Raw genomic sequence first — 115343 nt, 5'->3', positions numbered from 1 at the left:
ATTCTGGCTTTCACTGATCAAAGTGATTGCGGTGGTGGTGTTTGTGCTGGTGGGCGCCGTGGCGATTATTGGCTGGGTACCGCTGCATGATGCCACTGGCGCAGAGGTCGCCTCACCGGGGCTATCGGCACTGTGGGGAGGGCGCCATGCCGCCCAACCTGATGGCCATTGGTACCGCCTTACTGGCAGTGATGTTTGCCTTTTCCGGCACCGAGCTGATTGGCATTGCCGCCGGAGAAACGGTAGACCCGGCCCGCAATGTGCCCAAAGCGATCCGCGCGACCCTGTGGCGATTGATCCTGTTTTTTGTCGGCACCATCGTCGTGATAGCGGCGCTGTTACCCCAGGATCAAGCCGGGCTCAGTCAAAGCCCCTTTGTGGCCGTATTCCAACGCCTTGGCGTGCCGGGTGCAGCCGATATCATGAATTTTGTGATCATCACCGCGCTGCTTTCGGCGGCCAATTCCGGTCTTTATGCCTCGTCGCGCATGCTATGGACGCTCGCTGACCAGGGCACCTTGCCCAAGTCGCTTGGCCGCCTCAACAAGCGTGGCATTCCGATGAATGCCCTGCTACTCAGCATGGTCGGCGGCCTGGGCGCGCTGTTCTCCAGCGTTTATGCCCTGAAACCGTCTATCTGGTGCTCGTCTCGATTTCCGGTCTGGCCGTAGTGGTGGTCTGGATGGCGATTGCGCTCAGCCAGCTCAACTTCCGTCGCCAATACCTGCGTGAAGGGGGCGGCTGAAGGATCTGGTTTACCGCACGCCGTGCTATCCCTGGGTGCCTTTGATAGCGTTTGCGGCCTGCCTGGCAGCGTGCATTGGTATCGCCTTTGACCCGCAACAACGCGTGGCGCTCTATTTCGGTGTGCCTTTCATTGGCCTGTGCTACCTGATGCACTTTGTGCGCCACCGTTCGGCCTCCCAACGTTCTGAACATTCGCCCAACGCCGTTGAGGAAAACGCCGTATGAATGAGTTGAATCCCATTAAAGCCCTGTTGGCCGACGTGCCCTTTATGGTCATCGACGGTGCCTTGGCCACTGAGCTGGAAGCGCTAGGCTGCGACCTCAATGACGCCCTCTGGTCGGCGCGCCTGCTGGCACAGGCCCCGGAGAAGATTCGTCAGGTTCATCAGGCTTACTTTGAAGCCGGTGCCGATTGTGCGATTACCGCCAGCTATCAGGCCACCGTGCCAGGTTTTATGCAGGCGGGGATGACGGCAGAAGAGGCGCGGGCGTTGATTCAGCTATCGGTCACGCTGGCGCAGCAAGCGCGGGATGCGGTCTGGCACCCCGGCCAAACCGACCGTCCCAAACCACTGGTGGCCGCATCCGTAGGCCCTTATGGCGCGTATCTGGCGGACGGCAGTGAATATCGGGGCGGCTATGATCTGGATCGCGCTGGATTGGTTGAATTTCACCGCGAGCGTTTTGAACTCTTGCTGGCGGCGGGGGCGGATCTACTGGCCGCTGAAACTTTGCCCTCACTGGAGGAAGCGCTGGCGATCACCGATTTGCTGGCCGAGCATCCGGGCGCGCAGGCATGGATCACTTTCTCGGCGAAGGATGGCCAACACATCAGCGATGGCACGCCGATCGCAGAATGTGCGAGGGCCCTGGCCAAGTGCCCAGGCGTAGCGGCGATTGGTGTGAACTGCACGGCGTTGGCCCATATCGAATCGCTGATTGAGGAAATCCGCCGTGAGTGCAATCTGCCGGTGTTGGTGTATCCCAACTCAGGGGAAGTGTATGACGCGGTGACCAAAACCTGGTATCCGGCCCATTGCGATCATACCGCTGCGGATATTTCCGGGCTGGCTCAAGGGGTAGAACAATGGCTGGCAGCAGGCGCGTCAGGCATTGGCGGATGCTGCCGCACGACACCGGAGGATATTCAAGCGCTGGCCCAGTGGCGGCGGTCACTCTAGCCTAACTAGGCCTCAATGCTGAGTCTCTGCCCGTAACTTCTCTATCTCCTCGACGGGCAGCTCTTCTAATATCCGCAATCAGTTTGCGGGCACCGCTGCGTTTGCCTTCCAAAGCGCTTTTCGGCTTCCTAACGCTGAACACAGCCCTTAGCGAGGGCTGCACCCCGCCCAACCGCTCATTTAGTGGCGCGTCCTTCGTCGACCAGGTAATACCGACAGGCATAGCGATGAATTTACGACTAACATTAGTTTAATAATATTGAGGCTGCCGGATGCGCTATGTAGGCCCAAGGATGGATAACGTTTTCGCTGTCTATCGTCAGTGGTAATGAGCACTGTTCAAAGGTGCGCATCATCATGGGGAGCACAATGACAAAACAAAAACTGATCCTGCTATTTGATGGGACGTGGAACGACCCCGAAGACCAAACCAATGTTTATCGAATTACCCGGTTGATCCATGATGACGATGACGGTATTAGGCAGCGGTTCTATTACAACCCGGCGTAGGGACATCCAAGTTTCAGCGCTTTACCGGCGGAGCCTTCGGTTACGGGCTGAGCACAAACCTACAGGAAGGCTATGACTGGCTGGCAAGGCGTTACAGTGAAGGCGATGAGATCTGGATATTCGGGTTCAGCCGTGGTGCTTACACCGCCAGAAGCCTGGTGGGGATGATTCGTAAATGCGGGCTAGTGCATGTCGTCACGCCAGGGTTGCTCGATAAGGCCGAAAGTATTTATCGAAACCGCGATTTGCACCCCGATTCTGACGTATGCAAAGGGTTCAAAGAGAGTTTCAGCCGCCAGCCCAGGATTCATTTCATTGGTGTGTGGGATACCGTTGGCGCGCTGGGCGTGCCGGAACCAACCTGTTCAAAAGCAAATACGATTGGCACGATACCGAGCTTTCCAGCATTGTCGATCATGCCTATCAAGCGGTCGCGCTGGACGAACACAGAGCGACCTACAACGTATCGCTTTGGACAAGCAAGGATGGCAAGCAGAAAACGGGCAATCGTGACGTAGAGCAGTGCTGGTTTATCGGCGCCCACGCCAATGTAGGCGGCGGCTATGGCGCTGACGACACACTGGCCGATATATCGCTGAGCTGGATGTTAGCCAAGGCGCAAAAGGCAGGCTTAAAAGTGGCACCCTTTGATTTTACAGAGGATGCCTGGAAGACAGCACCCAATGATTCGTTTTCAGATTTTCTGAAGGGGTTCTACGCCAGATACAAACGCCTTGGAAACACTACTGACGGCCGATTTTACCGACAGTATTCGGAAGTGATGCCAGGGCAGTGTGCGGTGAATATTTCCGTCGATGAGAGTGTTTGGAAGCGCTGGGCCGATACAACGTGTGAGTACCGGCCACGTACCTTAACCGATGCCCATCTTTCCCCACCGGAGCAGTAGGCAGGGCGGGCAACTTTTGACTCGCAGGCTACGAGCTGGCGCTATGCCGCATTCACCCAGGTGCCATAAGTGGCCGCGTGGAAGCGATGACTGACCCAAGTCACGAAGTGTCCACTATCGACTAAAAACTAAGTATTCAAAGTAGGCTTAATCTAAATTAACTGCTAGTCTCGAAGCATTAGAGCGAAAAACGCCGCAGGGACAATACGATGCAGAATGCCCGCATAACGCTTCATCCAAGCAAGCAGCGCATGCAGGTGCAGTTGAAGACATTCTGCTGGCCGACGCCACCAATACGCTGGAACTCCGTAAACATGGCTATCTGCTAAGTACTGGTGTATCTGCTCAAGGTTCGTTTAATGATGAGGACATGTTTTATTGATCGTTAGGCGAAACCTGAAATATTACCAGAAAATACAAAAAAGCTGGTTGAAGCTCTATAAATGATAATAAATAGGCATTTTAACTAAAATTTTAGGGAGAGTATTTCGATGAACAAATCTGCTCTAGGTTTTTTATTTTCTAAGTATTTATGGGGAGGTATGCTTCTTTTAACAATTTCATTGTTAATTCAAGAGAATATTGATGAGAGCAGGTTTGTATGGACTACTATTGTTGAATTAGTAAAAACTGTCTCCATATCAATTATAGTTGCATCAATTTTTACCTATACATTAGGAACAGTTGAGTTTTTAGATAATATTACTAAGCTTTTAGAAAATGTTGTAGTGAGCAGGAAGTTTTTAGGTAATTTAAGTGGGGATAGTAAAAAACAAGCTTTAAAGTCACTGCTCGAGTCGCCTGATCGTGATAAGGATATTTACCAACATATTGAAAAATATTATGAAGATTATATACGTGACACTTTAAATATAGCTAATAAGAATGTTCGCAGTAATTACTCTATTGCAGCTCAGGCCTTTTTTGATGATGAGTTGGGAAGGGTTGGAGTGAAAGCTTTATATTCATATAGACTTTATCCTAGCGTTAGCGGCTATAGGGAGTTGAAAATAGGTTTTGATGAGGGTGATGATTTTTCGAAAGTGGATAAAGTGGTAATTAATAAGCCCGATGGAACAAGACAAGTAATTGATGATATCGTATTTAAGGAAGAAACGAAGGCTGGATCTAAAGATAGAGTAATGGTTATAGATTTGAATAAATATGGTGATAAGTATGATCACCTTGATATAGAGGCTTATGTTACAGAATTTGGTGCCGATCATTGGTTTATGTTTACTTTTAAAGCGCTTCAGCCAACAGATGGATTTCGTTTTCATCTTAAGTGTGGCGATAATTTAGAAGTGAGAACATATTCAGTTTTTGATACGGGTAAGGCATATCATGTTGATAAAATTGGAAATCAAGAGCTTGGTATAAATTGTTTTCAGTGGATAAAAGAAGGAGTAGGGCTTTCGGCTTTAATATCTTATCCCCATACTTTAGATGTTGAAAGTGTCCTTGCTGCGAGGGCTGATGCCGAAGCGGAAGATAATGTGGTTACAACCAATACACATGTTACATAGCTGTCTAAAATACCTGCTGAAAGGCTTAATGTAGCATATTAAAAATAAATAAATATTAAGACTTCTTAGAAAAAATGATTAAATTGTAGTTTGTAATACTTTTTAGTGCGCTAGTGCTGATCAATTCCGCTGACCACCTCGATTTTAAAAGCCCTTGGACCCTTTGGTTTTTTCTCAATAATGAATTTTACAGTATCGCCAATGGTTATGTTAGCATTTCTTTCTATGAAATCTTCAAAGAAGAAAAAAACATCTTTTCCTTTTTCTCTTCTAATAAAGCCAAATCCTTTAAGATGGTTGTAGGTGTTTATTATACCTTTATAATATTCGGGGTCTTCCATGTGTATTTCCTTAGTAATATTCATTTCTAATCATAGTTCCGAACTCAGAGCGTAATTGGTTTTTTAGTGGTTTAGAAAGATGTGGATGCGTCCTCGATAATATGCCCAAATTATGATAAAAGCGAAGAATTTGCTTTGATAATCCAGGGTTGTTAATATCAATATTGTTCTTCTTTTTTCTATTTACGATTTGATAGATTTTTGTTTGCAATGTCTTTGCTTGGATGTCGCTGTATTTTGGTAATATGAACGAAAGCCTTTTTCTTAATTTATCTGCTTCATTTTTATGATTAAATCTTCCTAGTTTAGATACAAGCCCTGATGTCCTGTTCCAAAGCCTATGGTATTCTTCAGTAGTTGGATCTTTTTCGTGAAATAATTCACATATATAGACATCATGTCTTATTTTGTTTCTTTCTTTTTTTCTGAGTTTAGGTTCGCCATATTTCACCCAAGCACCTGTAACCTCATAACGAGATCTTGGGTGGTCTCTGTTCTCTATTCTTGTTTTAGCATCTTTTATTTTGAGCTCATGACTCACGATCATTCCTGTTACTTGCGATATGAGCCATTCTTTTTCTATGTTTGTAAGCTTTCTGTCGGCAGATAAAGTAATATCGTCAAGTAAGCGGGTGTAAGCTATTTTCTTAGCTCTTAAATTATTAACCACAGTATATTCACTGTTGAAAAACACAAGATTCGCAATATAACTTGATGTACATGCCCCTTGTGGAACCTGTCCGTCAAGTGTTACTAATTCTGTTAGTAAATTTGAAACCTCATCATTAAATTTGAATAATTGTTTAAATATTTGAGTAGCATAAGGTTTCTTTATGCTATGATAGAAGTTTTCAATGTCAAGATTTATGAGGCTTTCTTTCCTTAAATGCATCCTGCTGTTAGCAAGATAGTCTCTCGGGGATTGCGTGTCTTTTATTCCCCCCATTAAATAACTAGGAAACTCCACTCGCGAGAGTATTTCTTTGTTTATTTTTTTCTGTATGTATTTTAAAGTTGTTTTTGGTTCGTATACAGTTCTATCTTTACTTTTTGTGGGTACTATAAAGGAAGTGTAAGAGTTTGAAGTATTGCTTGCTGTTTTTAGTAATAAAGGAAGATTCACACCTAAAGTTTTGGCAAGAGTTTTTGATGACGCGATAGGTTCGAAAGGGTAGTGCGGTTTGTCACCCATTGCTGATATTCCTAATTTTAAGCGAAGCTAAGTATCAAATCATTAAGTTCATGGCCTGGCTGCTAAGTTCCACAAATTTATCATGGAGAGTGCTAAACCAGAAACATAATCTAATGATGAGGGTCCATTTCAAAATTTTTGAAAGAACACCACCACCTAATCCAGTTCCTTCCTGCCTACTCCTATCTCTAGAAACGCAGGCAGACTCTTTACAACTAATGCTTTTGCGCAATTTAATGATTACTAAAATTTTCATCATGATACCTCTTGGTTTGTCCCAGTCGATGGACAGGGATCTGCCAGACCAATAGGTGCGCAATGCAAAGAATAATAGTACTGGATTAAGGATGATACCTAACTTCTTTGCCAGACAAGAGTCGCCAAGCCGTCGAGCGATTTGGGCGCTGCTATCTGATTGACCGAAAAGATCCCGGGGGAGCGGTCACGACCCCTGCTTTGGGGTCGCTAAGAGGAGAACCACTTAGCTTCGGATTCTTTGACAAAGCATTAGCTGTTGGTTTTAAAGAGCGGAGAGGTTGAATGCAACCCCATTTAAAACTAGCAATTATAGTCGGCGTTAGCAACCCTTCTTTTAGTCGAACTCACTTTTTATATACTAATTAGTTCCTACCCACTAACCCTCATAACCTCCTGCGTCACCGCATCATTCAATATCCCGCGTTTGGCTTCGATCACCGTGAGCCAGTCGCGGGCGCGGGTGATGCCGGTGTAGACCAGCTCTCGGGTGAGAATCGGGTTGGGTGTTTGCGGTAGCAGCAGGGCGGTGTGCTGAAACTCGGAGCCTTGGGATTTGTGTACCGTCATCGCGAACACGGTCTCTACCGCGTGCAGGCGGGAAGGCAGTACCCAGTGAATTGGGTTTTCCGGGTCGCTGGTTGGAAAGGCAACGCGTAGAAGTGTCCTGCCTGGAGTGCGTGGATCAGGCACGGCGAGAGTGATGCCGATATCGCCGTTCATCAGTTTTAGGCCGTAGTCGTTTTGGGTGACCAGCACCGGGCGGCCTTCAAACCAGCCTTTCTCTAGCGTGTGGTCGTTGCCGAATAGCAGCTTCTCGCGGCGCAAAGTTTTGGCGATACGCAGGTTTAAGCCTTCTACTCCCCATGGGCCTTTGCGTAGCGCGCATAGCAGTTGAAAGCGGCTGTAGGCGTTCAGTACTTGCTTAGCCCAGGTATTGTAAGCTTTACCGTTTTCTTCAAACGCGAGCGATGTATCAGGCCGTTCACTCTCCAGGGTATTCAGGTAGTGCTGGTAGCCGGTGGGCGGTGCGATTTGCTCGCCCTTGAAATTGGTGCGGCCTTCGCCTGCGTTGGGAAAACGTTCCGGGCTGCCGGTGATCACCAGGCGCTCCAGGGCGCTGTCTTCGTTTTGTGCGTCGGGCTTCAGCACCAGGTGGTGCAGGTCGGCGTAGCCGTTATTCAGTACGCCATGTACGGCTTGGTGTTTATCCCGTTCCCGTAATGCCTCACTTAGCGGTTGGTTAATCGCCTGGGCGAGCTGGCCGATGCCGCTTGATTCAGTAAAGCGGTGGCTTACCCGCAGCATGGTAATGGCTTGGTCCAGCGGCTGGCCGTACGGGTCGATTAATGCCTCTGGCAGCGGGTGGTCGGTGAGTTCGGCTAGCCACTGCGCCGTGGCGGGGGTGTAGTGGGCGGCGTCGGCGCGGCGGCACAGGTCGCCCAGCACGGCGCCTGCTTCTACGGATGCCAGCTGGTCTTTATCCCCCAGCAGCACCAGCTTGGCGCTGGCGGGCAGGGCGCTAAGCAGCGCCGTCATCATTTCGATATCCACCATCGAGGCTTCATCCACCACCAGTACATCCAGTGCCAGCGGGTTGGCGGCGTTGTGGCGGAAGTGGCGGGTGTCTGCTCTGGCACCTAATAATCGGTGAAGTGTGGTGACTTCGGTTGGAATGGCGGCTTGTAGCTGCTCTGGGGCATTATCTTCGTCGATGTGTCGAACCAAAGCTGAAGCTCCCTCCCACAAAGTGGCTAAATCATTTATGGGGAGCTTTGCGACTTGCCCTGCGATGGATTCATTCAGCCGTGCGGCGGCTTTGCCTGTGGGGGCGGCCAGGCGAATGCGCAGCGGGTGGGCGTTGGGCTGGGCCAGTTGCAGGGTTTGAAGCAGGGCCAGCAGGCGTACCACCGTGGTGGTTTTGCCGGTGCCGGGGCCGCCGGTGATGATCGCGAACGGGCTGCGGGCAGCGAGGGCGCAGGCGGTTTTTTGCCAATCCAGGGTGTCAGTTGCCGGGAATAGTGTATCCAGAGCTCTTTTAAGTAGCGGCGATGGCTCTGAGCTATGCACCGGGCTATCCGTGCTAAGCCGAGCGGCGATTTCCTGGTGTAGGGTTTGCTCGAACTGCCAATAGCGGCGCAGGTAGAGACGTGTAGTGTTCTGGCCATCACTGCGTACCAGGGGCGTATTGCCGGGGCCGTCGCTGATCAGCGTGGGATGGTTGAGCGCGGCCTGCCACTCGGGCAGCGTTAGCGTAGCCAGCACATGGCTGGGCAGCGGCGGCGGGTCGTTGAGGTCGTCGCCTTCCGGCGGCAGCGAAAGCGCAAAATCTGGCGCTTCCAGGGTGGTGGCTATATCCAGGCATACATGGCCACGGCCAAGCTGGTGGCTGGCCAGCGCTGCGCCCAGTAGTAGCAGTGGCGGGGCGTTTTGGGTTTCACGGTCGAGAAAGCGCACCAGGGCCAGATCCAGGTCCCGCAGCCAGCCACGAGAAACCCAGCGCTCACACAGCAGGAATAGCGCGGCGGTATCGCTTAGCGCGGGGTGCGGCTGGGTAGCACTGGCGGCTGATTCTGTCGGTGGTGTTACCGATGCAGTTGATTCAGGTGCAGCGGGCGGCGCGTCATCGGCGAACAGGTCAAGGTTCATGGAGCCCCCGTTCTTGGAGGCTAAATCACGCTTACTCATACTACCGCCTCCTGATAAGTTGCTGCGGTGTCTTCCGCTGTGCCGGTAAACAGTGCATCCAGCGCTTCGATCAGCTCGACCGGCGCTGGCACGGCGTGTACGCCGCGGGCGGTGGTGCGGCTGCCGCGTAGAAATACCGTCATCGAGCCGCCCAGGTGTTGGCTCGGGTCGTAGTCGGGCAGGCGGGCTTTCAGCAGCCGGTGGAGGGCGAGCATATAAAGCGCCGCTTGCAGGTCGTAGCGTTTTTCGAGCATGGCATTGCGCAGGGCGTCAGTGGTGTAGGCACTATCGTCGCTGCCCAGGTAGTTGGATTTCCAGTCGAGCACGTAGAAGCGGCCTTCATGCTCAAAGGCGAGGTCGATAAAGCCTTTGAGCATGCCGTTGAGGGTGTCGGCATCCAATACGGGGCGTGATACCCCTGGCAGTAAGTGGTCACTGACCAGCTGATCCAGCTTGCGCGTTTGTACCTGGTGCGCGGCAAACCAGAACTCCAGTTCCACTTGATAGCTTTCGAGTTCACATAGCGCCACCTGGCTGCCTTCGCTGGGCTCTTTCAGGGACGGGGACGTGGAAATAGGCAGGGGGAGCGGCGTGGCGAGCAGCTCTTCAAACCAGCCCGCCAGTGTGTCGTGCCATGCCTGCCAGCCGCGTAGCTGTACGCGCCGCCGCAGCATATCTTCCCGCGCGGCGGGGTCTTCTAAGGCGGTGTTAAAGCCTAGCTGCCCCGCCCACTCTAAAAGCCCGTGCAGAAAGGTGCCGGGGCCGGGCCCACGCGGGAATCTATGTAAATGAAACGCCTCGGTGTTGGTGGCGTTGTCGTGGGGCTCGTCCAGCACTTCCAGAGTGGTGGCTTCCTGTGGCGTGGTGGGTTCCGGCGCGGGCGTTGTCAGCGGGATGGTGCTAGATCCAGAGACCGCCCCAGAAGTACGCAGCGCTGAGTAGCTGGCGATCCACCACTGTTCCCGAGCAGGGCGCAGAGGCGTGCGGGCGTGGCCCAGTGCCTGCTGCTCCGGCGCTGGTGTGAAGCGCAGCGCAGTGGGTTCCGTGGCGGCACTTAGCGCGATATCGCTGCCTTTCACCAACTCGCCTATCGCCTGGGTAAACGCGCTGGGGGCGATGGCCTTGCCACCGTTGATCAGGTGGCCGATGGCGCTGTTCTCGCTACCTTTCAGCGGCGCCAGCCCTAGCCAGGTGGCGTGGCGGGCGCGGGTGAGCGCTACGTAGAGCTTGCGCAGGTCTTCGCCGAGGCGTTCGCGGTCGGCGGTGGCCAACGTGGCTTCATCGGCGCTCAGGCTGAGTCGCAGCGTGCCGTCGCTATCGTGCCAGCGCAGCGGCAGGTCGGTGCCACTGACCGGGCGATGGTTGGCGATAAACGGCAGGAACACCAGCGGGTACTCCAGCCCCTTGGATTTGTGAATGGTGACTACCTTGACCAGATCGGCGTCGCTCTCCAGGCGCAGCTTGTGGCTGTCGCCATGGCTATCCGGGTCGGCAATGGCTTCGGCCAGAAAGCGAATCAGCGCGTGTTCGCCATCCAGCTCCTGGCTGGCGTGCTGGAGCATTTCACCCAGGTGGAGCAGGTCGGTTAGCAAACGCTCACCCTCGGCGAACTCCCCCAGCAGCCGTGCGGCGATATCAAAATCGACCATCAATCGGCGCACCAGCGGCAGCACGCCCTGGCGCTGCCACAGGCGGTGGTAGTCGCTGAACTGCTCGACTCGCGCTTCCCAGGCCAGCTCGCTTTGATTGAGGTGGTCGAGTTCCTCAAGGCTTAGCCCTAGTGCTGATGTTGCCAGGGCGGCGCGCAGCTTGGCTTCCGCCTGGCGGGAGTTGGCCTGGGGCTCGGCGCAGGCGCGCAGCCAAATGGCCAACTGCGGGGCAATGGGTGAACTGAACACCTTGTCGTGATCGGAAAGGTAGACGCTCTTGATGCCCCGGCTGGCCAGCGCCAGTCGAATCGCCCGTGCTTCCTGCAGGCCGTTGACCAGCACGGCCATGTCCGAGGGGGCCAGCGGAGTGAGTGATTGCTCTCCGTTATCGTCGCTGTCGTCAGCCGCCTTAGCAAAGCCCGCCTGCTGTTGGCGGCCTGCTTCCAGAAGTGCGGCCATGTGCGAGGCGCAGCGCTCGGCCATCTCGGTTTGGTAGGCGGTTTTGGAGAGCGGCTCTTCGCTTTCCAGTGGCCACAAGGTCATCGCGGGTAGCGGTTTGCCGTTGTGTACCAGCGTCTCCTTGGTGCCTTTGGCGTTGACGGGGTTGAACGGCAGCGGGTTGTCGCCGCCATCGGCACGGAACAGGAAGGCGCCGACATCATGCTGGTCGGCGTAACTGAAGCAGTGGTTGACCGCTGCCACCATGGCGTGGCTGGAGCGGAAGTTGGTGCCCAGCGTGACGTGGCGGCCATCGGTGTCATGACGGCCTGCAGGTAAGTGAAAATATCCGCGCCGCGAAAGGCGTAAATCGCCTGTTTGGGGTCGCCAATCAGCAGGATGGCGCTGTCGCGGCGGGGCGTTGCAACGTCATACACGGCGTTGAAGATGCGGTACTGGATCGGGTCGGTATCCTGGAACTCGTCGATCAGTGCCACGGGGAACTGGCGCTGGATCTGCGCGGCCAGGGCCTCTTTGTTGGGGCCTTTCAGGGCGCGATCCAGATGGGTGAGCAGGTCGTTAGGGCCCATCTCAGCGCGGCGCTCCTGTTCGCGCTCCAGCCGGGCGCGGCACCACTGCACGGCGTGAATCAGCAGGTCGTTGCGCGGCTCGGGCAGGGCATCCAGCGCCTTCGGTAGCTGTGCCAGCGCTTCCCAGGCTTGCGGGCAGGGCGGTGCGCCCTCTTTCCAGATGTCGGCCATGCCGTCGGGCGTCATGCGTTTCCAGGCGGCGTCGGTGAGCGCCGGGCGGTCGGCATCGCTTTCGCACCACTCGCGTAGTGCGCCTAGCCAGTTGGCGCGGCTTTTGGCGTTGAAGCTTTGGCCCTTGAAGGCTTTGCGCGTGGCGGCCTCTTCCAGGGCGGGCACTAGTTCGTCCAGCCAGGCGGCCCAGGGGGCTTTGAGTTCGCTGAGCTGGGCGGCGCGTTCGGCCTGGGTGGCGGCCAGGGTCTCGCTGGGTTCGGGCTTTTCCTCGCCCAGCGCTTCACTTTCGGGCAGTAGCCTTTGCAGCGGGGCGTGCAGGTCGTCCGGTGATTTCCAGTAGCGGGTGACAATGCCGAGGGCGTCGCCGTCTAGCGGGTAGTAGAAGCTGCGCCAGTAGTCGCGCACCACTTCCTGTTCCAGTTCGCGCTGGTCGTTTTCCAGGTTGAGGGAGAACAGGCTGCCGCTGTCGAAGGCGTGTTCGCGCAGCATGCGGTAGCACCAGCTGTGGATGGTGGAAACCGCAGCTTCGTCCATCCATTCGGCGGCCAGCGCCAGGCGCCGCGAGCAGGCAGGCCAAGTGGCGGGGTCGTATTGGTCGCGGAGTTCTAGGAGCAACGGATCTAGTGCAACCGGGGCTTCCCCGGCGGCAAGCCTACGTGGAGGCGCTGTGAACCCATCCGTGGGCGCTACATTCAACATCCCTGTTGAATGACCTCCACTACGGCTTGCCCCCGGCGCCCCTCCTTCTACGTCCTCAGCTCGAAATACTTCCGCCGCTTCTACCAGCCGGTTGCGGATGCGTTCGCGTAGCTCTTGGGTGGCGGCGTTGGTGAAGGTGACGACCAGGATTTCCGGCGGCGTGAGCGGGCGGATAAATGCTGTGTCGTCGTCAACGCTGTGACCGCCGAGTACCAGCCGCACGTAAAGCAGGGCGATGGTGAAGGTTTTGCCGGTGCCAGCGCTTGCCTCTATCAGTCGGCTGCCGTGAAGCGGGAGGCTCAGGGGGTCAAGAGATGTGATAGAAGGCATGGCGGTATCCCGAGCAGTATTCACTGGTCAGCACGGCAGGGCGCTGTAGGACGAGGCTTGTCCAACGCTTATTTGAACACGAGAAGGTAGCTGGGTAGAAGTCGGGCTGCTCTGGAAGTCGTTACTATGGCTGTTTCAGGCTGCCTGTATTCAATCAATAAATACACATCATTGTTTACAGTTATTGAATAGGTTCTGGTTCTTGATTTAAAAAGTGCATTTTAACCAGTGTGCTTGAGTAGGGATATAAAGCTGGCGTGGCTTAGTTATTGAGACCGCCGTCTTTTATATATTTTATTTGTCGTTATAAAGGCAGCGTAATGGGGCGTTTCCGTAAGCTGTTGATGATCGCCTCGGCTGCTTTAGTCAATATACGTCCCCTGCGAACACAGAGGATAGTCGTCGCAGAGGGGAGTTCGTTTTCTGCGATATCGACAATGGCCATGGTTTGGTGCTTCTCTTCATGGCTCACCGCGTAGTCGGGTAATATGGTGAGGTTGCCGGTCTGCATGACGTGCACCTTGATCAACTCGATGTGGTCGAGTTCGAAGCCAATCTTGGCGGTGAGGCCCAGCCTTAACAGGGAGGTATCAAGCGCTCGCCGAGTATGGAACGTTGGGTCGAGCATTGTCAGCTCGTAGGGGGTTAAGTCTTTCAGGTTCAACGTACTATGTTTGGCCAATGGGTGTTGGTGAGGCATGGCCGCCTTGAATTGGGTCGTGAATTTTTCAACGATACTGATACCAGGATAGAAGTCATCTTGCATGGTAATTCCGAAATCCACCTGATCATTTTCAAGGGCTTGGTAGACGGCCTCTGCCCCTGAAATACGTCCTTTGAATTCGACGAGTGGATGGGCTTTTTGAAACTCTGCAATGGCAGGGAACAGCCAGGCCCTAGCAACGCCTTCGATAGTGGCATATCTCACCGTGCCTGCCGTCAATCCGTGTATATCGGCTATCTTGGCTCTTGCCAGCTCCATTTCACGCATGGTGCGCTGCATGTGGAGCGCCAGAACCCTGCCTTCTTCCGTAAGCAGCATCCCATCTGCGCAGCGATCGAACAGCGTTGTCTGGAAGCTGTGCTCAAGGTTCTGGATTTGGCGACTAATGGCCGAAGCGCTGACATGAAGGGAGAGCGACGCCTGGCGTATCGACCCCGTTTCCGCGACGGTCAAAAAGTACTTGAACATTGAAATTTGCATGTTGGTTCCCTGTTTTTTTAATTAAAACAATAATGTAGGTAGGTGTTCACTTTTCGGCAACGAGCCGTGCTAACAATAGCGTTTTTCTCATACCCTGACGCTCCCTATGCTCTACCTTACTGCAATGCAGTACTTGGGTATCTCTTGATAGCGGCAATCGTGAGCTCAGTAAGCTATGTGAAGGCTTGTATAAAAACGTGTCTGTAAACAGGTCTGTAAATATAGCTTAAGGAAATTCGAGACGCTTGCTCAACACGATTTGTTATAAAACTAACAAGTAAAGCTAAAAAGAGATGTTGGCTTTGGCTCTACGCTTAAAGGTGACTTAAATGTTGACAGGAATGAATCGGAAGTTGTTCTGGTTAGTGCTTATATTGGCACTTATCGGAAGCTGGCTTCCCTACTTTAATATTCTCAATGAACTGGTGTGGGTAGGCCCACTATCTCTTCCTCTGGCCTGGGTATTGACCTGTAATATAGTGCTGACACTTTGTGCCATTGCACTGTATCCACTCTACTTCAAGCCACTCTCTGAACGTATTGATGCATTTGAGCATCAGGAGGGCGGCATGAATAGCACCGCTGTCACTATCATCATACTGATCGCGTTCATCGCTATCTTTGTCGTGATATCGCTGCGTGCCCGGCAACATAATGCGTCGACCATTGACGATTACGTCGTGGGTGGGCGCTCCATGAATACCGCGCTGCTGCTGATGTCCATGGGGGCGACTTACTTTTCTACCTGGACGCTGCTGGGTTCATTCGGTGTCTATTATCGGGAAGGGATCTGGTTCGCGGGCTTTACCACCTGGGCGATCATCCAGGGCAGTGTGTTTATTTGGCTGTTTGGCACGCGCATTTGGTATATCGGTAAACGCTTTAACTTCATTACTCCTGGGCAAATGGTAGAGCACTACTACTCGAGCCCCACACTTCGTTTGCTGTTTTCCATCGTCGGTATCATCGCTTTGGTGCCTGTGATGCTGATTCAGGTAACGGGCAGTGCTCGTGCACTGGAAAGTCTGACCGGCGGTGCTATCCCCTATGCCGTTGGGGTTATCGTGACCTCGGTGGTGGTCGGCTTTATCGTGCTCTGGGCGGGCTTCAGGGGCACCGCATGGGCGGATGCCTTTATGGGGACATTCTTTGCCACGGTACTGGTGTTCACGGCGGTCTTCATCATCGGTAAAGCGGGCGGCTGGTCGTTCCTGCAGAACGTGGCCGAAGTCGAACCACAGCTATTGACGAATAAAGGCAATCCGGTGGCCATGCTGGAGTTATGGGTCGGGCTGAGTTTTGGCGCCTGGGCGTTGCCCCACATGTGGCAGAAGTTCTACTCGGCGCATTCAGCGAAAGTGTTGGGCAAGGTGGCCATGTTCACCCCGTTCTGGAACTCCTGGATGATGGCCTGCATTCCGCTGGTGATAGGCCTTTCTGCCAATATTCCTGGGCTGGTGCCAGGGGCGGCGGACAATAGCGATGCGATTCTGCCCCTGATCTTTGCTGAATATGCTCCCATTCTCGGCTCCTTTGTGGTCGCCGGTATCCTTGCCGCTGCCATTTCTACCATCAACAGCCAGTTGCTCTCTTCGGCAAGCCTGGTGGCTGAGGATGTATGGCGTCGGTTCTTTGATAAAGAGATGGGTGAAAAGCGCTTGCGCCTGGTCAATAAGGTGGTCATTGGGCTGATCACCAGCATTGTACTGGTGCTTGCCCTTAGCCCTTCCGGGGCTGGCTACTTGGTGCCTGTTGCCTCCCTGGGCTTCAGCCTTGGCTTGCAACTGGTACCCACCGCGCTGGGGATGCTCTATTTCCGCTGGATTACTCCCGCTGGTGCGTTAACCGGGATGGTGGTGGGTGTCATCACGCTGTTCGTAAGCGCTGCTACCGATTTCACGCTGTTCTTTGGCCCGGGGATTAGCGCAATCATCGTCAATGGCCTGTTGGTGGCCCTTGTTAGCCGCTTTACCCAGACTGCGCCAGTGAACGGCGACAATGACTACCATGCGCTGTTCGCTCAGCTCTATGGCAAGCAACCTACGCAAAAGGTAACTGCTCATGCAATCAGCTAATAAAGTCGCCGTCGTTCAGGCGGGATCCCACCCCTTTGACCCTATGTTGACCGCCGAAAAAGGGGCAAGGTTAATCAGTGAAGCTGCCTCCAAAAAGGCAACGGTGGTGGTTTTTCCAGAAGCTTTTTTGGGGGGCTACCCTAAGGGTGCAAGCTTCGGTAGTCCGGTAGGCAAACGGACTGAGGAGGGACGTGATGAGTTTCTTCGCTATTATCGAAGCGCCATTGACCTTGATGGGCCGGAGTTGACCCTGATTACCGATGCAGCTCAGGCACATAACGTCTTCGTGGTCATGGGGGTGATTGAGCGTACGGCCTATACCCTCTACTGCACGGTACTGTATATAGATCCTGAGCAGGGCTTGGTGGGCAAACATCGCAAACTGATGCCTACTGGCGGCGAGCGTGTTATTTGGGGGTTCGGCGATGGCTCGACGCTACCGGTTTTCAAGACCGGTGTAGGTACGGTGGGCGCGGTGATTTGCTGGGAAAACTATATGCCCATGATGCGCTCGGCCATGTATGACAAGGGGGTCGATGTTTACTGCGCGCCCACCGCTGATGACCGCGATACATGGCTGGCCAGCATGCAGCATATCGCTCTTGAAGGACGTTGCTACGTGTTAAGCGCCTGCCAGTATCTGACTAGGGGCGATTTTCCCGACGATTATGACTGCCTGCTGGCACCGGCGAGTGAGCCGGAAACGATACTGATGCGAGGCGCGAGCATGATCGTAAGCCCCATGGGGGAAGTTCTCGCCGGCCCTCTGTTTAACGAGGAGGGCATTCTCTATGCCGAGGTCTCCCAGGACGTCATCGTACGCAGCAAGCTCGACTTCGACCCGGTCGGCCACTATGCCCGCCCGGATGTATTCAGCCTGCATGTGGATACAGAAGCGAAGTCGCCGGTAAGAAGTGACTGATCACGTTTAAGCTTGCTGTGAAATCAACTCATCCGATGGCTGTTTCATGCTCCACTGGATCAGCCATCGTTGAGATGGAGTATTGCCATGACTTTTCATATCGACTACCCCCGAGTGGTACCCGAGCGGCGGCCACCCGGTCATGAACCGGCGGCCCCCCGCTATACATTGCGCTGGACACGGCCGGTCAATCGACTCTGCTGTGTCTATTTTGGTATTCAGGGGCGCGAGCTTGCCTGGGATGACCAGGCGGCGTTTTTCAGCCGTATCAGGGACTCCTTTGTTATCGACTCCGCGCCGGAAGCTCACGAAACGCTGCGCTTTACCGATGAAGCGGGCTACACCAATGCGGTGCTGGTCGCTTACTGGACCGATCCTTCGGTCTATATGGAGTGGTTGCAGGATGCTGCGTATATCCAGTGGCTCGCACAGCCACAGCGCACTGACGATACGTTCGGCTATTGGCGGGAGACCATCCATGTCCATTATGACCGTCATGAAACGATCTACTCAGAAGGTAACTATCGAATAGGGTTTGGGCGTTGTCCTGACACCAAGGTGGTTCCCATGACTACCAACGGCTATTTTGGCGCTGCCCGTGACCGCTTTCCGGTCTCTGCGGTGGATCCACTGTCGAGCACCTTTAAAGTTAAGATGCCTGCACCGGGTAGTAAAACGACACTCGGGCGACGTTTGTTTGCTCAAGTGCCTCATAACCTGACCTCGATTCGATCCGGTCAGTATTGGGGGAGGCGAAGCAGGAGCAGTTTGACGACTACGAGGAGTCATTACGCCCCAAATTGATGGAAGGTATGCAGTACTTGCTCGACAATAAGGAGGAAACGGGCACGCTCTGCTTGAGGGTCATGTCAAACCTTGATGATAACGGTGACGAGCGCTACGAAACCTCGGTACATGCTTACTTTTCCTCTTTGGAGGAGATGGAAAGCTGGGCCAGTTCACATCCTACCCATAAAACCATTTATGACCATGCCATCGCGAAGAACAGACAATATGGCAAAAAGCGTGAAGTGGTCACCTGGCATGAAGTCTTCCTGTTAACCGAAGGCGTGCCATTTGAGTATATTAATTGCCACCCTGAAACCGGTGTATTGCCGTTTTGCACGCTGTATGAGCGTTGTTAATATATGGTTAGTCGCTAAGAACGTCCTGACTCATGCCGCTTCCCCACTTTAACCAAGCGGGCGCGCTTCGGCTAAGACTCTCGCTTGGGTGGGGCTTGGCTCATCAGTCGATACATAGGTGACAATTTCCACCGGCAGTTTGAGGTATTCTTCGAGTATTTGTTTGAGTTCAGCACAAGGCTGTGGCGGTATCGCTGTCTGGGAGATCAACAGTAGATCAACGCCGCCGCCTCGCTTTGAATCATCTAGCCTTGAACCAAACACATGAGTTTCCACCGAATCACCAATAAACTCGCTCACACCAGAAAGAATGATTGCGCGATGTGTTTGGGTAATACGCATGAAGTCAGCTCCTTAACTGTATGACAGCCCCGCCACCTGATAATCTTATCGCCGAGCCACTTTAGGTGCATTTTAGTTTACGCTACCGGCGGCTTCGGTTCACTCTAACGATGGGATCTCATGCTGACATCGCTGCTGGATAATGACTTCTATAAGATCACGATGCAGAACGCCGTGATCAAACGCTTTCCTTATGCCCATGCGCGCTACGCCTTTATCAATCGTGGCGAGCATGCTTTTCCTGATGGCTTTGGCGCTGAACTTCGCTACGAAGTCGATAAGATGGCATCGCTGCGTTTGAGCGATGAGGAGAAGCGCTATCTCGAAATAACGTGCCCTTATCTCGACCCTACGTATCTCGATTTCCTTGCCGGGTTTCATTACAACCCCAGCGAGGTGATTGTAGAGCAGCAGGGGAGTGATCTTTCGGTGATCATTGAAGGGCCCTGGTATCGCACCATTCTCTGGGAAGTGCCGCTGATGGCGTTAATCAGCGAGCTGTGGTATCGGTTGCGTGGTGTGACGATCACCCCTGACGCTGATGCGATGATTGAACAGCGCGCCCAGGAGAAGATCGAACTCTACCGCCGTTTGGGTCTGAAAATCGCTGAGTTTGGCACCCGGCGGCGCTTCTCTTCTGACGTTCACGACCGGGTGGTTGGTGCACTTAGTCACCACGGCGGTGAGGCCTTCAGTGGCACCAGCAATGTGCTGATGGCCATGCACCACGGTGTTAAGCCGATCGGCACCCACGCTCACGAGTGGTTTATGTTCCACGGTGCTCGCTTCGGTTTCAAAATGGCCAATAGCCTGGCGCTGGAGCATTGGGTAGATGTGTATCGCGGTGATCTGGGGATCGCCTTAACGGATACCTTTACCTCTAAGGCGTTTTACGACAGCTTCGATAAGAAGTTCGCCAAGCTGTTCGATGGCGTTCGCCACGACAGTGGCGACCCTATCGAGTTTGCCTCCCAGACCATCGACCACTACGAGCGCTTGGGCATCAACCCGCTAAGTAAGACGATTATCTTCTCCGACGCGCTAACACCGGAGAAGGTCGAGCGGATACATACCTTCTGCAAAGGTCGCATCGGCATGGCGTTTGGTATTGGCACCAACTTCACTAATGATGTGGGTGTTGAGCCGATGAACATGGTGATCAAGATGGTCGAGGCGCGCCCGGAAGGGCAGGGCTGGCTGCCAGTGATCAAGCTTTCCGACGTGGCGGAAAAGAACACCGGCGACCCGGAGATGATCTCGCTGGCGAAGCGCATCTTGTCGCTGAATGGAATAATGCTTAGCCTCTAATCTGTTCGAAACATGGAAACCGCTTGTGGCTGATACCTCCAAACCACCCCATAATCCTCATGATCGGTTCTTTCGTAGCGCGATGGAAAACCACGCCGTCGCGCAGGGGTTCATGCAACATTATTTGCCCAAAAAAATCAGTGCTGCCTTGGATTTGGACAGTCTCAAGCTGGAGCATGATTGCTAAACTATGTGGTAGGAACAGGCAACGTGATTGACCTTGATCAGTTGATTGAAGAGAGCCATCGCTTGCCCCAGCCTATAGGAGATACCTTTATGACCATTGCCACCCAGTTGGAAGCCCGAGGTGAAGCGCGAGGTGAAGCCAAAGGCAAAATCGAGGGTAAAATCGAAACCGCTCGGAACCTTTTGCAAGAGGGGGCTGATCCCCAGTTTGTAGCCAAGGTGACGGGGTTGCCTATTGATGATGTTAAGCGCCTTCAAAACCACGCTGAATAAGGTAAGCCCTAATTTTTCACTGATCGGTGCAGTGGCGCATAGAGCGCATCGGTCAGCGTGGCGAAGCTGTGGCCAAGGGCACGCTCGTTGAATAGCTTTTCAAAGCTTGGCCATTGGTGGGAGAGGTAGGCGCTTTGGGCGACTTCGCCGGTTTGAAAGCGGCCGCCTTCGTAGGCGGTTTCGGCGGCGGCGTAGGCGTCGCTCTCCCTTGCGTTATCGGCTTCCAATTCCGGCGTACCTTGTTTGGCCAGCCAGGCGAAAGCGGCTTGCGGGGCCAGCGGTAGCGGGGCCTGCATGCCATCGCACCAGGCTTTGAGCATGTTTTGTAGCTGGTAGCGGGCATTCTCGGCGTCTAACGGTTCCAGCCGCACATGGCCTGCTTTTGAGAGTAGCTGGGTGGTCATGGGGCGCTCAATGTTGCCCGCCAAGTGAGCGACCCAGGGGCGGAGCAGGTGCTGCCAGCGGTACTGACCACGGCCACGCCCTTGGCTGACCAGGCTACTGCTGAGCAGTAGCAAGCGGCAGCGGTTGCCCGCGTCATCCTGGCGAAGTTCTCCCAGCCAGTCTTCCAGCGTTACCTTTCCTTCAACTCTTTCAACATGCACTGCCTGGGGCACCGCCACTACTTGCGGCCACTCTTGCAACGCTTCTTCGTAGGCGCCAAACAGGGCGTCCATTGGTTCTGCCAGCGCTTCGCGCATCCTCTCTCCAAAGGCACCCACGGCTAGCACGCCCTGGCCTTTAAAGCGTTCCAGTGCTGCGTGCAGTGCTTCCACTCGCGGCAGGCCGTTATCCACCGCTTGGCGCTGGGCGGCGATTAGCTGATCCTGCAACTGCCAGTTCTGTAGCCCGTTCAGGGTGAAGGGTTCAACGTCCAGCTGGGTAAGCTCCTCCTGCTCGAAATAGACTCCCAGGCGGGTGTTGAAAAACGCCTTGGCGGGTTCGCGTAAAAAGCTGCCTAGCTGGTTCAAGGTTAGCGTGCTTTGCTGTTCGCTATCTTCCTTAAGCTCTGGTGATTGTGAGCCTTGGGTGCTTTCGCCTCTTGGGGTGTGCAGGGCGTGCCACTCATGAGCATAGGTAAACAGCCGTGCTTGAGCGGGGGAATCGCTGGCTTGCTTGGTAAAGTAGCGGCGGCTAAACGGCTGCAGCGGGTGTTCAGTGGTCAGGGACTCCAAAAGCGGCTCGCCGTTTTGTGTGTGCCAGCCCGCTTCAAGATGGTCGCGCAGTTGGCCAACCAGCACCGAGGGTGGCATGGGGTTGTTGTCGACCTGGCTGCGCCCCACCCAGCTAATATAGAGCTGTTGGCGGGCAGAGAGCAGTGCTTCCAGAAACAGGTAGCGGTCGTCTTCACGCCTTGAGCGGTCGCCGGGGCGGTAGTCGCTGCCCATTAAGTCAAAATCCAGCGGCGGCTGCGAGCGCGGGTACTCGCCGTCGTTCATGCCCAGCAGGCACACATGCTTGAAGGGGATCGCACGCATCGGCATCAGGGTAGCGAAGTTGACTGCCCCCGCCAGGAAGCGCTGGGAAAGGCTGTGCTCATCGATTTGCCCTAGCCAGTGTTCACGCACCATGGAGAGCGGCAGCAGGTCAAAAAGCTCGGCTTCTTCGGTGCTGTCCAACAACTGCTGTAGCGCGGTTTCCAGCTTGGTGAGCATGACGCTCTCTTGAGCGTCGTCGGTCAAGAAGTAGGTTTCCAGCAGTTCACGCAGCCGGGCCACCCAGCTGGCGGCGTCGGTGGGCTGGCAGAAGGTTTCCCAGGTGCTTTCCAGTTTTTCCAGCAGATTTGCCAGCGGGCCTGCCAAAGAGGCTTCCAGCCCGCCAATATCATCGAATGGTTCGATGCCTTGCCACGCCTCTGCACTTCCCACCGTATACCCCAGTAGCAACCGGCGCAGGCCAAAGGCCCAGGTGTTCTGAGTTAGCCCTTCGGGTAGATCCAGCCGGGTGCGCTGCTCGGCATTGAGCCCCCAGCGGATGCCTGCACCCTCGATCCAGCGGCTGAGGGTCGGCAGGTCGTGCTCGTCGATGCCAAAGCGTGTGCGCAGCGCGGGGACTTCCAGTAGATCCAGCAGGTCGCTCACTGAAAGGCGAAGTTCTGGCAGGCGCAGTAGTTTTTCCAGCGCAATCATCAGCGGCAAGCGGTGGCGGCTGGCCTGATCCGAAAGGGTGTAAGGGATGTAGCGCGGGTCGTCGGGTCTCGCGTTCGCATTATAGCCACCGAAGGTGGAGCGGTACTGGCCGAACACCGCTTCTATGTGCGGCGCGTAGCGGTCGATATCCGGCACCATGACGATGATATCCCGCGGTCGCAAATCCGGGTCGGCGCTGAAGGCCGCCAGCAGCTGGTCGTGAAGGATCTCCACTTCCCGCTGGGGGCCGTGGGCGATATGGAACACGATGGAGTCGTCGCTGGCGGGGGCGAGCGCGGGCCAGTGGGTTTGGGTTTCCGCCACTGGGCGCAGCTCACGGATATCGTCTTGTAGCTGGCTGAGCAGGCAGTTGCGCTCTTCGCCGCTGAACGGCTCGAACATGTCGATGCGCAGCGCCTGCTGCTCGAATAGCGTTTGGTAGTTGCCCGCGTCGTCGTGTTCGTCGAGCAGGCGCAGGTAGTCGCGCCCCTGTTTGCCCCAGGCGGCCAGCAGCGGTTGGGCGTGCAGATGCAGGGCGTCGTCGGCATCACCGGTGCCGAGTACGTCCAGGGCGTCGGGCATGCCTGCCTTGCGCCGCTGGCGGTAGCGGCTGGCGCGGAGCAGGTCTTTGTGCTCGATGATATCCGCCCAGTAGTACTGGCAGGGGTTGTGCACGCAGAGCACGATTTGGCAGCAGCGCGACAGCGCCGCCAGGGCTTCTAACGTCTGTTGCGGCAGCGATGAGATGCCGAAAATAATCAATCGCCGGGGCAGGCCGGGTGGGCACGCTTGGCCTTCAAGCTGAACGGCGGCTTCTAGAAAGCGGCTGTGCACCTGGGCACGGCTGCTGTTAAGGCCTGCCTCGCCTAGATTATTAGCCACATCATCGCGCAGCGCGCGCCATAGCTCTGGCTGCCACAGCTGGTGTGCTTCCAGCGGGCGGGCTTCGCCCCGGGCGGTGATGAGTACATCGTTGCCCTTGGCCCAGGCGTCCAGCCAGTCGGCGCGATACACTTGGTACTGGTCGAATAGATCCGCCAGCCGCTCGGCCAGTTGGTAGTGCTTGCGCTGGTCGCGATCCACTTCTAAAAAGCGTGCCAGCGGAGCAAAAGCTTCCTGCTCGGCAAGGTTGGGCAGCAGGCGCAATAAGCGCCATATCAACCGCGATTTATCAAACGGCGAGGTTTCAGGCACCGCGTGGGCGTCGTGCGTTAAGTGAGTCAGCACCGTGCGGTAGGCCTGCCATAGAAAGCGCGCGGGCAGGGTGACGTTCAATGCCGCCGCTATGCCCGCACCGCCTTGGGCCGGGCCTTCCGCCAGCGCCAGTTTTAGCCACTGCCCAATGCCGTTGCTCTGTACCAGAATGGTCTCGTTCTCCAGCGGCGAGAGCGGATGTCGGCGCATCCACTCCACCGCCAAGCCGCGCAAATCTTCCAGGCGATTGGCATGTACCACCATAAAGCCCGGCGTTAACGGCGTTTGCGAGAGCAGCGAGTTTGCAGACATGCACGATGTTCCTTAGTTAATCATTCCTTTACGGCAGGGGCGGGATGACTAGGATATGTTGACGTTTGGGAATGAGGCACCGGCAAGATCAGCCGAACTCACTGGTCAGAGGTGTTGCTAAAAGCAATGAATGGGCGATAAGCGCTCTAGCTGCCCGCTTCTGGCCGCGATAGCGGTTTAATAGATAGGCGCAACCCCAAGGAGTTGGCTACTTTGCTAATGGTCGCAAAAGCCGGGTTTCCTTCCCCCGATAGGGCTTTGTAAAGCCCTTCACGGCTCATGCCTACGTCTTTGGCGAGTTGGCTCATGTTGCGGGCACGGGCGATATCACCAAGTGCGGCGGCAAGAAGAGCAGGATCATTTTCTTCCATTACTGCATCAAGATAGGCCGCAATATCCTCCTCAGTTTGAAGATAATCAGCAGTATCGTAGTGACTGAAAGTGACATTAGGAACGGTCATGGTGTTACTCCTTCCATTGCGCGGCAATGGCTTTGGCTAGTTCGATATCGTGGGATTGGGTGGCTTTATCACCACCGCACAGCAGAACCACGATTACTGGCCCTTTGGTAATATAATAGACGCGGTAGCCTGGCCCATAAGGAATTCGCAGTTCAGAAACGCCTTTACCGACCGGCTTCACATCTCCAGGGTTGCCCAGACTCAAACGTCGGATGCGGGCTTCAACCTTGGCGCGGGCACGGATATCGCGAAGCTCGCGTAGCCATCTATCGAAGACATCGGTTTTAATCAACTCGATCATGGTGATAACTATAGTTGGCAGTTCTGAGAGTGTCAACTTTGGTTGACGTCTAATCAAAAGCAAAGAAACGATGGGGGGAACGCTATGGTGTCAGGAGTTAATCATCTTGCGGGATGCGATATATTCGCCAAGCTATGCGGATACCGTGAACAACGCTAAGAGAGATTTCTAATGTCTGATTCATCGCAAAACTCCCGCCGCCACTCTTCCCAAGTAGTCGATGGCCCAGGCAAAGCCGCTAGCCGTGCCATGCTGCGCGCCGTGGGCTTTACGGATGCCGATTTCAAGAAGCCTCAGGTGGGTATTGCCTCTACCTGGAGCATGGTGACGCCCTGCAATAGTCATATTAACGAGCTGGCTGAGTTTGCCCGTGACGGTGCCGATGCAGGCGGTGGTAAAGGTGTTATTTTCAATACCATCACCATTTCCGATGGTATTGCCAACGGCACCGAAGGGATGAAGTATTCACTGGTGTCGCGGGAGGTGATCGCCGACTCCATCGAAACCGTCGCCGGTTGTGAAGGCTTTGATGGCTTAGTCGCCATTGGCGGTTGTGATAAAAACATGCCGGGCTGTCTGATGGGCCTGGCGCGTTTGAATCGCCCCAGCGTGTTCGTCTATGGCGGCACCATTATGCCCGGCAAGGGGCATACCGATATCGTTTCGGTCTTCGAGGCGATGGGTGCGCACTCCCGTGGTGATATCGACCTGATTGAGCTTAAGAACATCGAAGAAACGGCGATCCCTGGCCCTGGCTCCTGTGGCGGCATGTACACCGCCAACACCATGGCGTCGGCGATTGAAGCCTTGGGCATGAGCCTGCCGGGTAGCTCGGCGCAAAATGCCATCTCCCAAGAGAAGCGTGACGACTGCAAAGCGGCGGGCGAGGCGGTGCTGGCGCTGCTGGCGGACGATATCAAACCCTCCGATATTATGACCCGCGAGGCGTTCGAGAACGCGATAACTGTCGTCATTGCTTTGGGTGGCTCTACCAATGCGGTGCTGCATCTTATCGCCATGGCGCGCACCATCGGCGTTGAACTGTCGCTGTCCGATTTCACTGAAATAGGTAAGCGCGTACCGGTGCTCGCTGACCTGCGCCCCAGCGGCCACTACATGATGAGCGAGCTGGTGGCGATTGGCGGTATTCAGCCGCTGATGAGAATGCTGTTGGATGCGGGCTTGCTCAACGGCAACTGCTTGACCGTCACCGGCAAAACGTTGGAAGAGAACCTTGCTGAGGTTGAGCCTTACCCTGCTGAACCGCCGATTATTGCATCGCTGGGTAATCCGATTAAAACGGAAAGCCATCTGCGCATGCTCTACGGCAACTTGGCACCGGAAGGCGCGGTAGCGAAGATTACCGGGAAGGAGGGCACTCGCTTCTCTGGTTCAGCGCGGGTATTTGGCTCGGAAGAAGAGGCCCAGGCGCGTATTAACGATGGCACCGTCGTTGCAGGCGATGTGGTGGTGATTCGCTATGAAGGGCCGAAAGGTGGCCCCGGCATGCGTGAAATGCTCACACCGACCTCGGCGATTATGGGCCGTGGTTTGGGTAACGACGTGGCGCTAATTACCGATGGGCGCTTCTCCGGTGGCAGCCACGGTTTTGTGGTCGGCCATGTGTCACCGGAAGCTTTTGACGGCGGCCCGTTGGCGCTGGTGAAAGATGGCGATACCATCACCATCGATGCTGAAGCGGATACCATCGACGTTGACCTCTCCGATGAAGAGCTGATGCGCCGCCGCGCCGCCTGGCAGCAGCCAGAACCCCGCTATACACGCGGTGTGCTGGCTAAGTATGCGCGTTTGGTTAGCTCGGCCAGCACCGGCGCGGTGACCGACCAGGAGTAATCCGTGTTGTCGTTATGAGCGTATCCTCATGAGCACGCTGTCATAAAGAATTAAAGCGCAAGGCTTAGTATAAAAGCCTTGCGCTTTTTTATTGGGATAACAGGTGGCCGAAATGGTGGAGCAATCGCAGGCAAGCGAGCGCATAGGTGAGGTGTTTTGGATATTTTTAGCACTCGGCTTAACTTCTTTTGGCGGCCCGGTAGCGCACCTGGGGTATTTTCGCACGGCCTTTGTGGAACGGCGCCAGTGGCTCTCTGAGCAGGCCTATGCTGATCTAGTGGCGCTGTGTCAGTTCTTACCGGGCCCGCCAGCAGCCAGGTGGGCTTTGCTCTTGGCCTATTGCGCGCGGGGCCTTGGGGGGCTGCCATGGCGTGGCTGGCGTTTACACTGCCCTCGGCGATTATCCTGGTGCTGTTTGCGTTTGGCGCGGCGGTGCTGGATGGCCCTATTGGCAGTGGCATTATCCATGGCTTAAAAGTGGTGGCGGTGGCGATTGTCGCCCACGCGGTGTGGGGCATGGCGCGTAATCTCTGCCCGGATAAAACCCGCACGGGAATCGCGCTTGCGGCGGTATTTACGGTGGTGCTGGTCAGTGGCCCACTGGGTCAGGTGTCGGCGATTGTGTTGGGGGCTTAGCCGGGCTAACACTGTGTCGCGATAGCGCTGCCGCTACGGCAAGTGAGTCGCTGCATTTTCCGGTGACGCGTAAGGCAGGCATGGTGGCGCTGGGGGTATTCGCAGGGCTGTTGATTCTGCTGCCGTTATTGGCGGGGATGGCGGTTTGGCTGGATATCGCCGATGCGTTTTACCGTTCAGGCGCATTAGTGTTTGGTGGCGGGCACGTAGTGCTTCCGCTGTTGGAAGCGGAAGTGGTGCAGTTGGGTTGGCTTACGTCGGATGAGTTTTTGGCTGGTTACGGTGCCGCCCAGGCGGTACCGGGGCCGCTGTTTACGTTTGCGGCTTACTTAGGCGCGCTGCTGCCCGGTATCAATGGTTTAGTCGGTGCTTTGCTGGCGCTGCTGGCAATCTTTATCCCCGGCTTTTTGCTGTTAGTGGGCGTGCTGCCGTTTTGGAATCAATTTCGTCAGTGGGGCAGTGCCCAGGCGCTAATGCGCGGTGCCAATGCGGCGGTGGTAGGCATTTTAGGCGCAGCGCTTTATCAGCCGGTGTGGACGAGTGCGATCATTGGTGCAGAGGAGTTTGCCCTGGCGTTAACCGGTTTCTTGCTATTAACCGTATGGAAGCTGCCCGCTTGGGTAGTGGTGGTGGTTGTAGCGTTTGGGGGTATTGCGATTGCGCCATGAGCCGTCATTACGAACGAAGTGAAGTAATCTCGGGATTGGGGTAGGCGTGAAAAAAGCTTTCTTGGCAGACCGCCGGGAGGCGGCCTGCGTGGAGTGGAGAAGTGGGAACAGCAGAAAAAGTGTCTGCTATGGCGCCTCCAGCTCTAAGGTGCGACGCAGGGCGTGAAGTTCATCCACTCCCAGATGCTCAAGCCTTCCGGCGAGCAGGTCGCTGATTTTCTGAACGGGAAGCCCTGCCCGGCGGGCAATTTCTCGACTTCCTAGGTCTGATACGGCGATCAGACGCGTGATAATACGCATTAATCGCGTACGTCTTTCAAGTTCCCTGACGTCGAGGTCAGGGCTGCTTCGCGGAGGATCAAGCTGTTCCGCAGTGGCAGTTGCGCGTGCCGTGCTCATGTGGCTCCATCAGTCTGAAATGACAAACACACAATGCCGCCAACCGGTGCGCATTTCAATGCCTATTTTGATGAAAATTTCACGACCTCGGCAACGCCCGCAAACGGGCTAGCTCTGGTAGACTATTCGCCTTCCTATTTTGATGTGTGCCTGACCCGGCGCACGCTGTTTTTTAATTTAGTTTCGCTTTTTATAGGCCGTTGGGCCGAGGAGTTTTGCATGTCGTCGAACAGCGCACCCAAGGTGGGCGTGATCATGGGATCCAAGTCCGACTGGCCAGTCATGGAGCACGCTGTTTCCATGCTGGAGCGTTTGGGCGTGGCTTATGAAACTCGCGTGGTGTCAGCACACCGTACACCTGACCTGCTGTTTGACTATGCCAAGAGCGCTGCCGAGCGCGGTTTGCAGGTAATTGTGGCAGGCGCGGGCGGTGCTGCTCACTTGCCAGGTATGGTGGCCTCGCAAACGCCACTCCCGGTACTGGGTGTGCCGGTGGAGTCGAAAGCACTAAAAGGTTTGGATTCGCTGCTCTCCATTGCGCAGATGCCCGCGGCATCGCAGTGGGCACCTTGGCGATTGGTAAAGCGGGCGCGACCAACGCAGGGTTGTTAGCAGCGCAGATTGTTGGCCTGCAAGATGCGACCGTGAGAAGTGCGGTAGAAGCGTTTCGTGCCGAGCAGACTCAGAAAGTTCTCGACAACCCTGACCCGCGCCCCGAGCCGGAAGCGGAATAAGGAGTCTGGCTATGAACTCTGGTATTGCAAAAAACATTGGCGTACTGGGTGCAGGTCAATTAGGCCGCATGTTGGCGCTAGCGGGTTATCCGCTGGGTAATCGTTTCACTTTTTTAGATACTACGGGTAATCCCAGTGCTGGAATTGGCGATGTAATTGTCGATCCTAATAACCAGCACCTGGCTGAGTTTTTGGCCAAGGTTGATGTAGTGACCTACGAGTTCGAACACCTGCCCGTTCAACTGTTGCGCGAAATTGAGCAGCACAAGCCGGTTTATCCCAGCAGTCGTGCCATTGAAGTGTGCCAGAACCGGGTCGAAGAGAAGACACTGTTTGATCGTCTAGGCATTCCGACCCCTGCTTACCGGGTAGTGCAGAGCGCCGAGCAGCTTGAAGCCGCCGCCCGTGAGTTGGGTTGCCCGGTGGTGGCAAAATCGGTCACTGAAGGCTACGACGGTAAAGGCCAGGCCGTCTTGAAACAGCCTGAGCAGGCTGGCGAGGCGTGGAGCGCAATTGGCCATTCGCAGTTGGTCGTTGAGGCCTTCGTCGACTTCGTGCGGGAAGTCTCGATGATTGCCGTGCGCGGTCGCGATGGCGAGGTGGTGTTCTACCCCATGGCCGAGAACCAGCATGTGGATGGCATCCTGCGCTACTCTGTGGCGCCGCTGCCGGATCTGGACGCCAGCGTTCAGCAAACCGCTGATGGCTATATTCGTGCGTTGTTGGATGAGCTGGATTACGTGGGCGTGCTGGCGCTAGAGCTGTTTCAAACCCGCGATGGCAGCCTGCTCGCCAACGAAATGGCGCCCCGGGTGCATAACTCCGGCCACTGGACGATGGATGGCGCGGTGACCAGCCAGTTCGAAAACCACCTGCGCGCGATACAGGGCTTGCCCTTAGGCGATACCCAGGCGATTGCCCCCACCTGCATGATTAACGTGATTGGGCGTGAAGGCGATAACGCGGCGATTCTAGCGCTTGCTAATACGCACCTGCATCGCTACGACAAAGCTGAGCGCGCTGGTCGCAAGCTTGCCCACATCAATATTCTGGCACCTAACCATGCCGAACTACTGGAAAAAGTTAACGTCTGTAGTGCGTTACTGCCGGAGGCGCCGCCGCCACAGCTAAGCTTTTCCATCAAACAGTAGTTTCTACAGCCGCCTGCTTAGCTCAGGCGGCTTTTTTCTACCAATGTTGTCCAATCATGCAACTTTTATCGCTAAAAGTGACTAAATGCGCTAAAAAGGAGCCACAACAAAAAATCAGCTAATTATGCTGATCTTAATAGCGACTTTTAGGCGGATAGTTAGTATGCCTCACTCTTCAACTACTGGGTCTGCCCCTGGGCTGCGCAGTGGTTTCCATCGCGACCACCATGTCACTGTAAAGCGCCTGCATAGCGAAAAAGTACGTCTGCTGTACGACAACCTTTGGCAACCGGTGCTAAGCAGCGTGTTGGCAGGCATGCTGCTAGTCGCAGCCATGTGGCCAGTGGTCGCAAGCTGGGTACTGCTCACCTGGCTCGCAGTATTGACCTTTGTTTCGTTCGCTCGCCTTGCCTTGGCCTACTATTTTCGCCGCTTACCGGCACAGCAACAGCAGCGCCGCCGCTGGCTATACCGGTTTAGCGCCGGGGCAGTTTTAGCTGGCTGTGTCTGGGGAGTCGGCGGGGTCGTTCTGTTTACTGGCGAAAATCACGGTCAGGTGGCTGCGCTTTCGATTGTATTGGCGGGCATTGCTGCCGGTGGTGTCACAACGCTTTCGGCCGTTTGGTGGGTGGCACTCGGTTTTGTGCTGCCGATTTTGCTTCCCTGCTAGTGCAGTTTTTACTATTAGGTTCACCGCTGGCAGTTTTAATTGGTGCCATGCTTAGCCTGTTTCTTGGCCTGATTGTTACCACTAGTCGACGTTTAAGCAGAATTATTCACGATAACATTGCCCTGCGGGTGAATATGTCGGCCCGGGAGGCGCAGTTGCAAGAGAGCGAAAATCGCTACCGCTCTATCTTTCAACGCTCGCCGTTGGGAGTGCTGCATTTTGATAGCCAGGGTTTCATCACTGATTGTAATAGTAAGCTGTTGGAGATACTGGACGTTAACCGCGCTCAGTTGCTCGGCTATAAGATGCTATCCAGCTCGGCGAATCCAGAGGTTGCCAAGGCCGTGCGCAATGCCCTCGCTAAAGGAACTGGCTATTATGAGGGAACTTACTATTTGCCCAAAGCGAGCGCAGGCACCCCGCTACGGGCATTCTTCAACGGTGTGCATAGTGCCAGTAATGAGATGGTCGGCGGCGTAGCCATTATTGAAGATTTCACCGAGCGTAAGCGTGCTGAGGCGATCATTTACCGTCAGGCTTTTTATGACTCTCTCACCGATCTACCCAATCGGCGGCTGTTTATCGAGCGTTTGGCAACTCTTTGCGATGAGAAACAAACAGAGCCTCAGAGCGGGTTACTGATGTTTTTGGATATGGATCGCTTTAAGTTGATTAATGACACTTTGGGACATGCAGCGGGCGATAATCTACTAGTGCAAGTGGCTCGCCGCCTTGAAAGCTGCTTGAACGGGGAGGATATGGCTGCTCGTCTCAGCGGGGATGAGTTTGTGCTAATGGCCCTGCTTGGCGAGGGGGCAGATGAGACCCTGGAGGCGCGTGCTGAGACTTATATGCTTAAGGTTCAGCAGGCTCTCTCTCAGCCTTACCGACTGGCAAGTAACGATACCAACGTAACGCCCAGCATAGGCTATACCTGCTTCACAACCGTCGCTTGCGATTACGAAGAAGTACTTAAACAAGCGGATATTGCGATGTATCGTGCAAAAACAGAAGGCCGGGCGCAGCTTTGCCGCTACCAGCCCTGGATGCGCGATAAAATGCAGTGATCCGAACGCTTAAGCCAATTGACCGATTAGCAGCACCCATAAAGCGATTAACGCAAAGTGGCCGGGGTACCACGCTAACCATAAACGTCGCGGCATCACTAAGTAGACGGGGGGGATTCGTTGCGCTGCACCTGCAGCAAGTACCAGCACGATGAGGCACGTACCTACAGTAAACGATTTGGCCATGTCAGAGGCATTCATTTGCCCGGCAATCCAGAGTGCTGGAAATGCCGCTAGGCCTGCCCATAGGCGCGCTTGGAAATGGCTCTCAGTTTGGCTCAAGGCGTGCATCGCGAACATTAATAGCGGAATCAGCAGCAGCCCGTTGTGCCCGTACTCCACCCAAAAACCGAGTAGATACCACACGGTCACACCTACCGCTGCACCGGCTAACAACCAGGGCAAACCTAACGTTTGCTGCTGGTAGTGCTGCCAGCCTTGGCGCACTAGCGCACCTAAGGTTAAACCACTGGCCAGGGTAAAGCAGACGTTGAGGATAAATGCGTCTGATGCGCGTGGCATCATCATGTAGGGGAGTTGGGCAACCAAGCCGATAATTAGAATTCGGCGCGAGTAGCGCAGTGGGTTGCGGGTATTAAACAGGCCGTGCCAGGCCACCATGGCGGCAAACAGCGGGAAGGCGATACGGCCAATGGAAGACCCGGCCCAGCTTAGATCCCAATCGCCGGGCAGCACATAGCGAGTGAGGTGATCCACGGTCATGGTAATCAACGCCAGCCACTGTCCCAGCCGGTCCAGTGAGAAGAGAGGCGAGGTAGCGTGCCTGCATGTGGGCTAGTCGGGTGAGCCATAAAACCTCCGTGTTGAACATGCGCGATGATACAGAGACAGAGGTAGCTTTACCTAGTTCACTGAATTTTCAGCGTTAGGTAGAAACGCATCACCCCGGCGGTTGCCGGGGTGATGGACACTAGGGCCTGTTGACGTTTCATCGCGAACCGCGTTGCCCCACAAAGCGCGTCAGACAAGGCGCAAAACGCTGGGAAGGGTGGTTCCCTTTTCAAGTTTTGCAACGCCGTATGGCGCGCTTTGCGGGGCAACCCGAAGGGCTGGGCCCGTTTTTATCCGCGGCGGCGTTAGTCGTCGTTCATTTGGAACCACCAAACTTCTCTCCTCCTGCCTTGCCGCGAATAAAAACGGGCTCCAGCGCGGCCGCGAGTGAAACGTCAACAGGCCCTAGGGCTTGCTGTGATGCTTACTCTTGCCCACCGAAATAACGGTTGTAGATCTCGTCGTAAGTGCCGTCTTCTTTCACTTCAGCCAGGGCTTCGTTGAACTGCTCAGCGAGTGCTTCGTCGCGTTGACGGAACGCGATACCAAAGCCATCACCAAAATACTCTTTAGGTTCGGTGAGCATCTCGCCGACAACAACGTAGTTGCCTTCTTCGCTATCCAGTAACGTGGACTTACCGACTGGGTAGTCGAGGAACAATATGTCCAAACGCTCGGACTCCATGTCCAGCACCATGTCATCGGCGGTAGAATAGCGGTTGATGTCGGCGACATCGCCATACATGTCGGTGACGTAATTGTCCTGCAGAGTGCCGCGCTGAACGCCGATAGTCATGCCGGCGAGCGACTCTTCATTGGTTGCATCAAGGTCGGTGCCTTCAGGAGCAAACCAGGCGGACGGCGGGGTGATGTAGGGGTCAGAGAACAGCACTTGCTCGCGACGGTCATCATTGATCGTCATGGAGGACATAATAGCGTCGTATTTGCGTGCCATGAGACCCGGGATAATGCCGTCCCAGCCCTGTACAACCCATTCACATTCAACACCGATACGCTCACAGAGGGCGTTGCCCAGGTCGATATCAAAGCCGGTCAGCTCGCCATCCGGCGTGCGATATTCCATCGGCTCGTAAGGCACATCAACCCCGATACGTAGTTGGTCTTCTTGCGCCTGGGCGGCGCTTGCTGCAACGGCTAAGCCTAGCAGTGAGACAGACAGCAGTTTTTTCATTATGTATCTCCTTGGAAGCAGAGTTCATCTAAGCAACCACCGCCTAATGATGGCGTTGCCTATATGGCGTTGACCACGTTAGTCACAGGTTGCGTTGTGATGATCATTGATAACTTATCCTAACTCGGCGTTGACGAAAAGCGCTTGATGATTCGTAAACCAACGTTTTTTCACACTAGGAGTTCTGTGGCTGTAGATGTGCGAGCAGCTTTTTTTCTAGATAACGAAAGAGATACAGGATGGTGAAGGTTAAACACAGGTATATCGCTGCCACAAACAAGAATGCGTCAAAAGGCGCATAAAAACGCGCATAGACAAAGCGCGCCGCGCCGGTCAGATCCATAATCGTCACTACGCTGGCAATAGCGCTGGCATGTAGCATGAAAATGACTTCGTTGCCGTAGGCCGGCAGTGCGCGACGAAAAGCGCTGGGATAATAATGCGCCGCATGGTCTGCTGAGGTGACATGCCATAGGCACGAGCCGCTTCAATTTCACCTTTCGAGGTAGACTTAATCGCGCCGCGAAAAATCTCGGTCGTATAGGCGGCGGTGTTGAGGGTAAATGCAATGAGTGCGGGAACGAACGGTTCTTCAAGTATCACCCATAGCCAGCTTTCTTGGATTCCGTCCACAAACACCACGCCGTAATAAATCAGGTAGAGTTGGATGAGTAGCGGTGTGCCACGAAAAACATAGGTGTAAGCAAAAATAGGCCACTTAATCCAGGCGTGTTTTGAACCACGCCCAATGGCAAGGGGTACCGCAGCGATTAAGCCAATGACCAGCGATAAAAAGACCAGTTGCACCGTGGTGGTCAGCCATCGCCATAGTAGGAAAGCGTTTGCAGCGTGAAAATACTGTTCTCGGCAAGCTGATTTTCGAGCCATGTCATGAAAGCGGTCATTAGTCTGCCTCCCCATAGCCAATGTTGTAGCGTTTTTGCAGACGAGCAAAGATCCACTCCGAAACGCTGGCGATGAGCAGATAGATAAGCGCGACAATAATCATGAAAGTGAAAGGTTCGCGCGTCGCTTTAGAGGCTTCTGAGGCGACACGCACCATATCAGAAAGCCCGATTACCGAGACCAGTGCTGTGGTTTTGAGCAATACCATCCAGTTGTTGGAAAGGCCAGGCAGTGCATGGCGCATCATCTGCGGAAAACGGACGCGACGAAAAACCAGCCCATCGCTCATGCCATAGGCTTTACCTGCTTCGATTTGCCCATTATCGACCGCCATAAAAGCGCCGCGAAAGGTTTCCCCCATATAGGCCCCGAAGATTAGCCCAATGGTGACAACGCCCGCGACGAAGGCATTAATATTGATAAAAATATCGATATCGAACGAGTAGTAAATCCAGTCGGTGATCATGTTGACGCCAATTTGGCCGCCGAAAAAAAACAGCATCATCAACACGAGGTCGGGCACACCGCGAATAAGTGTGGTGTAAAGCGTGGCAAGACGATGAGCTAACCAGTTGCGCGACATCTTCGCGCTGGCGGTCAGGAGCCCTAAAATAATCGCTAAAATCAGCGACAACACCGCTAGTTGGATGGTGACGCCAGCCCCTTCGATCAGCCGGGGGCCATACCCTTGTAAATCAATCATGGTCAGCCTCGCGGATCAGTAATTAGGTGCCAGGAATTGCTGCAGGCGCGGTGATTGCGGGTTGCCTAACACTTGATCGGGCGGGCCAGCCTCTTCCACCAGGCCCTGGTGAAGGTAAATCACTTGGCTAGAGACATCACGGGCAAACCCCATCTCGTGAGTCACCACGACCATGGTGCGCCCCTCTTCAGCGAGGTCGTGCATGACTTTCAATACGTCACCGACCAATTCCGGGTCAAGGGCGGAGGTGGGTTCGTCAAACAGCATCACTTCTGGATCCATCGCCAGTGCGCGGGCAATAGCGCCGCGCTGCTGTTGGCCGCCGGACATCTGTGCTGGGTAGGCGTTGGCGCGGGCCGTTAAGCCAACCCGATCGAGCAGTGCATGGGCGTGCTCCAAGGCTTCTTTTTTGGGTTTTTTCAGCACATGAATCGGCGCTTCGATGATGTTTTCGAGCAGCGTCATGTGGGCCCACAGGTTAAAGCTCTGGAACCCATGGAGAGCTTGGCGCGCATTTGTACCACCTGCTTCCAATCTTCAGGTTCGCGGCCGTGCTTCGTGGTCTTAAAGCGAATGGGTTCGCCATGGACAATGAGGTCGCCATCGTCGGGCTGTTCAAGCAAGTTCATGCAGCGCAAAAAAGTACTTTTACCCGATCCAGAGGCACCAATCAGGGTAATCACATCGCCCTTTTGGGCTTGTAATGAAAGACCTTTCAGAACTTCCGTATCGCCAAAGCGTTTTTTAATATTACGCACTTCAAGGGGAGTAGGCGTAGCGGCCATATCATTGGCTCCAGTACAGAGTTGCCGCAGCAACAAGTGGGTTTGTTTGATGCGGCTGGCGCGAAAAAGGGGCGATTCTATCAGGCTGGGCGCATTATGCGCGCTTTCCTTCTAACATTATGCACTCGACGATAGTCGTATCGACGTCGAGGGTCCTGTTGTCGCCTCACCATTGTTATTGTCTTAGCTAAAGTAGATCCTGCTTGGGGGGTTAAACGATAGGCGCCACCAACAGCGCGGCACGGGCGCCCACCTCTACTTGTGCGTTAGGAAACACCACATGAAGGGGCGTATCGCCTACCCGAAACTCACCCGACTTACCGTCTTGGGCCAGCAGAGTGCCGGGCTCAAAGCGGCTGAAGTTGGCTGTGTCCTCGGCAAAACAGAGTGTAAAGTCCTGCGAGTGACGCATTAATTCGTGTTGAACCTGGAAAAACTGCATTTGCGTGGCGGGCTGATTGGGTGGCGTATGTCCTTCACTAAGCGCGGTGAGTAGTGTACGCATCGGTTGTAATGATGCCATATCGTTGTGGCCAAAAGGCGCTACCCGCCCTAGCTCAAAGGTAAATGCCTGAGCGGCGTGATAGTGCTTGCTGTAGTGGGAGAATGTCCAGCTGTGCTGATGTTGGTGCAGCACCGCCTGCATACCCGCCGCCGCCAGCCAGCCCCACTGCTCAGCATCGGTGGAGGATTCGGCAAAAGGCTCCACTACAAAACAGGGGTAGCGGCTATCCCGAATTGCGGTATGTAGGTCGTAGTGCAGTTTGGGGCGCCCGGCATGGCGGGCATAAAAACTATCCACCGCGGCCATTAATTGCCTGGCGCGATCTGGCTCCTCGCCCTTGACGGCTAGTTCGCGGCTAAACAGTCGGTTTAAATTGGTGGTAAGAAAACGCTGCTGCGCCTTAAGCGCGGGTAGGTTGCCTAAAATCACCAGCACAGGAGCGCCGAGCGATATACTGCCCGCTTCTACGCCGCTTAACCATTCACCCACCAGTTCAACCGGCGCGGTTTCATTGCCATGGATCGCCGCTGAAAAAATGCACGCGTGGGCGCCTTGGCTTACCGTGTTGGGGGTGAGCTCCAAAATACCAGGCGCATGCAAATGATAAGTGCCGCTGGCGAAGACGCCTTGTCTGGCGGTGGGGAGTTGCCCATCAAGCGACCAGTCGAGCCATTGGCCTAGCATTGTCGCTCCTCAGTTAACTGTTTTGAGTATCGTTGTCAGTATAAAAGCGAGCCTAGGTTTACCACGCTGGGCGTATGCCACAAGCCCGCAGGTCGTTCGCGTGTAAAAGCCTAGCGTATTCGTGAAAAAGCGTCTTCATGAAACACGCGGAAGCTGAAAAGTGGCTTTATTTAATCGCTAACAGCAAAAAACGCCCATGGGGTGCATGAGCGTTTTTCAATTTGTTCATCACGTTACGCTGAACGCTGGCGCTGCATTTCTTCCTGGTACTCGCTAGCAAGCGATGTCTTTTGTTTATCTTGCAGGCCACGGCCCGCCAGCTGGAAAACCTCTTGCTCTTCTTCATCCAGGTGGTGCGTGACTAAATCCTGGAGCTGTTTGGCGTGGGTCAACCAGTGAGTTGCACTGTAGTCAGTTTCATCAAGCAGTTCTAAAAGCTCATCAATTTCATGATGTTCGGCAACGCTATGGCGGGCTTTTTCCTGAGTCAGGTCGATTGACATCATTGGGATATAGAGCGCCCGCTCTTCGGCAGCGGCGTGATAATGCAGTTCTGCCCGTACCTGCTGATACAGTTTATCTCGCTCATCGCTGTCTCCATGTGTTTCAACTAAGCGGGCGAGCAGGTCGCGCTGAATATCGTGATCCTTGCGCAGGGCTTCAAAAATCGTCATTCCAGACTCCTTGGATACGTTTGATGTAGGCAAGTCAAAAGCTAGTGGTGGTTGGCGTAAAGTGCAAGATGGCGTTCGTCGATGAAATCGACGCCCACGGACGAAAACATTCGCTTTTTTCTATGCTTGAGTGCGCTATGTTGTGTTTACTACTTATTAGGCGACGCCCACTTTAGGCGACGCTCACTGCACTACTCATAACTTGCACTATTCATAAGTGAAGGAGATAGTAATGACAAAGGTACTGGTGCTTTATTATTCCATGTATGGCCATATCGATACGCTGGCTCAGGCCGTGGCAGAAGGCGCAAAGGGTGTGAGCGGTGTTGAGGTGGCGGTGAAACGCGTTCCTGAAACCATGCCTGAAGAGGCGTTCAAGAATGCAGGCGGTAAGCAGGATTACGACACGCCGGAAGCGACGCCTCAAGAGCTTGCCGATTACGATGCGATCATTTTCGGTACGCCCACCCGCTTTGGGAATATGGCCGGTCAAATGCGTACCTTCCTGGATCAGACCGGTGGCCTGTGGGCGAACGGTGCTCTGCGTGGCAAAGTCGCTAGCGTGTTCACTTCTACCGGTACTGGCGGCGGTGATGAGATGACCATTACCTCTACTTGGACCACACTTGCCCACCACGGTATGGTGATTGTGCCGATTGGTTACGGTCTCGAAGAGCAGTTTGATATTTCTAAAGTGAGCGGCGGTACGCCTTACGGCGCCGCAACCATTGCTGGTGGTGACGGCTCACGCCAACCTGACGAGCGTGAGCTGAAAATCGCCCGTTTCCAAGGCGAGTTGGTCGCAAAAACGGCGGCTAAACTGGCCAGTTAATTAGTTTACTAGCCAAGACATATACGAGTCAGCCAAGTAAAAGCCTCGCCGGATATATCCGGCGAGGCTTTTTTTGGGGTTGGGATATTGTGGCTGGGATTATAGTTTTACTATGCTCCGCGTGCCGCCGTGTAAATTGTGTAGACGGATTGACTGGCCGTCATAAATAGTCGATTGCGGCTCTTGCCCGCAAAACACACGTTCGAGCAGACTTCGGGTAGCAATACTCGGCCCAGCAAGGTGCCTTCCGGTGAGAAAACCACTACTCCGTCGATACCTTCACCACCATTGGCGCTTGACCAGATATTGCCATCCACGTCACAGGCCATGCCGTCGAAAATAGTGTCTTCGCTGGTCACGATAACTTGCCGGTCGCTGACACTGCGACCATCTTCACCCAGCGACCAGCGAATAATTCGCGCGGGTTCGTCGAAATGGGTGGGGGCACTGTCACTGGCGTAGAACCCTTCGCCATCCGGCGTTAATACAATACCGTTTGGCTTATAAATATCGTCGGTCAGCATGATGGGCTCATCCAGGCTGTCATCGACGTAATAGATGGCCGTTTCTAGCTCCAGGTCTCGTTTTTTGCCCTCGTAGTCGAAGTGAGCACCATAGCCTGGATCAGTGAAGATCACTCCACCCGAGGGCAGTGCCACCACGTCATTAGGGGCATTGAGCGGTTTGCCCTGATAGCGCTCTGCGAGCACCGTTGTGCTGCCGTCCCACTCGTAGCGTAAAACGCGTGAGGGATAGTGCTCGCAAGCAATTAGCCGCCCCTGATGATCGAAGGTATTACCGTTAGAGTGGCCGACATTGTCTCTCAATACGCTGACTTGACCAGTGGATTCGTCCCAGCGCATCTGCTTGGCACGAGGTATGTCGCTGAAAACAACATAACGACCTACGGCGTTCCATGCTGGCCCCTCTGTCCACAGACCTCCACTCCAGTGGCGTTCTAGAGGACTGTTAAAAATCATGTAATCACTAAAGCGGGAATCTTCGACTTTCCAGGCATCGATTGGGTATCGTTCCGGGGTGGAACCTTGTGAGCTCTGCAAAGCAAAAAGCTGGGCGATGTGCCAACAGCGGCCAGGGCGGCCGATGCCGAAAGGAACTGACGGCGTCCAAGTTTCATAGCATTGTCCTGATGGTTGTTTGTTGATGTTGTTATGAGCGAAGTGAAACTGATGTTTCTTCCACCCTCAGGGAAAATGTAGAACATAAGCGATTAAAAAACATACATTGGCTGCCCGGTTGGATTCAACCAGACAGCCAATCTTTATGCCATATGTGTGTCAGTGCGAAATAGCGTTGGCAATCGCCTTGCCTAGGCTTGCAGTGGTGCCTTCTCCACCCACATCGCGGGTAAGTACGGTGGCATCTTCCTCGCTTAATACTTCCTCAATGGCCGTGACCATCGCGTCACCGGCTTCTTTATAGCCGAGGTGCTCCAGCATCATGGCGCCTGACCAAATCTGACCGATAGGGTTGGCAATGCCTTTACCGGCGATATCCGGCGCGCTGCCGTGTACTGGCTCGAACAAGCTCGGAAAGTTGCCTTCGGGGTTGATGTTGGCTGAAGGGGCGATGCCTATCGTGCCGGTGCAGGCGGGACCGAGATCAGAAAGAATATCGCCAAACAGATTGCTGCCCACGACGACATCAAACCAATCCGGGTGGAGAACGAAGTTGGCGGTAAGAATATCGATATGAAATTTATCCACCGCGATTTCAGGGTAGCCCTTCGCCATTTCGACCACACGTTCATCCCAATACGGCATAGTGATTGAGATGCCGTTGGACTTGGTCGCGGAGGTGAGCTTTTTACGCGGGCGAGTTTGGGCCAGTTCAAAGGCGTATTTCAATACGCGGTCTACGCCGGTGCGGGTCATGACCGTGTCTTGAATGACCACTTCACGGTCGGTGCCTTCAAACATTTTGCCACCAACGCTTGAGTACTCGCCTTCAGTGTTCTCACGCACCACGTAAAAGTCGATATCGCCGGGTTTACGGCCTGCTAGCGGGCTTTTAATGCCGGGCATGAGCTTGCAGGGGCGCAGGTTGATGTACTGATCAAAGCGGCGCCGGAATTGCAGCAGTGAGCCCCACAGGGAAATATGGTCGGGGACTTTGTCGGGCCAGCCCACCGCGCCATAAAACAGCGCATCGAAGCCTTTTAACTGCTCAAACCAATCATCCGGCAGCATTTTGCCGTGTTCCAGGTAATAGTCGCAGCTGCCAAACTCAAAGGTGGTGAACTCAAGATCAAGATTAAAGCGCTTGGCGGTCGCTTCAAGAGCGCGGATGCCTTCAGGCATGACTTCGGTGCCGATGCCGTCACCGGCGATAATGGCAATACGGTGGGTCATAGTGGTTCCTTACCTTGTTAGTTACTTTTTATGCTTGTGAGTCGTGAGTCGTGAGTCGTGAGTCGTGAGTCGTGAATAGTAAATAGAGTGTAGCGGCTATTTTGGTGGAGATAATCAGGCTACTATTCAAGTTATTGTTGCGTTAAAGTGCAGAATGACTGAGGAGCGATATGGCGCACCTGGATGATTTGGCGTTTTTCAGCACTTGGCGCGGGCGGGAAGCCTGACGGGGACTGCTCGCGAGCTGGGGCTATCGCTCTCGGCGGTAAGCAAGCGGCTAAAACAATTGGAGGCGCGCCTGGGGGTAGAGCTAGCTGCTCGCACTACGCGGCGGTTGACGCTGACCGCAGAGGGTGAGCGCTACTTGGCCCGTGGCGCGCTGATTTTAGATGAGTTGGATGAGCTGGAAAATTCACTGGGTGAGGGAGTCGATCAGGCGCTTAGCGGACGTTTGCGGGTAAACGCCACTTTTGGCTTTGGGCGCCGCCATATTGCGCCACTGCTATCGCGCTTTTGTGCCGATCACCCCGAGGTGGAAGGGTGGTTGGAGTTAACCAATTTTCCGCTCAATCTGAGCGATCACGGCTTTGATATTGGTATTCGCGTGGGCGAGCCACCGGAGTCGCGCTTGGTCGCTCGGCGTATTCTGGCCAATCGGCGGGTGCTCTGCGCGTCGCCTGCTTACATTGCCCAGGCGCCGTCTTTGCAAGTACCGGCAGATTTACAGCAGCACGCTTGTTTGGTGATTCGCGAGAACGACAGTGATTTCCCCCTCTGGCGCTTTGAACAAGTCGCTCAGTCTGCCAAAGGACTGCCTGGGCAGACACAGTCGATAAAGGTCAGCGGTCGATTAGCCAGCAACGATGGAGAGGTCATTACCCGCCTGGCCTTGGACGGCCACGGTGTCATGCTGCGCTCCTGGTGGGACGTTAACGAGCACCTTGCCAGTGGCGCATTGGTAGCGCTGTTGCCAGGCTGGCAGGGGGTGCGGGCAGATTTTTATGCGGTGTTTGAACAACGTCGCCATGTGCCCGCCCGGCTGCGCGCTTTTATTGACTATGTTCAGCGAGAGATAGCGGGGCGGGTACCAATATTGCCTGAAGGGAGCTAATCAGAAGCTACTTATCGGCTAGGGCAAGCCTCGCCTTGGATAACATCAATCAGCTCTTCAGTAGCGAAATCCAGCTCGGCTGCCTGCTGGCGCAGACGGTCTTCTGTCGCACTATCCATTTCCTCTGTGCGTGAAAGTATCCACAGGTAGTCGCGGTTAGGGCCTGCCACCAACGCCCACTGGTACTCCTCATCCAGCTCAAGGACGTTATAGCCGCCGTAAAAGGGGCCAAAGAAGCTTACCTTTAAGCGCCCAACGCTTTCATCGTCAATAAAGTAGGCGCGGCCTTCAGCCTCATCCCACTCTTGTTCTTCAAGGTTGTAACCACGGTTGATTACTCGAACACCGCCATCATCGCGCAGGCTGTAAGTGGCGGTCACGCAATCAAGACCGCGTTCAAAGGAGTGATCCAGGCGGGCAATTTCGAACCACTGGCCCAGGTAGCGGTCTAGCTCAAAGTCTGTTACTGGCTGCGTGCCATCCGGAATGCCAGTGCAGCCGGTGAGTAGGGTCATACTAACGATGCTGCTTCCTAGCAGGGTTTTCATTAACGCGCTCCTTGGCGATGATTCGAGGGTGATCGACTATGGTTAGTGCTATCTGTTGCTATTTTGCCATACAGCAGGAGAAGGCGGTGATGGAGTGTTTTCGTTTACATAACAAATAAAGGAGTGTGTATGTGGTGCCAACAAGAGATTCATTTGCCCGAAATGGCGCGCGGCTTTCATTTGATTACGGATGATGTGGCCCGCGCACTGCCTTGTTTAAGTGACTGCCAGGCTGGCATGCTGCATTTACAGCTGATGCACACTTCAGCCTCGTTAACGCTCAATGAGAACACTGATCCGGATGTGCGCCACGATTTAGATGCTTTTCTGCGTCGACTGGTGCCCGAAGATTTACCCTATTTCCGCCACACCCTGGAAGGGCCTGATGATATGCCCGCCCATGTAGCCGCCAGCCTGCTGGGTACACAGCTTACGCTAGCGGTGCGCGATGGACGCCTGGCCTTAGGTACCTGGCAGGGCATATGGCTGGGAGAACACCGCAATCAGGCTGGGCCACGTCGATTACTGGCCACCCTAAACGGGTGTGAAGCGCGCTAGCTTGGCCCGCCACCTCGACTCAGCGTTGCTGTATAGTGGTTAATAACCTCATATTATCTTTGAAAAAGCGCTTTTAAATGCCACGACGCTCCTTTCTTCGCCTTTCCCGACAGCGCTGTTGCGGCTGTTCTTTTTTCTTAATCTTGCTCTGGTGGCTGGGCTAATTGCTCACCAAATTTGGTTGTATGTAGCAGAACCCAAATTTGAGTCGGTGCATACCCTTGAAGTGGCGAATATTCGCGAGGTGTTGAAGGAGCGAACCGACTATCGCTTTGCGGTGGTGGGCAATATCAATAACTCGGTGAGCGTGTTTCAAAAGGAGATTGTGCCGCTCATCAATCAGAGCGGCATCGATTTCCTGATTTCCGCTGGGAATGCCGTCAATAGTGGGCAGCAGGAGAGCTACCAGGCGATTTATCAGAGTCTGGAGCAGCTCAATGTCCCTTACTTACTCACCTACGGTGAAAATGAAGATAGCGATTTCGGTAGCTATCTGTTTTACGAATATTTTGGGCCGCACTTTTACTCGTTTGTAGCGGGCAATAGCCACTTTATCTTTCTTGACGGTACCGGCAAGTCCTCTACCTCCTGGCAGCTTGATTGGTTGGAGCGTGAGCTTACGGCCTCAGAAACACAGCATCGGTTTCTATTTGTTGGTTTGCCGCTGCACAACGTAGTGCGCGACGCGCCTCTGTTTGAAGCGGACAATTATCTCAATGATTCTCGCTTAGCCGATGGCATTATGGCGCTGGCAGAGGAACATGACGTTGACACCGTATTTTCCGCCAACTTAACGCTCTTTTCCCAGCAGACGATTAATGGCGTGGATTACGTGACCACCGGAGGCGCGGGAGGCATCCTCATCGATGCCGATAGCAGCTTTCACCACTACGTCATCGTCAATGTAGAGGGTGAGAATGTCGCTATTGCGCCGGTGCGATTAAATGTGGATAGCCCTGGCTGGTGGCGGATGGTGAGTAGTGTGGCTTCCACGGTGTATGCGTTTTTCTACGTTAGCTATACGCGGTTTTTGCTGATTGTGGGTATGTTGACGCTGCTCGCACTGCGCTTATATCGGCTAATTTTCGAAGATCGCGACTACTATCCTGATTTTGATATCGACCCAACGCCTTTCCTGGGTAAATCTCTGCGCGTAGCGATGATCTCTAATAACTACTTTCCTTTTGTATCGGGGGTATCGGTCTCGGTGGATCGCCTGCGCAATGGCTTATGCGATCTAGGCCACACCATCCAACTGTTAGTGCCGCGCTACCGAGAAACGTGGCAGGACGACAGTTCAATAAAACGCATCCCCACGCTAATGGCATTTGGGCAGAAGGGTGAGTTCCGGTTAACCAATCCGTTCAGTGCGCGTTTCCGCCGCTGCCTGCGTGGGTTTAAGCCGGATGTTATTCACGTTCATCATCCCTTTTGGCTCGGCTCCATGGGCCTGTTCATGGGGCGTCGGCTCAAGGTGCCGGTGATCTACACCTATCACACTCGCCTGGAGCACTATGCCCACTTTGTGCCGCTGCCCGGTGCGCTGTTTCGTAATTTGATTTCCCATACCCTGATTAAGCGTTTCTCTAATCGCTGCCAAGGAGTGATTGTGCCGACTTACTCCGCCGAGGAGTATCTGCGCATGATTGGAGTGAAAACTCCCTCGCTGGTGCAGCCCACAGGCATTGATGTGGCACGCTTTTCTCACGTTGAGGAGAGTGAGTTGGAAACGCTGCGCGAGCAATTAACTATCGACCCTGCAAGTAAAATATTGATCAGCGTCTCGCGGATTAGTAAGGAGAAAAACATTGGCTTTATGCTGGAGGCCCTCGCCGAACTTCAGTCACAGGGGCATGATGATCTTCATCTGCTACTGATTGGTGATGGTCCAGACCGGGAGGCGATTCAAAACCAAATCGATACTTTGAAATTGACCTCGCAGGTCACCCTGGTAGGTGCGGTGCCGCCGGAGCGCATGGCGCTTTATTACCATCTAGGCGATATATTTGTATTTGCTTCGACCTCAGAAACCCAGGGCATGGTGATTCTTGAAGCAATGTCGGCGGGATTGCCCGTTGTGGCGGTGCGTTCAAGCGGTATCGATGATGTGGTGCGCCAAGGGGTCAATGGGTTCAAAACACCGCAAAATCGTCAGGCCTGGGGGCAAAGGGTGGTTGAGTTAAAAGATAACGCTGAGCGACGCCGGGAGTTGGGTAAGCAGGCCAGCCACTTTGCTGAGGAGTTTGATATTGCCAACTTTGCCTCAGCGGTGGCGGGCTTTTACGCCGAAGTGCTGGCCAAATATCACTCGCCTTCGCGGTGAGGCTGTTTTTTTGCCGCTTGGCGGCGGTTAGCATAGCGTTTAAGGCCTATTAACAAGCTAACGCCAGCCGCTAGCCCGACAGCCGCTAAGATGATTTCTTTTGTCGAGGCCGCGGTGAACAGTGCGCCTAGCTGGCTGCCCAATAAGATCACCGCTGCCAGCCCCGTACGATGCCCAGGGTGGAGCCGATCATATAGTCGCGAAACTTAAGGTGAAAAGCGCCTGCCAGCATGTTGGTGAGCGTGAAGGGGGCGAGTGGCAGCAGGTTAATCACCGTCATGGTGCGAATGCCGCGCTTGGATAAGTAACCCGATAGGCCACGCAGATGACGCCCGCCATAACGCATAAGCGCCTCACGGCCTAACCAGTGGCCTACCCAGTAAGACACAATCGAGGAGGTCAATGTGCCTAGCGTGGCGTACACCAGCCCCCATATCGGGCCAAACAGTAAGCCAGTCACCACCACCAGTAGGCTAAGTGGAAACATCACCAGCAAGGCGCTGGCATAAGTGGCCATTACCGCAGCAAACATCCAGGGCGCGGTACGCCACTGGCGAATGTAAGCGATAAACTCGCTAAGGCGCGCCTGGGTGAGTAGGTCGTAGCGCTGCAGTACCTGCCACATGACGCCCAGCAGCACGACGATTACCAGCAGGCCTACGCCCTTACCCAATGTCCGCGACATGCCCACTCCCATCGGCTAAAAAAGCGCTAGCATACGCTAGCCGTCCGATGGGATGAAGACGCTTTTACATTAAGCGCAGTCGTTAATCAGCGGTGTCTTAGTTGTTGAGCTGGGCTTCAATGACCGGCCAAGCAGGATCGCCATCAGTGGTGGTGACGTCTGCCAGCATTGCTTCAATGCGTTCTGGGTGGTCGTTGATCCACTGTTCGGCGACGTCGGCAAGGTCTTGCTCTTCCTGGCCATACGCTTGGATCATCCAGCTCTGCTCTTCAGCCGAAAAGGTAAACTGCTCAAAGAAGGTCACTACGTTAGGAGTGGCTTCAGCGTAGCCACTGCGCAGCAGCGTCAACACATCGCTTTCACCATTGTTCTCACCGAACAGGTCTTCAGGATCTTCCAGGTAGCGCATGGGCAGTTCAAGGTTCATCCAGTGGGGCGTCCAGCCTACCCAGACAATCGGTTCCTCACGGGAGATGGCATCACGTGCAGCGGAAAGCATGCCCACTTCACTGGTATCGACTACCTGCCAGTCACCTAACCCCCAGGTGTCGTTGTCAATGGCATTGTGAAGAATCTCACTGGCAGCAGAGCCTGCGCCGAAGCCATAGATTTCACCCTCGAACTGTTCGCGATTCTCGTCTAGATCAGCAAAGCTCTGAATGCCACTCTCATACAGATATTCCGGCACCGCCAGGGTCATTTGCGCACCATCGACGTTATTCGCCACGTCAATCAGTACACCCGACTCCTTGCGGGGATTGAACATCTCACGCTGGGCGGGCAGCCAAGCCCCTAGAAAGGCGTCGATATCGCCGCTTTCGATACCCTGGTAAATCACTTGTAGGCCGATTTCCTGGGTGCTGGTTTCGTAGCCGAGTGGGTTTAATAGCTGTTCGGCGATGGCCGTTTTTACTGTAATGCCGGGCCAGGCGGGCACACCGAAATCGAGGGTTTGGTCGTCAGCGTGAGCCGCCGAGGCAAATAGCGCGGTAGTGGCGAGGGCAATGCCTGAGGCGAGAGGCTTGAGGTGTGTCATAGGATCTCCTTGCTAGGTTTTTGTCTAATAGGTGTTGTTGTTAAACAGTGATATTGAATACCGCTAAACGTTACGGGCCAGCACGCGGAGGCGTGAAGCCAGCATATCGCGGTCTAAATAGGTGCCCTGTAAATGGCGTGCGCCGCTGTTAGGGTCGAACTCGCGCCGTCCGTGGAGTACGCGACGATTATCAAAAGCGACCATTTGACCAGGGCGAAGGGTGAACTCTAGCTGGTGCGCTTCGCTGTGGAACAGCTTCCACAATAGAGCGTAGGCGCTGTACCAGGCGTCCATCTGCTCTACTGGTAGGTGAAGGGCATCGCGAATCCAGTTATTCAGGCGCATCTCAACCAGATTGCCTGCGCTATCCAGAGTGATCACCGGTGCCCGCATTGAAATATCGTGGGTTTCATCCTGAAAGCGAAAATCAATCGGTGTTTCGCTAAGAATCGTCAGCGCTTCTGGAGACTCCTGGCGCAGAGCTTCTACGACCCGAGCGCCATCAGCAAATAACGATTCGCCGCCGCTGGCACCGTTTTGCAGGCAGTAGAGCAACTGAATGTCTGGCGGTTGGCGCCAGTTGGGTAAATCGATATGCAATGGCAACCCTACCGCGGTATAAGCCGCGTTGTTGGGATTGGGTTTGGAGCGCACATCAAAGCGGGCGCCAAAGTTGGTGGCGCGCAGGGGGCCAATACGTTCAGCTAAGCGGCTTACTTCCTCTTCTACCAATGGGCCGTCGGTAATCAGTGCCAGCCCGTCGCGTAGCATGGCGGTTAGCCAGGCTTTCTCGCCTAGAGGGGTTAAAAAATCGCTATGGCTGATGTGCTCGGGAGTGAAGTTATCGACCCAAGGCTTAGCGTTGGGTACCGCAGAAGTCAGCTCGGCTTCCGGGCGGCGCTGGTAAAGCCAGCCGCTATGAAAGGCACTGATATGACCATCTTGCCATTGCAGGTGTAAGTGCCCATCTAGCAGAGCAACGCTGGGTGGCTCAGTGATGGGTTCAAGCGGCAGGTAGAGCCTTTCCCGGGTCTGCGGATGCCGGCAGGCCGGGCAGGCGCAGTGGTCGCGCAGCCAGAGCAGGGGCAGAGTGGTTTTTTGACCATCTAGCCACTCAAGGGCAATGCCATTGTGGGCAAGCGTCGCTTGAGTGAGTACCGGGCCCGCTTGATAAGGACTTAATTCGCCCATCTCAGGGGTGTTTGCATGGGGGGGCGTTAAGGTGGTCTCTGCTGTGCTGTTCATTAAAACTCCGATTCGCTCCCTCTGTGGCATTACGTAGGGGTGTGCGTTTGTGCCAACCAGGATGCGGAGTAGCCGCAGCAGTGACAAACGATTAATCTGACCCCTAAGACATCATTTAATTTATAGGTCTCTTTTTCATGAGCCAATTACCGCCATTGTTATGGCTACAAGCCTTTGAATCTGCGGCGCGTACCTTAAGCTTTACCGCTGCAGGCAATGAGCTTGGGGTTACCCAAGCGGCCATCAGCCAGCGCGTCAGGCTGCTGGAAGACCGGGTGGGGCAAAAGCTCTTTGTTCGTCATGCACGCAGCTTAACGCTTACCCCCGCTGGGCAGGCGTGGCTGCCGAGCATTCACGATGCGTTTGTGCGTATTAGTGAGGGCACCCTGGAGGTCTTTGGCAGCACCTCTGAGCAGCCAGTGACGCTGCGTGCCACGCCGGTTATTCAGCAGTCGTGGCTGGCGCCGCGTTTAATTGCCTTCCACCGGGCTCATCCCCAGGTGTCGATTCGTGTAGTAAGTGCTATCTGGCCCGATGACTTTGGCCCCGAAGGGGCGGATATCGAGATTCGCTATGGCAAAGGGGAGTGGACGGGCGTTGAAATGCAGCCGCTAGGCGAAGAGCAACTGCTGCCCGTTTGCTCGCAGGCGTTAGCGGACACGCTTACTGCGCCGAGCGATCTGGCTGGGCATACGCTGCTGCACGCTGTCGGTTTTGGCGTGGGGTGGCCGGGGTGGCTGCAGGAAGCGGGGGTTGCTCACCTGGAAGCGCAGTGCTGGTCGCTCACTTGCGATAACCAGGTGATGACACTGGCGCTTGCTAGCCAGGGCGGTGGCGTTGCGTTAACTCACCGACGCTTAATGGAGCAGCGTAGCGATTTGGTGGCGCCTTTTGAGCTCAGTGTGCCCAGCGATGAGCGCTTCTGGTTGGTTCGCCCTAGCCGGCGCCACGTTAGCGACGAATCCGAGCTGGTATGGCGGGGGCTTTGCGATTCAATGTGATAAGTGGTTATTGCTGTTTTAAAGTCTTTTCACCAATTTCCTTGCCATTTTGGTGCAGCCGTGAAAAATGATGCGCTTTCATTGTTTAAAAAGGCGTGATCTTCATGGACTTTACTCTCCCTCCGTTGCTGACATCGCTGGTGGATCGCGGCAACGGCTTGCTCTGGGGCAGCGTGCTGATTTATCTGCTGATTGGCGCGGGTCTCTATTTTACTGTGATGACACGCGGTATTCAGCTGCGCTATTTCGGCCATATGTTTAAGCTGCTGGGCAGCTCCCGACAATCAAACGGCGGTATCTCTTCGTTTCAAGCGCTCTCAACCAGTCTGGCGGCCCGAGTCGGTACCGGTAACCTGGCGGGTGTCGCGGTGGCTATTTATTTTGGTGGCCCTGGGGCCATTTTCTGGATGTGGATGACCGCAATGGTTGGGATGGCGACCAGTTTTGTGGAGTCCACCCTGGCTCAGGCGTACAAAACAGACCACGGCGACAACACCTTCCGCGGCGGCCCTGCGCGTTATATTGAGCGTGGTTTGGGCTTGCGCTGGCTGGCTGTGCTGTTCTCTATCTGTTTGATCATTGCCTTTGGGTTAGCGTTCAACAGCGTTCAGGCCAACTCTATCGCCCAGGCCATGGAACAGGCGTTCGCCATTCCCACCTGGGCCATGGGGTTAGTTTTGATGGCTGTTGTGGCGCCGATCATCTTCGGCGGTTTGAAGTCGATTGCCAAGGTGGCTGAACTGGTGGTTCCGCTCATGGCGCTGCTCTACTTAATTCTGGCGCTGGTGGTAGTCGGGTTGAATATCAGTGACTTGCCCGCAGCGATCATGACCATTGTGCGCAGTGCATTTGGCTTTGAGCAGGCGGCCGGTGGGGCAGTAGGCTACGCGGTATCCCAGGCGATTATGAACGGCATTCAGCGCGGGCTGTTTTCCAATGAAGCGGGGATGGGCTCGGCGCCCAATGCTGCGGCTACGGCCTCTACGCGGCCAGATCATCCTGCTGCCCAGGGCTTTATTCAGATGCTCGGGGTGTTTCTGGATACGCTGGTGATTTGCACAGCCACGGCGGCGATCATCATTATGGCGGGGCCGGAGCTGATGGCGGGCGATGAGAACAACGGCATTCAGTTGACCCAAATGGCGCTTTCCAGCCATGTGGGCGATTGGGGCGGTATGTTTATCGCGGTGGCGATTCTGCTGTTTGCGTTTACCTCGGTGATTGCCAACTACTCCTACGGCGAGTCAAACATTGAGTACCTGGCCGGGCGCCGCGCCCCGGTTGCCGTGTTTATTTACCGCTTAGCGGTGCTGGCGATGATTATGATTGGTTCGGTGGCAAGCCTGGGGGCGATTTGGAACTTCGCCGACCTCTCTATGGGTATGATGGCTATTATTAACCTGGTCGCTATTCTGCTTCTCTCGCCAGTAGCTTTCGCACTCTTCCGCGACTACGAAGCGCAGTTGAAAGCGGGCAAAGAGCCTGTGTTTGATCCCAGCCTTTTTCCCAAGCTGGTTAATAAAGTCGATCCCAAGGCCTGGCCCAAGAAGTAATCAAGCTTAAGAAAACGAGCTATAGCCATTTAAACCACTAGCTGTGCCCCGCTTCGCATTTTGCGTCGCGGGGCTTTTTATTTTATTGGCCGTCGCATGATTCGATTTAATCGAATATAAGTCGGAAAACGTTGCGCTTTTGATTATTGGAAAGCGCCGTAGAATAGCTTCCAATCCTTCCCTGTACATTTTGGAGCTTTCAATGACGACTCGTGCCCTGGTAATTACCTCTTCTATTCTGGCTGAAAACGGCCAATCCATTGCGTTGGCTAATCGCTTTATCGAGCAGGCGAGCGCCCGCAACGATGTAAACGTTACTCAGCGTGACGTGGTGAAAACCTCGCTCTCTCACCTGGATATTAGCGAACTGGGGGCTTGGCAGGTGGCGGCCGCAGAGCGTACCGCTGAGCAGCAGGCGTTAGCCGCGCGCTCGGACGAACTGCTGACTGAGCTGCGCACCAATGATGTGCTGGTCATTGCGGTACCGATGTACAACCTGGGTATTCCTTCACAGCTGAAGGCGTGGTTTGACCGTGTTCTGCGTGCAGGTGAAACGTTCCGCTATACCGAAAACGGCCCGCAAGGGTTGGTAGAAGGCAAGCGAGCGATTATTCTGGCAGCGCGGGGTGGTCAGTACGCGGGTACGGAATTTGACAGCCAAACACCACACCTGAAAGCCATGCTGGGGCTGATGGGAATTAAAGAGGTTGACGTGGTCTATGCTGAAGGGCTGAATTTGGGTGAGCAGCAGCGCGAAGCTGCAATAAAAGAAGCTTTCCAAGCGATCGATCAACTGGTTGAGGGGCTTTAAGCACATTCAGAAGCGCCCTCAAGAAATAAAAGGATAGTCACATGGCTCGGCCGGAATTACTCGAACAGATTTACACTATTGTCGATCAAATTCCGCCGGGCCGGGTGACGACCTATGGCCGCATTGCCGCCATGACCGAAGGTGCCACGCCGCGCATGGTAGGTTCGGCAATGCGCCACCTACCGGATGGTCACCAGTTGCCTTGGCATCGCGTGATCGCATCGTCTTTGAAGCTTGCCGATCACGGCGGCGCCGAACGCCAGCACCGCAAATTACGCGATGAGGGGGTGTTGTTCGATGCCAAAGGACGAGTGCCCGCGCACCTTGTTTGGCCTGATTAACCGTTTAAGGCACTTTTAGAAACGATAATGCCGCCCAACTTGGGCGGCATTATCGTATTTACGAATGCTTTTGATGAATGCGTATCTGTGACGGGCGTTGGTGATGCGCTTTACACCTCACTCCTCACATTTAACGCCTCACTTTTTCCCCGCATTTAACCCCTCAATCCTCCAAATTAGCACCCGATTTCCACGACCAGTCGCGCCAGCGTAGGTCAAACAGATCCTTGCGGCGGTCTTTAAGGTTGGTCACCGAACCTTCGGCACGTACTACCGTTAGGCGAGTGAGGTCCAAGTCCGAGAAGAAGATCATCTCGGTGTTGGGTGTGGTTTCCGCCAGTACCGCATCGTGGGGGAACGCGAAGTCAGACGGCGAGAACACCGCTGATTGGGCGTACTGGATATCCAGGTTTTCAATCGAAGGCAGGTTGCCAACGCTGCCGCAGAGCACCACGTAGCACTCGTTTTCAATCGCCCGCGCCTGACTGCAGTGGCGCACGCGCAGGTAACCGTTTTTGGTGTCGGTCCAGAAGGGCACAAACAGAATGTCCATATCCTGGTCGGCCAGTAGTCGGCCCAGTTCCGGAAACTCCACGTCGTAGCAGATCAGGATGCCCACGCGGCCAGCGTCGGTATCGAACACCTGTAGCTCATCGCCGCCCTCGATCACCCAGTCGCGACGCTCTTGAGGTGTAATATGCAGCTTGGCCTGGCGCTCAACGGTGCCGTCACGGTGGAAGAGGTAGGCGATATTGTAGAGTCGGTCATCGTCACCTACTTCAATCATCGAGCCGCCGACAATATTGATATTGTAGGAGACCGCCATACGCGACAGTTCAGACTTAAAGCGCTCGGTGAAACCGGCCAAAAAGCGAATCGCGCCCATTTGATCCTGCTGGGCGGCGCGGTCTTGGAGGCCCATCAACGGCGCGTTGAATAGCTCAGGGAAAACGGCAAAGTCACTTTGATAGTCGGAGAGCGCGTCTACGAAGTACTCGATCTGCTGAAGCGCGGCTTCCACCGATGAAAACTCACGCATCTGCCACTGCACCGCACCCACCCGTACTTGGGTCGGTTTGTTGTCGAGCACACTGGCAGCGGGCTCAAACAAAATGTTGTTCCACTCCAACAGGGTGGCGTAACCGCGAGACTGCTCATCTTCAGGCAGGTATTTGCGCAGTAGGCGCTTTACCTGAAAATCGTTGGCCTGCTGGAAAGAGAGAATCGGGTCGTAGATCTCTTTGCGCGAGACTTTATCAATGTATTGGGCAGGCGTGAGTTCATCGGCGTGCTGGTGATACTCAGGAATACGCCCACCGGCTAAAATCGCCCGTAGGTTCATTGAGCGACATAGCTCTTTACGCGCTTCGTAAAGGCGGCGGCCCAGGCGATAACCGCGGTAATCTGGGTGAATCAGCACATCCAGCCCGTACATGGCGTCGCCATCCTCGTCATTGAGGATGATCTCGCGATGGCCAATCAGGTCATCGTACTTATGCGGGTTGGAAAATTCGTCGTAATCCACCTGAACGGTGAGTGCTACGCCCACCAGAAGGCCATCGTCTTCAATCGCGATTTGGCCGTCGGGGAATTCCTGAATTAATTTGTCAATGGTGCGCTTTGGCCATGCTCCGCCGATATCGTGATAGACGGCGTCCATCAATGCCTTGAGCTGATCGTAGTCATCGCTCATTAGGTTGCGCAGATTAAGATGCAGTTCTTCCAGGGACATATCAGGGCTTCCCAGCGTTAGAAATCGACGGCCATTCTAGCATTATCGGGCGCTGCTCGGCTTATCCGAGGTTAAACCACGTGCTAACGGGCGTGTCAGCGTTTGCGCCATAATGACACCCGCCAGTATCAGCAGCCCACCGGTAAAGTGGAACCCTGCCACTTGTTCACCCAAGAAGGCCATCGCAATCAGTGCGCTAAACAGTGGCATTAGGTTGATGAAAATACTCGATTGATTGGCACCGATCTGGCGAACCGCGCGCATCCACAAAAAGGTGGTGATGATCGAGGCAGGAATGCCCGCGTAGACAATCAGGCCGATATTCTGACTATCAATAGGTGTCATTGGCCCCATCAAATAAGGCGGTAACAAGAACAGCACCGCAAAACAGACCTGGGCGTAAAGCATGACCCAGGGCGGTAAATTCATCGACCAGCGTTTGAGCATCACCCCATATAGCGCGTAGCAAGTGGCTGCTACCACCATCAGCGCATCACCAAGGGCAACCTCTAGCTGTAGCAGCGAGAGCGGATTACCACGCCCTAGCAGAACGGTAACCCCCACGAAGGCCAGCACGCCGCCCACAATGCCGCCCAGGGTCGGCGGCTCGCGAAGAATCAGCGCGCTCAGCAGTACCGTTAACAACGGCACCATGGCGGCGAGAATCCCCATGTTGGTAGCGGTCGTCGTTTCTGCCGCCACATAGGCCAGCCCTTGCCATAGGCCCATGCCGAGTAGTCCAAGCAGCGCTAGCTTAGGCCACTGGCGGCGAATTTCGTCGCGGTGGCGTAACGCTGCAGGGAGTACAAACGGGGTCATCACCGCAAGGGCAAGCAGCCAGCGTAAAAAAGCGATACTGCTTGGCGCGATGGCGCCTACGCTAAGCTGATTAATGGTCATATTGCCCGACCAGATAAGCACGGTGGCGAGTGGCGGCAAAAAATACATCAAGGGCATAGCAACGGTTCCTTATCGTTAGCCGGGTAATGTGACGCGAATTTGCACACTGGGCAAGGGGGAGAACGGCAAACCTGGCAATATTCAGATAGGTAAAGGTCTGTACGTTGCGGCGAGTATGTCATACGCTTGTTTGAATGCGTTTTAACACTGTTACTAATAATACCAAGGAGTACCGTGATGACCCGTGCGCCCGCCTATCCGCACCTTTTCCGCCCGCTGACCATTGGCCATTTGACGCTGCCCAACCGCGTTTTGATGGGCTCTATGCATACCAATTTGGAAGAGGCGCCCAATGGCTTTGAACGCTTAGCGGCATTTTATGCCGAGCGTGCGCGGGAGGGGGTTAGCCTGATCGTCACCGGCGGTATTGCCCCTAATGCGGAAGGCGCCGTATTCCAGGGCGCCCACGCGCTCGTTGATGAGGCGCAGTTGCCAGAACACCGCCAGGTGGCAGACGCGGTGCATGCTGAGGGCGGTCATCTGTGCATGCAGATTCTTCATGCCGGGCGCTACGCCTACTCGCCGGATTTGGTAGCACCTTCGGCTATCCAGGCGCCGATCAATCCCTTTATGCCTAGAGCACTTTCTAGCGATGAGGTTGAGCAACAAATTGCTGACTACGTTCGCTGCGCAAGCTTAGCCAAACAGGCGGGCTACGATGGCGTTGAGATCATGGGGTCAGAAGGTTATCTGATCAATCAGTTTATCTGTCAGCGTACCAACCAGCGTGACGATGAGTGGGGCGGGGCGTTTGAAAACCGGATGCGTTTTGCCGTTGAGATCGTGCGCCGTGTTCGCGAAGCGGTGGGTGAACGATTTGTGATTATCTTCCGCCTCTCGATGATTGATTTGGTCGAAGAGGGCAGCACCTGGGAAGAGGTCGTCACGCTGGGCCAGGCGGTCGAAGCCGCCGGGGCAAATGTGATCAATACCGGTATTGGTTGGCACGAAGCCCGGGTGCCCACCATTGTGACCAGCGTGCCCCGGGCCGCCTTTACCGAGGTGACTCGGCGGATCAAGTCGGCGCTGTCAATTCCGTTGATTACCACCAACCGCATCAATATGCCTGAGGTCGCCGAGCGTGTACTGGCGGCGGGCCATGCAGATATGGTTTCCATGGCGCGGCCTTTCCTGGCGGATCCCGCCTGGGTACGCAAAGCCGAAGAGGGCCTGGCGGAAGAGATCAATACCTGTATCGCCTGTAACCAAGCCTGCCTGGATCACACCTTTGCCGGAAAGCTGACCTCATGCCTAGTTAACCCCCGTGCCTGTCATGAAACCGAGCTTTTGATAGAGCCCGCGCAAACCCCTAAACGCGTTGCAGTGGTGGGCGGTGGGCCAGCGGGCCTGGCAACGGCCGTGACAGCCGCTAGCCGCGGCCATAGCGTGGTGCTGTTCGAACAGCGCAGTGAGCTGGGCGGGCAGTTTAACTACGCGCGTAAGATTCCTGGCAAAGAGGAGTTTAACGAAACCCTGCGCTACTACCGGGTGATGCTGGAGAAATATGCGGTAGAAGTACGTCTAAATACTACGGCAAGCGCAGAAACCCTCGCCGATTTCGATGAGGTGGTCATGGCCACCGGCGTTAAACCCCGGGAACTCAATCTTCCAGGTCACGACCACGGCAAGGTGTTGAGCTACGCCGAAGCGATTGAATCTCCCGAGCGTGTTGGGCGTAAAGTAGCGGTGATTGGCGCGGGAGGTATTGGTTTTGATGTCTCCGAACTGCTGGCACACCAAGGCCATCCTACGTTGGACATTGCCGAATGGTGCGACGAGTGGGGCGTTGATTTAGCAGTGGGCGAGCGGGGCGGTTTAAAAGCGCCGACGGCGCCCGTGGTTCCCCGTGAGATTGTCATGCTCCAGCGTAAAACCTCCAAGCCCGGCAAGTATCTGGGGAAAACCACCGGTTGGGTTCACCGCGCATCGCTTAAGCAGCGGGGGGTGAAAACCCTCACCGGCTGCGAATACCTCAAAATCGACGACGAAGGGCTGCATATTCGCCGCGATGGCGTTGACCAAGTACTTGCCGTGGATAGCGTGGTGGTATGCGCCGGGCAGGAGTCAGTGCGTGATCTGCTGGCGCCGCTGGAGCGTTCGCGGGCGGCGGTACATATAATCGGCGGCGCGGATGAAGCCAGCGAGCTGGATGCCAAGCGGGCAATTGAGCAGGGCACTCGATTGGCCGCTAGCCTATAGGCTGGATAGAGTAAATTTCATAAATCCTCATTCACCATGTTCGAGGGCAGATTGAAGCGAGGGTCTTTCGCCATGGATGGCGAAAGTAGCGTCCATGGACGGATTCACAGCGCCCTCGCGGAAACCTGCCCTCGGCCACCGACGTGTCCCGAGATAGTTCTGTGTAGGTGAGTTGAGCGGGTGACGTTAGCCCATAAATGGCGATAGACTAAATGACTAATCTAGTTATTAAGAATAGCTAGATATTAAAGGCGCGAGTGGCACCCAGCTCGCGCCGTTCGATCGCCAGATAAAAGGACTGTCGTCATGACCTCGGAGTGTAGCCCGCGTTTTTTAGCCAGTGATAACACCTCCGGTATCTGCCCGGAGGCGATGGAATATCTACTAGAAGCCAATCGTTGCGATGACTTGGCCTACGGTAACGATCTCTGGACAGCCCGTGCCGCGGATCGCTTTCGCGAGATGTTTGACTACGACTGCGATGTCTTCTTCGTTTTCAACGGCACCGCCGCTAACTCCCTGGCACTCTCTGCAATGGGACGCAGCTACCACAGCGTTATTTGCCACGAGCTGGCGCATATCGAAACCGACGAGTGCGGCGGTCCAGAGTTCTTCTCTAACGGAGCGAAGCTGCTGACCTCTCCGGGTGCCAATGGCAAGCTAACTCCGGAAGGCATTGAGGCGCTGGTCACCAAGCGCAGCGATATTCACTACCCAAAACCTAAAGTGGTATCGCTCACGCAAGCCACCGAAGTGGGCACGCTCTACTCACGGGAAGAGCTCATGGCTATTCGCGCCATTGCTGATAAACATGACTTGCGCCTGCACATGGACGGCGCCCGCTTTGCCAACGCTTGCGCCAGCCTAAATGCCACTCCGGCAGAAATTACCTGGCAGGTGGGAGTGGATGCGCTGTGTTTTTCGGGTACCAAAAACGGCTTAGCGTTTGGCGAAGCGATTCTGTTCTTTAACCGCGAATTAGCTGAGGATTTTTCCTACCGCTGCAAGCAGGCAGGGCAGTTGGCTTCCAAGATGCGCTTTGTCTCAGCACCCTGGTTAGGGCTACTAGAAAGCGGTGCCTGGTTAACTAACGCACAGCACGCCAACGAGATGGCGCGCTACCTATCGGAAGGGCTGCAAGCGCTACCCGGCGTATCGCTCATGTTCCCTACCCAAGCCAATAGCGTGTTCGTTGAATTGCCGCCCCACGCTATTGAAGCGTTGAAAGCTAAAGGCTGGACCTTCTATACCTTTATTGGCGCAGGTGGCGCGCGTTTTGTATGTGCGTGGAACACCACCGTTGAATTGCTGGATGGTCTATTGGCCGATATTAGCGCGGTACTTGAGCGTTAAAGCCGTCAGTTACTCTCTTTTTTGCCGCTGTTGGGCGCTTTTGACCTAGTGATGTCGCTGCCTAAAGCAGCGACATCACTGCTTTAGCGCTTTGCGTTTATTTGAGATGCTTGGACTAACGCAACTATTCGTCTGAATAATTCTCTTATCTATATCGCTGCTGCGTTGAAGGTTTTAGTCATCACTTTTTGCTAATGCTGACTACGCTAAAAAAGCGACACCTCGTTTGGCACGCCGTTGCGTAACATTTGGCTTGACGGTGACTGCCTGGGGATGGGCCACAGGAGAGTTTCATGAGCATCTTTGATCACGTTCAAGACCGTTTTTCCCGCGTTCAGCAAGAGGACATGAGCCTGGAGGAGTATCTGGCGCTTTGTCGCCGTGATCCGAAGGTTTATGCCAGCGCCGCCGAGCGCATGCTGGAAGCCGTAGGCGAGCCTGAAGTGATCGACACGGCGAAAGACCCGCGTCTATCACGTATTTTTTCCAATAAAGTGATTCGTCGCTATCCAGCCTTTGCCGAGTTTCACGGTATGGAGGAGGCCATTGAGCAAATCGTCTCCTACTTCCGCCATGCGGCTCAAGGGCTTGAAGAGCGCAAACAGATTCTCTATCTGCTTGGCCCTGTGGGCGGCGGTAAGTCGTCGCTGGCAGAGCGTCTTAAGCTGCTGATGGAGCGGATTCCGTTCTATGCCATTAAAGGCTCGCCGGTCTACGAGTCGCCGCTTGGCTTGTTCTCACCCGAAGAGGACGGCGAACTGCTCGAGAAAGAGTACGGTATCCCACAGCGCTATTTGCGCAGCGTAATGTCGCCCTGGGCGGCAAAACGGCTGAATGAGTACGGCGGCGATATCTCTCAGTTCCGGGTAGTGCGTTTGTACCCATCACGGCTTAACCAGATCGCTATTTCCAAAACCGAGCCAGGGGATGAGAACAACCAGGATATCTCGTCGCTGGTGGGTAAAGTCGATATTCGCCAATTGGAGCTTTACTCCCAGGATGATCCGGATGCCTACAGCTTCTCCGGCGGTTTATGCCGTGCTAACCAGGGGCTGATGGAGTTTGTGGAGATGTTCAAAGCGCCGATCAAGGTGCTGCATCCACTGCTTACCGCGACGCAAGAGGGTAATTACAACCCCACCGAAGGCATGGGGGCGATTCCCTTTGATGGCGTGATCCTGGCCCACTCCAACGAGTCGGAATGGCAGGCGTTTCGCAATAACCGCAATAACGAAGCGTTCCTTGACCGGGTTTATATCGTCAAGGTGCCTTATTGTTTGCGGGTTACCGAAGAGATCAAGATCTATCAAAAACTGCTCGAAGACTCCTCGCTTAACGCCGCGCCCTGCGCACCGGACACGCTGCGCATGCTGGCCCAGTTCTCGGTACTGTCACGGCTAAAAGCGCCGGAAAACTCCAATATTTACTCGAAAATGCGCGTTTACGACGGTGAGAATCTGAAAGACACACGACCCTCGCGCCAAGTCGATTCAGGAGTACCGCGACGCCGCAGGCGTTGACGAGGGTATGCAGGGTCTCTCCACCCGCTTTGCATTCAAGATTCTTTCTAAGGTATTTAACTTCGACAGCACCGAGGTGGCCGCTAACCCAGTCCATTTACTTTATGTGCTTGAGCAGGCGTTGGAGCGTGAGCAGCTGCCATCGGAAGTGTTTGAGCGCTACTTGGGCTTTATCAAAGAATATATGGCGCCTCGTTACGTGGACTTTATTGGTAAGGAGATCCAGACCGCTTACCTCGAATCCTACAGCGAGTATGGCCAGAATATCTTTGACCGCTATGTGACCTACGCAGATTTCTGGATTCAGGATCAAGAGTATCGTGATCATGAGACCGGTGAGTTGCTAGACCGCCAGGCGCTCAACGAAGAGCTGGAGAAAATCGAAAAACCCGCGGTATCTCGAATCCCAAAGACTTCCGCCACGAGGTGGTCAATTTTGTGCTGCGGGCGCGGGCGCAAAACAACGGTATGAACCCGAGCTGGCAGTCCTATGAAAAGCTCAAGGGCGTTATCGAGCACAAAATGTTCGCCAATACCGAAGAGCTATTGCCGGTGATTTCGTTCAATGCCAAGGCTTCTCGCTCGGATCAGAAAAAGCACGAAGACTTTGTGGCGCGGATGGTCGATCGCGGCTACACCGAAAAACAGGTGCGGTTGCTATCCGAGTGGTATCTGCGCGTGCGCAAGTCCCAGTAATGGATGGTGTGCTTAAGATGAGCGTTTAAGGAGGTCGTATGACCTACTTTATTGATCGAAGGCCGAACGCGAAACATAAAAGCGCGGTGAACCGGCAGCGCTTTTTGGAGCGCTACCGTAAGCATATCAAGCGCTCGGTTGAAGAGGCCGTTAACCGCCGCTCGATTACGGATATGGAGCGTGGTGAGAACGTTTCGATTCCGGCAAAGGATATCTCCGAACCGGTCTTCCAGCATGGCCCGGTGGGGCGCGTAATATCGTTTCACCCGGTAATAAAGAGTTTGTCGCCGGTGATAAAATCCGCCGCCCCAGTGGGCAGGGGGCGGTGGTGGCGCAGGCGAGGGCGGCCCCTCTAATCAGGGTGAAGGCGTCGATGAGTTCGCTTTTACGCTGAGCCGCGAAGAGTTTTTGGAGTTTGTTTTTGACGGTTTAGAGCTGCCCCATTTGCAGCGCAAACCGTTGAAATCGCTTGAAGAGGTCAAAATGGTGCGGGCGGGGCTCTCCCGGGACGGTGTGCCGTCGCGGATTAGCATTACCCGCTCTATGCGCGAAGCCTATGCTCGGCGCATTGCTATGCGCGCACCGATTAAACGGGCGTTAAGAGAGGCGATTGATGCCCTGGAGGCCGAAGAACGCAAGGACACGGTGCTGCGTAATCCCACCCGCATTGCCGAGCTGAAAGCCGAAATTGAGCGCCTGGAGAAGCGCATCGCGGGCGTACCGTTTATTGACACCTACGACCTGCGCTACCACCAACTAAGCGCACAGCCTCAGCCTTCCAATCAAGCGGTGATGTTTTGCGTCATGGATGTCTCCGGCTCGATGACCCAAAAACCACAAAGACATCGCCAAGCGGTTTTTCCTGCTGCTCTATCTGTTCTTGGAGAAGCACTACGAGAAGGTCGAGTTGGTTTTTGTGCGCCACCATACGGCTGCTCGGGAAGTCAGTGAAGAGGAGTTTTTCTACTCGCGGGAAACCGCGGTACGATTGTTTCCAGTGCGCTGAACCTGGTGAATAAAATCATCGAAAAGCGTTATCCCGTTGGCCAATGGAATCTGTATGTGGCCCAGGCGTCCGATGGTGATAACTGGGATGATGACTCGAATATTTGCCGCGACTTACTGGTCAAACAGTTGATGCCGCAGCTGCAATACTACGCCTACGTTGAGATCACGCCCCATGACCATCAGTCACTGTGGCATGAGTACGAAAGTGTGGTGAAAGAGTTCCCCGAGCGCTTTGCCATGCGCCAAATTGTGGAGGCGGGCGATATTTATCCGGTCTTTCGTGAACTGTTTAAGCGCCGCTTAAGCCAGTCCTAGTGACCTTGTATACAGGTTAGTGACCGCGTGTAGAGGAGGGGGCTATGAGTGCGACCCGCAAGCGTAAGCCGATTGCCACCGGCTCCGATTGGAACTTCAGTGTACTGGAGCGTTTTGATGCGGAGCTGGCCAGGCTCGCTGATGAGTATCGGCTAGATACCTATCCTAATCAGATAGAAGTCATCACTACCGAGCAGATGATGGATGCCTATGCGAGTGTAGGCATGCCGGTGGGCTATCACCACTGGTCGTTCGGCAAGCAGTTTCTAGCCGTCGAACAGGCGTACAAGCGTGGCCAGATGGGTTTAGCCTATGAACTGGTGATCAATTCCGACCCCTGCATCGCTTATTTAATGGAGGAGAATACGCTGATGATGCAGGTGTTGGTGATGGCTCACGCCTGCTACGGCCACAACTCCTTTTTTAAGGGTAACTACCTGTTTCGCACCTGGACCGATGCCTCTTCAATTGTTGATTACCTGGTGTTTGCGCGTAAATATATCGCCAAGTGTGAAGAACGCCACGGCGTGCAGGCCGTTGAGCAGTTACTGGATGCTTGCCATGCGCTACAAAACTATGGGGTCGACCGTTACAAGCGGCCCTCGCCGATCTCTGCCGAGGAAGAAGCGAAGCGCCAGGAGGAGCGTGAAAGCTACCTGCAAACCCAGGTGAATATGCTCTGGCGTACCATTCCTGAGGCACCTATCAGCGATTCACCGCTGTCAACGGGGGGCCTGCATGCTGACGATGACCCATTGGGCTTGCACAGCGGCGGCCACTATCCTCCGGAACCTCAAGAGAACCTGCTCTACTTTATTGAAAAAAATGCGCCGCTGCTGGCGCCTTGGCAGCGTGAGATCGTGCGGATTGTGCGCAAGTTGGCGCAGTATTTTTATCCTCAGCGGCAGACCCAGGTAATGAATGAGGGCTGGGCGTGCTTTTGGCACTACACGCTGATGAACCGGCTCTACGATGATGGCAATGTCGATGAGGGATTAATGCTGGAGTTTCTACAGTCTCATGCGGCGGTCATTAACCAGCCAGCGTTTGATCATCCTCACTTCAGTGGGATTAACCCCTATGCTCTTGGCTTCGCAATCTTTATGGATATTAAGCGGATCTGCGACGCACCACCGATGAGGATCGCGAGTGGTTCCCTGATATTGCAGGCACTCCGTGGCGGGAAACGCTGGAGTTTGCGATGCGCAACTTCAAGGATGAGTCGTTTATTCAGCAGTTTTTATCACCGAAGGTGATGCGTGACCATAAACTGTTTTTGGTGGTGGATGACGATCAGGTGGAGACCCTTGAAGTCGCAGCGATTCATAACGAACAGGGCTACCGCCAGGTTCGGGAAGCGCTTGCCACTCAGTACGCGCTCTCTGTCCGCGAACCCAATATTCAAGTGGTTGAAGCGGCCATTCGTGGGGATCGCTCGCTAACACTCCATCACGTGCAGGATAGTCGCCGCCCATTAGGCCGCAGTGTTTATCCGGTGATTCGCCATCTACAGCAGCTATGGGGCTTCCCTGTTCATCTTGTCTCTTTGGAAGAAGGACGGGTAACGCGGCGTTTTCATTGGCCGGTAGAGGATGAAAGCCCGGCTTCTTAGCTGCTAGCGTGTCTTAAACAAAACTACCCCGCCCAAATGGCGGGGTAGAGGTGCTTATACGGCTATCAAGTTTTAAATGCTTAAGCTTGGGCAGTCCAGGATTGGCACCAGCCAGCGGGTGCTACGCTATTCTCTGGAAATAGCTGGCAACCCTCAGTGTCTGCATTAAAGAACATGCAGTTATCGCAGCGTTCGCCCTCTTCATAAGCGGGATGATCGCTGGCTTCACTGGCGTCTTCTACATAGTTAAGCGCTTGGGCGTTGCTTGCGGAAGGATCAAGGCGCGGCAGCTCTTGGGCGAAAGCAGTTTTAGAAAGAATGCCAGCTCCCAGTGGAAGGGCTGCAAGACCCAACATGCTGTTGCGCATAAAGTCACGACGGCTCTTATTAGCCATGATTTCTCCTTATCGTCACGGTCTGACGTTTGGTCACGTTGGGTGGTTATCCACCTCTTTGTGCTCCGCGTAGTCTTATAAGCCGGAGCTCTCTGCTACATCTTTCAATCAGTTGTATTTTCGACCTACTATTTTTTTCAACCTACTACAATTTAGGCCAGCCGTTTTCAACCCTATTCTTAAACTACATGCTAGCGGATGTATAAGGGTTGTGCGAATAGTGCTGCTGGAATAGCGACAATTGGTCACGCTGTCGCCGGGTGCTGCGCTCGCTTCCTCGTCGCTGCTATACTCTGCCCAGCTTTGACACTACTTTTATGACCATTTTCTCTTAAGGGGCGCGCCATGCAAAACGCAGTCATTTTAATCAATACCGATAAAGGCCAGGTCAAGGCCGTGGCCGAGCGCCTGGCCGATGTAGAGGGCATTAGCGAGGTGTACTCCACCTGCGGCCGCTACGACTTAGTGGCCATTGCTCGCACCCGTGATTTTGAAAGCTTGGCTGAATTGGTGACTGAGCGCCTGAACGCCGTAGAAGGTATCAGCGATACAGAAACCCTGAATGCCATGCAGGTTCACTCCCGCCACGATCTTGAAACCATGTTCTCTTTGGGTTGGTAGCCCTTTATTATTTGGTTACACGCAAAGCGTTCACGAACGCAGTGAAAATGAAAAAGCGCTAATGTAAGCATTTAACAAGGGAAAGTCTGTTGGGAACATCGCTTTTGAGCTGGCGTCGACAGGGGCGACGCCTGGGCATTGCTGTGCTTTTTGTGGTAGTTGGCACAGGGCTGTGGGAGTTTCAGGAGCGCCAGCATAAAGATGCTTACACCTGGATGGGGGTGCCAACGTGGGAGGAGTTTCGCCCCACTACGATGCACCGAGTGCTGCGCAATGATGGCTACTTGGTAGGCTGGTCCGATGTGCGGGTCAATCCGCTATGGGTAAGTTATCAGGTTGAAGCAGTAGACGACTCGAGCATCGGCCCAAGGCCAAATTTTCAAGCCGATTGGCGCACGCTATGGCCGATAGGCACCGACAGCTACGCAGGTAGTGGCTACGACCGGGGCCATTTAGCACCAAACTACGCCATTGCGGCGGTGCATGGTCGCAGCGCTCAGGTCGATACCTTCCTAATGAGCAATATGTCTCCGCAACGGCCCAATCTGAACCGACAGCTCTGGCAGCGGTTAGAAGAAGCGGTGATGGATCACTTTGCGCCACGCTTTGACAGGTTGCAGGTGATTACCGGCCCCATTTACCCAGAACACTTTATGGATAACGTGTTCAACCGGGTGGGGCTGGTCGAAGTGCCTTCGGCTTTTTACAAGATCATAGTGGCGCCCCACAGCGAGGCACCATTGGCGTTGGCGTTCATCATGCCACAAGACGTTCGGGGCAATGAGCCGCTGGATGACTATTTGGTGACCATTGATGAGATTGAGGCACGCACAGGGCTTAACTTCTTTCCAGAGTTAGCAACGGAAGTAGAGTCTGTATTGGAAGGAGAATTACGTACACAGGGGTGGGCACTTGACGAAGTGGCAAGGCGCCCGGGGCGGTATCAATAGCCGTTTAAGTACTTAGTGGCTGGCATGCCTGGGGTTTAGCTTGTATCCAGCACCCAATGGCGGAAGGCGCGCATGGGCTCTGTCAGGTGTCGGTGCTGTGGCGTCAAAAGCGATAGTTTTCCTCGGCTGGGTATGGTGAGTGGCAGTGCTTGAACAAGGTTGCCTTGTCGAAGCTCGGCATCTAAAAGCCGCATCCAGCCTAGGGTCACTCCCTGGCCGGCCAACGTAGCATTCATCAGCAGTTGGAAGCTGTTGGCGCGCAGCGTATGCAGGGGAGGCTGCCATTTCAGGCCTAGTTCACGGAACCATATTTCCCAGCTTAGCCAGTCGTGGTAATGATCTTCCACCACCATAAGTGTGTGATTCACCAGCAGATGCGCAGGCTCAATGCTATTGCCATGGCGTTCCAGGTAAATGGGGCTACAAACGGCTGCTACCCTTTCATGTTCAAAAATGGCGTCAGCTACAAGGCCCGGTGGATCAACTTCATTGGGCACATGGTAATAAATACCCAGGTCGAACTCCGCCAGGTCAAGGCGATGTGGGTCTTCTACCGTCAAGATGCGAATTTCGATGTTAGGGTACGCGCGCTGAAAGTCGGGCAATTGGCGCGCCAGCCAGATCGACGCAATGGTCGGGCTTGAGGCGAGGGTTAATTGTCTGTCGTCTCCACGTCGCCTGAGACGGGCAGTTTCATCGCCTAAATCGCGAAGAAGGCGTTGCACGACTCGAAAGTAGTGCTCTCCGGTTGGGGTGAGTCGCAGTCCTTCATGATGACGCTCGAAAAGTAGGCGCCCTAGGTCATGCTCAAGACGTTTGATTTGCCGACTAATCGCGCTTTGCGAGAGATTTAGCTCGTTTCCAGCTTGCGTGAAGCTACAGTATCGTGCGGCAACCTCAAAGGCGCGCAGGCAAGATAGCGGCGGTAAAGCATCACGCATGGATCAAGCCTTAAAACAGGGAGTCAGTGATTTCAAGCATACCACTGCCGAGCGGCGGCTGCTGCCCGGCCGGGTTGCAGAGGCTAGACGGCCGTACGAGGAATCTCTCGCTGCCACGATTTATCGCTCACCAGCTTATCGTCTTCATAAGCGTGCTGCTCGGCATTCAGGTAAAACATGTGTTCATCACAGCGCAGGTGATAGCGGCTAAATACGGTGACGGCAAAGCTGTTTTTTTCTCCTTCACGGCGAGCGCGGTACACCCACTCGATATCTGCACGTGTCCGGGTAGCATCGTCAGGATGACTGGTATAAGTCTCCTTGGCGTACTGCTCAACCTGCAAGCCGTGTTCAAGAAACTGAATATCTCCCATGTCATCTTCAATGATGACGCTGACTTCGCCGCTGCCCACATCTTCGCTGATCGTGCGCTTGGGATGGCCGGTACGCAGTTTCTTCACAGGGCAGGGAGGGGCGCTTTCTGGCGGCTCGAAAGGCATGGAAATATAGGGCGCTTTGGATAGCGGTAGCTCCAGGCTAGGCGTACCTGCCTTGAGGGTCAGATCTGCGCGCTTTTTAGGCGACCACACTAATGGGAAGCTGGCGCTGGAGAGAGCAACCCTCAAACGGTGGCCTTTGGGCAACCGATAGCCAATAAGGTCCATGGCAAGCCTTACCTGCATGGGTTCACCAGGTATGGGAGGGGTAACTGTGCCCGCGTCGTCGCGCAAGTTTAGGTTAAGTGTCCCGTAGGTGATCAAGGCACTTTCACCGCTAGGCGATACGTCGCATAGGCGTGCGTGCAGTTGGCCGCACGCCTCGCTACTTGCCAGCGTCAGTGAAACGCAAGGCTGCCCCAGGATATCGAGCCCATGTGCATAAGGTTCGGAGTCAAATGTCAGTGACAGCGCATCGTCTCGGCGCTGGTCGGGTGGAAGTCGGCTCCAAACCAGAGCGGAATGTACTCTCCCTGCAGTGCGCCAGTAGTAAGCGGCGATGCAATCAGTTGGTCCTGGCTGAGGCGGGTGCTGGGTAAAAGGCCATGGTCACCCATGGTTAGGGTAATGGATTCACTCTCGCCCGGGGCTGGCCAGCCATGAGTGCGAACCCACTGTCCCGGCCGCTCCTTATACTTTGGAGCGGGCGGAACGCCATCCTGAAGGTAAAAGGTGCAGGTAGGTTCGTCCATTACGCCGGTCTCAATACCTTTGAGCCAGTAATCCCACCAGCGCAGCGCTTCTTGCAGAAAGCCAATCGCTGGATCAGGCAGTGCAAAGTGTGGATACTTGTGCATCCAAGGGCCCAGTAGCGCTTTTTTCGGGCATTGAAGATGCTCCATCATTCTAGGGATCGTATTGATATAGGAGTCGCCCCAGCCGCTTATCATGTAAACGGCCGCTTCGATGTCGGCATACTCCTCGCAGATAGAGCCATGCTTCCAATACTCATCGCGATGCTGGTGAGAGAGCCAAGTTTCAGCTAGCAGCGGCATATTATCGAGGCGAGACATCCACATATCGCGCCATTTGTCGCCAACCAGTGCGGGGTCTGGCACCGCCGCAGAAAAACTTAGCATAGTGGCCGCCAGCCTAGATTCTCCAGCAACATATTGCCGCCCTTGTAATGAATATCATCAGCGTAGCGGTCATCGGTTGAGCAGAGCGTGATGATGGCTTTGAGCGATTCGGGGCGCAGGGCGGCTACTTGCAGGCTGTTAAAACCACCCCAGGATATTCCCATCATGCCGAGCTGGCCGTTACACCAAGGCTGGCTGGCAATCCATTCGATCACTTCAAGGGCATCTGCCTGCTCTTGAGGGGCGTACTCATCTTCCATCAAGCCATCTGATTCGCCGTTTCCACGCATGTCTACTCGAACGCAGGCATAGCCGTGACCAGCGAAGTAGGGATGGGTTAGTTCATCGCGAATTGCGGTGCCATCGCGTTTTCGGTAAGGAGATATTCCAGGATGGCTGGAACGGGGTGTGATTCAGCGTCAACCGGTAACCAGATGCGTGCAGCTAAGCGGGTACCGTCAGCCAGTGGGATCCAAATGTTGTCTATTTCGCGGGTGCGATGCGGAAAATCCTGCTTTATAATCATGAGTCACGCTTGCTGCTGGTGAGTGTTGGAACACGACTAAGTTGGTCCGGGTTTTTTAGCCAGACCCAAAGCGAACCGGTTGCTATCAGAACGATGAAAAGTGCAGGAAGTCCGCCCAGGTTAGACAGCATCTTGACGCCATCAATGCCGACAAAACTCACCATCACCCAGGCGACGATACCGACAATCACCCCCCAGGTTACTTTCATGGTAATACCTGCATTGAGGTCTGAATCAGCTGTCAGCCCACGGGTGCAGAGATTGCCAATGGCATCGGTTTGAGAGTCGGCAGCCGTCACATAAGAGATATACGCAATGAACAGCAGTACTGGTATCCATAGCCCTGAAAGGGGTAGCTGCTGGAACAGCTCATAAAGAACGTTTTCCACCCCGCGGTCATTGAGGATGGTGTAAAGATCGACCCCGGTGTGGGCTTGATAGTAAAGCGCAGTTCCAGAAAAGATTAGAATCCAGACGCTGGCGAATAGTGCGGGGTAGAGTAGGTTGACGCGAAGAAACTCTCGCACGGTGTAGCCGCAGGATATCTTACCGAGAAACAGGGCGGCGACGGGAGCCCAGGAGAACCAAACGGCCCAATAAAATATTGACCACCATTGTGGCCACTGATCTTCCCCCGCCGTGCCGGTAAACAGACTCTTAGTGAAAAAGTTATCGATGAATACACCAAACGACTCGACCCCGAGAGCCAGGCTGAAAATGGTGGGGCCTGCGATGAAAGCGAACACACCCAGAATAAGCAGCAGGACAGCATTAAGTGATGAAAATCGAGCAATGCCTTTTTGCAGCCCGCTGGCGGCGGAAAGAACGAACGTGGTCACGATAATGGCAACGATAACGCCAAGCCGTAGAGGGCTGGTTTCGCCACCCATGTATTGGCCTACGCCACCCGCAAGTGTCAGGGCGCCGGTGCCCAGCGAAGAAGCCATGCCGGCTACCAGGGCGTAGAGAGAAACCGCATCAATAAGTCCTGCAAAGCGTCTGATTCCTGGGCCGAAAAGTGGCTCCAACATGCTGGAAATAGAGAAGCGAAGACGCAGGTTGTAAAACGCTAGGGCAAAGATCAATGCAGGTACGGCATAAATAGCGTAAGGCGTGAACGTCCAATGTAAAAACATGGTCGACATCGCAAACACCATGGCATCGCTTGAACCAGCTTCCAGCCCACTTGAACTGGGAGGGCTCATGAAATGATAAAGCGGTTCGGCGGTGGTCCAAAATAAAACGCCGACGGCCAAGGTGGTGCAAAGGGTGATTGAGAACCAGCGTAAAGGTGATAAAAGAGGCTTTGCGGAAGAACCCCCAATACGAACATGGCCGATTGGAGAGAAATAAACGATAACCGCCATAATGAGAAGGTAAAGGCTACCTAGACTGAACAGCCATGAAAAATTATTCAGGATTGCTTCATTTAGTCCACTCGCAACGGCTAGAAAGGCCTCTAAATTGATATAGCTGGCAATGACTGCAGCAAATAGAACAAGAAATGTTGGCCAGAAGACCAACGGTCGCAGCGATTTCATCGGCATACCGTTTTCCCTTTATCGTTATTGCTATGCATGAACTTCATGGCATAACAACCTAACGTCATTCCAATCCTGATATAAAGCGAAGACTCGGAATGGGGGTATGCGCTGAATGCATGGGCCGCCGATGGATTAGCAGGTCATTAAAGACAGCAAACGCTTGGAGTTAAAATCTAAGATATGCGCGATCAGGAAGCCAGGATTTGAGGCGACTTAAATCCGGTGGAGATAAAGGGATGTATAGGAGATAAAAAAGGGGGGTAGTGAGAGTGGCAGAAAATCTGAAGATACTATGATGATGCGGACTGGCCCATGTAAGTCATGGTGCCCAGGAGAGGACTTGAACCTCCACGTCCATACGGACACTAGCACCTGAAGCTAGCGCGTCTACCAATTCCGCCACCTGGGCGCATCATCTAACGCTTGGATTAACTACTTACTGTTTGTGTTCGTATGGTGCCCAGGAGAGGACTTGAACCTCCACGTCCATACAGACACTAGCACCTGAAGCTAGCGCGTCTACCAATTCCGCCACCTGGGCGAACACAAACCTTGCCTTGCTTAACACCGTACTGCTCATACCAATAGATAGCATAAAAGCAGTTTGGTGCCCAGAAGAGGACTTGAACCTCCACGTCCATACGGACACTAGCACCTGAAGCTAGCGCGTCTACCAATTCCGCCATCTGGGCAAGTGGCGCGTATAATACCGGGGTGATGGTTAAATGCAAGACCCCTAACGTGCTTTTTATAACGCAAATTGTATAAACAACGTCTAAGACGGTTGGGTGATTGAACGTGCAGCGCTATACTGCGCCTATGACTAAACAAAACCCTATTCATTTCAGCCTATCAAGCGTTGAAATATCCAGCCCGCAACGCAACGCGTTTGCGCCTTTTTTATGCCTCTCGCAAATGACGCCATCAAGGATGTTGATCGCATGAAGTATTGGACGTTAAGTGATGATCCGCACGCCGAGCGCGAGGCGCATAAATATGGCAACCCAGCGCCAAGCCGGGAGTATTTGCTTGCAGCCTTAGAAAGCTATGGCAAGCCGATCACTCACGAAAATATGAGCCGCATGCTGGGGCTGGAAGACGAAGAACTTATAGAAGCCGTCAGGCGCCGCTTGGCGGCGATGGAACGCGACGGTCAGGTGCTGCGTGACCGGCGAGGCGCCTATGCGCTGATCGACAAGCTCGATCTGGTCAAAGGCAAGGTGCTGGGGCACCGAGACGGCTTTGGTTTTCTGCTGCGCGATGATGGCAAAAAGCCAGACCTGGTATTGCCCCCGCGCCAAATGCGCCGTGTTTTTCACGGTGACCACGTGCTGGCGCGCATTAGCGGACGCGATCGCCGTGGTCGTGATGAGGCGACCATTGCCGATGTGATTGCACGCAACACGCAAACTATCGTCGGCGTTTACCGTAGTAATACGCCTGAGTTTGGCATTCTAATACCGGAAAATCCGCGTATCACTCAGGAAGTGATTATTCCTCATAGCGCCTGCGGTGGCGCGAAAGATGGCCAGGTGATCTCGGCCAAAATCGTTCAGCAGCCGGCCACCCGTGTACAGCCGGTAGGTGAGGTAATCGAAGTGCTGGGTGAGCGTATGGATCCCGGTATGGAAATTGATATTGCGATTCGCAGTTACGATATTCCTGCAGAATTCCCGCCTGAAGTGCTCGACCAGATCGCCGGCATTTCAGCTGAAGTGTTGGAAGAGGATAAGCAGCACCGCGTTGACCTGCGTGACGTGCCGCTGGTTACCATTGACGATGAGTCTGCCAAAGACTTCGATGATGCTGTGTGTGCTTGGAAAACCAAATCCGGTAGTTGGAAACTGCTCGTCGCCATCGCGGACGTTTCCCACTATGTACGCCCAGGCACGCCGTTGGACGACGAAGGCCGCACACGGGGCAACTCGGTCTACTTCCCTGGTCAAGTGGTTCCCATGCTACCGGAACTGCTGTCCAACGGGCTCTGTTCGCTGAACCCACACGTGGATCGGCTGGTGCTGGTGTGCGAGATGAATATTTCGCAAACCGGTGCGATTAGCCGCTACCGCTTCTACGAAGCCGTCATGAACTCCCACGCTCGCCTGACCTATAACAAGGTGGCCGCGATTCTCGACGATAAGAGCGAAGACGGTGAGGCGCTAAGGGCAGAGCACAGTGAGCTAGTTAAGCCGCTGAAAAATCTGGAAGAGCTTTACTACTTGTTGCGCGAAGCGCGTGCCGAGCGTGGTGCGATCGATTTTGACACCACTGAAACAGCAATCATCTTTAACGATGAGCGCAAAATCGAAAAAATCGTTCCACGTAGCCGTAACAATGCTCACAAGTTAATTGAAGAGTGCATGCTGGCGGCCAACGTGGCGACTGCGCGCTTCCTGGATAAGCATGATTTGCCAGCGCTTTACCGTATCCATGAGCGCCCGACGCCGGAGCGGCTTGATAAGCTGCGTCTGTTCTTGAATGAGTTAGGTCTTGCTGTCGGCGGCGGTGATATGCCCACTCCGCAGGACTACCAGGCACTGCGTGAAACGATTGCCGACCGCCCTGACTTCGATATCATTCAGACGGTCATGCTGCGCTCAATGAATCAGGCGGTCTACTCACCGCAAAACGAAGGCCACTTTGGCTTGGCCTACCAAGCCTACGCCCACTTTACCTCGCCGATTCGCCGCTATCCCGACCTGCTGGTACACCGCGCTATTCGTTCGGTGATCCGCGGTCCGCGCCAGACCAACACGGTGTTGCGCGTAGAAGGTGCGCCGGTTGAGCCGCCCAGCAAGTGGTGTCCGTATACCTTCGAGCAGATGCTTGAACTGGGTGAACACTGCTCAATGACTGAGCGCCGTGCCGACGAGGCCACTCGTGATGTAGAGAGCTGGCTGAAGTGCGAGTTTATGTCCGACAAGCTCGGCGAGATGTTCGAAGGTACCATCGCCTCCGTCACTCAGTTCGGTCTGTTTGTGCGTTTGGATGAGTTCTACGTGGAAGGCTTGGTTCACGTGACGTCGCTGCCTTCGGATTATTACCACTACGAAGCTGAGAAGCACCGTCTTAAAGGTGAGCGCACCGGCACGACCTACCGCTTGGGTGATGGTCTTACCGTCCAAGTGGCGCGTGTTGATATGGACGATCGTAAGATTGACTTTGGGCTGGGTGATGAAAAGCCGCGCCCACGCCGCCAGCCGCGTAAGAGCCGCGGTGGGGAAGGGGGCGCTGGTGCTAAAGGTGGTGGTGCTAAGGCATCTGGTAACAAACCATCCAATAGCGAGAAGCCTGCTACGCGTCGCGGCCCACGCCGTACGCGAAATGGCCCACGCAAACCATCACCGAATAAGGGCTGAGTATGAAGTCGGCGTCTTCACGGCGGGGCCCCAAGACCCCTGATGGTTTGGATCAGGTATATGGCGTTCATGCATTGCAAAGCTTGTTAGACAGAGGCGAAGCGCCCCGAGAGCTTTGGGTGCAGCAGGGGGCAGGGAGCCGCTTAAAAGAGCTGATTACCCAGGCCCAGGCGCATGGTGCTCGAGTAAAAGAGCAGCCCCGGGATTTGCTTGATCAGCTAACCCAGGGGCGGCTCATCAGGGAGTGGTGGCGTTTTGTCCGCCATTAACTCCTGAAGGTGAAGAGTCGCTCTGGCTTAAGCTACGCGCCTGGCCCTCGAATACACCACCGCTGTTGCTGATTTTGGATGGCGTGACGGATGTGCATAACTTTGGTGCCTGCCTGCGTAGCGCGGATGCCGCCGGTGCCCACGGCGTGATTGTGGCGAAAGATAAAGCCGCACCGCTCAATGCAACGGTGCGTAAAGTCGCTTGTGGCGCCGCCGAAGTGGTGCCGGTTTATCAAGTGACTAACTTGGCTCGCACCCTGGCCAAGCTAAAAGATGCCGGTGTCTGGATAACCGGTACGGCTGGTGAAGCTGAGGCCAGCGTTTTTGACATTGATATGACCGGCCCCACCGCGCTGGTGATGGGGGCGGAAGGCAAGGGCATGCGGCGCTTGACTCGCGAAGCCTGCGATAATCTTGCCAAGCTTCCCATGGCGGGGGAGGTCTCTAGCCTTAATGTCTCGGTGGCTACTGGTATTTGCCTGTTCGAGGCTGTCCGTCAGCGCCAGCTTGCAAGTTAACCGCCGTGCTACTAAGATACACGCGCCCGTTTGTCTGCAAGCGGGTGTTAGCTGTCGTTGAAGTATTAGCTTTTGCTGAAATGAAAAGTTCTGTTTGATGCCCCTGTGGCCGCCTAGCGCGGTGGCGGAGCACTTCAGTTAACTCCTTGCTTCCCTGTCGTCGTTTATTGCGTTAAGCAATGGCACACAAAGGAAGCTGTCAAACCGCAAGGAGATCCCATGCGTCATTACGAAATCGTGTTTATGGTCCACCCGGATCAAAGCGAGCAGGTGCCGGCAATGGTCGAGCGCTACACCAGCATCGTTACCGAAAACAGCGGCACTGTGCATCGTCTAGAAGATTGGGGCCGTCGTCACTTGGCTTACCCGATCAACAAGATCCACAAAGCCCACTACGTGCTGATGAACGTTGAATGTAGCGGCGAGACTCTCGACGAGATCGAGAACATCTTCCGTTACAACGACGCCATTATCCGCAGCCTGGTTGTTCGCTGCAAAGAAGCTGTTACTGAAGCTTCCCCGATGATGAAACCGGCAGAAGAAAAACGTCCGCGTCGCGAAGAAAAACCGCGCGCTGAAGAAGAAGAAACTGCCTGATTTTATTCACTGCACGTTTTAAGGAGCTAGTCCATGGCACGTTTTTTCCGTCGCCGTAAGTTTTGCCGCTTCACCGCTGAAGGCATCAAGCAGATCGATTACAAAGATCTGGACACGCTGAAGGCTTACATCACCGAAACCGGCAAGATCGTTCCAAGCCGTATTACCGGCACCAAAGCACGCTATCAGCGTCAGTTGGCGACCGCTATCAAGCGTTCGCGTTATCTGGCACTGCTGCCCTACTCCGATAGCCACCAGTAAGCGTTTAACGTGATGCTGGCACTAGCCCGATGGCTAATGCGGGGCACGCCTTACGCGGCAGGCGGGGCGGCCTTGGCAACGCTAGTGCCTTGGCTGTTCTGGTTAGGAGCAGCCATCGCTGCGTTGATGACGCTGCGCAGAGGTTTTGCCCCTGCGCTACCGGTCATCATCGCCGCAGCACTACCAGCCGGTTGGTGGTGGGCTCAGGGTGATGTGATTCCGCTTGCTAGCATACTGCTGGTTACGCTGATGGCCGTTATCCTGCGCGAGAGGATGCGTTGGGGAGAAACCTTGATTGTGGGGACGTTGGTCGCCTCTGTCATGGTTCAACTCGGCATCTTCAGTCCGCCAGGTGGCACTGAGCTAATGCTTGAGCAGTTGCGAGAAGGTTCAGAAGAAGTGGATCGCATGCTCACGGAATTTGCCAATCAAGGCTACGATACTCAAACCATTGCCGCACTGGTGGTGGGTGGAGTAACCGGGCTTGTGGTGCTGTTGGCAGCCATAGTGTGCTTGGCACTTGCGCGGAGTTGGCAAGCTGGGTTGTACAACCCAGGTGGCTTTCGCGAAGAGTTTCACGCACTGCGCTTGACCCCTAAAGAACTGGCCGTGCTGGTCGTCATTGGGGTGATAGGTATGCTGCTAGGCGCTCATGCGCTGGCGATGCTTGGTTGGATTCCGCTGTTGGTAGCTGGCGTTGCGTTAGTGCACGGGTTTATTGGAATAAAGGGGATGAACGGGCTGTGGCTGGTAGCATTTTATGTGCTACTGATCACGACCTGGCCCACGATTCTCATTGTGCTGCTGTTGGGGCTGATTGATACATTCGCGAACGTTCGCGCACGCCTTGCCCGCAGCAACTGACAAGAGGTTTACGAGATGGAAGTCATTCTGCTCGACAACATTGGTAAGCTGGGCGGCCTGGGTGACAAGGTCACCGTGAAGCCTGGTTATGGTCGTAACTACTTGGTGCCTTACGGCTTAGCCGTACCGGCCACCAAAGACAACATCGAAGCGTTTGAAGCACAGCGTGCTGAGCTCGAAGCGCAAGCCGCTGAGCGTAAGGCAGAAGCCGAAGCGCGCGCTGAGCAGCTAAACGACATCGAACTGTCTTTGGTTTCCAAAGCAGGCGATGAAGGCAAGCTGTTTGGTTCTATTGGTCCGCGTGACCTGGCCGACGCGATTTCCTCTGCTGCATCGATATTGCCAAAAGCGAAGTCCGCATGCCAAATGGCCCAATTCGTCAAACTGGCGAATACGACATCACTCTTCACTTGCACGCTGAAGTGGATGCCGTTGTACGCGTAGTGGTAGTTGCAGAGTAATTGAGCGAGTAGTTAAGTTAGTAACGACGTAAAGTCGTTACTAACGGCAGCTAATACAGCTGCCTCAAAAGGCGCGGGGTTTCTCCCGCGCCTTTTGTTTTTCCGGGTATCCGCTAGTTCTGGATATTCGCTATTTTTTGGGCGTTGCCAAAACTATCCAGCCCATCTCCCGCTGGGTATTTTAAGACAACGCCTTGATCATGTTGGTAGTCGCACCGCATGCGGCTAAGATAAGCATCTTCACCGGCTACGCAGTAGTGTTTAAAGGAGCTCGCTATGCAGGACCAGCCTTCTGCTGATACAGAAACGGCAGCGCTAAAACTGCCGCCGCATTCATTAGAGGCGGAGCAGTCGGTACTAGGCGGGCTCATGCTAGACAACCAGGCCTGGGATAACGTTTCAGAGCGGTTGGTCGCTGATGACTTCTACCGCTATGAGCACCGTTTGGTGTTCAACGTGATGATTCATCTGGCTGAAGCCGGTCAGCCGCTGGATGTGGTGACGCTTTCTGAAGCGCTGGAAGCGCGTGATCACTTGGATACCGTAGGCGGCCTGGCGTTTTTGGCAGAGCTTGCTCGTAACACGCCCTCTGCCAGTAATATTCGCGCCTATGCTGATATCGTGCGTGAGCGGGCAACGCTGCGCAAGCTGATCCGTGCGGCTAATCAAATTGCCGATAGTGCCTTTACTCCCCAGGGGCGCCCGGCTGATGAATTGCTTAACGAAGCCGAGCGGTTAGTGTTCCAGATTGCCGAGGAGCGCCCCAAAACGGGCGGCCCCATTGGCATGAGCGATCTATTGACCAAGGCGGTGGATCGTATTGATGAGCTGTTTAATCTGAAAGGTGAAATGACCGGGCTTTCCACTGGTTTTCGTGATCTGGATGAAATGACCACCGGGTTGCAGCCATCCGATATGGTGGTCATCGCCGGTCGACCCTCGATGGGTAAAACGACCTTCGCTATGAACCTGGTTGAACATGCGGTGATTTCCAGCGACAAGCCAGTCATGGTGTTCTCCATGGAGATGCCCGCAGAGTCGCTCATGCTGAGGATGCTGTCTTCCCTGGGCCGAATCGATCAAACCCGTGTGCGTACCGGGCAACTGGAGGACGAGGATTGGCCGCGTTTAACCTCAGCGGTTAATCTGCTCAAAGACAAACAGCTGTTTATCGACGACACTGCGGCCTTGTCGCCTAACGAAATGCGCTCAAGGTTGCGCCGTGTGGTGCGTGAACATGGCAATATCGCACTGGTCATGATCGATTATCTTCAGTTGATGCAGATCCCTGGCTTTAGCGAAAACCGCACCGGTGAGATTTCCGAGATTTCGCGCTCCTTGAAGGGGTTGGCGAAAGAGTTTAACTGCCCTGTGGTGGCTCTTTCTCAGTTGAACCGCTCCTTGGAGCAGCGCCCCAACAAACGCCCGGTTATGTCGGATCTGAGGGAATCTGGTGCGATCGAGCAGGATGCCGACGTCATTGCCTTCGTTTATCGCGATGAGGTCTATAATCCAGATAATCCCGACAATCAGGGGATTGCTGAGTTAATTATCGGTAAGCAGCGTAATGGTCCTATCGGCACGGTGCATATGGCCTTTATCGGCAAATATACCCGCTTTGAGGATTTGGCCCCGGATAGTTACGGCCAAGCGTTCGGCGACTAAGTTAATGATGACTGGTTTGTGATGACAGGCTAGTGATAAGTAGCTTGAGGATGGGGGGCGAGTTCGTATAATGCCTCACCCACGATATGTAAAAACGGGAGCAGCAAATGGCAGGTGGATTTCGGCGCGGTAACCGGCAGCGTCTTCCTAAGTTAGAAGGTCGCGGTGAGCTAGAGGCGATAGAGCGCGAAGGCCCTTTTAAAGAGTGGCTAGGTATGCCGGATCTTTATCGCTACCATTTAGTGGTCGCAGGCGAGAAGTATAGTTACCAGACTGAAGATGGTGAGCTGCCTGTGACGGTGGGAGATAAGGTCGTGTTCCGCTACAAAGAGACTAAAGGCGGCAACTGGATTGACCGCAATTCGCTTGGCAAAGCGATCGACCCCTCTGAATATCAATAATCAATTGATATCTTGACCTTCCGGTCAGGAACTCTCTTGCACTATTGACCTCCTAGCTATTAATGTCTAGTTATTGCTTGTTGTCATTACATTGCAATGACGGGGCAACAGAAGTGTCATGGGGTACAGTCATGCTGTGCCCTGATGACATGCCGTCTGACATAACGTATGAAATAGCCAAATAATAGGAGGGAACCATGGAACTTAAGGATCTTAAGCAGTTTGTCGCCAATCACGACAATTTTGAAATTCGCGTGATTACCCATTCGGGCAGCCGTTTTTATCAGGTTGAGCTGGAAGACGTTGAAGGCGAGCGTCATATGCTGACGCAGCGTACCAAGCCAATGCTGTTTCGCTCGCTAGATGATGCCTATATGGATCTCAAGCGCGCCGGGATTCATCGCGCTTACCTGGTACAGCATGTGCCCCACGATGAAGTGATAGGCCGCGACGCGCACTATAGTGAGCCGCTCACATCGCGTATGCCGCTTGTTTTTTAACGCTGCTCTCACCCATCAACGTTTAGTCTGACGCTTTTCCCACCACTGCCCAAGCCGAATTCGGCGACGGGCAAAAATCGGTAACCGGCATTCATTATGCCGTGTACTCCCGGTAAGCACGAAAACCTCACCAGCCGCCGATAGCCCAACACTGCATAGAGGGCACGGCTGGCATCCATGCCGATGTACCATCTCCCTTGACTATCACGCAGGTGCAACTGGCCCATCATGGCGTTAAATTCTTGCCCATACGCCTGAGCGTTAAAATCACGGGCCTGAATATCTATCAGCGCGATGTGTTCCCGATGGCGATGCTTTTCCAGCCACGCGACTTCCTGTTGGCAAAAGGGGCAGTGACCATCGTGAAATAGCGTAACTGGCGGTGCAGCATGTAGTGGCGTGTAGCGGCTCATGGTGACTCCTGGTTGGTATTGGCCGAATAACCTGCTGTGTGGCAGGGCTGCCCGTAGCCAGGCGATGTTTCCAATTGATCCAAAAAGTGCTCAGCCTGTTGGCGGATAGCCTCGCGCTTCTCGTCGGCCATGCGGTTGAGGGAGCCGTAAATCAGCTTCATGCGAGGGGTCTTACTCAGGCGCTCAGCGTTGGTTTCGAGAAAGTGCCAGTAAAGGCTGTTGAAAGGGCAGGCTTTTGGCCCCGTGACCTGCTTGGGTGAGTAACGGCAGTGCTGACAATGGTCGGACATTTTGTCGATATACTTGCCCGACGCACAGTAGGGCTTTGAGCCCATTAAGCCGCCGTCGGCATGGAGCACCATCCCTAGGGTGTTAGGCAGCTCTACCCACTCACTGGCATCTGCATAAACCGCTAAGTACCAGTCGCATAGCGCCTCAGGTTTAACTCCGCATAGTAAGGCGAAATTGCCTGTCACCATCAGTCGTTGAATATGGTGGGCGTAGCTATTGTCGATGGTCATCTGAATAGCGCGCTGCAAGCAGCGCATATCGGTATCCGCGTCCCAGTAAAACGCTGGCAGGCCGCGCTCAAAACCTAGCTGATTAGACCCTTTGTAGCTGGGCATCTGCGTCCAGTAGAGCCCTCGCACATACTCACGCCAGCCAAGAATTTGGCGGATAAACCCTTCCACGGCGTTGATCGACACGTCACCGCCATAGTAACGCTGCTCGGCGGCTTCGCAGACTTCATGGGGCGACAGCAGGCCGATGTTCATCGCAGCTGAGAGGCGCGAGTGATACAAATAAGGTGCAGAGTCACTGATTGCATCTTGATAGCGGCCAAAATCAGCCAATCCATGGTCTATAAAATGGTGTAAATCCACCAGCGCTTGTCGACGAGTGACAGGCAGGTTGAAATTATCCAGAGACCCCATATGGTCGCCAAAATGGCGCTTGGCATCGTTTAGCGCTTCTTGGGTGATCGCATCCTGACGATGTTGAGGTAGCTCAGGGAAATCCAGTTTGGCTTTGATAGGCTGGCGATTGTCGTGGTCAAAATTCCATTTGCCGCCAACGGGCTCGTCGCCCTCCATCAAGTACCCGGTACGTTTGCGCTGTTCTCGGTAAAAGTACTCAAGGCGCAGCTGTTTGCGTCCGCTTGCCCATTGGCTAAAGTCATCGGGTGTGGTGAAAAAGCGCTCATCCTCAAGTAGTCGCCACGGAATCGTTGCGTTTTCGCGCTGCTGCATCGTCTCCCATAGCCGCCATTCGCCAGGTCGGGCAACGCGTATCTCATCGCAGCCGCACTGTTGCGCGATGCGTTCGGCTTCCTCAATAAGGGAGTGGCAATTATCTGCATCATCCAGCGCGCTGTAGTGCACTTGAAAGCCTTTTTCGCGCAGTGCCTGGGCAAAGTGACGCATGGCAGCCAAAAAAAGCCAATTTTATGGATATGATGGGGAACATAGCGCGCTTCCTCGCCAACTTCGCACAGGGCAACCACGGCATTGGCGGGCGCGTCTTGCAGCGTTGTGAGTGAAAACGAGAGCTGGTCGCCGAGCACCAAAAGCAAAGGCTTGGACATGAGTTAGCCTGTAATTATACAAATGATGCCGATAGTATAACTTTATACCGCCACTTTGCCGAAAAGTGATAGGATTTAATCAATTGATAGAGGTACTGAGCACCATCGTTATTTTTCAGGAGCATGAGTAATGACCGAGAATGTCGTCAAGGATCAGCCGGGCGAGGGCTGCTTGGCCCATGCACCCAGCGATCATCCACCAGTAGCGCGCGCCAAGGTGGGTGTTGTGCTGGCAAACCTGGGAACCCCGGATGCCACCGACTACTGGTCAATGCGTCGTTACCTTAATGAGTTTCTTTCTGATAAGCGTGTGGTCGACTATGCCGGTTGGAAATGGCAGCCGTTGCTACAGCTGATTATTTTGACCAAGCGTCCGTTCTCATCGGGCAAGGCCTACCGGGGAATCTGGAATAACGAGAAAAACGAAAGCCCGCTGCTAACAACGACGCGCGCCCAGACCGAGAAGATGACCGCACGGTTAAAGGCGCTTTATGGTGACGATGTCGAGGTCGATTTCTGCATGCGCTACGGTAATCCCTCGACGGAAAGCGTGCTGACGCGATTAAAAGAGAAGGGCTGCGAGCGAATCGTGTTTTTTCCGCTATACCCTCAGTACGGTTCGCCCACCACGGCGACGGCGAATGATCAGGCGTTTCGCACCCTGATGAAGATGAAGTGGCAGCCTTATATACGTACGGTGCCCGCTTATTTGAACATCCTGCCTACGTTCAGGCGTTGGCCAACTCGGTACAAGAAGCCTACGACGGTTTCTCGACCCGGCCGACCAAGCTGGTTGCCAGCTACCATGGCGTTCCCGAGCGCTACCTGATGGAGGGTGATCCTTACCACTGTCAGTGCCAGAAAACGACGCGCCTGCTCCGTGAGAAGCTTGGTTTTAGCAAAGAGGAAGTGGATACCGCTTTCCAGTCGCAGTTTGGCCCTGAAAAATGGGTCGGCCCACAAACCGTTAAGCATGTGGCAGAACTCGCCGAGCAGGGGCATAAGCACATTGCGATTATGTCGCCTGCCTTCTCTTCCGACTGTGTTGAAACCTTGGAAGAGATCGAAGAGGAGATTCGCGATAGCTTTATGGAAGCGGGTGGCGAAACGTTCAGCTATATACCTTGCCTGAATGATCGCGATGACCATATTGAGGCACTGTTAGCAGTCATCAACAATGAATTAGCAGGATGGCTATCGGCCCCAAACCCTAGCGTTTAGCTAGCTACTCGTCATAACTGAAAGCTAATAGCAGCCGCCCTGCGAAATTAATCGCTGTGCGGCTGTTTGCGTTTAAGCGTTTGACTGGTCAGTCAAAACTACCTGTTATATGGTGTACAACTTTAGAATCACTATTATTCAACGCTGGCATATTATTGGCAAAGTAAGGTGTCTAACCGCTAGCGGCTGTCTTGGTGGTGAGCCTTTCGTTTTTCAGGAGGTTTCGCTTGATACAATTTGCTGTTTTAATGGGGTTCGTACTGGCGGCGCTATCGCCAATGTTAAACCACTGGTTCGGCCAGCGTGCCAGCCTAGTATTGGCTCTATTTCCTGCCGGATTGGCGGCGTGGTTGGCACTTCAAGCCCCTGAGGTCATTGAGAACGGTAGCCTGCTTTTAGAGTGGCAGTGGGTGCCTTCTCTGGGAATCAGCCTTACCTTCCTGTTGGACGGTCTATCGTTACTCTTTGGGTTATTGATTACCGTTATGGGGGCCTGCGTGCTGGTATATGCCGGCGGCTACCTTAAAGATCACCCTGATCTTGCCCGATTTCACATCGCCTTGGTCGCCTTCATGGTGTCGATGCTGGGGCTGGTACTAGCTGACGGCCTATTAACGCTATTCGTTTTTTGGGAATTGACCAGCATTACCTCCTATTTGCTGATTGGTTTTAACCACGCTGATATCAATGCACGTAAATCAGCGCGGCAGGGCTTATTCGTTACCGTGGCGGGTGGGTTAGCATTAATGGCTGGGCTGGTGCTGCTAGGGATTGCCAGCGGTAGCTGGTCGCTGGCGGAGATTCTTGATCAGGAGGCTGACCTGCGTGAACATGCACTCTACACGCCTATGCTGATCTGTTTGCTACTGGGTGCCTTCACCAAATCGGCTCAGTTTCCGTTTCACTTTTGGTTACCCAACGCCATGGCCGCGCCGACTCCGGTTTCGGCTTACCTGCACTCGGCCACCATGGTGAAAGCGGGTATTTATCTGCTGGCGCGCTTACACCCGGAGCTGGGTGGCACTGCGATGTGGGTTGGCGTTCTTTCCGTGGTCGGCGCAACCACTATGCTGGTGGGTGCGTTTTTAGCGATTCATCACACCAATATCAAAAAGCTGCTCGCTTACTCGACCATTATGGCGCTGGGCACGCTGACGATGCTATTGGGCATCGGCACCGAGTACGCGATGACCGCGTTTGTTACCTTCCTGCTCGCGCACTCGCTGTATAAAGGGGCGCTGTTTATGGTCGCCGGTATTCTCGATCATGAGACCGGCACGAAAGATGTCACCCAGATGGGCGGGTTACGCTCAGTGATGCCGCTGACTGCCACCATTGCGTTGGTGGCTGCGCTTTCGCTTGCCGGTGTGCCGCCGCTACTCGGTTTTATCGGTAAAGAACTGATGCTTGAATCAGTTCTCGGTGCCGATAGCTTCCGAACACTACTGGTGCTGTTCGCCTTTCTGGCATCTATTTTAACTATCGCCGTTGCTTTCATTGTGGCGCTACGTCCTTTTTACGGTAAGCGTCACCAAACCCCGCTTGAACCACATGAAGCTCCGCCTGGTATGCTGCTTGGGCCCGCGTTGCTCGCACTAGGGTCGCTCCTGTTAGGCTTGATGCCCGCTGTGCTGGGTGCTGATGCGTTGTTAACGGCAACCGCCACTGCTATATCCGGGCAAACAGTAGAAGTGGCGCTGTCGCTTTGGTATGGCATTAACGTCGCGTTGATAATGTCGATCGTTAGCCTTGGTTTAGGCTTTTTGCTGTTTAGGCGTTGGGACAGCGTGCGTGGCAAGCTCTCTGTATTGGCACCGGTGATGCGCCATGGCCCCGAGGCTGGGTATGAAAGCATGATGAATGGCATTGTGCACTTCTCAGAGTGGCAAACTCGGCTGCTCCAAAACGGCTATATGCGTAACTACATTTTAGTGATGTTAGCGACGCTTATTGCACTGATCGGTAATTCAATTCTATTACGCCATTCGCCTGTGTTTGCCGTTGACCTGGATGTGCGTTTTCACGAGGTAGTCGTGGCTGGCACTATGGTGATGGGGGCACTGTTTGCGACCATTTCTCGATCGCGGCTGGGGGCAGTGGTTTCCGTGGGCATCATGGGTTTTTCCATTGCATTGATTTTTGTTCTGTTCAGTGCGCCAGATTTAGCGATTACCCAACTGCTGGTAGAGACCTTAACGGTTATTTTGCTGGTACTGGTGCTGTTTCGCCTGCCACGCTTCTCGAATCTTTCCACCAGCTTGGAGCGCATACGCGACGGCGTGGTGGCCGCTATGGTGGGTATCTTGATCTGCCTACTGATTATGACCTCCTGGAGCATTCAACAGTTTGAGCCCATTTCGACCTACATGATTGAGAACAGCGCGCCTTTGGCGTATGGCCGCAACATCGTTAACGTCATTTTGGTCGACTACCGTGCCCTGGATACCTTAGGTGAGATGTTCGTGTTAGCGCTTGCCGCCATCGGCGTGATCGCCATGTTAAAGCTACGCAATAACACCAAAACCACCGACAGCAGTAAAGTAGCTGCCAAGGAGCCTTACGATGGTTAAGTCAGGCACGATTATTCTTAATACCGCCGCACGGTTTTTAATGCCGCTGCAACTGATGTTTTCTATTTTCCTATTGCTGCGAGGGCATGACGAGCCGGGCGGAGGATTTATTGCCGGCTTGGTAGCGGCAGGGGCGTTTACGCTGTATCTGTTTGCCTTTGGTGTAAGTGCCACCAAAGAAGTGCTGCGCATGGTCGACCCCCGAGACCTGATTGGGGTTGGGCTATTGCTGGGAATGATCTCGGTAGTGCCTGCCTGGTTTATGGGGCAGCCATTTCTGACAGCCCAGTGGTGGACTATCCCGGTTATCGACTTTAAAGCTTCCACGCCGCTGATTTTCGATGTAGGCGTCTATTTTGCTGTGCTGGGTTCGGTCACCGGCATGGTGATGACGCTTATGGAGGTCGACAAGGATGAACCTTGAGTTAACAGGAGGCACAGCATGGAACCATTAATGGCAGTGGCGATTGGCCTGCTGTATGCGACGGCTATTTTTATGATGTTGCGTCGTTCTATCGTCAAACTGGTGATTGGTCTGATGCTGCTCTCTAATGCCGCCAATTTACTGATTTTTACCACGGCGGGCATGACCCGTGGAGCACCTCCGCTTATCCCTGAGGGGATGATGCTGCCGCCCAGCGGGTAGCCGACCCCTTACCCCAAGCGGTTGTGCTGACGGCCATTGTGATTGCCTTTGGGGTGCTTGCCTTTGCCGTGGTATTGATTCGACGCGCCTACGAAGTCGTTAAGGCTGATGATCTCGATAAGATGAAGGATACTGATACGTGAGGCCTGAAGTTGCTCTTCCCGTCCTCTTGCCCCTGCTAACCGGGGCAGTCTCCTTGTTGTTTTGGCGCGCGCGCCCCATGCAGCGCTTTTTGGCGGTGGCAGGTAATGTTGCGCTACTCATGGTTAGCCTGTGGCTGTTTGTATCTACGTTGTCAGATGGCTATGTCACCATGCAAATGGGTAGCTGGCCAGCTCCCTTCGGGATTACCTTAATAGCCGATCTGTTAAGTGCGGTGATGGTGTTAATGACGGCTATTATCGGTTTGGCAATGGGTGTTTACTCGCTGGCCACCACTGGCCGCGGCCACGAAAAATTTGGCTACTATCCGTTAATGCACCTGCTGCTCGCCGGGGTGATGGGGGCCTTCTTAACCGGCGATATCTTTAACCTCTATGTATGGTTTGAGGTAATGCTGGTGGCCTCTTTTGCGCTGCTGATTCTGGGGGGAGAACGCGCGCAGATGGAAGGGGCGATTAAGTACGTCACCTTGAACCTGTTGGCATCGGTCATCTTCCTGACCGCGGTGGGGCTACTCTATGGCATGGTGGGTACACTCAACATGGCCGACATTGCGTTGCGCATGGATGAGGCAGAGCACACCGGTATGGTGGAAGTGCTGGCGGTCATGTTTATGGTGGCCTTCGGCATCAAAGCCGCCGCCTTTCCGCTATTTTTCTGGCTGCCAGCCTCGTATCACACCCCACCGGTCGCTGTTTCGGCGCTGTTTGCCGGGTTGCTCACCAAGGTGGGGGTGTATGCGATGTTCCGTGTCTTTACCCTGATGTTCGATCAAACCATGGGCTATCTCCAGGAGATTATGCTCTGGGGTGCTGCCTTCACTATGGTAACAGGCGTGCTCGGTGCCGCCGCCCAGCATGAGTTTAGGCGAATCTTGTCGTTTCATATCGTCAGCCAGATTGGCTATATGATCTTAGGCTTAGCTCTTTACACACCTTTGGCGATCGCCGGTGGCGTGTTTGCCATCGTGCATAACATGGTGGTGAAGACCAATCTCTTCTTGATCAGTGGTATCACCCACCGTTTGCAGGGAACCTACCAGCTTAAAAAAATGGGCGGGCTGTACCGAGATCGCCCTTGGCTTGCCGTGGCGTTCTTTCTTTCTGCATTCTCGCTGGCGGGGGTGCCGCCGCTGTCAGGCTTTTTTGCCAAATTCGTGATTGTGCGTGCAGGCCTGGAAGTTGAAGCCTATGTGGTGACCGGCATTGCACTGGCGGTGGGATTGATGACGCTTTATTCCATGGTGAAAATTTGGAATGAAGTGTTTTGGAAGTCGTTACCCGAAGATAACGACGTGCCTGCGACTGCCACGCCAACTGGTGACGACGGTCGTCTGTTAAAGCCTAGCCTGTGGATGATGTATTCGCCCGTTATGGTGTTGGCGTTATTTTCTCTGCTCATTGGTGTGCTTGCAGAACCTATTATGTGGGTGATGATGGGTATTGGTGATCAACTGTTTGAACCTTCGGGGTACATCGAAGCCGTATTGGGTGCTTCAGCCAGTGCAGACGATGTTCTGCTGCAGCCAACGGGGGCGGCAGAAGATCAACCTGAGGCGGACGCCGGGGAGACAGCGCGATGACCGGAGCCATTTGGAACCTACTGCTAGGCCTTGCTTGGGTACTGTTAAGCGGTGATTTTAGCGGCTTAAACCTCCTTGTCGGGCTAATATTTGGCTACATTACGCTGATACTCATCGAACCTCAGCTTGATTCCCTAAAAGGCTATCCTGCGCGAGTACCGCGTTTTATCGGCTTTATTGGTTTTTTTCTAAAAGAACTTGTTCAAGCCAACTTGCGTGTCGCTTTTGATATTGTCACCCCCCTTGGCATATGAAGCCTGGGGTCATTGCGATGCCGCTTTCCGCGCGTACCGAAATGGAAATTACTCTGGTAGCCAATCTGATTTCATTGACACCAGGAACGTTGAGCCTGGATGTATCAGATGACCGTAAAGTCTTGTATATCCACGCGATGTTTTTAGACAATGAAGAGGAGCTACGGCGCAACTTAAAAGAGATGGAGCACCGGGCTTTGGAGCTATTTCGCTAATGGATACCGTCATTTTAATAAGCCAAGTCATCATGAGCCTGGCGCTTATTTTTACTTTTGTGCGTGTAGTGCGCGGGCCGAGTTTGCCTGATCGGGTGGTGGCGTTAGAGCTTTTTTCTACCACCGTGGTGGGATTGGTCGGGGTTTATGCCATCAAGTCTGACGTGGCTAGCTTTCTGGATGCCGCCATTGTGATCGCATTAATGGGGTTCTTAGCGGCAATTGCGTTTGCGCGCTTTTTGGAAAGGGGAGGCCCAAGGGATGATTGATTTCATAAAGGGCGCGTTAATCATTGGTGGTGCACTATTTATATTGCTTGCCTCAGTCGGATTGCTGCGGTTGCCGATTTGTTAACCCGCATGCATGCCACTACCAAGGCCGCGGCGTTAGGCGTTATCTTAATTATGTTGGCAGCGGCCATGCACTTTGCTGAAGTGGGGATCGTGGCCCGCTCATTTGCCATCATCGTGTTTATCCTGATGACCGCCCCCGTGGCGGCCCACGTGATTGGCCGTGCCGGGTACTTTGTTGGCTCGAAGCTGTGGAGCGGTACCGTAAAGGATGAGTTGCGCCCGAACTATGATCCCTTAACCCATGAGCTTAAAAGCGGCCTGGAAACCCAGGAAAACGCCAAGCGCCAACCTCGCGAGACTGACCCTGACTAGGCTTGACTAGAGCAAACCACAGCGTAGTAGCCATTGAATAACCGCTGCTAAGCCACCTTCGGGTGGTTTTTTTGCGTCTGGATATGGGGTGTATTAAGACGCGAGTAATTAGTTCGCCCTTAGCAAATAATGTACAATAAAATTCATGTACAATAATTGTACTGTATAAGATAATGTGTTCATGTTTTACCCCATGCCCCGTAGAAATGTGATTAAACGTGACCATGCGACGCAAACAACACCTACCGCAAAAAGACTGTGCTCAATGCCAGCGACCGTTTCCCTGGCGGAAAAAATGGGCGTGCTGCTGGAACGAGGTGCGCTACTGCAGCGAGCGGTGCCGTCGTAGTGCCAAGTAGCCAAGCAAGCCACGGTGATAGCACCAAGTTCTGGGCAGGAATGTACCCTTAGGAGGCACAAGCATGTACAGCACGATTGATATTGTCTGGCTGCAAGACGACCTGCGTATTGCTGATAATCCTCTTTTACACTTTGCCTCTCCTCCTAGTTATCTGATGTGTATCTACGTGTTAGATGAGCGATGGTTCTTGCCATTATTTGACGTCGAATCTACGCCGCGTATTGGGCCTGCGCGGTTGCGCTTTTTATGGCAAAGCTTAATGGAGTTGCGTGGTGAGCTCCTAAAGCGTGGCAGTGATCTGCTGGTGCGCATTGGCAAGCCCAGTGATGTGGTGATTGAGCTGGCGTCAAAGTTAAACGCACGAGAGGTGCGTGTTGCTGACCATGCAGGGGTTGAGGAATTCGCGCATATTCAGGCGGTTGAGCAAGGCCTGCCTAGTCAAACGGCCCTCAATTGCATAGAGAGTGGGCGACTCATTGATCTAAAGGCGCTGCCTTTTGAGCGGGAAGCGCTGCCTGGGAGTTTTTCTGCCTTTAGGCGCATTGTGGAGAGCGAATGTGCTGTGCCTGCCAGCCGCTGCGCTCCAATAACGTTGCCCCCTTGGCCCGAGGCGGCAAGGGGATTTCCGCCGCTAAAAGCCGTCTGTGAGCAGAGCGCTACCTGGCAGCCCGATCCTCGCCAAGGTTACGCTTATAGGGGAGGAGAGTCAGCGGCTCATGGGCGTCTGAAGGATTACTTGTGGCGTCAACAGGGCGGTGAAACCTACAAGAAAACCCGCAACGGGCTATTGGGGGCTAATTTTTCAACCCGCGTTTCACCCTGGCTGGCGCGAGGTTGCCTGTCAGCTCGTCAAGTCTATGAGGCTGTGAAAGCATGGGAAGCGGAAAACGGCAGTAATGAGTCAAGCTACTGGATTAGCTTCGAACTGCTCTGGCGGGAGTATTTTATCCGTGCCGCTCAGTTGGAAGGGGCGCAAATGTTTGGCTCACGCCAGACTGACCAGCCGTGTGCCGCTTTCGATGCCTGGCGTAACGGCACCACGGGGTTGCCGTTTGTGGATGCCGCTATGCTGGAGCTTCGCCACACTGGCTGGCTATCCAATCGTGCCCGGCAAAACGTGGCCAGCTTTTTAGTTAAAGACTTAAAGGTAGATTGGCGTTTGGGGGCGTTATGGTTCGAGCACTGCCTGATTGATTATGACGTGGCCAGCAACTGGGGCAATTGGCGCTATATTGCTGGTGTTGGGCGCGATCCTCGCCAAGATCGTTACTTTAATGTGCTCAAACAGGCGGGCCATTACGATCCCCAGGGGCTCTATGTTGCTCACTGGCTGGAGCAGCTTGAAACACTGCCCAATGGCCTGGAGCGCCATCAGCCGTGGCGTGCAGACCCTTGAGGTTTGATGCTCCCTGCGTTGTGCCCGAGCAGTGGGAGCGATGGCTAATTCCTCGCTGTGAAGTAGGCACTTTAGCTGAGTCGTCCGCCGTGGAGAGCGTTATAAAGTAATTATCACCTTCGGCCAGACCCTAGTATCTACCTCTTTTCTAGGCCATCATTCCAGATATGCCAAGGACTGCCTAAGGATCGATATAATGTCTGGTAATTTCTCTATTGGGCGGCGCTGCAGCCCTCTTTTGTGTGTTTCCATAGTCGCAGCGCTAAGCGCTCCTTTCGCGGCAAGCGTAGCGGTCGCTAACCCTCAGCTAATGTCAGAAGTCGATACCCAGGCTGCTTCTGAGGTTAGCTATGCTAATTTTCAGCAGTGGCTTCGAGATTTTCGCCAGTACGCTGCAGGCCAAGGGGTCAGCGAAGCCACATTAAGCAACGCCCTGGATGGCGTTCGTTATCGTGAGCGTGTGATTGAACTCGACGGCTACCAGCCCGAATTTGTTCGCCCTATTTGGGAGTATCTGGATACCGCGGTTTCATCCACGCGTATTACTAACGGTCAAGAAAAGCTGGCTGATCACCGTGACACTGCTCAGCAAATGGAGCAGCGCTATGGGGTGCCAGCAGAAATAATCGTCGCCATTTGGGGCATCGAAAGTAACTATGGCAGTAATTTTGGCGATTTTTCGACGTTGGAGTCCCTGGCCACGCTGGCTTACGATGGTCGACGCCGTGACTTTGCTCGAGGTGAGCTGCTCGCGGCGTTACGGATTATTGATCAAGGTGATATCGCTGCTGAAGACATGAAGGGCTCCTGGGCTGGGGCGATGGGACATACTCAGTTTATTCCCAGTAGCTTCGAAGCCTATGCCGTCGATGGCGACGGTGACGGTCGGCGCGATATTTGGGACAGCATCCCTGATGTCATGGCATCAACGGCCAACTATCTTGACCGAGCCGGATGGCAAACCGGTCAACCCTGGGGTATTGAGGTACGCCTGCCCGAAGGGTTTGATTACGCCCAGACCGAACGCCGCAGCAGTGCCGAGTGGCGCAACCAAGGCGTACAGGCGCAGCAGGGCGAATTGCCGAACTTCGATAGCGCCGCTATCGTGGTACCCGCTGGCGCTAATGGCCCTGCATTTTTGGTAGGTGCTAATTTCCGTGCGATTTTACGCTATAACAATGCCACCAGTTATGCACTGGCCGTTGCGACTTTAGGCGATGCGATCGCTGGACGCGAGGGCATTCAGCACAGCTGGCCCCGGGATCAAGCGCCACTTACCCGTGACAATGTTCAAGAACTTCAGCGCGCATTGAACCGGGTAGGATACTCTGTAGGCGGCGCGGACGGCATTATGGGGCCCAACACCCGGCAAGGTTTGCGGAACTTTCAGCGTGATCAAGGGTTAATACCGGATGGGTTTGCGACCCAGGAGCTACTTGAACAGCTACGCCAGCGTTCGCAGTAAGCAGTGTTAAAAGGGTGCTTCTAATTTCCAAGGATGATGTTATGCAGTTGATAGGTAAGATGTTTTTTAACAGAGTGATGTTAGGTGCCGTGTTGTTAGGTTCTGGTCTGTCTGCTTCCATGGCGATGGCAGATGATGACCAGGTATTCGGCTGGGTTGAAAAAGCCACCCTGCAACCCTGGGATATCGAGGTAAAAGCCAAGCTCGATAGCGGAGCATTAACCTCTTCATTAGACGCTCGCGATATAGAGATGTTCGAGCAGGATGACGAGGAGTGGGTGCGCTTTCGTTTGAAGCTTGAAGATCAAGGAAGCGGAGACGTATTCAGCGACCAAATTGAGCGGCCGCTTTATCGAGAATTGGCTGTTCGCGGAGCAGGCGGCCGCGACGAGCGTCCCGTGGTGTTGTTGGAAGTATGTATGGGCGACACCATTTACGAAGAGCAGTTTAGTCTACGTGACCGTGAAGAAATGAACTATCCGCTGCTGCTCGGTCGTCGTACCATTAGCCACCTTGGCTTGCTGGATGTGCGTGAAACCTTCTTGCAGGAGCCCGAGTGTGGGGAAAACGCCACCGTTGTGCCCCACGACCCAGAAGATAAACAGTCCTAACTTACCTATCGATAAATGCTTAAAACAGCCGTGATAGAAGCGCGGTCACGGCTGTTTCAACGCGTAAAATGCGCGGGCCTAGATGCATACCCTCGCAACCTGCTAGCATTAGTTGCTCTACCTCCCAAGCAATAAAACCGCCCTCAGGACCTACCAATAGCAGGGTAGGTTCACTTATGCCTCTTGGGCAGGCGTTGGGCATGCCAGGATGGGCTACGAGTCCGCGGCGTTCGCTGAGTAAGCCAGGCAGTTGCTGCTCCAAAAAAGGACGAAAGCCTTTGCTCAGGGTGACCGATGGTAGCTGGGTGTCGCGGGCTTGCTCTAAGCCGAGTAGCAAGTGCTGGTAGATTTTCTCCGGGCGTAACTCAGGGGATTGCCAGTAGCTCTTCTCAACCCGTTTAGTATGTAGCAGGGTGATCTCTTTGACGCCTAGTGCCGTCACATGCTCTAACGTACGCGCCAACATACGGGGACGGGGCAGAGCCAATGCCAAATGTACGGGTAACGGTGGCGGCGGTGGCTCATCAAGGTTTTCTAATTGGAAATACGCGCGCTCAGCGTTGAGCTCTTTTAGCATCGCTTTGCCCATGGCGCCGCCTTGCACACCCACGGTGAGCCGGTCGCCAGGTGCCGATCGATGGACATCACGAAGGTGTTTTAGTCGGCGTGGATCGGTGATGCAGACGTGGCCGTCATTGGTGAGATCGTTGGGATTGAGCAGAATCAAATTCATAATGATGGTCTATTGGTCACAAAGCAGGCACGGTACGCCTTGCTAAACTATTAAGGTGGCTTGCATAGGCGCGTGGTGCAGGCACAATATCAGCAACGGAACCAGTAACGGGAATAAAAAAGTCCCTATCGCGTTTAAGGAGATGCGCCGTGCGCGTAATTCGCAAATATGCAAACCGCAGGTTGTACGATACTCAGCAGAGTCGTTATGTGACGCTGGAAGACCTGCGTCGTTTAATCATCGAAGAAGAGCCGTTCAGGGTGGAAGATGCCAAAAGCGGAGAAGACCTGACGCGGACTATTCTGCTCTCTATCATTATTGAGCAGGAGCAAGCGGATAGCGAAGCGGAAGTGTTTTCAAACGATCTTCTAGCGCAGCTTATCCGGGTTTACGATATGACCTCACCGTTGCCGCTGTCGCGTTACCTCGAACAAGGTACGCAACTGATGTTGGAGCAGCAGAAACGTTTGCAGAGCCAGTGGAAACAGGCAATGCGCAACACGCCGTTAGAATTTATGCGTGAGCTTGCCGAAGAGAACATGCGCTTTTGGCAAAATACCTTGAATCAGCCGGGTCAAGCCGATGAGTCGAGTGATGCTGAGCAGCCTGAGAGCGATAGCAACGATACCAGCAAAGATAACAAACCCTCCTCCTGACCCCACTTGGTGCTGCGCTGTGGCATAATGCCGCCGATATACGCTCTCCCGTTTGAGAAGGATGCACATGAAGGTTTTGATGATAGGCGGCGGTGGTCGCGAGCACGCCCTGGCTTGGAAATTGGCGCAATCTACCCAGGTTGAGCAGGTCTTTGTCGCCCCCGGCAATGCCGGCACCGCGGCGGAAGCGAAGCTGACCAACGTAGCGATTGCCGCAACGGATCTCGACAGCCTGGTCGCTTTTGCCCGTGATGAGCAGATTGGCTTGACCGTGGTGGGGCCGGAGGCTCCCTTGGTTGAAGGTGTTGTTGACCGGTTCCAAGCGGCCGGTCTGACTATCTTTGGCCCTACTCAGGCGGCTGCTCAGTTGGAAGGCTCAAAATCATTTACCAAGGACTTCCTGGCCCGTCATGATATTCCTTCGGCTGACTACCAAACGTTTACTGACGTAGACTCTGCGCTTGCCTATTTAAGCAAAATGGGCGCACCCATTGTGATTAAGGCGGATGGCCTAGCAGCGGGCAAAGGCGTCATCGTGGCGCTGAGTGAAGCCGAAGCTGAGGCTGCTATTCGCGATATGCTGGAGGCCAATGCCTTCGGCGGTGCAGGCGCTCGCGTGGTTATCGAAGAGTTTCTGGAGGGCGAAGAGGCGAGCTTTATTGTCATGGTGGACGGCGAGCATGTGGTACCCATGGCCACCAGCCAAGACCACAAACGCGCTTATGATGGTGATACCGGCCCTAATACCGGCGGTATGGGCGCCTATTCACCAGCGCCTGTGGTCACGCCCGAGGTTGATGCACGTATCATGGAGCAGGTCATTCTGCCCACCGTGAGGGGCATGGCTGCAGAAGGCAATGCTTATACAGGGTTCTTATATGCAGGCCTGATGATCGACGCGGCGGGTAACCCCAAGGTTATTGAGTACAACTGCCGCTTTGGTGATCCTGAAACTCAGCCAATCATGCTGCGCTTAACCTCTGACTTCGCTGAGCTTTGCTTAGCGGGTGCCCAGGGCAAGCTGGATGGGCAACGCTGCGAATGGGATTCCCGTGCAGCGGTGGGCGTGGTGCTGGCGGCCGGAGGCTACCCTGGCAGCTACCGCAAGGGTGATGTGATTCACGGTTTAGCTGCGGCTGAAGAAACGGGCTGCAAAGTGTTCCACGCCGGTACCGCGCAGGATTCTCAGGGCGAGATTATTACGGCAGGTGGACGTGTGCTGTGTGTAACGGCATTGGGCAATAGCGTCTCAGCGGCGCAGCAGCAAGCGTACCAAGGCGTTAATGCTATTCACTGGGACGGCGTCGAGTGTCGCCGTGATATCGCCTTCAGGGCGATTGCCCGAGAGGAGTAAGCACGCCTTACGCTAAGCTAATACTGACGAGGAAACAGGGCATGGAGCGTGTCAAGCTGGACTTTCCCGCTGAGGCGGTCATACATCGTCACCCCTTGACCGTGAGGGTAACCGATATGAACTACGGCCGTCACTTGGGGCATGATGCGCTGGTATCACTGCTCCACGAGGCGCGCATTCAAGCCTTTGCTGCACTGGATCTGCCTGAGTGGGATATGCAGGGATACCCTTCGGTGGTCGCTGATCTCGCCGTTCAGTATCAAAGTGAAGCGCGCTGGCCCGATGGCCTAACGATTGCCACCGCTGTACCCGAGCCCCAAGGCAAAGCGTTGACGATCTATCAGCGCATCTACCAGGCAGATTCTCAGCAGGTAGTCGCTACCGCACGGATCAATCAGCTACTGATTGATCGTGCTACTGGGCGTCCTGTCGAAGTACCCGAGCAGGTTAAACAAGCGCTTTCCCACGCGAGGTATGGCTGATGTCTCGGGAGTATCCGATTATCGCGGTAACCGGTTCCTCAGGGGCGGGTACCACCACCGTGAAGCGCAGCTTTGAGCGCATGTTTCTGCGCGAAGATGTGCATGCAGCAATGGTCGATGGCGATGCCTTTCACCGCTATACCCGTGATGACCTGCACCGCATCTTCCGAGAAGAGCCAGAACGCAAAGACGAACTTTCGCATTTTGCCGTAGAGGCGAATTTGCTGGATCGTCTGGAAGGGTTGTTTAGTGAGTATGGCGAACACGGTTCGGGTACTTTTCGGCACTATATCCATGCTGAGGATAAGCAGAAAATTGAAGCAGGCTGCCGGGTAGGTACTTTCACCGAGTGGCAGTCGCTGCCCTGTGGTACCGACCTGCTGTTTTATGAAGGCTTACATGGTGGGCTGGTCACTGAGGAGTATGACATTGCCCCCATGTGGATCTGTTGGTTGGTGTGGCGCCAACCATGAATCTTGAGTGGATTCAAAAGATCGACCGTGATACCAAGCTGCGGGGCTACTCACAAGAAGCGGTCATTGACACTATCCTGGGTCGGATGGATGACTATGTGCGCTACATCCAACCGCAGTTTTCGCGTACTCACATCAATTTTCAACGTGTGCCCACTGTCGACACCTCTAACCCCTTTGAAGTTCAGGATATTCCCACCGACGCTGAGTCGTTCGTGGTCATCCGTTTTCGTGATCCCTCCACCGTTGATTTCCCTTGGCTGCTGGCGATGATTAAGGACTCGTTTATGACCCGTCCGCACACGTTAGTGGTGCCGGGGGCGCGGATGTCGCTGGCGATGGAGTTGATTCTTGCCCCTTGGTTAGGCATCTTCTTTCCCAGAGACGCTTTCGTTAAAAGGTAGCGGGCTTGAAGCTACCTCTCACCGGTGCAATTCATCGGTGCAATCATCAGACTGGCAGAGATAATTCGACACTTAAGTGGCAAGTAGTTAATAAAGGAGAGCTGTATGGATTGTCTGTTTTGTAAAATCATTAACCGTGAAATTCCCTGATATCGTTTATGAAGATGACCACGTGTTGGCATTCAATGATATTGGCCCCAGGCGCCTACTCATCAGCTAATCATTCCTAAAAAGCATATCGCCACGCTCAATGATATCGATGAGGCTGATATTGCCACAGTAGGGCGGCTTCAGTTTACCGCCGCCAAGCTTGCCCGCGAGCAGGGGTTTGCTGAAGATGGCTACCGCGTGGTGATGAACTGCAACGAAATGGGCGGACAAACGGTCTACCATATTCATATGCATCTACTCGGTGGGCGTGCATTCACATGGCCTGCCGGTTGAGTTCGGCAGATCGCTATCGCAAGTCAACGGAGTGTTGCCATGGATCGTCAACAGAGTCGTTCAGATCGCTGATACATCAGTTCGATACCGTTTTACGAACGCTTATGCCACACGCTGCTTCACCACAGCGCACCAGCCCCGCTGAAGGTGTGGCTGAGGGAACGTTCGACGATCAAGAGCGCCGCCATGCAGCAGGTTTGATGCGTATCAACCATACTGGTGAGGTGTGTGTTCAAGCGCTGTATCAGGGGCAGGGCGTGACCGCTAAACTTCCTCATGTGCGTCACCAGATGGAGCAGTCGGCGCTAGAGGAGATCGATCATCTTGCCTGGTGTGATGAGCGTCTAGAGCAGTTGCAGAGCCGAACAAGCTGCTTAAACCCGTTGTTTTATGCCGCTTCCTTTGGCATTGGCGTGGCCACTGGGGCGGTCAGTGATCGTATTAGTTTGGGATTGGTCGCCGCGACCGAAGAGCAGGTAGGTAAGCATCTTGATTCACACCAACAGTCGCTACCCCGTGGCGACAACCGCTCCCGCGCCATACTGCGCCAGATGGCAGTTGATGAAGCTCACCATGCTCAGCTTGCCTTAGAAGCGGGGGGCGTTCGCTTTCCGGCACCGGTGAAGTGGGGCATACGGCTGGCCTCTAAGGTAATGACTAAAAGCGCCTATCATCTCTGAGACATATTCACGCTGCATAATGGGTTAAGTGGCGGTGTAGGGAAGTCGTTACCAAGGAGAGGAGCAAGAAGATGCTAGGCAATGCAGTGCTGTTTTTAATTATTGCGATCATCGCTGGGGCGGTCGGTTTTTCTGGCATTGCCGGGGCGGCGTCCACCATTGCGCAAATTTTGTTTGTGCTGTTTCTTATTTGTTTCTTGTGTCATTTTTTACCGGCCGCAGACGTTAGGGCTTTGCGCTAGCGTCAGTGCAAACACAAACTAAAAGGCCCCCGCTCTGCGGGGCCTTTTGCTGTCAGCATTGACTGCCAGCGTGATGCTAATGATTAAGCATCAATACGCTTATACTTCATGCGCTTAGGCGTATCGTTTCCGACCCGCTTTCTATGATCCTCTTCGTACTCCGCGTAGTTGCCTTCAAATAAGACCACTTCAGAGTCACCTTCAAAGGCCATAATGTGCGTGGCGATACGGTCAAGGAACCAACGATCGTGAGAGATCACCATCGCGCAGCCTGGGAAGGCTAGAAGCGCGTCTCCAGTGCCCGCAGGGTTTCAATATCCAGGTCGTTGGAGGGCTCATCGAGCAGCAGCACGTTAGCGCCTTGCTTGAGCGTTTGGGCAAGCTGTAAGCGACCGCGCTCACCACCGGAAAGCTCCGACAAACGCTTCTGCTGGTCGTTACCCTTAAAGTTGAAGCGACCCACATAGGCACGCGAGGAGACTTCGTAGCCGTTAATATTAAGGATATCCTGACCATCCGAAACGGCTTCCCACACGCTCTGCTTGTCATCTAAGCCGTCGCGTAGCTGTTCGACGTAAGCGATATCGACCGTTTCACCCACCAGGACTTCGCCTTCGTCCGGCTGCTCTTTACCGGTAATCAGTTTAAAGAGCGTCGATTTACCCGCACCGTTACCACCGACGATACCAACGATCGCACCCTGGGAATGGTGAAGGAGAGGTTCTGGTAGAGCAGCTTGTCATCGAAGCGTTTAGCCACATCACGAAACTCAATGACGTTATCGCCCAGGCGCGGGCCAGGCGGAATATAAATTTCATTGGTTTCATTGCGCTTTTGGAAGTCGCCAGACTGCATCTCTTCAAAGCGGTTGAGGCGTGCTTTGCTTTTTGCCTGGCGGCCTTTGGCGTTACTGCGCACCCACTCAAGCTCTTGCTTGATGGCTTTCTGACGCGAGGCTTCCTGCTTGGCTTCCTGGTTCAAACGCTGATCTTTCTGCTCCAGCCACTGGGAGTAGTTACCCTCGAAGGGTATGCCTTGGCCACGATCAAGCTCCAAAATCCAACCGCCACGTTGTCCAGGAAGTAGCGGTCGTGGGTGATCGCCACTACTGTACCGTTATAGTCGTGAAGGAAGCGTTCAAGCCAAGCCACCGATTCTGCATCCAGGTGGTTGGTAGGCTCGTCAAGCAGCAGCATATCGGGGCTGGAGAGCAGTAAGCGGCAGAGTGCTACACGACGGCGCTCACCACCTGAGAGGTTGCCCACTTTGGCATCCCAGGGGGGGAGTCGCAGTGCTTCGGCAGCAACGTCAAGTTTGCGTTCCAGGTTATGCGCATCAGCAGCTTCGATAATATTTTCAAGCCGGGCCTGCTCGCTGGCTAGCGCATCAAAGTCGGCGTCGGGCTCTGCGTAGGCCGCATACACCCCATCCAACTTCTCCTGGGCATCTTTGATCGCCCCCAGTGCTTCTTCGACGGTGTCGCGGACGTTTTTCTCGTCATCTAGCTGCGGCTCCTGTGGAAGGTAGCCAACATTGATGCCAGGCATCGGACGAGCTTCACCTTCAAACTCTTTATCGACACCGGCCATAATGCGCAGCAGTGTGGATTTGCCCGAACCGTTAAGCCCCAGAACGCCGATTTTGGCGCCAGGGAAAAACGAGAGCGAAATATCCTTGAGAATTTGCTTTTTGGGCGGCACTACTTTGCCAACCCGGTTCATGGTGAAAAACGTATTGCGCCATGGAGATCCGTTAAGTTGTTGAAAAGAAGAAAGCGACAGCAGCAGGCTGCTGGCTCTTATTGCTGGCTGAAGCGTGATGATAGTGGTCTGCACCAGGAAAGGCTAGGCTACTTGAGGTGTTGGCTAGCCAGGCCCGCTCATTTGCTGAGAAGGCCAAGCTGCTCAAGGATTACTCTTCTTCGTCCCAGTCATCTTCGATGGCGCGCTGAAGTCGTCGCTCTTCCAACCAGCCTCGACTTGGCGCCGCGCGCGTAAGCTGTCAGCTTTGCTCGGTTTGCTTCTGTTGTAGTGGTCGTCATTGACGGCGTCTAAGCTTTCGAACTCATCTGAGTCGAGTGTTTCGTTGCCTAAGGTTTCATGACTTAGGGTCTCACGACTTAGGGGATCACGGCTCATGTGATGTCCTCCAACCCAGCCGGCGTGCCGGCGTAACAACGGCTTCACGCGAGTACATGTGCAGTTTATTAAACACATGCCAACTGCAAAGTGAAGCGCCTAGCGCAATTCAAGCGCCTTGCCGCTATATAACGCCAGTTGGGATGAAGTTCAAGCTTTATAGTTTTTTTTAGTGAGAAAGTTAATGATTAGCTGTTTTCTCGCTGCTTTTGTAACTCCGCTAGCGCAAGCTGTGTTTCTACACGCTCCGTTACATCTTTTTGCACGCCAATGTAATACATCAGCTTGTCTGCTTCGTCATAGACCGGCGTAATGGAAAGTTCATTCCAAAACATGGTGCCGTCTTTGCGATAATTACGCAGTACTTCTCGAGAAGGTCGGCCCTCGTTTAGCGCATCTCGAATGGCGACAAGCGCGTCCTGGTCGCGGTCTTCGTTCTGTAAAAAGCGGCAATCGCGATACAGAATTTCATCAGCACTATAGCCCGTCAAGCGCTCAAAGCCTTTGTTGACGTAGATGAGGATATTTTCATCCCCTTCCTGTTCGGCAACGACAATGCCGTCTTCCGATGCGTCAACAATACGTTCGAGCAATTCTGGACTGATCAATGGAGATCGTTTCATCAAGGGGTTCCTGTTGCAGCTCCAATCCTTTCCGTCGTTCACAGTCGCTTTCGCCCATGAGCTAACGGAATTTCCAATCACTTATTATAGGCAGCATAGCAAAGGCGCCACTACATCACTGCTATTCGGCCCTATCATGGCGAGCGTTGTCACGCATTGCAATCGCGAACGTTACGCTAATGTAGGTAGAACTCTCGATAGCACGCTTGAATACATGTAGTTACCAGTGGCGCGTCACTCGACTTCAGGTAATTGATGGGTGCTAAGTATGGCCCCCACGGCGGTAGCCGCTAGCATGAGGAGTAATGTGCCGCTACCAAACCACTGGGCAAAAGCGCCAATAAGGCCACCTACAATCAACATTAATACGCCGGTTAAGGTATTCGAGAGCGCCACGTAAAGCGCACGATTATCTTGGCTGGCCATATCGACGAGGTAGGTTTTACGCCCTAAGCGTACGCCGTGGTGAACAATCACGAGTAGTGCATAAACTGCCGTATAGGGCCATATGCTGTGTGTCCACTCGCCGGGTAACCAAGCTAAACTAGCGCCCATTATGCAGCAAATGGCGGTACCGATCGCCGCATCGCGCATCACGCCACGGCTCGACTGATCCGCCCGTTTCCCCCATGCCGGGCTAGCTACCATCGCGGCCAGCCCCGACATCACAATCAGTATACCCAGGCCTCCCAGGTCGGTGCCGCTTTGGTTTTGCCCTAGCAGGGCGATGTAGGGTAGGGCGAGTGCACTTGAGAGCAGCAGCGCCCTGGCAAGGTTGAAGTGTAAAAAAGTACGGTCATCTTTTAACAGCGACAGTCCCTGTTTAATACTGTCCCAGCCGTTTTCGCCGCCTTCTACTGCCCCAGGGGCTTCTTTGATGCGTGCGGCGGCGATGGCATTGATTAGCCACCCGCAGGCAGCTATGGCCAGCAGTATCGCCACCACTAAATGGCCGGGTCGGCTCTCAAAACATTAGCAGTGTCCCAGCGACCAGCGTTGCACCACCAGCAATGCTGCCGCTCCAGCCCATTAGCGTACCGCGGCGGCGCTTGGCAATGGTTTTGCCCAGCACATCTTTTGTGGCAATTGAGGATAAGCCACGTGCCAGTGAGAGCAGAACTAATGCTGTGAGCACTAACGCTCCGCCCAAGGTGCCGGTGGCGAACAACGCCAGTACGGCAAGCGTTAAGGCAGCGAAGGCTTGGGTCAGCGCGCCGACCACCCACACCCATTTGCGCTTAGGTTTTAAGCGAATAAACCCCGCTACGAAGATTTGCGGCAGCAGGGCACCCGATTCTCGGATGGGGACCAGCAGACCTACCATCCAGATGGGAGCGCCAATAATGCCCATCAGCCAGGGTAAGACTAAACGCGCGCTCGACAGCTCGTCAGCCAGTTTATTGCCCAAAGAGGCCCATATATGTAGAAAAAAATTACGCGGTTGTTCGTCGCAGGCGCTTTCAGGTATGTCGTCGCACATGCGGCTGTCGTCATCGCCCGTTAGCCACTCATACAGGCGAGTTTGTGAAACGTTATGCTCGGCCATTGGGACTCCTTCTTAATCGACCTATCTCAAGCGACCTGTCTCAAGAGAGCTATCTCAAGCCATCTCAAAATGACAGAATATCCTTTTAGAATGCCACATTAACTTGCCTGGGAGATCAGGGATGTCACGTATTCAAATCCGTTATTGCACGCAATGCCAATGGCTGCTGCGCAGTGGTTGGTATGCACAGGAATTGCTCTCAACCTTTGGTGAAGGTTTAAGCGAGGTCTCATTAGCCCCTTCCCATGGGGGTACGTTCGAGATCTGGTGTGATGATCTGCTGTTATGGGAGCGCAAGCGCGATGGCGGTTTCCCAGATATCAAGCTTCTTAAACAGCGTGTACGCGACCAGTTGGAGCCGGGTCGAGATTTAGGGCATATCGACCGATGAATCAGGATAGGCAAGCAATCCTGTTTGGCTTAGGGGCCGTCGCATTATGGTCGACGGTGGCAACGGCCTTCAAAGTGGCACTCGCTTGGATGAGCCCTCTAGAGCTGATGTGGCTCGCAGCGCTTGTTTCTTGGGCACTGATGGGGGCGCTGGTCATCAAGCAGGGAAATATCGCCACAGCGTTGCGCACCGGTTGGAAGACAGCAGCGTGGGCAGGGCTTATGAACCCAGTGGCTTATTATTTGGTGCTCTTCGCCGCCTATGACCGTCTCCCAGGGCAAGAGGCGATGGCACTAAATTACACCTGGGCCTTAGCGATGGCGTTTTTGGCCGTGCCTTTGCTCGGGCAGCGCTTAACGCGTATGGATATTGTTGCTGGGCTGGTCGCCTACGCAGGCGTATGGGTGATAGCAACACGAGGCGCGATTTTAAATGTCTCTTTTGCCGACCCGTTAGGGGTCGTGCTGGCACTCGCTTCGACTCTTCTTTGGGCGCTGTATTGGCTGCTTAATGCGCGGGATAGCCGACCACCCCTTGTTGGCCAGTGGCAAAACTTTAGCGTTGGCCTACCTGTGTTGACCCTATTGCTATTACTGGGCCCCGGTTACCAGTGGCACGGTTGGCCTGCCTTTGGTGCTGGTGTGTATGTGGGGCTATTTGAAATGGGGGTGGCCTTCATTCTGTGGCAGTTGGCAGTGCATAAAGTGTCGCGCACGGCCAAAGTCTCCAACCTGATTTTTCTCTCACCTCCTGTATCACTGCTGTTACTTTTCCTGGTAGTGGGAGAGCCTATTTTGCCTTCAACGTTGATTGGGCTAGTGCTGATACTGCTGGGGCTCGGGCTGCAACAAGCACAGAAAAACGAATAATTCTGAATATTTTTTTGTGTTTTAATGGTGTTCTTATTGTAATTTTTTGTGACATTTGGTTTTATAGCCTCAGGATGAGTAGGAAATTAACTAAATTAGGCTAAGCTCAGCTAATTAAGTTTTATCTACCATGTGTTTACTTCAAAAATTGGGCGCTCGTAGGGACACAGGCTCACTTCGGGATGAGACTTCGCGAGCTTACGCTTGAAGCAATAGTGCAGCATGGCTCAATGGGTCACACGAATAATGAGCTGCGTGCAATGAGTGCCACATCATAGGGAACGCTGACGATGAAAAAAAATGCCGTATCGAGACTAAAAAAAACCTTCTGTCACCATGTTTTTAAGCCGCTGACAATGACCACGTTAGCGTGTGTCCCGCTTACGGCATTAGCGCAGTCGCTACCGCTAGCCTCTACGCGCCAGGTGCCACTGATCTTCCCAGTACTATTCAACAAACGATCATTACTAATCCCGATGTAAACGCTGCATGGGCGAACTTTAGCGCTTCTGGGAGCGATGTCAGAGTCGCAAAGGGTAATTATTTGCCTTCGATTGATATCTCTGCGGGCGTGGGTCGGCAAGACCAGCAAAATGATGGGCGCGGAAGCTATAGCAGTGACTTTGCTGAGCTCACGCTCACCCAAATGGTGTTTGATGGGTTTGCCACCCGTAGCGAAGTAGAGCGTTTGGATCGCACTCGGCTGATTGCCTATTTTGAGCTGCTGGGTGCAAGTGAAGAGGTGACGCTTGAAGCTTTTCGCACCTACCTTGATGTGCTTCGCTACCGCGAGATGGTGCGTTTAGCTCAAGATAATTACCGCGAACACCAACGTGTGTTCTCGCAAATTGAAGAGCGTGCGCTTTCCGGGGCGGGCCGTGGCGTTGACCTAGAGCAAATTAGCGGCCGTTTGGCGTTAGCCGAATCCAACTTGATGACCGAGGCGTCGAACCTGCACGATGTAACGGCTCGCTATCAGCGTATCGTAGGCGAACTTCCTCCTCAGAATATGTCGCCTGCACCTAGCTTGGCCGATGAACTACCCGCTGGTGTCAACCAAGCGATCGAAATGGCATTTGAGGGGAACCCTGAGTTCCATGCCGCGATTGAAAATATTGCTGTGCAACGTGCGGAACAAGAGGCTGCGAAGGCCGCCTTTATGCCCCGCCTGGATATACAGGGACGTACGGGCACCAATAATCAAGACGACTCGATAGCTGGGCGCAGTGATGAGCACAGTATTCAACTGGTCGCCAGCATGAACCTCTATCGCGGTGGTTCTGATAGTGCAGCTTTTGATGCGGCGGCCACGCGTATTGAACAAGCCGTCAATCAGCGCGAAACGGCCTGTACAAACGTACGTCAAACCACGCAAATTGCTTATAACGATACCCAGCGTTTGGGTGAGCAATTGAGCTATCTGAATGATCATCGCCAATCGATCAACCGGGTTCGTGGGGCTTACCAGCAGCAGTTTGATATTGGCCAACGTACTTTGTTAGACGTGCTTGATAGTGAAAACGAGTACTTCGAGGCTAGTCGAGCCTACGCGAATGCAGAGTTTGACTTAACTTTGGCTCAAGCGCGTACGCTAGCAGCAATGGGGCAACTTATGCACACCCTTGAAGTGGTGCGTGACGATATCCCCACTCTTGATGAATTGGGGTACGACGACGCCACACTTAGCGCTGAGATGGCCTGTGGAACGGAAGGGCCTCGTGGCTTTAATTTAGAAGACTTTACGCGCGGTATTTCTTCGTTACCCGCTCACGCTGATACGCTAGCGTCGTCTTACGCCGCCAATGAGCAGCCAGTCATGATTTCCCAGTACCTGCAATTGGGCCACGAGGATGTGCTGGTCACTAACGGCTAACGTGTTCGAATAGTTTGCTGTGCAGAAACAGAGTTATTCGTCGTTTGGCGGCGAAGGGTTAGCGGCTTTCGCTAATCATAGGGGAAATAGATGCCTAAATAGGCATTAGGGGAATGAGGTCTCTGTGACACAAACCAAGCTGGAAAGGCCGGCCGCTGCAAATGCTAGCGAGCAGCCAGTAGGCGATGAGTTACTCGAATGTTTGAAAGCGGTTGCCTCATTTCATCAGCATGAGGTGTCATCAGAGGCCCTTAGAGCTGGCTTGCCCTTGGAGCAGGGCAAGCTAACGCCTTCCGTATTTGGCAGGGCTGCCTCCCGTGCTGGACTGACGGCGCGAATTGTTAAAAGCAAGCTGTCGGCGCTTAACCCAGCGCTCTTCCCCGCTATTCTATTGTTGGAACCAGGTAGGGCGTGCGTGCTGTTGGGAATTGATCTCAAACAGCAAAAAGCGAACGTCATTTTTCCTGAACTATCTGAATCAAACGTTGAACTGCCCTAGACGAACTCTATGCGGGCTATAGCGGTGAAGCTATATACGTTCGTCCTAAGTTTCTAGTGGATAACGCGTCTGAACAGGCGTCAAGAAGCGCCGCGACCAGCACTGGTTTTGGGGCGTCATTCGCGAAAATAGATCTCTCTACCGCGATATCGTGTTGGGGTCGGTGGCGATCAATGTGTTCGCCATCGCCATGCCGCTGTTCGTGCTTAACGTCTATGACCGAGTAGTGCCCAATCAGGCAACGGAAACGCTATGGGTGCTGGCAATAGGCATCTTTATAGTGCTGTGCTTTGATTTGGTACTCAGGCTAATGCGCAGCAGCTTTGTCGACTTAGCCGCTAGCCGTGCGGATGTGAAGCTCTCTTCCTCAATCATGGCTAAAGCATTGGGCCTTCGTTAGAAGAGCGCCCCGCATCAACCGGCTCGTTCACTTCGACGCTCCAGTCTTTTGAGTCGGTACGCGCGTTTATTGGTTCTGCGACCATTCTGGGGATTGTCGATCTTCCGTTCGTACTGATGTTTGCGGCGATTATCGCGCTGATTAATCCCTGGCTAGTGCTGCCGGTATTGGTGGGCATCGTATTTGTGCTGCTCTACGCGCTGGCTGCTCAGGGTAAGCTTCATGAACTTTCTCAAACTACCTGGGAAGTCGGCGCACAGCGCAACTCACTGTTGGTAGAGTCTATTTCCCAATTAGAAAATGTTAAGGCCCTGCGGGCTGAAAGCCGTATCCAGCGCCACTGGGAAAAATCATCGGCCTTCCTTTCCCGTACTGGCGCGCAGCTTAAGATGGTGAGCACCTCAGTCTCCAGCGTGGCCCAGTGGGCGCAGCACAGTGTGGCGGTGTGCGTCATTATCGTCGGTGTATATCAAATCATCGAAGGTAACCTCACCCAGGGTGGGTTGATTGCCGCTTATTGCTCTCTTCCCGGCGATGGCACCTATAAGTCAGGCTGCAGCGCTGCTGGCGCAATATCATCAATCCTCCACGGCGCTTGAGTCACTCAATGCGGTAATGGATAAGAAGGTTGAGCGCCATGAAGGCAAGGCTTATGTAGAAAAGCCAGCTTCGTCGGCAATATACGCCTTGAGAAAGTCACTCTTCGTTACCCCAATGAAGAGCGCGAGGCGCTGAAGGATGTATCGATAACTGTCAAAGCCGGTGAGAAAGTTGCGCTACTTGGCCGCATTGGTTGCGGCAAATCTTCATTAAACAAGCTAGTGCTAGGGTTTTTATCAGCCAACCTCGGGGGCCGTGCTGGTTGATAACGTGGATATTCGCCAGTTAGACCCACTGCAGCTGCGCCGTCATATTGGCTATGTTCCTCAAGACGTTAGCCTGTTTTCAGGATCTCTGCGGGACAATATTGTGGCGGGTGGCGGTAGCGACCGCGTTGAGGATGAGGCATTGCTTAGAGCGATTGACTTGGCCGGCCTAGAGTCACTCGTCAACAACCATCCACATGGCGTGGATTTGCAAGTAGGTGAACGCGGCCAAGCACTTTCCGGCGGGCAAAAACAGTCTGTCGCCATTGCCCGTGCGCTAGTGCAGGATCCGCCTATTTTGCTGTTAGATGAACCGACAAGCTCTATGGATAATGCTAGCGAAGAAGCGTTTAAAGCCAACCTTAAAAACGTCGCTGCTGGCAAAACCATCCTAGTGGTCACGCACCGTACCTCGCTCCTCTCATTGGTCGACCGAATTATTGTCATGGATGCCGGCAAGGTCGTGGCGGATGGCCCGCGGGATACAGTGGTAGAGGCATTGCGTAAAGGCCAGATCGGGAGGGCATCGTAATGGCGCGTAAACCCTCTTCCACGACCGAGCAAAAAGGTTTTGACGCCATTGGCCGTTTTTCAGAAAAAGGCCAAAAACCATTTCGCCCTTTTATGGATCGGTTGTTTGCCAAGCGTGTGACCTCTGCCCACCTAAACCGCGATTGGGCAAGCGATACCGACTGGGCGCGTATGCAGCAAGAGCCCATTCGTGCACGGTTATTCCTCTATACCGTCCTGCTCACTGTGGTTGCGTTGTTAGTGTGGGCGTATTTTGCTTCTATCGATGAAGTAACCCGTGGGGCAGGGCGAGTGATCCCTGCAAGCCAACTACAGCGTATCCAGTCTTTTGATGGTGGCGTTGTTGAACAGATCTTTATTCGCGAAGGGCAGATCGTCGAGGCAGGTCAAGTGCTGATGCAGATCGACCCTACGCGCTTTGTTTCTGATTTTCGAGAAAACCGTGCCCAGCGTTATGCGCTTCAGGCGCGTGCTGAAAGGCTACGTGCGCTAGCAACGGGCACTGCGTTTGAGCCTTCCGAAGAGCTCCGTCAAGAAGTGCCTGACATTGTGATGCAAGAGCGCGAGGTTATGAAAGCCGTCGTGAAGAGTTGCGCGAACAAGAAAATGTGCTTAATGACCGCATTCGTCAGCGTCAGGAAGAGCTGCGAGAGGCGCAAGCTCGCCGTGATACAGCCCAGCGTGAAGTCAATATGGCCAGTCAAGAGCTTAACTTGACTCGCCCGCTGTTGGCTTCGGGGGCTGTGTCTGAGGTAGAAGTGCTGCGCTTAGAGAGAGATGTATCTAGTGCCACAGGGGAGCGTAACCAAGCGGATGCCGCTGTTTCACGTTTAGAGGCCGGGGTGGAAGAAGCAGAAGGGCAATTGCTGGAGCTGGGTGCCGAACGCCGGAGTGAGTGGCGGAATGATCTGGCTCAAACGTTGGGCGACCTAAATGCATTGCAACAATCGGGAACTGGTTTGCAGGATAGGGTACGACTGACCGAAATTCGCTCGCCGGTTGATGGTATTGTTCAGCGCATACACATCAACACCATAGGTGGTGTTGCTCAGCCAGGGGAAGAGGTTGTTGAAATCGTGCCTACTGACGACCAACTGCTGGTTGAGGCGCGCATCGCCCCGCAAGATATCGCCTTTTTGCATCCTGGGCAGCCTGCGACTATCAAACTGACGGCCTATGACTATGCCATTTATGGTGGCTTACAGGCCGAGCTTGAGCGTATTAGCGCCGATACCATTACTGATGATGACGGTAATACCTTCTATCAAGTGCGGGTGCGCAGTTTAGAAAACGAAAATGTCGCCGATAAACTACAAGTAATTCCCGGCATGACGGCGCAAGTGGACATAGTAACGGGCAAGCGCACAGTGATGCAGTTTATGCTGAAACCTGTCTTAAGAGCGTGGCGTGATTCCTGGGGGAACGCTGATGAAGCATTGGTTCATTACCAGCGCGGTAGTTTAAAAGGCGTTGGAAAAAGCGTTTGAAAATATTGGTTCATCAGACCCTGAAGCCGTGCTCCAATCGGCTCAACCGAACGACTTGGTATGGCTTTCCACTACTGTTAAAAATTGGCCACAGTTAGTCCCTTTAATTGTTGCTGAAGGTGCTGTTGCCGTAGTGCTCAGTTATGCACCGGATGACCGGGAAGCGTTGAGAGCGTTAGATCTTGGTGCTCGTGGCTATGTGCATACCTTAGCCGCCCCTGAGGTGCTTAAGCAGGTGGCATTGGTGGTGACCAATCAAGGCATATGGGTAGGACAAGAGCTGCTAGCCAAAGTGCTGGGTGGCTCATTTAAGACGCTCCAGCAGCGCCATCAAGGCGCCTCATTTCAGTATAGTGAATATCTTGAACTGCTAACTGAGCGGGAGCGAGGAGTGGCACTCGCCGTGGCTCGGGGTGCTACCAATAAAGAGGTGGCGAGACAGTTGGATATTACCGAGCGTACCGTTAAGGCGCATTTAAGCGCTATTTTTAAAAAATTAGCGGTACGGGATCGGCTGCAGTTGATCCTTAAGCTGGCCCCGATTGCTGAACAGTTAAGTTCTTAGCATAGCCAGACATTAATTGTTGGGAGATATTCACCAATAGTGGCATCACTAATCAGTCGTTGTTGCGTTACAGAATGAGGCCTAAAGGCCTCATTTTTTTGTCCATCGGTACAATACTTTTTAATTGCTTACTCACCTAGGATGGATTCATATGCCGCTAATCTCACTAGTGCTAATTCACTAGGATTAAGTGGTACCAAACAGTGATCGGTCAATGATCTAGGAGTGACACATGGCAACTGCAACGGTAATCGCTATTACAGGGCAAGCATGGGCGCGTGACGAAGCTGGCAATCTACGTGAGCTGCGCATTGGTGATACGCTTCAAGAAGGCGAAACGCTAATCACCTCCGATAATGGTCGCGTAGAGCTAGATTTCGCTGACGGTACGGACGCCAATGTAGTAGAGGGCGGTCAAGAGGTGGCCGTTACTGCCGACTTGGTTAGTGATCTTATCGTTGCAACGGAAGACGCCAGTGCCCAAGACGACGATCTTGATGCCCTGCTTGCCGCCCTAGACGACGGAGAGGGCGATTTACTTGACCTGCTTGACGCGACTGCAGCCGGTGGTGGTGCCGGTGGCGGTGGCGGTGGCAGCGATTTCGTACGCGTTGCTCGTATCGCCGAAGAAACCGATCCGCTTAGTTTCAGCACCGAAGGTGGTCTAGAGGGCACTGAGTTTGTTGAATTTGACGGTGGTGCTGTAGCAACGGCTACCGCTGATGAAGTGCCTGAGCAAGAACCCGAACCGACCCCCGAGCCAGAACCGACCCCCGAGCCAGAACCGGCCCCCGAACCAGAACCGACCCCTGAGCCAGAACCGACCCCTGAGCCAGAACCGACCCCTGAGCCAGAACCGACCCCTGAGCCAGAACCAACTCCAGGTACTGGAGTGACTGGTGTTATTACCCTAAGTGTTCCTCAGCAGGTCATTGAAGGTGAGTCGATCACCGTTTCAGCCAGCGTTAGCAGCGCCCCTCAGGGCAGTCCGTTGGTTATTACACTGAATAATGGGCAACAGATCACTATTGCCGCGGGTGAAACAACTGGCAGTGTGACCTTCGACAGCCGCTCGGATGATGTCTACGAGCAAGGCGAGGAAAGCCAGACTTTTGCTATCACAGGCACTACTGGTGGTGAGTTCGAGTCCCTGGATAGCAGTGCCGAAGCCACCGTCGTCACGATTGACGACAGCGACACCGTCACCGCCACCCTGAGTGCCGACAGTGACAGCGTCGCCGAAGGCGGCACCGTCACCTACACCGTGACGCTGACCGGCCCGCAAGGCGCCGACCTCAGCGGACACAACGGCCTCGAGTTCCGCCTCGCCGACGGTTCCACGGTCACCATCGCCGCCGGAGAACTCAGCGGCAGCGCCACCGTGACCGCCGCCGACGACGCCTTCGAAGGCGGCCAAGCCACCCTGGTCAACAGCATCGCCACGGTAGAGAACGACAGCGACAGTGAGTTCGAACAACTCGTCACCGCCGGTGAGACCAGCGTCACCGTCACCGACGAACCCGGCACCCCGGGTAACCCTGGCGATCCTGGTGATCCCAATGGCGGCGACGCGATCAGCGTCAGCATCGTGGCCGACCAAGCCGAGTTCAGCGAAGCCGAAGAGCAGACCTTCACGGTCAGCCTCAGTGAAGCGGTCGACCGCGAGGTCACCGTCACCCTGGACGGCGGCAACACCGTCACCATCGCCGCCGGCGAGACCGACGCCACCTACACCCGTGACCCGCAAGGCGACGACGTCTTCGTGGACGGCGAGAACGTCACCGTGGCCCTTGAAGACGCCGCGGCCACCGACGGCAGCGCGTTCGAGAACGTCACCCTGGGCGACGCCGCCGAGACCACGGTCATCGACACTATCGACACCGTCACCGCCACCCTGAGTGCCGACAGTGACAGCGTCGCCGAAGGCGGCACCGTCACCTACACCGTGACGCTGACCGGCCCGCAAGGCGCCGACCTCAGCGGACACAACGGCCTCGAGTTCCGCCTCGCCGACGGTTCCACGGTCACCATCGCCGCCGGAGAACTCAGCGGCAGCGCCACCGTGACCGCCGCCGACGACGCCTTCGAAGGCGGCCAAGCCACCCTGGTCAACAGCATCGCCACGGTAGAGAACGACAGCGACAGTGAGTTCGAACAACTCGTCACCGCCGGTGAGACCAGCGTCACCGTCACCGACGAACCCGGCACCCCGGGTAACCCTGGCGATCCTGGTGATCCCAATGGCGGCGACGCGATCAGCGTCAGCATCGTGGCCGACCAAGCCGAGTTCAGCGAAGCCGAAGAGCAGACCTTCACGGTCAGCCTCAGTGAAGCGGTCGACCGCGAGGTCACCGTCACCCTGGACGGCGGCAACACCGTCACCATCGCCGCCGGCGAGACCGACGCCACCTACACCCGTGACCCGCAAGGCGACGACGTCTTCGTGGACGGCGAGAACGTCACCGTGGCCCTTGAAGACGCCGCGGCCACCGACGGCAGCGCGTTCGAGAACGTCACCCTGGGCGACGCCGCCGAGACCACGGTCATCGACACTATCGACACCGTCACCGCCACCCTGAGTGCCGACAGTGACAGCGTCGCCGAAGGCGGCACCGTCACCTACACCGTGACGCTGGCCGGCCCGCAAGGCGCCGACCTCAGCGGACACAACGGCCTCGAGTTCCGCCTCGCCGACGGTTCCACGGTCACCATCGCCGCCGGAGAACTCAGCGGCAGCGCCACCGTGACCGCCGCCGACGACGCCTTCGAAGGCGGCCAAGCCACCCTGGTCAACAGCATCGCCACGGTAGAGAACGACAGCGACAGTGAGTTCGAACAACTCGTCACCGCCGGTGAGACCAGCGTCACCGTCACCGACGAACCCGGCACCCCGGTAACCCTGGCGATCCTGGTGATCCCAATGGCGGCGACGCGATCAGCGTCAGCATCGTGGCCGACCAAGCCGAGTTCAGCGAAGCCGAAGAGCAGACCTTCACGGTCAGCCTCAGTGAAGCGGTCGACCGCGACGTCACCGTCACCCTGGACGGCGGCAACACCGTCACCATCGCCGCCGGCGAGACCGACGCCACCTACACCCGTGACCCGCAAGGCGACGACGTCTTCGTGGACGGCGAGAACGTCACCGTGGCCCTTGAAGACGCCGCGGCCACCGACGGCAGCGCGTTCGAGAACGTCACCCTGGGCGACGCCGCCGAGACCACGGTCATCGACACTATCGACACCGTCACCGCCACCCTGAGTGCCGACAGTGACAGCGTCGCCGAAGGCGGCACCGTCACCTACACCGTGACGCTGACCGGCCCGCAAGGCGCCGACCTCAGCGGACACAACGGCCTCGAGTTCCGCCTCGCCGACGGTTCCACGGTCACCATCGCCGCCGGAGAACTCAGCGGCAGCGCCACCGTGACCGCCGCCGACGACGCCTTCGAAGGCGGCCAAGCCACCCTGGTCAACAGCATCGCCACGGTAGAGAACGACAGCGACAGTGAGTTCGAACAACTCGTCACCGCCGGTGAGACCAGCGTCACCGTCACCGACGAACCCGGCACCCCGGGTAACCCTGGCGATCCTGGTGATCCCAATGGCGGCGACGCGATCAGCGTCAGCATCGTGGCCGACCAAGCCGAGTTCAGCGAAGCCGAAGAGCAGACCTTCACGGTCAGCCTCAGTGAAGCGGTCGACCGCGAGGTCACCGTCACCCTGGACGGCGGCAACACCGTCACCATCGCCGCCGGCGAGACCGACGCCACCTACACCCGTGACCCGCAAGGCGACGACGTCTTCGTGGACGGCGAGAACGTCACCGTGGCCCTTGAAGACGCCGCGGCACCGACGGCAGCGCGTTCGAGAACGTCACCCTGGGCGACGCCGCCGAGACCACGGTCATCGACTATCGACACCGTCACCGCCACCCTGAGTGCCGACAGTGACAGCGTCGCCGAAGGCGGCACCGTCACCTACACCGTGACGCTGACCGGCCCGCAAGGCGCCGACCTCAGCGGACACAACGGCCTCGAGTTCCGCCTCGCCGACGGTTCCACGGTCACCATCGCCGCCGGAGAACTCAGCGGCAGCGCCACCGTGACCGCCGCCGACGACGCCTGCGAAGGCGGCCAAGCCACCCTGGTCAACAGCATCGCCACGGTAGAGAACGACAGCGACAGTGAGTTTCGAACAACTCGTCACCGCCGGTGAGACCAGCGTCACCGTCACCGACGAACCCGGCACCCCGGGTAACCCTGGCGATCCTGGTGATCCCAATGGCGGCGACGCGATCAGCGTCAGCATCGTGGCCGACCAAGCGAGTTCAGCGAAGCCGAAGAGCAGACCTTCACGGTCAGCCTCAGTGAAGCGGTCGACCGCGACGTCACCGTCACCCTGGACGGCGGCAACACCGTCACCATCGCCGCCGGCGAGGACCGACGCCACCTACACCCGTGACCGCAAGGCGACGACGTCTTCGTGGACGGCGAGAACGTCACCGTGGCCCTTGAAGACGCCGCGGCCACCGACGGCAGCCGTTCGAGAACGTCACCCTGGGCGACGCCGCCGAGACCACGGTCATCGACACTATCGACACCGTCACCGCCACCTGAGTGCCGACAGTGACAGCGTCGCCGAAGGCGGCACCGTCACCTACACCGTGACGCTGGCCGGCCCGCAAGGCGCCGACCTCAGCGGACACAACGGCCTCGAGTTCCGCCTCGCCGACGGTTCCACGGTCACCATCGCCGCCGGAGAACTCAGCGGCAGCGCCACCGTGACCGCCGCCGGCGACGCCTTCGAGGCGGCCAAGCCACCCTGGTCAACAGCATCGCCACGGTAGAGAACGACAGCGACAGTGAGTTCGAACAACTCGTCACCGCGTGAGACCAGCGTCACCGTCACCGACGAACCCGGCACCCCGGGTAACCCTGGCGATCCTGGTGATCCCAATGGCGGCGACGCGATCAGCGTCAGCATCGTGGCCGACCAAGCCGAGTTCAGCGAAGCCGAAGAGCAGACCTTCACGGTCAGCCTCAGTGAAGCGGTCGACCGCGAGGTCACCGTCACCCTGGACGGCGGCAACACCGTCACCATCGCCGCCGGCGAGACCGACGCCACCTACACCCGTGACCCGCAAGGCGACGACGTCTTCGTGGACGGCGAGAACGTCACCGTGGCCC

The 115343-nt window shown here is 54.6% G+C and carries 80 protein-coding genes, 3 tRNA genes and 29 pseudogenes (2 of these 112 running past the window's edge); 71 read left to right on the top strand and 41 right to left on the bottom strand.

Features of this window, described 5'->3' with window-relative positions:
* From FDY98_RS22730 to FDY98_RS22715, 4 genes and pseudogenes are all read left to right on the top strand, one after another.
* Positions 1-972: pseudogene (locus FDY98_RS22730) on the top strand (amino acid permease) (it extends 467 nt beyond the left edge of the window).
* A gap of 5 nt (positions 973-977) precedes the next feature.
* Complete coding sequence (gene mmuM, locus FDY98_RS22725) at positions 978-1928, top strand: homocysteine S-methyltransferase (RefSeq protein ID WP_027960104.1); 951 nt, start codon at positions 978-980, stop codon at positions 1926-1928.
* 357 nt (positions 1929-2285) lie between these two features.
* A pseudogene (locus FDY98_RS29825) lies at positions 2286-3345 on the top strand (DUF2235 domain-containing protein).
* A gap of 491 nt (positions 3346-3836) precedes the next feature.
* Complete coding sequence (locus FDY98_RS22715) at positions 3837-4871, top strand: hypothetical protein (protein ID WP_027960106.1); 1035 nt, start codon at positions 3837-3839, stop codon at positions 4869-4871.
* 110 nt (positions 4872-4981) lie between these two features.
* On the opposite strand, the gene FDY98_RS22710 is transcribed toward FDY98_RS22715, so the two are convergent.
* From FDY98_RS22710 to FDY98_RS22690, 5 genes and pseudogenes are all read right to left on the bottom strand, one after another.
* Complete coding sequence (locus FDY98_RS22710; RefSeq protein ID WP_027960107.1) at positions 4982-5212, bottom strand: retron Se72 family effector protein; 231 nt, start codon at positions 5210-5212, stop codon at positions 4982-4984.
* 10 nt (positions 5213-5222) lie between these two features.
* Positions 5223-6404 carry a reverse transcriptase family protein gene (locus tag FDY98_RS22705; RefSeq protein WP_035538792.1) on the bottom strand — a complete coding sequence of 394 codons (1182 nt, stop codon included), beginning with the start codon at positions 6402-6404 and terminating at the stop codon, positions 5223-5225.
* A gap of 627 nt (positions 6405-7031) precedes the next feature.
* Complete coding sequence (gene recD, locus FDY98_RS22700; RefSeq protein ID WP_340146948.1) at positions 7032-9347, bottom strand: exodeoxyribonuclease V subunit alpha; 2316 nt, start codon at positions 9345-9347, stop codon at positions 7032-7034.
* A pseudogene (gene recB, locus FDY98_RS22695) lies at positions 9344-13224 on the bottom strand (exodeoxyribonuclease V subunit beta). The gene recD and the pseudogene recB overlap by 4 nt, the downstream one beginning before the upstream one ends.
* Before the next feature lie 304 nt (positions 13225-13528).
* A complete protein-coding gene (locus FDY98_RS22690; RefSeq protein ID WP_027960112.1) occupies positions 13529-14428 on the bottom strand; it encodes a LysR family transcriptional regulator in 900 nt (299 codons plus the stop codon).
* Between the two features lie 329 nt (positions 14429-14757).
* Here FDY98_RS22690 and FDY98_RS22685 point away from each other — a divergent pair, with 329 nt between their 5' ends.
* The 3 genes and pseudogenes from FDY98_RS22685 (at position 14758) to FDY98_RS22675 (ending at position 18570) form a co-directional block, all read left to right on the top strand.
* Entirely contained in the window at positions 14758-16503 is a 1746-nt protein-coding gene (locus FDY98_RS22685) for a sodium:solute symporter family protein (protein WP_340146947.1), read from the top strand.
* A complete protein-coding gene (locus tag FDY98_RS22680; protein ID WP_027960114.1) occupies positions 16490-17425 on the top strand; it encodes a carbon-nitrogen hydrolase family protein in 936 nt (311 codons plus the stop codon). The genes FDY98_RS22685 and FDY98_RS22680 overlap by 14 nt, the downstream gene beginning before the upstream one ends.
* A gap of 87 nt (positions 17426-17512) precedes the next feature.
* Positions 17513-18570 (top strand): annotated as a pseudogene (locus FDY98_RS22675) (phenylacetaldoxime dehydratase family protein).
* Between the two features lie 48 nt (positions 18571-18618).
* On the opposite strand, the gene FDY98_RS22670 reads toward FDY98_RS22675, so the two are convergent.
* A complete protein-coding gene (locus tag FDY98_RS22670) occupies positions 18619-18912 on the bottom strand; it encodes a nucleotidyltransferase domain-containing protein (protein WP_027960116.1) in 294 nt (97 codons plus the stop codon).
* 120 nt (positions 18913-19032) lie between these two features.
* Here FDY98_RS22670 and pncB point away from each other — a divergent pair, with 120 nt between their 5' ends.
* From pncB to FDY98_RS22655, 3 genes are read left to right on the top strand one after another with little or no spacing between them, the layout of a single operon-like run.
* Positions 19033-20220 carry a nicotinate phosphoribosyltransferase gene (pncB, locus tag FDY98_RS22665; RefSeq protein ID WP_155706221.1) on the top strand — a complete coding sequence of 396 codons (1188 nt, stop codon included), beginning with the start codon at positions 19033-19035 and terminating at the stop codon, positions 20218-20220.
* A 25-nt stretch (positions 20221-20245) separates the two neighbouring features.
* On the top strand, positions 20246-20407 hold the full coding sequence (locus FDY98_RS22660) for an Rpn family recombination-promoting nuclease/putative transposase (protein WP_081742650.1): 162 nt from the start codon (positions 20246-20248) through the stop codon (positions 20405-20407).
* A gap of 23 nt (positions 20408-20430) precedes the next feature.
* Positions 20431-20679 carry a hypothetical protein gene (locus tag FDY98_RS22655; protein WP_155706220.1) on the top strand — a complete coding sequence of 83 codons (249 nt, stop codon included), beginning with the start codon at positions 20431-20433 and terminating at the stop codon, positions 20677-20679.
* An 8-nt stretch (positions 20680-20687) separates the two neighbouring features.
* Here FDY98_RS22655 and recC read toward each other — a convergent pair whose 3' ends face one another.
* From recC to FDY98_RS22640, 3 genes are all read right to left on the bottom strand, one after another.
* Positions 20688-24314 carry an exodeoxyribonuclease V subunit gamma gene (recC, locus tag FDY98_RS22650; RefSeq protein ID WP_027960120.1) on the bottom strand — a complete coding sequence of 1209 codons (3627 nt, stop codon included), beginning with the start codon at positions 24312-24314 and terminating at the stop codon, positions 20688-20690.
* 146 nt (positions 24315-24460) lie between these two features.
* On the bottom strand, positions 24461-24775 hold the full coding sequence (locus FDY98_RS22645) for an addiction module antidote protein (protein ID WP_022522689.1): 315 nt from the start codon (positions 24773-24775) through the stop codon (positions 24461-24463).
* A gap of 4 nt (positions 24776-24779) precedes the next feature.
* On the bottom strand, positions 24780-25076 hold the full coding sequence (locus tag FDY98_RS22640) for a type II toxin-antitoxin system RelE/ParE family toxin (RefSeq protein WP_022522690.1): 297 nt from the start codon (positions 25074-25076) through the stop codon (positions 24780-24782).
* A gap of 171 nt (positions 25077-25247) precedes the next feature.
* Between FDY98_RS22640 and ilvD the strand changes: the two genes are divergently transcribed.
* The 3 genes and pseudogenes from ilvD to FDY98_RS29815 all read left to right on the top strand — a co-directional run bounded on the left by ilvD (position 25248) and on the right by FDY98_RS29815 (position 28234).
* Positions 25248-26930 carry a dihydroxy-acid dehydratase gene (gene ilvD / locus FDY98_RS22635; protein WP_009287633.1) on the top strand — a complete coding sequence of 561 codons (1683 nt, stop codon included), beginning with the start codon at positions 25248-25250 and terminating at the stop codon, positions 26928-26930.
* A 112-nt stretch (positions 26931-27042) separates the two neighbouring features.
* Positions 27043-27566 (top strand): annotated as a pseudogene (locus tag FDY98_RS29820) (chromate transporter).
* 62 nt (positions 27567-27628) lie between these two features.
* Positions 27629-28234 (top strand): chromate transporter, encoded by a 606-nt coding sequence (locus FDY98_RS29815; RefSeq protein WP_442907982.1) that lies wholly within the window; start codon positions 27629-27631, stop codon positions 28232-28234.
* 126 nt (positions 28235-28360) lie between these two features.
* Here the strand turns inward: FDY98_RS29815 and FDY98_RS22625 are convergent, their stop codons facing one another.
* Complete coding sequence (locus tag FDY98_RS22625; RefSeq protein WP_027960122.1) at positions 28361-28633, bottom strand: XRE family transcriptional regulator; 273 nt, start codon at positions 28631-28633, stop codon at positions 28361-28363.
* A gap of 219 nt (positions 28634-28852) precedes the next feature.
* Here FDY98_RS22625 and purE point away from each other — a divergent pair.
* From purE to FDY98_RS28865, 4 genes and pseudogenes are all read left to right on the top strand, one after another.
* Positions 28853-29367 (top strand): annotated as a pseudogene (gene purE / locus FDY98_RS22620) (5-(carboxyamino)imidazole ribonucleotide mutase).
* A gap of 11 nt (positions 29368-29378) precedes the next feature.
* Entirely contained in the window at positions 29379-30518 is a 1140-nt protein-coding gene (locus tag FDY98_RS22615; protein WP_035538800.1) for a 5-(carboxyamino)imidazole ribonucleotide synthase, read from the top strand.
* A 163-nt stretch (positions 30519-30681) separates the two neighbouring features.
* The gene (locus tag FDY98_RS28870; RefSeq protein WP_340146946.1) at positions 30682-31188 is read left to right on the top strand and encodes a hypothetical protein; all 507 of its coding nucleotides are present in this window, start codon (positions 30682-30684) and stop codon (positions 31186-31188) included.
* 47 nt (positions 31189-31235) lie between these two features.
* Positions 31236-32255 (top strand): sensor domain-containing diguanylate cyclase, encoded by a 1020-nt coding sequence (locus FDY98_RS28865; RefSeq protein ID WP_340146945.1) that lies wholly within the window; start codon positions 31236-31238, stop codon positions 32253-32255.
* Between the two features lie 9 nt (positions 32256-32264).
* Here FDY98_RS28865 and FDY98_RS22605 read toward each other — a convergent pair.
* From FDY98_RS22605 to FDY98_RS22575, 7 genes and pseudogenes are all read right to left on the bottom strand, one after another.
* A pseudogene (locus FDY98_RS22605) lies at positions 32265-33067 on the bottom strand (TraX family protein).
* A 404-nt stretch (positions 33068-33471) separates the two neighbouring features.
* Entirely contained in the window at positions 33472-34239 is a 768-nt protein-coding gene (locus FDY98_RS22600; RefSeq protein WP_009287639.1) for a transporter substrate-binding domain-containing protein, read from the bottom strand.
* Positions 34240-34414: 175 nt separating this feature from the next.
* Positions 34415-35144, bottom strand: a pseudogene (locus FDY98_RS22595) (ABC transporter permease).
* Entirely contained in the window at positions 35144-35848 is a 705-nt protein-coding gene (locus FDY98_RS22590; RefSeq protein WP_027960125.1) for an ABC transporter permease, read from the bottom strand. Before FDY98_RS22590 ends, FDY98_RS22595 begins: the two are co-directional and overlap by 1 nt.
* 15 nt (positions 35849-35863) lie before the next feature.
* A pseudogene (locus FDY98_RS22585) lies at positions 35864-36633 on the bottom strand (ABC transporter ATP-binding protein).
* Positions 36634-36844: 211 nt separating this feature from the next.
* On the bottom strand, positions 36845-37822 hold the full coding sequence (locus FDY98_RS22580) for a succinylglutamate desuccinylase (protein ID WP_027960126.1): 978 nt from the start codon (positions 37820-37822) through the stop codon (positions 36845-36847).
* 233 nt (positions 37823-38055) lie between these two features.
* Positions 38056-38496, bottom strand: a complete 441-nt coding sequence (locus tag FDY98_RS22575) for a hemerythrin domain-containing protein (protein WP_022522700.1) — start codon at positions 38494-38496, stop codon at positions 38056-38058.
* Between the two features lie 232 nt (positions 38497-38728).
* On the opposite strand from FDY98_RS22575, the gene wrbA reads away from it, so the two are divergent.
* Positions 38729-39328, top strand: coding sequence for an NAD(P)H:quinone oxidoreductase (wrbA, locus tag FDY98_RS22570; RefSeq protein ID WP_022522701.1), 600 nt, complete (start codon positions 38729-38731; stop codon positions 39326-39328).
* Between the two features lie 110 nt (positions 39329-39438).
* Here the strand turns inward: wrbA and FDY98_RS22565 are convergent, their stop codons facing one another.
* Together FDY98_RS22565 and FDY98_RS22560 are read right to left on the bottom strand one after the other, a co-directional pair.
* Entirely contained in the window at positions 39439-40389 is a 951-nt protein-coding gene (locus FDY98_RS22565; protein ID WP_442907980.1) for an SMP-30/gluconolactonase/LRE family protein, read from the bottom strand.
* A gap of 237 nt (positions 40390-40626) precedes the next feature.
* Positions 40627-41700, bottom strand: a complete 1074-nt coding sequence (locus FDY98_RS22560) for a tartrate dehydrogenase (protein ID WP_027960128.1) — start codon at positions 41698-41700, stop codon at positions 40627-40629.
* A gap of 170 nt (positions 41701-41870) precedes the next feature.
* Here FDY98_RS22560 and FDY98_RS22555 point away from each other — a divergent pair.
* Positions 41871-42811: pseudogene (locus FDY98_RS22555) on the top strand (LysR family transcriptional regulator).
* 11 nt (positions 42812-42822) lie between these two features.
* On the opposite strand, the gene FDY98_RS22550 reads toward FDY98_RS22555, so the two are convergent.
* Entirely contained in the window at positions 42823-43359 is a 537-nt protein-coding gene (locus FDY98_RS22550; RefSeq protein WP_027960129.1) for a lipocalin family protein, read from the bottom strand.
* Positions 43360-43488: 129 nt separating this feature from the next.
* Between FDY98_RS22550 and FDY98_RS22545 the strand changes: the two genes are divergently transcribed.
* Together FDY98_RS22545 and FDY98_RS22540 are read left to right on the top strand one after the other, a co-directional pair.
* Entirely contained in the window at positions 43489-43917 is a 429-nt protein-coding gene (locus tag FDY98_RS22545; protein WP_022522705.1) for a secondary thiamine-phosphate synthase enzyme YjbQ, read from the top strand.
* 118 nt (positions 43918-44035) lie between these two features.
* The gene (locus FDY98_RS22540) at positions 44036-46240 is read left to right on the top strand and encodes a glycosyltransferase (RefSeq protein ID WP_340146944.1); all 2205 of its coding nucleotides are present in this window, start codon (positions 44036-44038) and stop codon (positions 46238-46240) included.
* A 148-nt stretch (positions 46241-46388) separates the two neighbouring features.
* Here FDY98_RS22540 and FDY98_RS22535 read toward each other — a convergent pair whose 3' ends face one another.
* From FDY98_RS22535 to FDY98_RS22525, 3 genes are all read right to left on the bottom strand, one after another.
* A complete protein-coding gene (locus FDY98_RS22535) occupies positions 46389-46925 on the bottom strand; it encodes a TVP38/TMEM64 family protein (RefSeq protein WP_340146943.1) in 537 nt (178 codons plus the stop codon).
* Positions 46926-47022: 97 nt separating this feature from the next.
* Positions 47023-47961: an ABC transporter substrate-binding protein gene (locus FDY98_RS22530; RefSeq protein ID WP_027960132.1), complete on the bottom strand. Its 939-nt coding sequence runs from the start codon at positions 47959-47961 to the stop codon at positions 47023-47025.
* A gap of 63 nt (positions 47962-48024) precedes the next feature.
* Entirely contained in the window at positions 48025-49206 is a 1182-nt protein-coding gene (locus tag FDY98_RS22525; RefSeq protein ID WP_035538803.1) for a TauD/TfdA family dioxygenase, read from the bottom strand.
* A gap of 137 nt (positions 49207-49343) precedes the next feature.
* Here FDY98_RS22525 and FDY98_RS22520 point away from each other — a divergent pair, with 137 nt between their 5' ends.
* From FDY98_RS22520 to FDY98_RS22505, 4 genes are all read left to right on the top strand, one after another.
* Positions 49344-50207: a LysR substrate-binding domain-containing protein gene (locus FDY98_RS22520; protein WP_022522709.1), complete on the top strand. Its 864-nt coding sequence runs from the start codon at positions 49344-49346 to the stop codon at positions 50205-50207.
* Between the two features lie 104 nt (positions 50208-50311).
* A complete protein-coding gene (locus FDY98_RS22515; RefSeq protein WP_022522710.1) occupies positions 50312-51760 on the top strand; it encodes an alanine/glycine:cation symporter family protein in 1449 nt (482 codons plus the stop codon).
* A 202-nt stretch (positions 51761-51962) separates the two neighbouring features.
* On the top strand, positions 51963-52571 hold the full coding sequence (locus tag FDY98_RS22510; protein ID WP_027960134.1) for an FMN-dependent NADH-azoreductase: 609 nt from the start codon (positions 51963-51965) through the stop codon (positions 52569-52571).
* A 41-nt stretch (positions 52572-52612) separates the two neighbouring features.
* A complete protein-coding gene (locus tag FDY98_RS22505) occupies positions 52613-52912 on the top strand; it encodes an MGMT family protein (protein ID WP_022522712.1) in 300 nt (99 codons plus the stop codon).
* A 163-nt stretch (positions 52913-53075) separates the two neighbouring features.
* Here FDY98_RS22505 and FDY98_RS22500 read toward each other — a convergent pair whose 3' ends face one another.
* Positions 53076-54644, bottom strand: a complete 1569-nt coding sequence (locus FDY98_RS22500; protein WP_027960135.1) for a bifunctional GNAT family N-acetyltransferase/carbon-nitrogen hydrolase family protein — start codon at positions 54642-54644, stop codon at positions 53076-53078.
* A 42-nt stretch (positions 54645-54686) separates the two neighbouring features.
* On the bottom strand, positions 54687-55601 hold the full coding sequence (locus FDY98_RS22495) for a DMT family transporter (RefSeq protein WP_009287651.1): 915 nt from the start codon (positions 55599-55601) through the stop codon (positions 54687-54689).
* 180 nt (positions 55602-55781) lie between these two features.
* On the opposite strand from FDY98_RS22495, the gene FDY98_RS22490 reads away from it, so the two are divergent.
* From FDY98_RS22490 to FDY98_RS22470, 6 genes and pseudogenes are all read left to right on the top strand, one after another.
* The gene (locus FDY98_RS22490; RefSeq protein WP_027960136.1) at positions 55782-57803 is read left to right on the top strand and encodes an NADPH-dependent 2,4-dienoyl-CoA reductase; all 2022 of its coding nucleotides are present in this window, start codon (positions 55782-55784) and stop codon (positions 57801-57803) included.
* Positions 57804-58109: 306 nt separating this feature from the next.
* Positions 58110-59156, top strand: a complete 1047-nt coding sequence (locus FDY98_RS22485) for a threonine aldolase family protein (protein ID WP_027960137.1) — start codon at positions 58110-58112, stop codon at positions 59154-59156.
* A gap of 293 nt (positions 59157-59449) precedes the next feature.
* Positions 59450-60676, top strand: a complete 1227-nt coding sequence (locus tag FDY98_RS29810) for a PrkA family serine protein kinase (RefSeq protein ID WP_442907979.1) — start codon at positions 59450-59452, stop codon at positions 60674-60676.
* A 7-nt stretch (positions 60677-60683) separates the two neighbouring features.
* Positions 60684-61372, top strand: a pseudogene (locus FDY98_RS29805) (hypothetical protein).
* Between the two features lie 38 nt (positions 61373-61410).
* Positions 61411-62695, top strand: a pseudogene (locus tag FDY98_RS22475) (YeaH/YhbH family protein).
* Between the two features lie 44 nt (positions 62696-62739).
* Positions 62740-64307: pseudogene (locus tag FDY98_RS22470) on the top strand (SpoVR family protein).
* A gap of 80 nt (positions 64308-64387) precedes the next feature.
* On the opposite strand, the gene FDY98_RS22465 reads toward FDY98_RS22470, so the two are convergent.
* Positions 64388-64702 carry a high-potential iron-sulfur protein gene (locus FDY98_RS22465; RefSeq protein WP_022522716.1) on the bottom strand — a complete coding sequence of 105 codons (315 nt, stop codon included), beginning with the start codon at positions 64700-64702 and terminating at the stop codon, positions 64388-64390.
* A gap of 345 nt (positions 64703-65047) precedes the next feature.
* Between FDY98_RS22465 and FDY98_RS22460 the strand changes: the two genes are divergently transcribed.
* Positions 65048-65323, top strand: coding sequence for an Lrp/AsnC family transcriptional regulator (locus FDY98_RS22460; RefSeq protein ID WP_008958975.1), 276 nt, complete (start codon positions 65048-65050; stop codon positions 65321-65323).
* A gap of 89 nt (positions 65324-65412) precedes the next feature.
* Positions 65413-66273 (top strand): DNA/RNA non-specific endonuclease, encoded by an 861-nt coding sequence (locus tag FDY98_RS22455; RefSeq protein WP_027960139.1) that lies wholly within the window; start codon positions 65413-65415, stop codon positions 66271-66273.
* 35 nt (positions 66274-66308) lie between these two features.
* Here FDY98_RS22455 and FDY98_RS22450 read toward each other — a convergent pair whose 3' ends face one another.
* The 8 genes from FDY98_RS22450 to FDY98_RS22425 form a co-directional block, all read right to left on the bottom strand.
* Positions 66309-67214 (bottom strand): LysR substrate-binding domain-containing protein, encoded by a 906-nt coding sequence (locus FDY98_RS22450; protein ID WP_027960140.1) that lies wholly within the window; start codon positions 67212-67214, stop codon positions 66309-66311.
* Positions 67215-67297: 83 nt separating this feature from the next.
* Positions 67298-68212 carry a CocE/NonD family hydrolase C-terminal non-catalytic domain-containing protein gene (locus tag FDY98_RS28860; protein ID WP_442908001.1) on the bottom strand — a complete coding sequence of 305 codons (915 nt, stop codon included), beginning with the start codon at positions 68210-68212 and terminating at the stop codon, positions 67298-67300.
* Positions 68113-68790, bottom strand: coding sequence for a CocE/NonD family hydrolase (locus tag FDY98_RS28855; RefSeq protein WP_340146942.1), 678 nt, complete (start codon positions 68788-68790; stop codon positions 68113-68115). Before FDY98_RS28855 ends, FDY98_RS28860 begins: the two co-directional genes overlap by 100 nt.
* Positions 68784-69143: a CocE/NonD family hydrolase gene (locus tag FDY98_RS28850; protein ID WP_340147095.1), complete on the bottom strand. Its 360-nt coding sequence runs from the start codon at positions 69141-69143 to the stop codon at positions 68784-68786. The genes FDY98_RS28855 and FDY98_RS28850 overlap by 7 nt, the downstream gene beginning before the upstream one ends.
* 169 nt (positions 69144-69312) lie before the next feature.
* Positions 69313-70863 (bottom strand): BCCT family transporter, encoded by a 1551-nt coding sequence (locus FDY98_RS22440; protein ID WP_051430588.1) that lies wholly within the window; start codon positions 70861-70863, stop codon positions 69313-69315.
* A gap of 319 nt (positions 70864-71182) precedes the next feature.
* Positions 71183-71269, bottom strand: a tRNA-Leu gene (locus tag FDY98_RS22435).
* A 45-nt stretch (positions 71270-71314) separates the two neighbouring features.
* Positions 71315-71401 (bottom strand) — tRNA-Leu (locus FDY98_RS22430).
* Positions 71402-71465: 64 nt separating this feature from the next.
* Positions 71466-71552: transfer RNA gene (locus FDY98_RS22425), tRNA-Leu, on the bottom strand.
* Positions 71553-71801: 249 nt separating this feature from the next.
* On the opposite strand from FDY98_RS22425, the gene rnr reads away from it, so the two are divergent.
* The 9 genes and pseudogenes from rnr (at position 71802) to FDY98_RS22380 (ending at position 79755) form a co-directional block, all read left to right on the top strand.
* Positions 71802-74219, top strand: a complete 2418-nt coding sequence (gene rnr, locus FDY98_RS22420) for a ribonuclease R (protein WP_027960143.1) — start codon at positions 71802-71804, stop codon at positions 74217-74219.
* A 2-nt stretch (positions 74220-74221) separates the two neighbouring features.
* Positions 74222-75006 (top strand): annotated as a pseudogene (gene rlmB, locus FDY98_RS22415) (23S rRNA (guanosine(2251)-2'-O)-methyltransferase RlmB).
* A 219-nt stretch (positions 75007-75225) separates the two neighbouring features.
* Complete coding sequence (gene rpsF / locus FDY98_RS22410) at positions 75226-75603, top strand: 30S ribosomal protein S6 (protein ID WP_007113338.1); 378 nt, start codon at positions 75226-75228, stop codon at positions 75601-75603.
* Positions 75604-75636: 33 nt separating this feature from the next.
* Positions 75637-75864, top strand: coding sequence for a 30S ribosomal protein S18 (gene rpsR, locus FDY98_RS22405; protein ID WP_008958980.1), 228 nt, complete (start codon positions 75637-75639; stop codon positions 75862-75864).
* A 12-nt stretch (positions 75865-75876) separates the two neighbouring features.
* Entirely contained in the window at positions 75877-76728 is an 852-nt protein-coding gene (locus FDY98_RS22400; RefSeq protein ID WP_027960144.1) for a hypothetical protein, read from the top strand.
* Positions 76729-76743: 15 nt separating this feature from the next.
* Positions 76744-77189 (top strand): annotated as a pseudogene (gene rplI, locus FDY98_RS22395) (50S ribosomal protein L9).
* Positions 77190-77465: 276 nt separating this feature from the next.
* On the top strand, positions 77466-78854 hold the full coding sequence (dnaB, locus tag FDY98_RS22390) for a replicative DNA helicase (RefSeq protein ID WP_009287667.1): 1389 nt from the start codon (positions 77466-77468) through the stop codon (positions 78852-78854).
* A gap of 107 nt (positions 78855-78961) precedes the next feature.
* Entirely contained in the window at positions 78962-79255 is a 294-nt protein-coding gene (locus FDY98_RS22385) for a hypothetical protein (RefSeq protein ID WP_022522725.1), read from the top strand.
* Between the two features lie 197 nt (positions 79256-79452).
* Positions 79453-79755 carry a DUF6482 family protein gene (locus tag FDY98_RS22380; protein WP_027960145.1) on the top strand — a complete coding sequence of 101 codons (303 nt, stop codon included), beginning with the start codon at positions 79453-79455 and terminating at the stop codon, positions 79753-79755.
* Between the two features lie 8 nt (positions 79756-79763).
* On the opposite strand, the gene FDY98_RS22375 is transcribed toward FDY98_RS22380, so the two are convergent.
* Together FDY98_RS22375 and FDY98_RS22370 are read right to left on the bottom strand one after the other, a co-directional pair.
* Positions 79764-80168, bottom strand: a complete 405-nt coding sequence (locus FDY98_RS22375) for a thiol-disulfide oxidoreductase DCC family protein (RefSeq protein ID WP_331280482.1) — start codon at positions 80166-80168, stop codon at positions 79764-79766.
* A pseudogene (locus FDY98_RS22370) lies at positions 80165-81753 on the bottom strand (cryptochrome/photolyase family protein). The gene FDY98_RS22375 and the pseudogene FDY98_RS22370 overlap by 4 nt, the downstream one beginning before the upstream one ends.
* Positions 81754-81883: 130 nt before the next feature.
* Here FDY98_RS22370 and hemH point away from each other — a divergent pair.
* The 12 genes and pseudogenes from hemH to rloA3 all read left to right on the top strand — a co-directional run bounded on the left by hemH (position 81884) and on the right by rloA3 (position 92901).
* Positions 81884-82974: pseudogene (hemH, locus tag FDY98_RS22365) on the top strand (ferrochelatase).
* Between the two features lie 230 nt (positions 82975-83204).
* Positions 83205-85544, top strand: a complete 2340-nt coding sequence (locus tag FDY98_RS22360; protein ID WP_027960148.1) for a putative monovalent cation/H+ antiporter subunit A — start codon at positions 83205-83207, stop codon at positions 85542-85544.
* Complete coding sequence (locus FDY98_RS22355) at positions 85537-85968, top strand: Na+/H+ antiporter subunit B (RefSeq protein ID WP_022522731.1); 432 nt, start codon at positions 85537-85539, stop codon at positions 85966-85968. Before FDY98_RS22360 ends, FDY98_RS22355 begins: the two co-directional genes overlap by 8 nt.
* Before the next feature lie 18 nt (positions 85969-85986).
* Positions 85987-86333, top strand: a pseudogene (locus FDY98_RS22350) (Na+/H+ antiporter subunit C).
* Positions 86330-87934: a Na+/H+ antiporter subunit D gene (locus FDY98_RS22345; RefSeq protein WP_009287671.1), complete on the top strand. Its 1605-nt coding sequence runs from the start codon at positions 86330-86332 to the stop codon at positions 87932-87934. Before FDY98_RS22350 ends, FDY98_RS22345 begins: the two are co-directional and overlap by 4 nt.
* Positions 87931-88403, top strand: a pseudogene (locus FDY98_RS22340) (Na+/H+ antiporter subunit E). The gene FDY98_RS22345 and the pseudogene FDY98_RS22340 overlap by 4 nt, the downstream one beginning before the upstream one ends.
* Positions 88403-88672 carry a monovalent cation/H+ antiporter complex subunit F gene (locus tag FDY98_RS22335; RefSeq protein WP_022522735.1) on the top strand — a complete coding sequence of 90 codons (270 nt, stop codon included), beginning with the start codon at positions 88403-88405 and terminating at the stop codon, positions 88670-88672. The pseudogene FDY98_RS22340 and the gene FDY98_RS22335 overlap by 1 nt, the downstream one beginning before the upstream one ends.
* Positions 88665-89068, top strand: a pseudogene (gene mnhG, locus FDY98_RS22330) (monovalent cation/H(+) antiporter subunit G). Before FDY98_RS22335 ends, mnhG begins: the two are co-directional and overlap by 8 nt.
* Before the next feature lie 224 nt (positions 89069-89292).
* Complete coding sequence (locus FDY98_RS22325; protein ID WP_081742653.1) at positions 89293-89427, top strand: DUF2256 domain-containing protein; 135 nt, start codon at positions 89293-89295, stop codon at positions 89425-89427.
* 63 nt (positions 89428-89490) lie between these two features.
* A pseudogene (locus FDY98_RS22320) lies at positions 89491-90935 on the top strand (DASH family cryptochrome).
* An 86-nt stretch (positions 90936-91021) separates the two neighbouring features.
* On the top strand, positions 91022-92290 hold the full coding sequence (locus FDY98_RS22315) for a lytic murein transglycosylase (protein ID WP_027960149.1): 1269 nt from the start codon (positions 91022-91024) through the stop codon (positions 92288-92290).
* A 41-nt stretch (positions 92291-92331) separates the two neighbouring features.
* Positions 92332-92901 (top strand): retropepsin-like aspartic peptidase RloA3, encoded by a 570-nt coding sequence (rloA3, locus tag FDY98_RS22310; protein ID WP_051430589.1) that lies wholly within the window; start codon positions 92332-92334, stop codon positions 92899-92901.
* Between the two features lie 19 nt (positions 92902-92920).
* Here the strand turns inward: rloA3 and FDY98_RS22305 are convergent, their stop codons facing one another.
* The gene (locus tag FDY98_RS22305) at positions 92921-93634 is read right to left on the bottom strand and encodes a 16S rRNA (uracil(1498)-N(3))-methyltransferase (RefSeq protein WP_027960151.1); all 714 of its coding nucleotides are present in this window, start codon (positions 93632-93634) and stop codon (positions 92921-92923) included.
* 149 nt (positions 93635-93783) lie between these two features.
* Here FDY98_RS22305 and phaR point away from each other — a divergent pair, with 149 nt between their 5' ends.
* From phaR to FDY98_RS22270, 7 genes and pseudogenes are all read left to right on the top strand, one after another.
* Complete coding sequence (gene phaR, locus FDY98_RS22300; protein ID WP_009287676.1) at positions 93784-94290, top strand: polyhydroxyalkanoate synthesis repressor PhaR; 507 nt, start codon at positions 93784-93786, stop codon at positions 94288-94290.
* Between the two features lie 67 nt (positions 94291-94357).
* Entirely contained in the window at positions 94358-95644 is a 1287-nt protein-coding gene (purD, locus tag FDY98_RS22295) for a phosphoribosylamine--glycine ligase (protein WP_022522741.1), read from the top strand.
* A gap of 41 nt (positions 95645-95685) precedes the next feature.
* Complete coding sequence (locus tag FDY98_RS22290) at positions 95686-96126, top strand: acyl-CoA thioesterase (RefSeq protein WP_022522742.1); 441 nt, start codon at positions 95686-95688, stop codon at positions 96124-96126.
* A pseudogene (locus tag FDY98_RS22285) lies at positions 96126-96996 on the top strand (phosphoribulokinase). Before FDY98_RS22290 ends, FDY98_RS22285 begins: the two are co-directional and overlap by 1 nt.
* Positions 96997-97108: 112 nt before the next feature.
* A pseudogene (locus FDY98_RS22280) lies at positions 97109-97447 on the top strand (histidine triad nucleotide-binding protein).
* Positions 97432-98127, top strand: coding sequence for a 2-polyprenyl-3-methyl-6-methoxy-1,4-benzoquinone monooxygenase (gene coq7 / locus FDY98_RS22275; RefSeq protein ID WP_155706217.1), 696 nt, complete (start codon positions 97432-97434; stop codon positions 98125-98127). The pseudogene FDY98_RS22280 and the gene coq7 overlap by 16 nt, the downstream one beginning before the upstream one ends.
* A 71-nt stretch (positions 98128-98198) precedes the next feature.
* Positions 98199-98356, top strand: a pseudogene (locus FDY98_RS22270) (DUF1328 domain-containing protein).
* Between the two features lie 96 nt (positions 98357-98452).
* On the opposite strand, the pseudogene ettA reads toward FDY98_RS22270, so the two are convergent.
* The 4 genes and pseudogenes from ettA to FDY98_RS22250 all read right to left on the bottom strand — a co-directional run bounded on the left by ettA (position 98453) and on the right by FDY98_RS22250 (position 102676).
* Positions 98453-100112, bottom strand: a pseudogene (gene ettA / locus FDY98_RS22265) (energy-dependent translational throttle protein EttA).
* A 161-nt stretch (positions 100113-100273) separates the two neighbouring features.
* Entirely contained in the window at positions 100274-100507 is a 234-nt protein-coding gene (locus FDY98_RS22260; RefSeq protein WP_442907978.1) for a PA3496 family putative envelope integrity protein, read from the bottom strand.
* Between the two features lie 188 nt (positions 100508-100695).
* Positions 100696-101130 (bottom strand): PAS domain S-box protein, encoded by a 435-nt coding sequence (locus FDY98_RS22255; RefSeq protein WP_022522746.1) that lies wholly within the window; start codon positions 101128-101130, stop codon positions 100696-100698.
* A 234-nt stretch (positions 101131-101364) separates the two neighbouring features.
* A pseudogene (locus FDY98_RS22250) lies at positions 101365-102676 on the bottom strand (MFS transporter).
* 121 nt (positions 102677-102797) lie between these two features.
* On the opposite strand from FDY98_RS22250, the gene FDY98_RS22245 reads away from it, so the two are divergent.
* From FDY98_RS22245 to FDY98_RS28840, 10 genes and pseudogenes are all read left to right on the top strand, one after another.
* The gene (locus FDY98_RS22245; protein WP_027960154.1) at positions 102798-103067 is read left to right on the top strand and encodes a SelT/SelW/SelH family protein; all 270 of its coding nucleotides are present in this window, start codon (positions 102798-102800) and stop codon (positions 103065-103067) included.
* Entirely contained in the window at positions 103064-103936 is an 873-nt protein-coding gene (locus FDY98_RS22240) for a DMT family transporter (RefSeq protein ID WP_027960155.1), read from the top strand. Before FDY98_RS22245 ends, FDY98_RS22240 begins: the two co-directional genes overlap by 4 nt.
* 370 nt (positions 103937-104306) lie before the next feature.
* Positions 104307-105809 carry a TolC family outer membrane protein gene (locus tag FDY98_RS22235; protein ID WP_340146941.1) on the top strand — a complete coding sequence of 501 codons (1503 nt, stop codon included), beginning with the start codon at positions 104307-104309 and terminating at the stop codon, positions 105807-105809.
* Positions 105810-105933: 124 nt separating this feature from the next.
* A pseudogene (locus FDY98_RS22230) lies at positions 105934-108106 on the top strand (type I secretion system permease/ATPase).
* Positions 108106-109526 (top strand): annotated as a pseudogene (locus FDY98_RS22225) (HlyD family type I secretion periplasmic adaptor subunit); the annotation flags it as partial. The pseudogenes FDY98_RS22230 and FDY98_RS22225, both read left to right, overlap by 1 nt.
* Before the next feature lie 49 nt (positions 109527-109575).
* Positions 109576-110157: a helix-turn-helix transcriptional regulator gene (locus tag FDY98_RS22220; protein WP_340146940.1), complete on the top strand. Its 582-nt coding sequence runs from the start codon at positions 109576-109578 to the stop codon at positions 110155-110157.
* A 232-nt stretch (positions 110158-110389) separates the two neighbouring features.
* A pseudogene (locus FDY98_RS26355) lies at positions 110390-113023 on the top strand (retention module-containing protein); the annotation flags it as partial.
* Between the two features lie 83 nt (positions 113024-113106).
* Complete coding sequence (locus tag FDY98_RS28845; protein ID WP_155706214.1) at positions 113107-114372, top strand: immunoglobulin-like domain-containing protein; 1266 nt, start codon at positions 113107-113109, stop codon at positions 114370-114372.
* Positions 114341-115003 carry an immunoglobulin-like domain-containing protein gene (locus FDY98_RS22205; protein WP_155706211.1) on the top strand — a complete coding sequence of 221 codons (663 nt, stop codon included), beginning with the start codon at positions 114341-114343 and terminating at the stop codon, positions 115001-115003. Before FDY98_RS28845 ends, FDY98_RS22205 begins: the two co-directional genes overlap by 32 nt.
* A 138-nt stretch (positions 115004-115141) precedes the next feature.
* Positions 115142-115343, top strand: the beginning of a protein-coding gene (locus FDY98_RS28840) for an immunoglobulin-like domain-containing protein (protein ID WP_340146939.1). It continues 785 nt past the right edge of the window; only the first 202 of its 987 coding nucleotides appear in the window; its start codon is at positions 115142-115144; the stop codon falls past the right edge of the window.

The organism is Halomonas sp. PA16-9 (assembly GCF_009728585.1).
In the GTDB taxonomy this organism is placed as follows: Bacteria; Pseudomonadota; Gammaproteobacteria; order Pseudomonadales; family Halomonadaceae; genus Vreelandella; species Vreelandella titanicae.
The sequence above is the reverse complement of the archived record's forward strand: the minus strand, read 5'-3'. Positions and strand labels throughout refer to the sequence as shown.

What these genes read in the sequence shown, in the direction of transcription:
- FDY98_RS22400 (WP_027960144.1), top strand. Translation starts at nt 75,877, where the DNA reads ATGCTGGCACTAGCCCGATGGCTAATGCGGGGCACGCCTTACGCGGCA.
- FDY98_RS22690 (WP_027960112.1), bottom strand. Translation starts at nt 14,428, where the DNA reads ATGCAAATTTCAATGTTCAAGTACTTTTTGACCGTCGCGGAAACGGGG.
- FDY98_RS22450 (WP_027960140.1), bottom strand. Translation starts at nt 67,214, where the DNA reads ATGCGTGATGCTTTACCGCCGCTATCTTGCCTGCGCGCCTTTGAGGTT.
- FDY98_RS22325 (WP_081742653.1), top strand. Translation starts at nt 89,293, where the DNA reads ATGCGACGCAAACAACACCTACCGCAAAAAGACTGTGCTCAATGCCAG.
- FDY98_RS22260 (WP_442907978.1), bottom strand. Translation starts at nt 100,507, where the DNA reads ATGAGCCGTGATCCCCTAAGTCGTGAGACCCTAAGTCATGAAACCTTA.
- FDY98_RS22625 (WP_027960122.1), bottom strand. Translation starts at nt 28,633, where the DNA reads ATGAGCACGGCACGCGCAACTGCCACTGCGGAACAGCTTGATCCTCCG.
- FDY98_RS28870 (WP_340146946.1), top strand. Translation starts at nt 30,682, where the DNA reads ATGCCTCACTCTTCAACTACTGGGTCTGCCCCTGGGCTGCGCAGTGGT.
- rpsR (WP_008958980.1), top strand. Translation starts at nt 75,637, where the DNA reads ATGGCACGTTTTTTCCGTCGCCGTAAGTTTTGCCGCTTCACCGCTGAA.
- FDY98_RS22545 (WP_022522705.1), top strand. Translation starts at nt 43,489, where the DNA reads ATGTGGTGCCAACAAGAGATTCATTTGCCCGAAATGGCGCGCGGCTTT.
- FDY98_RS22520 (WP_022522709.1), top strand. Translation starts at nt 49,344, where the DNA reads ATGAGCCAATTACCGCCATTGTTATGGCTACAAGCCTTTGAATCTGCG.
- ilvD (WP_009287633.1), top strand. Translation starts at nt 25,248, where the DNA reads ATGTCTGATTCATCGCAAAACTCCCGCCGCCACTCTTCCCAAGTAGTC.
- coq7 (WP_155706217.1), top strand. Translation starts at nt 97,432, where the DNA reads ATGGCCTGCCGGTTGAGTTCGGCAGATCGCTATCGCAAGTCAACGGAG.
- FDY98_RS22590 (WP_027960125.1), bottom strand. Translation starts at nt 35,848, where the DNA reads ATGATTGATTTACAAGGGTATGGCCCCCGGCTGATCGAAGGGGCTGGC.
- FDY98_RS22580 (WP_027960126.1), bottom strand. Translation starts at nt 37,822, where the DNA reads ATGCTAGGCCAATGGCTCGACTGGTCGCTTGATGGGCAACTCCCCACC.
- FDY98_RS28855 (WP_340146942.1), bottom strand. Translation starts at nt 68,790, where the DNA reads ATGCTAAGTTTTTCTGCGGCGGTGCCAGACCCCGCACTGGTTGGCGAC.
- FDY98_RS22525 (WP_035538803.1), bottom strand. Translation starts at nt 49,206, where the DNA reads ATGAACAGCACAGCAGAGACCACCTTAACGCCCCCCCATGCAAACACC.
- wrbA (WP_022522701.1), top strand. Translation starts at nt 38,729, where the DNA reads ATGACAAAGGTACTGGTGCTTTATTATTCCATGTATGGCCATATCGAT.
- FDY98_RS22600 (WP_009287639.1), bottom strand. Translation starts at nt 34,239, where the DNA reads ATGAAAAAACTGCTGTCTGTCTCACTGCTAGGCTTAGCCGTTGCAGCA.
- FDY98_RS22550 (WP_027960129.1), bottom strand. Translation starts at nt 43,359, where the DNA reads ATGAAAACCCTGCTAGGAAGCAGCATCGTTAGTATGACCCTACTCACC.
- FDY98_RS22485 (WP_027960137.1), top strand. Translation starts at nt 58,110, where the DNA reads ATGACCTCGGAGTGTAGCCCGCGTTTTTTAGCCAGTGATAACACCTCC.
- FDY98_RS22640 (WP_022522690.1), bottom strand. Translation starts at nt 25,076, where the DNA reads ATGATCGAGTTGATTAAAACCGATGTCTTCGATAGATGGCTACGCGAG.
- recD (WP_340146948.1), bottom strand. Translation starts at nt 9,347, where the DNA reads ATGAGTAAGCGTGATTTAGCCTCCAAGAACGGGGGCTCCATGAACCTT.
- FDY98_RS22440 (WP_051430588.1), bottom strand. Translation starts at nt 70,863, where the DNA reads ATGCCGATGAAATCGCTGCGACCGTTGGTCTTCTGGCCAACATTTCTT.
- rpsF (WP_007113338.1), top strand. Translation starts at nt 75,226, where the DNA reads ATGCGTCATTACGAAATCGTGTTTATGGTCCACCCGGATCAAAGCGAG.
- FDY98_RS22645 (WP_022522689.1), bottom strand. Translation starts at nt 24,775, where the DNA reads ATGACCGTTCCTAATGTCACTTTCAGTCACTACGATACTGCTGATTAT.
- FDY98_RS22315 (WP_027960149.1), top strand. Translation starts at nt 91,022, where the DNA reads ATGTCTGGTAATTTCTCTATTGGGCGGCGCTGCAGCCCTCTTTTGTGT.
- FDY98_RS22460 (WP_008958975.1), top strand. Translation starts at nt 65,048, where the DNA reads ATGCAAAACGCAGTCATTTTAATCAATACCGATAAAGGCCAGGTCAAG.
- FDY98_RS22375 (WP_331280482.1), bottom strand. Translation starts at nt 80,168, where the DNA reads ATGAGCCGCTACACGCCACTACATGCTGCACCGCCAGTTACGCTATTT.
- FDY98_RS22380 (WP_027960145.1), top strand. Translation starts at nt 79,453, where the DNA reads ATGGAACTTAAGGATCTTAAGCAGTTTGTCGCCAATCACGACAATTTT.
- FDY98_RS22515 (WP_022522710.1), top strand. Translation starts at nt 50,312, where the DNA reads ATGGACTTTACTCTCCCTCCGTTGCTGACATCGCTGGTGGATCGCGGC.
- FDY98_RS22465 (WP_022522716.1), bottom strand. Translation starts at nt 64,702, where the DNA reads ATGGCTAATAAGAGCCGTCGTGACTTTATGCGCAACAGCATGTTGGGT.
- FDY98_RS22680 (WP_027960114.1), top strand. Translation starts at nt 16,490, where the DNA reads ATGCAATCAGCTAATAAAGTCGCCGTCGTTCAGGCGGGATCCCACCCC.
- recC (WP_027960120.1), bottom strand. Translation starts at nt 24,314, where the DNA reads ATGTCTGCAAACTCGCTGCTCTCGCAAACGCCGTTAACGCCGGGCTTT.
- FDY98_RS22355 (WP_022522731.1), top strand. Translation starts at nt 85,537, where the DNA reads ATGGTTAAGTCAGGCACGATTATTCTTAATACCGCCGCACGGTTTTTA.
- FDY98_RS22710 (WP_027960107.1), bottom strand. Translation starts at nt 5,212, where the DNA reads ATGGAAGACCCCGAATATTATAAAGGTATAATAAACACCTACAACCAT.
- dnaB (WP_009287667.1), top strand. Translation starts at nt 77,466, where the DNA reads ATGCAGGACCAGCCTTCTGCTGATACAGAAACGGCAGCGCTAAAACTG.
- FDY98_RS22560 (WP_027960128.1), bottom strand. Translation starts at nt 41,700, where the DNA reads ATGACCCACCGTATTGCCATTATCGCCGGTGACGGCATCGGCACCGAA.
- FDY98_RS22685 (WP_340146947.1), top strand. Translation starts at nt 14,758, where the DNA reads ATGTTGACAGGAATGAATCGGAAGTTGTTCTGGTTAGTGCTTATATTG.
- FDY98_RS28865 (WP_340146945.1), top strand. Translation starts at nt 31,236, where the DNA reads ATGCTTAGCCTGTTTCTTGGCCTGATTGTTACCACTAGTCGACGTTTA.
- pncB (WP_155706221.1), top strand. Translation starts at nt 19,033, where the DNA reads ATGCTGACATCGCTGCTGGATAATGACTTCTATAAGATCACGATGCAG.
- FDY98_RS22495 (WP_009287651.1), bottom strand. Translation starts at nt 55,601, where the DNA reads ATGCCCTTGATGTATTTTTTGCCGCCACTCGCCACCGTGCTTATCTGG.
- FDY98_RS22385 (WP_022522725.1), top strand. Translation starts at nt 78,962, where the DNA reads ATGGCAGGTGGATTTCGGCGCGGTAACCGGCAGCGTCTTCCTAAGTTA.
- FDY98_RS22535 (WP_340146943.1), bottom strand. Translation starts at nt 46,925, where the DNA reads ATGTCGCGGACATTGGGTAAGGGCGTAGGCCTGCTGGTAATCGTCGTG.
- FDY98_RS29810 (WP_442907979.1), top strand. Translation starts at nt 59,450, where the DNA reads ATGAGCATCTTTGATCACGTTCAAGACCGTTTTTCCCGCGTTCAGCAA.
- FDY98_RS22715 (WP_027960106.1), top strand. Translation starts at nt 3,837, where the DNA reads ATGAACAAATCTGCTCTAGGTTTTTTATTTTCTAAGTATTTATGGGGA.
- rloA3 (WP_051430589.1), top strand. Translation starts at nt 92,332, where the DNA reads ATGCAGTTGATAGGTAAGATGTTTTTTAACAGAGTGATGTTAGGTGCC.
- FDY98_RS22505 (WP_022522712.1), top strand. Translation starts at nt 52,613, where the DNA reads ATGGCTCGGCCGGAATTACTCGAACAGATTTACACTATTGTCGATCAA.
- FDY98_RS22245 (WP_027960154.1), top strand. Translation starts at nt 102,798, where the DNA reads ATGTCACGTATTCAAATCCGTTATTGCACGCAATGCCAATGGCTGCTG.
- FDY98_RS22255 (WP_022522746.1), bottom strand. Translation starts at nt 101,130, where the DNA reads ATGAAACGATCTCCATTGATCAGTCCAGAATTGCTCGAACGTATTGTT.
- FDY98_RS22500 (WP_027960135.1), bottom strand. Translation starts at nt 54,644, where the DNA reads ATGTCCCTGGAAGAACTGCATCTTAATCTGCGCAACCTAATGAGCGAT.
- FDY98_RS22335 (WP_022522735.1), top strand. Translation starts at nt 88,403, where the DNA reads ATGGATACCGTCATTTTAATAAGCCAAGTCATCATGAGCCTGGCGCTT.
- FDY98_RS22510 (WP_027960134.1), top strand. Translation starts at nt 51,963, where the DNA reads ATGACGACTCGTGCCCTGGTAATTACCTCTTCTATTCTGGCTGAAAAC.
- FDY98_RS22705 (WP_035538792.1), bottom strand. Translation starts at nt 6,404, where the DNA reads ATGGGTGACAAACCGCACTACCCTTTCGAACCTATCGCGTCATCAAAA.
- FDY98_RS22670 (WP_027960116.1), bottom strand. Translation starts at nt 18,912, where the DNA reads ATGCGTATTACCCAAACACATCGCGCAATCATTCTTTCTGGTGTGAGC.
- FDY98_RS22575 (WP_022522700.1), bottom strand. Translation starts at nt 38,496, where the DNA reads ATGACGATTTTTGAAGCCCTGCGCAAGGATCACGATATTCAGCGCGAC.
- FDY98_RS22305 (WP_027960151.1), bottom strand. Translation starts at nt 93,634, where the DNA reads ATGAATTTGATTCTGCTCAATCCCAACGATCTCACCAATGACGGCCAC.
- FDY98_RS22615 (WP_035538800.1), top strand. Translation starts at nt 29,379, where the DNA reads ATGAACTCTGGTATTGCAAAAAACATTGGCGTACTGGGTGCAGGTCAA.
- FDY98_RS22290 (WP_022522742.1), top strand. Translation starts at nt 95,686, where the DNA reads ATGGAGCGTGTCAAGCTGGACTTTCCCGCTGAGGCGGTCATACATCGT.
- rnr (WP_027960143.1), top strand. Translation starts at nt 71,802, where the DNA reads ATGAAGTATTGGACGTTAAGTGATGATCCGCACGCCGAGCGCGAGGCG.
- FDY98_RS22490 (WP_027960136.1), top strand. Translation starts at nt 55,782, where the DNA reads ATGACCCGTGCGCCCGCCTATCCGCACCTTTTCCGCCCGCTGACCATT.
- FDY98_RS22240 (WP_027960155.1), top strand. Translation starts at nt 103,064, where the DNA reads ATGAATCAGGATAGGCAAGCAATCCTGTTTGGCTTAGGGGCCGTCGCA.
- purD (WP_022522741.1), top strand. Translation starts at nt 94,358, where the DNA reads ATGAAGGTTTTGATGATAGGCGGCGGTGGTCGCGAGCACGCCCTGGCT.
- FDY98_RS22530 (WP_027960132.1), bottom strand. Translation starts at nt 47,961, where the DNA reads ATGACACACCTCAAGCCTCTCGCCTCAGGCATTGCCCTCGCCACTACC.